The organism is Flavobacterium keumense, from assembly GCF_029866485.1.
In the GTDB taxonomy this organism is placed as follows: domain Bacteria; phylum Bacteroidota; class Bacteroidia; order Flavobacteriales; family Flavobacteriaceae; genus Flavobacterium; species Flavobacterium keumense.
The window spans coordinates 346029-461371 of record NZ_CP092332.1 but is presented as its reverse complement, the minus strand read 5'-3'; the positions used below and the strand labels follow the sequence as shown (position 1 = coordinate 461371).

Annotated in this window: 110 protein-coding genes, 1 tRNA gene and 1 pseudogene (2 of these 112 cut by a window edge); 49 read left to right on the top strand and 63 right to left on the bottom strand. The window is 34.0% G+C overall.

Annotation, left to right across the window (positions count from 1 at the left end; genetic code table 11):
* The 5 genes in view from recJ to MG292_RS02010 are tightly spaced (at most 34 nt apart) and all read right to left on the bottom strand, a layout consistent with a single transcriptional unit that may run on beyond the window.
* Positions 1–192, bottom strand: partial view of a single-stranded-DNA-specific exonuclease RecJ gene (gene recJ, locus MG292_RS02030; RefSeq protein WP_264534358.1) — the start only. The gene continues 1497 nt to the left of window position 1, outside the view; only the first 192 of its 1689 coding nucleotides appear in the window; the start codon lies at positions 190–192; its stop codon lies beyond the left edge, outside the window.
* A gap of 19 nt (positions 193–211) precedes the next feature.
* Complete coding sequence (locus MG292_RS02025) at positions 212–556, bottom strand: HopJ type III effector protein (RefSeq protein WP_264534359.1); 345 nt, start codon at positions 554–556, stop codon at positions 212–214.
* A 34-nt stretch (positions 557–590) separates the two neighbouring features.
* Entirely contained in the window at positions 591–1028 is a 438-nt protein-coding gene (locus MG292_RS02020) for a hypothetical protein (RefSeq protein ID WP_264534360.1), read from the bottom strand.
* Complete coding sequence (rsmI, locus tag MG292_RS02015) at positions 1025–1729, bottom strand: 16S rRNA (cytidine(1402)-2'-O)-methyltransferase (RefSeq protein ID WP_264534361.1); 705 nt, start codon at positions 1727–1729, stop codon at positions 1025–1027. Before rsmI ends, MG292_RS02020 begins: the two co-directional genes overlap by 4 nt.
* 27 nt (positions 1730–1756) lie before the next feature.
* Positions 1757–2683, bottom strand: a complete 927-nt coding sequence (locus MG292_RS02010) for a hypothetical protein (RefSeq protein ID WP_264534362.1) — start codon at positions 2681–2683, stop codon at positions 1757–1759.
* A gap of 194 nt (positions 2684–2877) precedes the next feature.
* Here MG292_RS02010 and MG292_RS02005 point away from each other — a divergent pair, with 194 nt between their 5' ends.
* The gene (locus MG292_RS02005) at positions 2878–3468 is read left to right on the top strand and encodes a thymidine kinase (protein WP_264534363.1); all 591 of its coding nucleotides are present in this window, start codon (positions 2878–2880) and stop codon (positions 3466–3468) included.
* Between the two features lie 69 nt (positions 3469–3537).
* Here the strand turns inward: MG292_RS02005 and MG292_RS02000 are convergent, their stop codons facing one another.
* From MG292_RS02000 to MG292_RS01975, 6 genes are all read right to left on the bottom strand, one after another.
* Positions 3538–4206 carry a DUF4919 domain-containing protein gene (locus MG292_RS02000; RefSeq protein ID WP_264534364.1) on the bottom strand — a complete coding sequence of 223 codons (669 nt, stop codon included), beginning with the start codon at positions 4204–4206 and terminating at the stop codon, positions 3538–3540.
* Between the two features lie 149 nt (positions 4207–4355).
* Positions 4356–4787 (bottom strand): zeta toxin family protein, encoded by a 432-nt coding sequence (locus tag MG292_RS01995; protein WP_264534365.1) that lies wholly within the window; start codon positions 4785–4787, stop codon positions 4356–4358.
* Positions 4788–4953: 166 nt separating this feature from the next.
* Positions 4954–5127: a hypothetical protein gene (locus tag MG292_RS01990; RefSeq protein ID WP_264534366.1), complete on the bottom strand. Its 174-nt coding sequence runs from the start codon at positions 5125–5127 to the stop codon at positions 4954–4956.
* Positions 5128–5195: 68 nt separating this feature from the next.
* Positions 5196–6662 (bottom strand): RNA polymerase factor sigma-54, encoded by a 1467-nt coding sequence (gene rpoN, locus MG292_RS01985; protein ID WP_264534367.1) that lies wholly within the window; start codon positions 6660–6662, stop codon positions 5196–5198.
* 82 nt (positions 6663–6744) lie between these two features.
* Complete coding sequence (gene asnS / locus MG292_RS01980; RefSeq protein ID WP_264534368.1) at positions 6745–8178, bottom strand: asparagine--tRNA ligase; 1434 nt, start codon at positions 8176–8178, stop codon at positions 6745–6747.
* A 143-nt stretch (positions 8179–8321) separates the two neighbouring features.
* Complete coding sequence (locus tag MG292_RS01975; protein WP_264534369.1) at positions 8322–10742, bottom strand: efflux RND transporter permease subunit; 2421 nt, start codon at positions 10740–10742, stop codon at positions 8322–8324.
* A gap of 191 nt (positions 10743–10933) precedes the next feature.
* Between MG292_RS01975 and MG292_RS01970 the strand changes: the two genes are divergently transcribed.
* A complete protein-coding gene (locus MG292_RS01970) occupies positions 10934–13204 on the top strand; it encodes a cation:proton antiporter domain-containing protein (RefSeq protein ID WP_264534370.1) in 2271 nt (756 codons plus the stop codon).
* On the opposite strand, the gene MG292_RS01965 is transcribed toward MG292_RS01970, so the two are convergent.
* From MG292_RS01965 to pyrH, 3 genes are all read right to left on the bottom strand, one after another.
* Positions 13193–15673 carry a DUF5686 and carboxypeptidase regulatory-like domain-containing protein gene (locus MG292_RS01965; protein ID WP_264534371.1) on the bottom strand — a complete coding sequence of 827 codons (2481 nt, stop codon included), beginning with the start codon at positions 15671–15673 and terminating at the stop codon, positions 13193–13195. The genes MG292_RS01970 and MG292_RS01965 overlap by 12 nt on opposite strands.
* A 94-nt stretch (positions 15674–15767) precedes the next feature.
* Entirely contained in the window at positions 15768–16331 is a 564-nt protein-coding gene (gene frr, locus MG292_RS01960) for a ribosome recycling factor (protein ID WP_264534372.1), read from the bottom strand.
* A gap of 83 nt (positions 16332–16414) precedes the next feature.
* Positions 16415–17122, bottom strand: coding sequence for a UMP kinase (gene pyrH, locus MG292_RS01955; RefSeq protein WP_264534373.1), 708 nt, complete (start codon positions 17120–17122; stop codon positions 16415–16417).
* A gap of 156 nt (positions 17123–17278) precedes the next feature.
* Between pyrH and MG292_RS01950 the strand changes: the two genes are divergently transcribed.
* A complete protein-coding gene (locus MG292_RS01950) occupies positions 17279–17890 on the top strand; it encodes a thioredoxin family protein (RefSeq protein ID WP_264534374.1) in 612 nt (203 codons plus the stop codon).
* On the opposite strand, the gene MG292_RS11345 is transcribed toward MG292_RS01950, so the two are convergent.
* From MG292_RS11345 to MG292_RS01925, 6 genes are read right to left on the bottom strand one after another with little or no spacing between them, the layout of a single operon-like run.
* A complete protein-coding gene (locus MG292_RS11345) occupies positions 17880–18212 on the bottom strand; it encodes a type II toxin-antitoxin system RelE/ParE family toxin (protein WP_413614228.1) in 333 nt (110 codons plus the stop codon). The two genes, MG292_RS01950 and MG292_RS11345, sit on opposite strands and share 11 nt — an antisense overlap.
* The gene (locus tag MG292_RS01945) at positions 18188–18352 is read right to left on the bottom strand and encodes a hypothetical protein (RefSeq protein WP_264534375.1); all 165 of its coding nucleotides are present in this window, start codon (positions 18350–18352) and stop codon (positions 18188–18190) included. Before MG292_RS01945 ends, MG292_RS11345 begins: the two co-directional genes overlap by 25 nt.
* 55 nt (positions 18353–18407) lie before the next feature.
* Complete coding sequence (gene truB / locus MG292_RS01940; RefSeq protein WP_264534376.1) at positions 18408–19112, bottom strand: tRNA pseudouridine(55) synthase TruB; 705 nt, start codon at positions 19110–19112, stop codon at positions 18408–18410.
* On the bottom strand, positions 19112–19897 hold the full coding sequence (locus MG292_RS01935) for an undecaprenyl-diphosphate phosphatase (RefSeq protein WP_264534377.1): 786 nt from the start codon (positions 19895–19897) through the stop codon (positions 19112–19114). Before MG292_RS01935 ends, truB begins: the two co-directional genes overlap by 1 nt.
* Positions 19898–20143 (bottom strand): DUF3098 domain-containing protein, encoded by a 246-nt coding sequence (locus MG292_RS01930; protein ID WP_264534378.1) that lies wholly within the window; start codon positions 20141–20143, stop codon positions 19898–19900.
* A 41-nt stretch (positions 20144–20184) separates the two neighbouring features.
* A complete protein-coding gene (locus MG292_RS01925) occupies positions 20185–21060 on the bottom strand; it encodes a cell division protein FtsX (RefSeq protein ID WP_264534379.1) in 876 nt (291 codons plus the stop codon).
* A 196-nt stretch (positions 21061–21256) separates the two neighbouring features.
* Here MG292_RS01925 and MG292_RS01920 point away from each other — a divergent pair, with 196 nt between their 5' ends.
* Entirely contained in the window at positions 21257–24292 is a 3036-nt protein-coding gene (locus tag MG292_RS01920; RefSeq protein WP_264534380.1) for a leucine--tRNA ligase, read from the top strand.
* A 513-nt stretch (positions 24293–24805) separates the two neighbouring features.
* Here the strand turns inward: MG292_RS01920 and MG292_RS01915 are convergent.
* The 3 genes from MG292_RS01915 to MG292_RS01905 all read right to left on the bottom strand — a co-directional run bounded on the left by MG292_RS01915 (position 24806) and on the right by MG292_RS01905 (position 26857).
* Complete coding sequence (locus MG292_RS01915; RefSeq protein WP_264534381.1) at positions 24806–25276, bottom strand: Lrp/AsnC family transcriptional regulator; 471 nt, start codon at positions 25274–25276, stop codon at positions 24806–24808.
* A 147-nt stretch (positions 25277–25423) separates the two neighbouring features.
* The gene (locus MG292_RS01910) at positions 25424–26173 is read right to left on the bottom strand and encodes a uroporphyrinogen-III synthase (protein WP_264534382.1); all 750 of its coding nucleotides are present in this window, start codon (positions 26171–26173) and stop codon (positions 25424–25426) included.
* 12 nt (positions 26174–26185) lie between these two features.
* Positions 26186–26857, bottom strand: coding sequence for a DUF4271 domain-containing protein (locus MG292_RS01905; RefSeq protein ID WP_264534383.1), 672 nt, complete (start codon positions 26855–26857; stop codon positions 26186–26188).
* A gap of 96 nt (positions 26858–26953) precedes the next feature.
* Between MG292_RS01905 and MG292_RS01900 the strand changes: the two genes are divergently transcribed.
* The 3 genes from MG292_RS01900 to MG292_RS01890 are packed head-to-tail and all read left to right on the top strand — an operon-like array spanning position 26954 to position 29424.
* A complete protein-coding gene (locus MG292_RS01900) occupies positions 26954–27679 on the top strand; it encodes a polyprenol monophosphomannose synthase (RefSeq protein WP_264534574.1) in 726 nt (241 codons plus the stop codon).
* A gap of 11 nt (positions 27680–27690) precedes the next feature.
* Positions 27691–29031 (top strand): dihydroorotase, encoded by a 1341-nt coding sequence (locus MG292_RS01895; protein ID WP_264534384.1) that lies wholly within the window; start codon positions 27691–27693, stop codon positions 29029–29031.
* Between the two features lie 6 nt (positions 29032–29037).
* Complete coding sequence (locus MG292_RS01890; RefSeq protein WP_264534385.1) at positions 29038–29424, top strand: DUF4296 domain-containing protein; 387 nt, start codon at positions 29038–29040, stop codon at positions 29422–29424.
* Between the two features lie 85 nt (positions 29425–29509).
* On the opposite strand, the gene MG292_RS01885 is transcribed toward MG292_RS01890, so the two are convergent.
* Positions 29510–32791: a glycosyltransferase family 117 protein gene (locus tag MG292_RS01885; protein WP_264534386.1), complete on the bottom strand. Its 3282-nt coding sequence runs from the start codon at positions 32789–32791 to the stop codon at positions 29510–29512.
* A gap of 226 nt (positions 32792–33017) precedes the next feature.
* Here MG292_RS01885 and MG292_RS01880 point away from each other — a divergent pair.
* Positions 33018–33088: transfer RNA gene (locus MG292_RS01880), tRNA-Gln, on the top strand.
* A 109-nt stretch (positions 33089–33197) separates the two neighbouring features.
* Here the strand turns inward: MG292_RS01880 and MG292_RS01875 are convergent.
* Positions 33198–33614 carry an SRPBCC domain-containing protein gene (locus tag MG292_RS01875; RefSeq protein WP_264534387.1) on the bottom strand — a complete coding sequence of 139 codons (417 nt, stop codon included), beginning with the start codon at positions 33612–33614 and terminating at the stop codon, positions 33198–33200.
* A gap of 4 nt (positions 33615–33618) precedes the next feature.
* A complete protein-coding gene (locus MG292_RS01870; RefSeq protein ID WP_264534388.1) occupies positions 33619–34608 on the bottom strand; it encodes an NAD-dependent epimerase/dehydratase family protein in 990 nt (329 codons plus the stop codon).
* Positions 34609–34780: 172 nt separating this feature from the next.
* Between MG292_RS01870 and tyrS the strand changes: the two genes are divergently transcribed.
* Positions 34781–36076, top strand: a complete 1296-nt coding sequence (gene tyrS, locus MG292_RS01865) for a tyrosine--tRNA ligase (RefSeq protein ID WP_264534389.1) — start codon at positions 34781–34783, stop codon at positions 36074–36076.
* Positions 36077–36332: 256 nt separating this feature from the next.
* Here tyrS and MG292_RS01860 read toward each other — a convergent pair whose 3' ends face one another.
* A complete protein-coding gene (locus MG292_RS01860) occupies positions 36333–37676 on the bottom strand; it encodes a deoxyguanosinetriphosphate triphosphohydrolase (protein ID WP_264534390.1) in 1344 nt (447 codons plus the stop codon).
* Between the two features lie 84 nt (positions 37677–37760).
* On the bottom strand, positions 37761–38144 hold the full coding sequence (locus MG292_RS01855; protein ID WP_264534391.1) for a DUF3127 domain-containing protein: 384 nt from the start codon (positions 38142–38144) through the stop codon (positions 37761–37763).
* Positions 38145–38307: 163 nt separating this feature from the next.
* Here MG292_RS01855 and MG292_RS01850 point away from each other — a divergent pair, with 163 nt between their 5' ends.
* Positions 38308–39462 (top strand): sensor histidine kinase, encoded by a 1155-nt coding sequence (locus MG292_RS01850; RefSeq protein ID WP_264534392.1) that lies wholly within the window; start codon positions 38308–38310, stop codon positions 39460–39462.
* Positions 39463–39483: 21 nt separating this feature from the next.
* On the opposite strand, the gene MG292_RS01845 is transcribed toward MG292_RS01850, so the two are convergent.
* On the bottom strand, positions 39484–39873 hold the full coding sequence (locus MG292_RS01845; protein ID WP_264534393.1) for an HIT family protein: 390 nt from the start codon (positions 39871–39873) through the stop codon (positions 39484–39486).
* Between the two features lie 10 nt (positions 39874–39883).
* Complete coding sequence (gene greA / locus MG292_RS01840; protein WP_264534394.1) at positions 39884–40360, bottom strand: transcription elongation factor GreA; 477 nt, start codon at positions 40358–40360, stop codon at positions 39884–39886.
* 170 nt (positions 40361–40530) lie between these two features.
* Between greA and MG292_RS01835 the strand changes: the two genes are divergently transcribed.
* A complete protein-coding gene (locus MG292_RS01835) occupies positions 40531–40944 on the top strand; it encodes a Rieske (2Fe-2S) protein (RefSeq protein WP_264534575.1) in 414 nt (137 codons plus the stop codon).
* Between the two features lie 53 nt (positions 40945–40997).
* On the opposite strand, the gene MG292_RS01830 is transcribed toward MG292_RS01835, so the two are convergent.
* From MG292_RS01830 to MG292_RS01810, 5 genes are all read right to left on the bottom strand, one after another.
* Positions 40998–43136, bottom strand: a complete 2139-nt coding sequence (locus MG292_RS01830) for a TonB-dependent receptor (RefSeq protein ID WP_264534395.1) — start codon at positions 43134–43136, stop codon at positions 40998–41000.
* A 287-nt stretch (positions 43137–43423) separates the two neighbouring features.
* The gene (arfB, locus tag MG292_RS01825) at positions 43424–43828 is read right to left on the bottom strand and encodes an alternative ribosome rescue aminoacyl-tRNA hydrolase ArfB (protein WP_264534396.1); all 405 of its coding nucleotides are present in this window, start codon (positions 43826–43828) and stop codon (positions 43424–43426) included.
* Positions 43829–43991: 163 nt separating this feature from the next.
* Entirely contained in the window at positions 43992–44621 is a 630-nt protein-coding gene (locus tag MG292_RS01820) for an ATP-binding protein (protein WP_319799843.1), read from the bottom strand.
* Positions 44576–45205, bottom strand: a complete 630-nt coding sequence (gene pnuC / locus MG292_RS01815) for a nicotinamide riboside transporter PnuC (protein ID WP_264534397.1) — start codon at positions 45203–45205, stop codon at positions 44576–44578. The genes MG292_RS01820 and pnuC overlap by 46 nt, the downstream gene beginning before the upstream one ends.
* A 2-nt stretch (positions 45206–45207) precedes the next feature.
* Positions 45208–45867, bottom strand: coding sequence for a 4'-phosphopantetheinyl transferase family protein (locus MG292_RS01810; RefSeq protein WP_264534398.1), 660 nt, complete (start codon positions 45865–45867; stop codon positions 45208–45210).
* A gap of 232 nt (positions 45868–46099) precedes the next feature.
* On the opposite strand from MG292_RS01810, the gene ahcY reads away from it, so the two are divergent.
* Complete coding sequence (gene ahcY / locus MG292_RS01805) at positions 46100–47416, top strand: adenosylhomocysteinase (RefSeq protein ID WP_264534399.1); 1317 nt, start codon at positions 46100–46102, stop codon at positions 47414–47416.
* Positions 47417–47543: 127 nt separating this feature from the next.
* A complete protein-coding gene (locus MG292_RS01800) occupies positions 47544–48032 on the top strand; it encodes a DUF1761 domain-containing protein (protein ID WP_264534400.1) in 489 nt (162 codons plus the stop codon).
* A gap of 73 nt (positions 48033–48105) precedes the next feature.
* On the opposite strand, the gene rpmA is transcribed toward MG292_RS01800, so the two are convergent.
* Positions 48106–48366: a 50S ribosomal protein L27 gene (rpmA, locus tag MG292_RS01795; RefSeq protein ID WP_264534401.1), complete on the bottom strand. Its 261-nt coding sequence runs from the start codon at positions 48364–48366 to the stop codon at positions 48106–48108.
* A gap of 25 nt (positions 48367–48391) precedes the next feature.
* The gene (gene rplU / locus MG292_RS01790; protein WP_264534402.1) at positions 48392–48835 is read right to left on the bottom strand and encodes a 50S ribosomal protein L21; all 444 of its coding nucleotides are present in this window, start codon (positions 48833–48835) and stop codon (positions 48392–48394) included.
* 257 nt (positions 48836–49092) lie between these two features.
* Here rplU and MG292_RS01785 point away from each other — a divergent pair, with 257 nt between their 5' ends.
* A complete protein-coding gene (locus MG292_RS01785) occupies positions 49093–50418 on the top strand; it encodes a M16 family metallopeptidase (protein WP_264534403.1) in 1326 nt (441 codons plus the stop codon).
* Between the two features lie 8 nt (positions 50419–50426).
* On the top strand, positions 50427–52475 hold the full coding sequence (locus tag MG292_RS01780) for a M16 family metallopeptidase (protein WP_264534404.1): 2049 nt from the start codon (positions 50427–50429) through the stop codon (positions 52473–52475).
* Positions 52476–52525: 50 nt separating this feature from the next.
* Here the strand turns inward: MG292_RS01780 and MG292_RS01775 are convergent, their stop codons facing one another.
* Positions 52526–53392, bottom strand: a complete 867-nt coding sequence (locus tag MG292_RS01775) for a DMT family transporter (protein ID WP_264534405.1) — start codon at positions 53390–53392, stop codon at positions 52526–52528.
* 96 nt (positions 53393–53488) lie between these two features.
* Here MG292_RS01775 and MG292_RS01770 point away from each other — a divergent pair, with 96 nt between their 5' ends.
* Entirely contained in the window at positions 53489–53866 is a 378-nt protein-coding gene (locus tag MG292_RS01770; protein ID WP_264534406.1) for a heavy-metal-associated domain-containing protein, read from the top strand.
* Between the two features lie 50 nt (positions 53867–53916).
* Here the strand turns inward: MG292_RS01770 and gldD are convergent, their stop codons facing one another.
* From gldD to mutY, 3 genes are read right to left on the bottom strand one after another with little or no spacing between them, the layout of a single operon-like run.
* The gene (gldD, locus tag MG292_RS01765; protein ID WP_264534407.1) at positions 53917–54480 is read right to left on the bottom strand and encodes a gliding motility lipoprotein GldD; all 564 of its coding nucleotides are present in this window, start codon (positions 54478–54480) and stop codon (positions 53917–53919) included.
* 4 nt (positions 54481–54484) lie between these two features.
* The gene (locus tag MG292_RS01760) at positions 54485–54898 is read right to left on the bottom strand and encodes a single-stranded DNA-binding protein (RefSeq protein WP_264534408.1); all 414 of its coding nucleotides are present in this window, start codon (positions 54896–54898) and stop codon (positions 54485–54487) included.
* Between the two features lie 34 nt (positions 54899–54932).
* Positions 54933–55964: an A/G-specific adenine glycosylase gene (mutY, locus tag MG292_RS01755; RefSeq protein ID WP_264534409.1), complete on the bottom strand. Its 1032-nt coding sequence runs from the start codon at positions 55962–55964 to the stop codon at positions 54933–54935.
* 134 nt (positions 55965–56098) lie between these two features.
* Here mutY and MG292_RS01750 point away from each other — a divergent pair, with 134 nt between their 5' ends.
* Together MG292_RS01750 and MG292_RS01745 are read left to right on the top strand one after the other, a co-directional pair.
* Positions 56099–56389, top strand: a complete 291-nt coding sequence (locus tag MG292_RS01750) for an HU family DNA-binding protein (protein ID WP_039112429.1) — start codon at positions 56099–56101, stop codon at positions 56387–56389.
* Between the two features lie 402 nt (positions 56390–56791).
* Positions 56792–58336 carry a ribonuclease E/G gene (locus MG292_RS01745; protein WP_264534410.1) on the top strand — a complete coding sequence of 515 codons (1545 nt, stop codon included), beginning with the start codon at positions 56792–56794 and terminating at the stop codon, positions 58334–58336.
* Positions 58337–58466: 130 nt separating this feature from the next.
* On the opposite strand, the gene MG292_RS01740 is transcribed toward MG292_RS01745, so the two are convergent.
* Entirely contained in the window at positions 58467–58910 is a 444-nt protein-coding gene (locus tag MG292_RS01740; protein WP_264534411.1) for a nucleoside deaminase, read from the bottom strand.
* 37 nt (positions 58911–58947) lie between these two features.
* On the opposite strand from MG292_RS01740, the gene MG292_RS01735 reads away from it, so the two are divergent.
* Both MG292_RS01735 and MG292_RS01730 read left to right on the top strand, forming a co-directional pair.
* Positions 58948–60723, top strand: a complete 1776-nt coding sequence (locus tag MG292_RS01735; RefSeq protein ID WP_264534412.1) for a 1-deoxy-D-xylulose-5-phosphate synthase — start codon at positions 58948–58950, stop codon at positions 60721–60723.
* 21 nt (positions 60724–60744) lie between these two features.
* Entirely contained in the window at positions 60745–61686 is a 942-nt protein-coding gene (locus tag MG292_RS01730) for a DUF3078 domain-containing protein (protein ID WP_264534413.1), read from the top strand.
* Here MG292_RS01730 and MG292_RS01725 read toward each other — a convergent pair.
* The 4 genes from MG292_RS01725 to MG292_RS01710 form a co-directional block, all read right to left on the bottom strand.
* On the bottom strand, positions 61683–62663 hold the full coding sequence (locus MG292_RS01725; protein WP_264534414.1) for a LuxE/PaaK family acyltransferase: 981 nt from the start codon (positions 62661–62663) through the stop codon (positions 61683–61685). The genes MG292_RS01730 and MG292_RS01725 overlap by 4 nt on opposite strands.
* Positions 62664–62752: 89 nt before the next feature.
* A complete protein-coding gene (locus MG292_RS01720) occupies positions 62753–63748 on the bottom strand; it encodes a glycosyltransferase family protein (protein ID WP_264534415.1) in 996 nt (331 codons plus the stop codon).
* A gap of 5 nt (positions 63749–63753) precedes the next feature.
* Positions 63754–64572: a UDP-2,3-diacylglucosamine diphosphatase gene (locus MG292_RS01715; RefSeq protein ID WP_264534416.1), complete on the bottom strand. Its 819-nt coding sequence runs from the start codon at positions 64570–64572 to the stop codon at positions 63754–63756.
* Between the two features lie 116 nt (positions 64573–64688).
* On the bottom strand, positions 64689–65021 hold the full coding sequence (locus tag MG292_RS01710) for a T9SS type A sorting domain-containing protein (RefSeq protein ID WP_264534417.1): 333 nt from the start codon (positions 65019–65021) through the stop codon (positions 64689–64691).
* 279 nt (positions 65022–65300) lie between these two features.
* Between MG292_RS01710 and MG292_RS01705 the strand changes: the two genes are divergently transcribed.
* Positions 65301–65633: a toxin-antitoxin system YwqK family antitoxin gene (locus MG292_RS01705; RefSeq protein ID WP_264534418.1), complete on the top strand. Its 333-nt coding sequence runs from the start codon at positions 65301–65303 to the stop codon at positions 65631–65633.
* An 88-nt stretch (positions 65634–65721) separates the two neighbouring features.
* Here the strand turns inward: MG292_RS01705 and MG292_RS01700 are convergent, their stop codons facing one another.
* Positions 65722–66924 carry a hypothetical protein gene (locus MG292_RS01700; protein ID WP_264534419.1) on the bottom strand — a complete coding sequence of 401 codons (1203 nt, stop codon included), beginning with the start codon at positions 66922–66924 and terminating at the stop codon, positions 65722–65724.
* A gap of 141 nt (positions 66925–67065) precedes the next feature.
* Positions 67066–69843: a TonB-dependent receptor gene (locus tag MG292_RS01695; RefSeq protein WP_264534420.1), complete on the bottom strand. Its 2778-nt coding sequence runs from the start codon at positions 69841–69843 to the stop codon at positions 67066–67068.
* A gap of 186 nt (positions 69844–70029) precedes the next feature.
* Here MG292_RS01695 and MG292_RS01690 point away from each other — a divergent pair, with 186 nt between their 5' ends.
* The 6 genes from MG292_RS01690 (at position 70030) to MG292_RS01665 (ending at position 75089) form a co-directional block, all read left to right on the top strand.
* Positions 70030–70713, top strand: a complete 684-nt coding sequence (locus tag MG292_RS01690; RefSeq protein ID WP_264534421.1) for a response regulator transcription factor — start codon at positions 70030–70032, stop codon at positions 70711–70713.
* 64 nt (positions 70714–70777) lie between these two features.
* Entirely contained in the window at positions 70778–71851 is a 1074-nt protein-coding gene (locus MG292_RS01685) for a sensor histidine kinase (RefSeq protein WP_264534422.1), read from the top strand.
* 69 nt (positions 71852–71920) lie between these two features.
* Positions 71921–72202, top strand: coding sequence for a hypothetical protein (locus MG292_RS01680; protein WP_264534423.1), 282 nt, complete (start codon positions 71921–71923; stop codon positions 72200–72202).
* A gap of 90 nt (positions 72203–72292) precedes the next feature.
* On the top strand, positions 72293–73936 hold the full coding sequence (locus MG292_RS01675) for a SulP family inorganic anion transporter (protein WP_264534424.1): 1644 nt from the start codon (positions 72293–72295) through the stop codon (positions 73934–73936).
* 29 nt (positions 73937–73965) lie between these two features.
* Positions 73966–74601 (top strand): carbonate dehydratase, encoded by a 636-nt coding sequence (gene can, locus MG292_RS01670; RefSeq protein ID WP_264534425.1) that lies wholly within the window; start codon positions 73966–73968, stop codon positions 74599–74601.
* Positions 74602–74606: 5 nt separating this feature from the next.
* Positions 74607–75089, top strand: a complete 483-nt coding sequence (locus tag MG292_RS01665) for a hypothetical protein (protein ID WP_264534426.1) — start codon at positions 74607–74609, stop codon at positions 75087–75089.
* Between the two features lie 49 nt (positions 75090–75138).
* Here the strand turns inward: MG292_RS01665 and MG292_RS01660 are convergent, their stop codons facing one another.
* From MG292_RS01660 to MG292_RS01650, 3 genes are all read right to left on the bottom strand, one after another.
* Positions 75139–76392, bottom strand: a complete 1254-nt coding sequence (locus tag MG292_RS01660; protein WP_264534427.1) for an aspartate kinase — start codon at positions 76390–76392, stop codon at positions 75139–75141.
* Positions 76393–76408: 16 nt separating this feature from the next.
* Complete coding sequence (locus MG292_RS01655; protein ID WP_264534428.1) at positions 76409–76888, bottom strand: GNAT family N-acetyltransferase; 480 nt, start codon at positions 76886–76888, stop codon at positions 76409–76411.
* A 219-nt stretch (positions 76889–77107) separates the two neighbouring features.
* Positions 77108–77539 carry a tellurite resistance TerB family protein gene (locus tag MG292_RS01650; RefSeq protein WP_264534429.1) on the bottom strand — a complete coding sequence of 144 codons (432 nt, stop codon included), beginning with the start codon at positions 77537–77539 and terminating at the stop codon, positions 77108–77110.
* 157 nt (positions 77540–77696) lie between these two features.
* On the opposite strand from MG292_RS01650, the gene MG292_RS01645 reads away from it, so the two are divergent.
* Positions 77697–78293, top strand: coding sequence for a HupE/UreJ family protein (locus MG292_RS01645; protein WP_264534430.1), 597 nt, complete (start codon positions 77697–77699; stop codon positions 78291–78293).
* 1 nt (position 78294) lies between these two features.
* Complete coding sequence (locus tag MG292_RS01640) at positions 78295–78726, top strand: deoxycytidylate deaminase (protein WP_264534576.1); 432 nt, start codon at positions 78295–78297, stop codon at positions 78724–78726.
* Positions 78727–78731: 5 nt separating this feature from the next.
* Here MG292_RS01640 and MG292_RS01635 read toward each other — a convergent pair whose 3' ends face one another.
* The 3 genes from MG292_RS01635 to MG292_RS01625 all read right to left on the bottom strand — a co-directional run bounded on the left by MG292_RS01635 (position 78732) and on the right by MG292_RS01625 (position 80216).
* Positions 78732–79349, bottom strand: a complete 618-nt coding sequence (locus MG292_RS01635) for an FAD-dependent oxidoreductase (RefSeq protein WP_264534431.1) — start codon at positions 79347–79349, stop codon at positions 78732–78734.
* On the bottom strand, positions 79342–79539 hold the full coding sequence (locus MG292_RS01630; RefSeq protein WP_264534432.1) for a hypothetical protein: 198 nt from the start codon (positions 79537–79539) through the stop codon (positions 79342–79344). Before MG292_RS01630 ends, MG292_RS01635 begins: the two co-directional genes overlap by 8 nt.
* A 98-nt stretch (positions 79540–79637) precedes the next feature.
* Positions 79638–80216, bottom strand: a complete 579-nt coding sequence (locus MG292_RS01625; protein ID WP_264534433.1) for a MarC family protein — start codon at positions 80214–80216, stop codon at positions 79638–79640.
* A gap of 137 nt (positions 80217–80353) precedes the next feature.
* Between MG292_RS01625 and MG292_RS01620 the strand changes: the two genes are divergently transcribed.
* The 4 genes from MG292_RS01620 to aat all read left to right on the top strand — a co-directional run bounded on the left by MG292_RS01620 (position 80354) and on the right by aat (position 85423).
* A complete protein-coding gene (locus MG292_RS01620; protein WP_264534434.1) occupies positions 80354–80920 on the top strand; it encodes a DUF3109 family protein in 567 nt (188 codons plus the stop codon).
* 267 nt (positions 80921–81187) lie between these two features.
* Positions 81188–82165 (top strand): ribonucleotide-diphosphate reductase subunit beta, encoded by a 978-nt coding sequence (locus tag MG292_RS01615; RefSeq protein WP_264534435.1) that lies wholly within the window; start codon positions 81188–81190, stop codon positions 82163–82165.
* A 106-nt stretch (positions 82166–82271) separates the two neighbouring features.
* Positions 82272–84698 (top strand): ribonucleoside-diphosphate reductase subunit alpha, encoded by a 2427-nt coding sequence (locus tag MG292_RS01610; RefSeq protein ID WP_264534436.1) that lies wholly within the window; start codon positions 82272–82274, stop codon positions 84696–84698.
* An 89-nt stretch (positions 84699–84787) separates the two neighbouring features.
* Positions 84788–85423 (top strand): leucyl/phenylalanyl-tRNA--protein transferase, encoded by a 636-nt coding sequence (gene aat, locus MG292_RS01605; RefSeq protein ID WP_264534437.1) that lies wholly within the window; start codon positions 84788–84790, stop codon positions 85421–85423.
* A 75-nt stretch (positions 85424–85498) separates the two neighbouring features.
* Here the strand turns inward: aat and MG292_RS01600 are convergent.
* The 6 genes and pseudogenes from MG292_RS01600 to rplM form a co-directional block, all read right to left on the bottom strand.
* Positions 85499–86061 (bottom strand): annotated as a pseudogene (locus tag MG292_RS01600) (DNA-3-methyladenine glycosylase I).
* Position 86062: 1 nt separating this feature from the next.
* Positions 86063–86719 (bottom strand): queuosine precursor transporter, encoded by a 657-nt coding sequence (locus MG292_RS01595; RefSeq protein ID WP_264534439.1) that lies wholly within the window; start codon positions 86717–86719, stop codon positions 86063–86065.
* Positions 86720–86832: 113 nt separating this feature from the next.
* Entirely contained in the window at positions 86833–87657 is an 825-nt protein-coding gene (gene tsf, locus MG292_RS01590) for a translation elongation factor Ts (protein WP_264534440.1), read from the bottom strand.
* A 109-nt stretch (positions 87658–87766) separates the two neighbouring features.
* Positions 87767–88543 carry a 30S ribosomal protein S2 gene (gene rpsB / locus MG292_RS01585; RefSeq protein WP_264534441.1) on the bottom strand — a complete coding sequence of 259 codons (777 nt, stop codon included), beginning with the start codon at positions 88541–88543 and terminating at the stop codon, positions 87767–87769.
* Between the two features lie 173 nt (positions 88544–88716).
* Positions 88717–89103, bottom strand: coding sequence for a 30S ribosomal protein S9 (rpsI, locus tag MG292_RS01580; RefSeq protein ID WP_229317674.1), 387 nt, complete (start codon positions 89101–89103; stop codon positions 88717–88719).
* The gene (rplM, locus tag MG292_RS01575; protein WP_264534442.1) at positions 89103–89558 is read right to left on the bottom strand and encodes a 50S ribosomal protein L13; all 456 of its coding nucleotides are present in this window, start codon (positions 89556–89558) and stop codon (positions 89103–89105) included. The genes rpsI and rplM overlap by 1 nt, the downstream gene beginning before the upstream one ends.
* Before the next feature lie 301 nt (positions 89559–89859).
* On the opposite strand from rplM, the gene MG292_RS01570 reads away from it, so the two are divergent.
* The gene (locus MG292_RS01570) at positions 89860–90888 is read left to right on the top strand and encodes a LacI family DNA-binding transcriptional regulator (protein WP_264534443.1); all 1029 of its coding nucleotides are present in this window, start codon (positions 89860–89862) and stop codon (positions 90886–90888) included.
* A gap of 40 nt (positions 90889–90928) precedes the next feature.
* Here the strand turns inward: MG292_RS01570 and polA are convergent, their stop codons facing one another.
* Positions 90929–93757 (bottom strand): DNA polymerase I, encoded by a 2829-nt coding sequence (gene polA, locus MG292_RS01565; protein ID WP_264534444.1) that lies wholly within the window; start codon positions 93755–93757, stop codon positions 90929–90931.
* Positions 93758–93904: 147 nt separating this feature from the next.
* Between polA and MG292_RS01560 the strand changes: the two genes are divergently transcribed.
* The 5 genes from MG292_RS01560 (at position 93905) to infB (ending at position 100254) form a co-directional block, all read left to right on the top strand.
* The gene (locus tag MG292_RS01560) at positions 93905–95140 is read left to right on the top strand and encodes a metallophosphoesterase (RefSeq protein ID WP_264534445.1); all 1236 of its coding nucleotides are present in this window, start codon (positions 93905–93907) and stop codon (positions 95138–95140) included.
* Positions 95141–95213: 73 nt separating this feature from the next.
* Positions 95214–95510 carry a thioredoxin family protein gene (locus tag MG292_RS01555; RefSeq protein WP_264534446.1) on the top strand — a complete coding sequence of 99 codons (297 nt, stop codon included), beginning with the start codon at positions 95214–95216 and terminating at the stop codon, positions 95508–95510.
* A 168-nt stretch (positions 95511–95678) separates the two neighbouring features.
* On the top strand, positions 95679–96143 hold the full coding sequence (gene rimP, locus MG292_RS01550) for a ribosome assembly cofactor RimP (RefSeq protein ID WP_264534447.1): 465 nt from the start codon (positions 95679–95681) through the stop codon (positions 96141–96143).
* A 12-nt stretch (positions 96144–96155) separates the two neighbouring features.
* A complete protein-coding gene (gene nusA / locus MG292_RS01545; protein WP_264534448.1) occupies positions 96156–97403 on the top strand; it encodes a transcription termination factor NusA in 1248 nt (415 codons plus the stop codon).
* A 94-nt stretch (positions 97404–97497) separates the two neighbouring features.
* Positions 97498–100254, top strand: coding sequence for a translation initiation factor IF-2 (gene infB, locus MG292_RS01540; RefSeq protein WP_264534449.1), 2757 nt, complete (start codon positions 97498–97500; stop codon positions 100252–100254).
* A 62-nt stretch (positions 100255–100316) separates the two neighbouring features.
* On the opposite strand, the gene MG292_RS01535 is transcribed toward infB, so the two are convergent.
* Positions 100317–100709 carry an SPOR domain-containing protein gene (locus MG292_RS01535; RefSeq protein WP_264534450.1) on the bottom strand — a complete coding sequence of 131 codons (393 nt, stop codon included), beginning with the start codon at positions 100707–100709 and terminating at the stop codon, positions 100317–100319.
* A gap of 213 nt (positions 100710–100922) precedes the next feature.
* Between MG292_RS01535 and MG292_RS01530 the strand changes: the two genes are divergently transcribed.
* The 10 genes from MG292_RS01530 (at position 100923) to queG (ending at position 114379) form a co-directional block, all read left to right on the top strand.
* Positions 100923–102257 (top strand): c-type cytochrome, encoded by a 1335-nt coding sequence (locus MG292_RS01530; protein ID WP_264534451.1) that lies wholly within the window; start codon positions 100923–100925, stop codon positions 102255–102257.
* Between the two features lie 29 nt (positions 102258–102286).
* Entirely contained in the window at positions 102287–105343 is a 3057-nt protein-coding gene (locus MG292_RS01525; protein ID WP_264534452.1) for a TAT-variant-translocated molybdopterin oxidoreductase, read from the top strand.
* A gap of 33 nt (positions 105344–105376) precedes the next feature.
* Positions 105377–106777 carry an NrfD/PsrC family molybdoenzyme membrane anchor subunit gene (gene nrfD, locus MG292_RS01520; RefSeq protein WP_264534453.1) on the top strand — a complete coding sequence of 467 codons (1401 nt, stop codon included), beginning with the start codon at positions 105377–105379 and terminating at the stop codon, positions 106775–106777.
* Complete coding sequence (locus MG292_RS01515; protein ID WP_264534454.1) at positions 106770–107294, top strand: DUF3341 domain-containing protein; 525 nt, start codon at positions 106770–106772, stop codon at positions 107292–107294. Before nrfD ends, MG292_RS01515 begins: the two co-directional genes overlap by 8 nt.
* A gap of 8 nt (positions 107295–107302) precedes the next feature.
* Positions 107303–107848 carry a c-type cytochrome gene (locus MG292_RS01510; RefSeq protein ID WP_264534455.1) on the top strand — a complete coding sequence of 182 codons (546 nt, stop codon included), beginning with the start codon at positions 107303–107305 and terminating at the stop codon, positions 107846–107848.
* Between the two features lie 27 nt (positions 107849–107875).
* Positions 107876–109237, top strand: a complete 1362-nt coding sequence (locus tag MG292_RS01505; RefSeq protein WP_264534456.1) for a quinol:cytochrome C oxidoreductase — start codon at positions 107876–107878, stop codon at positions 109235–109237.
* A gap of 19 nt (positions 109238–109256) precedes the next feature.
* On the top strand, positions 109257–110411 hold the full coding sequence (locus tag MG292_RS01500) for a cytochrome c oxidase subunit II (RefSeq protein ID WP_264534457.1): 1155 nt from the start codon (positions 109257–109259) through the stop codon (positions 110409–110411).
* A 29-nt stretch (positions 110412–110440) separates the two neighbouring features.
* Complete coding sequence (locus MG292_RS01495) at positions 110441–112225, top strand: cytochrome c oxidase subunit I (RefSeq protein WP_264534458.1); 1785 nt, start codon at positions 110441–110443, stop codon at positions 112223–112225.
* A 94-nt stretch (positions 112226–112319) separates the two neighbouring features.
* Complete coding sequence (gene ruvB, locus MG292_RS01490) at positions 112320–113342, top strand: Holliday junction branch migration DNA helicase RuvB (RefSeq protein WP_264534459.1); 1023 nt, start codon at positions 112320–112322, stop codon at positions 113340–113342.
* A gap of 110 nt (positions 113343–113452) precedes the next feature.
* The gene (queG, locus tag MG292_RS01485; RefSeq protein ID WP_413614239.1) at positions 113453–114379 is read left to right on the top strand and encodes a tRNA epoxyqueuosine(34) reductase QueG; all 927 of its coding nucleotides are present in this window, start codon (positions 113453–113455) and stop codon (positions 114377–114379) included.
* 3 nt (positions 114380–114382) lie between these two features.
* Here the strand turns inward: queG and MG292_RS01480 are convergent, their stop codons facing one another.
* A protein-coding gene (locus MG292_RS01480; RefSeq protein ID WP_264534460.1) for a LacI family DNA-binding transcriptional regulator crosses the window boundary here: on the bottom strand, positions 114383–115343 show its 3' portion. 65 nt of this gene lie beyond the right edge of the window; 961 of the gene's 1026 nt are visible here — the last part of the coding sequence; its start codon lies beyond the right edge, outside the window; the stop codon is at positions 114383–114385.

Sequence of the window (115343 nt, the reverse complement as noted above, 5' to 3'; positions counted from 1 at the left end):
CAAATCCATATCTTTCATCAGGTAGGGGTCGTGGAGATGATCTAACGATGGGCGAAAGAAAGTTTTGGCTTGGTCAAAAGTGGTAATCCCGCGTTGGAGCAACAAAGCAGCAATTAAAGAATCAACATTGAGCTCTTGGGCGAGTTGTTGAATTTGTTCTTTCGGGGGTTTTGGTTTGATAGTCCAACGCATAGTGATTTGGGATTTGGGTTTATTTCAATGTCAACGCTTCTCCTTCAAATTGAATTCCGTCCCAACCTGATTGCATAAAATTGCGAATGTTTTGGTGGTTGGTTCCTTGTGGGTCGCTCAAAACTTCGTCAAAATAATACCCGCCAAAGCAAGCTAACGTTTCCGCTTGGGTCAATTGCTGAATTTTGGCGAAAGCAAATACTTTGCAAGAACCAGAATTTTCTCCTGCTCCATTGTGTTGGTTTCCATTCTGAAAAGCAGTAGGCCTAAATTCGTAATTGCTTTCAATTGCTGCAATAGTCTCTGCAAAAGTAATGGCTTCGGGTGTTTGTTTTAGTTTTTCTAAAAAGGCGTTTATAGTCATTTTTACATTAATTTAATTTTTATAATAGATTAATTTATTTAATGGTGTAAATATAAAAGCCCTGATTTCTTTCAAAAAAAATATTATGAATATCTTCTCCTTTTATTGTCTTTTTTATTTTATTTGGATAGATATTGACTTCTTCAATTTCTTCAAAATCATTTGATTGTCGAATTCCTCCCCAAATTTCTAATGTGTCTCTTTGATTTAGTTCAAAAGTTGCAATAAAATTAGTAGAATCAATTGCAATTAAATTTCCCTTTGAACCATTATATTCTTGTATAAAATTTACAAAATTTTCAAACCCATTATGAATTTGTTTATAACTCTTAATTTCTTCATTTTGTTTATTGTATTTAATATTTACAATTATTTTTTCTTCACTACTGTTTGCAATAAATGCGCCTCTATATGGATCACAAGAGGTAAGAAAAAGTATTAAGAGACTTCCCAATAATCTTAATTTTTTCATGCAATTTTATTTTTCTTCGCTTCTTTCACTATTGGTTTTCCTCCCACAATCACTACGATTTCGCCTCTTGGAGCTGTTTTTTCGAAATGAGTCAATACTTCTCTAACTGTACCTCTGACATTTTCTTCGTGGAGTTTGGATAATTCTCTTGAAACCGAAACGGGGCGGTCTTCGCCAAAATAAGTGCAAAATTCAGCCAACGTTTTTACTAATTTGTGTGGCGAAACATACAAAATCATCGTACGGGTTTCTTCGGCCAAAGCCAAATAACGAGTTTGTCTTCCTTTTTTGTCAGGCAAAAAACCTTCAAAAATGAATTTGTCGTTAGGTAAACCGCTATTGACCAAGGCAGGAACAAAAGCCGTGGCGCCAGGCAAACATTCTACTTCAACACCGTTTTCAATACAGGCGCGTGTCAATAAAAAGCCAGGATCTGAAATAGCAGGCGTTCCTGCATCCGAAATCAATGCGATGGTTTCTCCCGCTTGTAATCTCGCAATGACATTCTCCACCGTTTTGTGTTCATTGTGCATGTGGTGGCTGTGCATGTGGGTGCTAATCTCAAAATGTTTCAATAATTTTCCACTCGTACGGGTGTCTTCGGCAAGAATTAAATCCACTTCTTTCAATATGCGAATAGCACGAAAAGTCATGTCTTCGAGGTTGCCAATAGGCGTTGGAACGATATATAATTTTGACATTCGGTGCGAGTTCAATTAATTAGGTAATTACAAGAATTTTTTCTCAATAATTTCCATAAAACGTGCTTCGTATTCTTCTTTTCCTTCCCAATTATTATAATCTGGTTTCACCATATCTCTGATGAAATCACGGGTTTCATAATACGTATTAAACGTAATTAATTGGTTTAATACACGGTTGTAATCTTCAGGGTCATTCCCAAAAAGATGTTTCGTAAAGGCGATACGATCATTCAAATCGATTTGAATTCCTTTGGCTAATTTTTCGTTAAGTGTTGCTGATTTTGGTTCTGCTACTTCTTCAGGAAGTTCGATTTCGTCAAGAGTTAGAGAAGGAGCATCAGCTACTTCTGGTTCTTCTTCAATCGGAGTTTCAAACGAATTGCTTTCTACTTTTACAAAAAGGTCTTCACTAAAATTGCCACCAATCAATTCTTCGAAAGAAATTTCAACCGCTTCTTGTTTAGGTGTTTCTTCGATAGATTCTTCCTCTTTTTCTAATTCAAAAGCAGGTATGAATGGCGCTTCGATTTCTTCTTCTTCTTCTTCTTCTTCTTCTTCCGTTTCCTCATCTAAAGCGGCTACTACTTCTTCTTCTTCAAAAAGAGGCTCTTCCGTTTCAATGAGTTCTTCTTGCTCTTCCTCTTCTTGTTCTTCTTCCGAAATTAACTCAGGAGTCGCTTGCGTTTCGGGAATGTGAATTTCTTCCATAGTTACTGTTACAGGAACTTCATTGTCAATAGCTTCAAAAGCCGCTTCAATTTTTTCGTCTATTGCTGCTTGTCCAATGGTAGGTTTGCTATCACCAAAGTGGTCGTCAACCAAACGCAACAACGCTAGTTTTTCATATAATTTTTGCGTTTCCAGATACAATTGATTGATGTCAGATTTGTTCTTTAATTGTAAAATTCGGTGTGCAATGCTGATTAAATCGGCTTCTAATCTCTTTCTCATTTGTTGTAAATTATACGATGTCAGTTGTTTCGTTTGCGTGTTGCTTTTTTTGTTTTTATTTCGATAAACTAGGGGCAGTCCTTTGGAAATTTTTTTTACATTTGGAAACACGTAAAAGTATAAAATTTTATCATCAATTTATACCCTTACAAAAGAATAAAAACGATTCATTTTTTAAGTTATACAACTACAGCATGTTTCTCGAAAATACAGTAAATCATAAAGAACAATTTGGTTGGATCGAAGTCATTTGCGGCTCCATGTTTTCGGGTAAAACAGAGGAATTGATTCGCCGTTTGAAACGGGCTCAATTTGCTAAGCAAAAAGTTGAGATTTTCAAACCAGCTGTAGATACCCGTTATCATGACGAAATGGTAGTGTCTCACGACTCGAACGAAATTCGTTCTACACCTGTTCCGGCTGCTGCCAATATTGCGATTTTAGCACAAGGTTGTGATGTGGTAGGGATTGATGAAGCCCAGTTTTTTGATGATGAGATTGTACGCGTTTGCAATGACTTGGCAAATCGAGGGATTCGTGTGATTGTAGCAGGATTGGATATGGATTTTAAAGGAAATCCTTTCGGTCCTATGCCAGCCTTAATGGCAACTGCCGAGTATGTGACCAAAGTCCACGCAGTCTGTACGCGTACAGGAAATTTAGCCAATTACAGCTTTAGAAAAACCGATAATGATAAATTAGTGCTACTTGGCGAAACCGAAGAGTATGAGCCTTTAAGTAGAGCGGCTTATTTTCATGCCATGAAAAAAAATGAAGAGCAATAATTACTCTTCAAATTCATATAGAAAATTAACTTATAGTATTAGTTTGAAATATAAAATAAATAATATGAGTTAGCGAATTCCACTTTCGAACATTTTTTGAATATTGAAGTACATACCTTCTTTTTTATATTTACCTTTCTCAAACGATTGGTAATCGCAGTTTCCAATTAATGATTGGGAAATAGGTCTCATTTGAAAGAAATTCAAAATAACATATTCATCTTGAATGTATATTACATGAAATCCTGTTTCGCATTTTTCGCCATCCCCTGAAGCAAGTATAGTTTCAAGAATACGATGAAATCGAGTTGATATTTTTTTTGCCATAATTTCATCTCCTTTTAAATGGTATACGTAAGCCAACATATTTAGTTGTCTTAAATCAAAAGGGAGTAAATTTATTGATTCAGAAATTATTTGAATAATTATATCATAATCTTTTGAATCAATTTCAGGTTTTTGAAAGTATTTTGTTAATTTTTCTTCAACAGTATTTCTTGCATATGGCTTATATTCTTTTTGAAACACAAAACCATAGTATAAATAGTAGTAGTCTTCAACAGTAAGTGTACTATCGTTTGTGATTAATTTATCGAGTAATATAGGGTAATAAAATTTTGATTTCTGATTTTTAATTTCCGTTTCAATAGATTCATATTTAGGAGGAGCAAACTCTAATTTTTGAGAAAAAACAGAAAATGGTGTTAGAAATAAGATGATTGGGATAAGATTTTTCATGATTACGGGGGGTTAAATTTTGAGTAAATATAATTCTTTTTTTTAATAAAATTTAGAATAGGTCTACATCTTCTTCCTCATTCTCGCCACTGGAATATCGAGTTGTTCTCTTTATTTTTGAATGGTTCTTCGGGCAATAGGGTAGCCTTTTATTTTAAAGTTTTAAAAATAGGAATAGCCCAATCGTCTATTTTACTGTATTTTTTAGTGATTTTACCCTTGCTTGATCTAAAAAGTAATTTAGCAGACTTATAGTCTTCAGAATTGTCATAAACATAAAGACGATCTACAAATCCAGCAATTACAGTACAATGTGAAATGGATTTTATATAACGTGAAATAATTTTTGTTATTGGGACATCATGTCCTCCTTCTAATACTCGATGGGTAATACGGTTAGCATTAATTGCAGGATGTGATGTACCAACAAAGAAAAATCGGACAAAGAAACCTTGATCGATTGCTTTTTTAATGAAATCCACTTTGTCAGATGCAGAAAAAACGGTTTCAAATATAAAACTCTGTTTGTTTTTAATGCAATCTTCTCTTCTTTGTGTTGCTATTTGTGCTGCTTTTAACAAATATTCTGGATTATTCCAATCTCCTAATTCATTTTGAGCAATGTTGTCAGGGTGATGTAAATGCAGTCATTAATCCACTCGTGTTTAAGAATTTGGGAAGTTATAGAAGTTTTTCCAGATCCATTTGGTCCAGCAACAACGATAAGGGTTGGTTTATATTCCATAGTTAGAATATAGTTTTAAAGCGTTTTTTTGCTGCTATAATTTCATTTTTTTGTAGTTTTTTGAAATTGATAGTGGCAATTTTTGCTTTTTTCTTTACATCAACCAGTACATCTTTCATTAAGTCAACGAGCTCTTTGTCTGATGGTTCGTGATTTGACAACAATAATGGTTTCATGTTTTTTAAAAAATTAGAAAAACAAAGTTAGTATTTTTTTATGTTTTAAAATGGAATAAGATGTTAAACTACATTTTCTTCCTCATTCTCGCCACTGGAATATCGAGTTGTTCTCTATATTTTGCAATGGTTCTACGGGCAATGGGGTAGCCTTTTTCTTTTAAAATTTCAGCCAATTGATCGTCTGGGAGTGGTTTGTGTTTGTCTTCTTCTTCAATTACGTTTTGTAAAATCTTTTTGATTTCTAGGGTAGAAACATCTTCGCCTTGGTCGTTTTTCATCGCTTCAGAGAAAAACTCTTTGATAAGTTTGGTCCCATAAGGTGTTTCTACATATTTACTATTGGCAACCCGGGAAATAGTCGAAATATCCAAACCTACTATGTCAGCGATGTCTTTTAAAATCATCGGTTTTAACTTGGTTTCATCCCCTTCTAAAAAGAAATCTTCTTGATAATGCATAATCGCATTCATGGTCACAAAAAGGGTTTCTTGGCGTTGGCGAATCGCATCGATGAACCATTTAGCCGAATCCAATTTCTGTTTGATAAATTGTACCGCTTCTTTTTGTTGAGTCGATTTGTCTTTGGATTCTTTGTAGGTTTGCAACATTTCTTGGTAATCTCTAGAAACGTGTAAAGTAGGGGCATTTCTACCATTCAAACTCAATTCCAATTTACCTTCTACAATTCGGATGGCAAAATCAGGCACAATGTTCTCGGTTACTTTAGTGTTTCCTGTAAAAGAACCTCCTGGTTTTGGATTCAGTTTTTCAATTTCGTGAATCGCTTTTTTCAGTTGGTCGTTAGAAACATTATATTTCTGTAAGAGCTTGTCGTAATGTTTTTTGGTAAAAGCATCAAATTGGTTTTCGATAATATCTGTGGCCAATTCGATGTATTCCGTTGGAGTTTTGTGTTTGAGTTGTAACAACAAACATTCTTGTAAATCGCGCGCGCCCACACCAGAAGGCTCTAATTCGTGAATCACGTGCAAGAGGCGTTCTACCGTTTTTTCATCGGTGTAAACGGCTTGTGTAAAAGCCAAATCATCGACAATATCTGGAATACTTCTGCGGATGTATCCCATGTCGTCAATACTTCCCACAAGGAATTCTGCGATTTCTCTATCGGATTCGCTAAGAATAAACGTATTGAGTTGGTTGATTAAATCTTGGTGAAAACTAATCGGTGCAGCAAAAGGAATATCGTAGTCTTCATCGTCATCACTGTAATTATTCGTTTGAGTTTTGTAGTCCGGAGTATCATCGTCGCTTAAATAATCGTCAATATTGATTTCATCTGCATCGATGCGTTCTGATTCGGCATCATCAAAATCGTCGTAATCTTCCGTTTCAAATTCGTCTTTTACATATTCCTCTTCTTCTTTTCCTGCTTCGAGTGCTGGGTTTTCGTTCATCTCTTCCAATAACCGTTGCTCAAAGGCTTGCGTAGGTAACTGAATTAACTTCATCAACTGAATTTGTTGAGGAGATAGTTTCTGGGATAATTTGAGATTTAGAAATTGCTTTAGCATTTTGTTAGTTTCAAGTTTCAAGTTTTAAGTTTCAGGTTGTTTAACTTGCTACAACTTGAAACCTGAAACCTGAAACAGATTTTTAAAATTCCGCATTCATCGGCGTTCTTGGGAAAGGAATTACGTCACGAATGTTTGTCATACCCGTTACGAATAATACCAAACGCTCAAATCCAAGTCCGAAACCAGAGTGTACCGCTGAACCAAATCTGCGGGTATCTAAATACCACCATAATTCTTCTTCGTCAATACCCAATGCTTTCATTTTTTCGACCAAGACATCGTATCGTTCTTCACGTTGCGAACCCCCTACAATTTCTCCAATACCTGGGAAAAGGATGTCCATCGCACGAACCGTTTTTCCGTCTTCATTCAAACGCATGTAAAACGCTTTAATATTCGCTGGATAATCAAATAAAATCACTGGACATTTAAAGTGTTTTTCAACCAAATAACGCTCGTGTTCTGATTGTAAATCGGCACCCCATTCGTCAATGATATAACTGAATTTTTTCTTTTTATTGGGAGTAGATTCTCTTAAAATTTCAATAGCTTCGGTGTATGAAACGCGTTTGAAATTGTTTTCTAAAACAAAGTTTAGTTTTTCCAATAGGGTCATTTCGCTGCGTTCTGCCTGTGGTTTTTGTTTTTCTTCGTCCAACAAACGACTTTCCAAGAATTTCAAATCATCTGGACATTTGTCCATCGTGTATTTGATTACATACTGAATAAAATCTTCAGCCAAGTCCATATTGTCATCCAAATCATTGAACGCTACTTCAGGTTCAATCATCCAGAATTCAGCCAAGTGGCGAGAAGTATTTGAATTTTCGGCTCTAAAAGTAGGTCCAAAAGTATAAATTTGGCCCAAAGCCATCGCAAAGGTTTCTCCTTCTAATTGTCCCGAAACGGTCAAGTTAGTTTCTTTTCCAAAAAAATCTTTTTTGTAATCTACTTTTCCTTCCTCGGTTCTAGGTGTGTTGTCAAAAGGCAAGGCGGTTACTTTAAACATTTCTCCAGCGCCTTCTGCATCCGAACCAGTAATGATTGGCGTATTTACATACACAAATCCTTTTTCTTGAAAATAGGTATGAACCGCATGTGCCAATACCGAACGCACACGCATAATAGCACCAAAAGCATTGGTTCGAACTCTTAAATGTGCGTTTTCGCGCAAGAATTCTAAGGAGTGTTTTTTGGGTTGCATCGGGAATTTCTCTGCATCCGAATCACCTAAAATTTCCAATTTTGAAACCTGAATTTCATATTGCTGTCCAGCGCCTTTGCTTTCTACTAGACTTCCTGTAACCGAAACAGCTGCTCCTGTTGTAATTCTTTTTAAGGTTTCTTCAGGTGTGTTTTCAAAATCTACCACACACTGAATATTGTTGATAGTCGAACCATCGTTCAACGCAATAAATTGATTGTTTCTAAAAGTTCTTACCCATCCTTTTGCATTTACTTCATGAAGTGTCGTTGTACTGTTTAGTAAGTCTTTAACTTTTGTATGTTTCATTTTTATGGTATTGATATTAAAAATTGCCTTTAGTAAGCTGCAAATATAATTGTTTTTGTTTTTTTATTGAAGCTATTTCCCGCTATCCGCTGTATCTTTTACTTTTTAAAGAAAAAAGTAAAAGGATGCCGCTTCTATCGGGGCTATAGATTCTGCTTGTCCAGATTGTCTATTTCTTCGTCAGAATGTTCAATGATATCGATTTTGGGTTCAATAAACTCTTGTTCGTTGGCCAAGGTTTTGTTTAAAGTCAAAACCAATGCTGGCAACAACATTAAATTTGACAACATTCCGAATAGTAAAGTCAAAGAGATAAGTCCGCCTAACGCAATGGTACCACCAAAACTCGACAACATGAATACTGAAAATCCAAAGAACAACACGATCGAAGTATAAAACATACTCAGACCAGATTCGTTAAATGTAGCATAGACTGACTTACGAATTTTCCAATTGTTTTTCTTTAATTCTTCCCTGTATTGTGCCAAAAATCGCAGAGTATCATCTACCGATAAACCAAACGCAATTCCGAAAACCAAAATTGTTGACGGTTTTAAAGGAATGTCTAAAAACCCCATAATTCCTGCTGTCATTAGCAAAGGCAATAAATTAGGAATAATAGAGACCAGGACCATTTTGAAGGAGCGAAACATGAACGCTACTAAAAGTGCCGTTAAGAAAAATGCAAAAACCAGAGAAGAAAGCAGGTTATCTAAAAGATAGCCTGTTCCTTTTTGGAACACCAACGCTTTTCCGGTTATGGTTACGTGATAGCGATCAGGTGGAAATAATTTATCCGCTTCTTTTCTAATCTCAGCTTCTATTTCAGGTATTTTACCGCCATTCTCATCGCGCATAAATGTGGTAATACGGGCATATTGACCCGTGGAATCCACATAACTCTTCATCAAATTATCTTTGTTATTTTTAGTCGCATTTTTGGCATAGGATAAAATAAATGCCTGCTCTTGTGAAGTAGGTAATTCATAGTATTCAGGATTGCCGTTATAATACGCCTGTTTTGAATATTTTACTAAATTGACAATCGACATGGTTTTGGATAATTCCGGAATTTCTTCGATAGTTTGTTCCAATTCTTCCATTCGCTTAAGGGTAGATAATTTCATTACCCCTTTTTTGCGTTTGGTATCAATCATAATTTCCAAAGGCATTACTCCGTCAAACTCCTCTTCAAAGAAAACAATATCTTCAAAGAAAGGTTCTTTTTTAGGCATGTCTTCAATTAAGCTTCCTGAAATCCTCATTTGAAATACTCCAATGATTCCGAAAATAAGCAACAAAATAGCGACAATATAAATCGAAAAGCGATTGTATTTTACATTGCGTAATATCCAATCCATAAAATGTTTTACAGAACCACGGTCTAAATGTTTTGTATGGCGGTCTTTTGGTGCAGGAATATAACTATGAAAAATAGGGATCACAATGATACACAAAAAGAAGAGTCCAATAATATTAATAGAAGTGACTACGCCAAATTCCAATAAAAGTTGGTTGTTAGAAGCTACAAAAGTGGCAAATCCAATAGCTGTAGTTACGTTTGTCATTAAAGTTGCCATTCCAATTTTTGTAGTAACGCGTTGTAAAGCTTTTGCTTTATTGCCGTGTACTTTATATTCTTGATGGTACTTATTGGTCAAGAAAATACAATTTGGTATACCAATAACAATGATTAACGAAGGTACTAAGGCAGTTAAAACCGTAATTTCGTAATTGAATAGCCCTAAGAATCCAAAAGACCACATAACCCCTATAATTACAATGATAATAGAGATAAGTGTAGCTCTAAAACTTCTAAAAAAGAAGAAAAAAAGTAAAGAGGTGATTAATAACGAAGCGCCAATAAAAAGCCCAATTTCTTTTACAATTGTTTCTGCGTTTAAGGTTCTAATATAAGGCATTCCAGAAACGCGTAAATCAATTTGAGTTTCTTTTTCGAAAGATGCTATGGCAGGGACTAAATGTTTTAGAACAAAATCTTTTCTAATTGGGGTATTTACAATTTTTTTGTCTAGATAAATTGCAGATCGTATGCTTCCTGATTTCTTATTAAAAAGGAGTCCTTCGTAAAAAGGTAAATTAGTGAACAGTTCTTTTTTGACCTGACTCAAGTATGTTTTGTTGAGTACTTGTTTAGGATTTAGTAAAGGGACTAATTCGAATTTTTGTAGTGAGTCGTTACGTTGTAATCGTTGCAAATTATTGATGGATATAACTAGATCTACTGCTGATTCTTTATTGATTTTGTTCATCAATTTTGTCCATGCGGCAAATGCTTTTGGGGTAAAAATAGCGTTGTTTTTAACCCCTATAATGATAAGGTTTCCTTCTTCGCCAAATTTATTTAGAAAGGCATTGTACTCTATATTGACTGCATTGTTGTCCGGTAACATATTAGCCTCACTGTGTGTAAAATGGATGTTTTTCCATTGGGTAGCCAATAATCCGGTTAGTACTATCACTAAGGATAGCATTAATATTCTATTTCTTAGTACAATTCGGGCAAACAACTCCCAAAAACCTAAACTAAACCATTTAATCATTATTCCTTTTTTATTCGTTGCAAAGGTAGGTAAAGTGGGTTGATTTTTTTAACTATCGGTACAATTGATTTTGTTCTTTTTCCAAAGGGAAACGGAGGAAATATTAAATTTAAGTTACTATTTTAAATAGGATTATTATTTTTATATTTGGTTTTTACATCTTTGTAAAAGACAAAGCGATTCTAAAAGATATGAAGAATTTTAAAAATGGTGCATTTTATATAGCCGTAACAGGTGGTTTTACTGCGCTGATGTATTGGATTATTAGTGAGGGAAAACACCTTGAGGCCAACAAAGCGATTTTAAAATCAGGTATAGAGAATGGTTTTTGGAATGATTTTGTTGATTCAATGCTTCATAACTTACAAGATCCTTTGGCTATCCTTTTAGCGCAAATTGTTACCATTATTATTGTTGCTCGTTTTTTTGGATGGATTTTCAAAAAAATAGGTCAGCCAACGGTGATTGGAGAAATCATAGCAGGAATTGTATTAGGACCTTCGTTATTAGGAATGTATTTTCCAGAATTTTCAGCTACATTATTTCCAGTAGAATCTTTAGGTAATTTAAAATTTTTAAGTCAGATTGGTTTAATTCTTTTCATGTTTGTTATAGGGATGGAATTGGACTTAAAAGTGTTGAAAAATAAAGCTAATGAGGCTGTTGTTATTAGTCATGCTAGTATCGTTATTCCTTTTGCTCTAGGAATTGGATTAGCCTATTTTGTTTATAATCGTTTTGCCCCTGAAGGAGTGAAATTTTTATCGTTCAGTCTATTTATGGGGATTGCAATGAGTATTACGGCTTTTCCTGTACTAGCTCGTATTGTTCAAGAGCGAGGACTCCATAAAACTAAATTAGGCGCTATAGCCATTACATGTGCTGCAGCTGACGATATTACTGCTTGGTGTTTATTAGCAGTGGTAATTGCTATCGTAAAAGCGGGTACTTTTGTAAGTTCATTATATATTATTGGATTAGCAGCTTTATACGTTTTAGCAATGTTGTTAGTAGTGAAACCTTTTTTAAAACGAATAGGGGATTTATATGCAACAAAAGACACCTTGGTAAAACCAGTTGTAGCTATCTTTTTTCTTACATTGATAATTTCTTCTTATGCTACTGAAGTGATTGGGATTCATGCTTTATTTGGGGCATTTATGACGGGTGCAATTATGCCAGATGTACCTAAATTTAGAACCATTTTTATAGAAAAAGTAGAAGATGTTTCCTTGATATTGTTGTTGCCATTGTTTTTTGTTTTTACGGGATTAAAAACCGAAATAGGCTTGATTAACGATCCGTACTTATGGAAAATAACAGGGTTTATTATCCTGGTAGCCGTTGTTGGGAAGTTTTTTGGAAGTGCTTTAGCGGCAAAATTTGTGGGACAGTCTTGGTCAGATAGTTTAACTATTGGAGCCTTGATGAATACCAGAGGGTTAATGGAATTGATTGTTCTTAATATTGGTTTGGAATTAAAAGTATTAACTCCAGAAGTGTTTACTATGATGGTAATTATGGCTTTGGTAACTACTTTTATGACAGGACCTGCTTTGGATTTTATCAATTTCATTTTCAAAAATAAAGAAGTCCTTGTTCCCGAAATCGTCGTGAATAATAACAAGTATAAAGTTTTAATTTCTTTTGGGAATAATGAAAAAGGCAAGTCATTATTGCGTTTGGCAAATAGTTTAACAAAAAAACAAAAAAAATCAGCATCAATCACTGCAATGCATTTGTATTTAAGTGACGAAATGCACACATTCAATACCGAAGAAATAGAGAAAGATAGTTTTGTTCCTATCCTAGAAGAGTCTAAAGTATTGAATCAAGAAATAGACACGTTGTTCAAAGCAACAATGGATATTGAAACTGAAATTGCAGATGTGGCTAATCAAGGAGATTATGATTTGTTATTGGTTGGTCTAGGAAAGTCTATTTTTGAAGGGACTATCTTAGGTAAAGTAATTGGATTTACTACACGAATTATAAATCCGGATCGCTTGATTGATAAGTTTACAGGAAAGGAGGGGCTTTTTGAAAATTCTCCTTTTGATGAAAGAACACGTCAAATAATTTCTAAAACTAAAATGCCATTGGGTATTTTGATTGATAAAGATTTACAAAGGGTAAACAACGTGTTTTTACCTATATTTTCTTCAGAGGATTCTTTTCTATTGGATTATGCGCAAAAATTAATTTACAATAATAATTCAAAGATTGAGGTGCTCGATGTAAACGGGAATATTCATAACAATTTTGTAGTGCAAAGTGCGCTAGAATCGTTGGAACAAAAATACCCTAAAAATATCGCTTTGATGGAAGATAGAATTGTAAAGAAAGAATTTTTAGCCAATCAAGACGTGATGATTATTAGCTTAGAAAGCTGGAAAGCTTTGGTTGATTCAAGAAGCATTTGGTTAAGTGGAGTTCCATCGGTATTAATTTTAAAACCCTAAGTCAAAAATATAACTTATTTTGATAGCTATATTATCTTCAAATTTAAGTAGTTGATTAGGGCCGTAACGATAAAAACCAACTAAGCCCAGTCCTTTATAAATTTGGTTTAACTCAACGCCTGATTCAAAATATCCCTTGTTAAGTGTTTTATATACTAGTCCTGAATGACGTTCATTATGTTCTAGATTTCCCCATGCCATTCTTGAAACAAAAACAAAAGAAGGTTTTATTTTTTTAAAAAGTGTGATGCGATGAAAGCCGTGTTTGAATTGTAGGTAGGCATATTCACTTGAGAAAAATTCATTGTAGTACATGGTTTCAAAACTATTTTTCCCCGCAAAAGTAATTCGTTGTAAAATGGTTTCTTTAGTGATATTGTTAGGAGAGATACTATATAAATGGGTTAAAGGGATTTGACCAAAAGCGTAACCGGTTTGAAACAGTATAGTTGTTCTATTTCCATTAAGATATTGTTTTTCATATTCAGTTTTGAAGTCGATTTTTCCAAAATCGAAATCATTTTGAATGAAATGAGGAATTGATTTTGTAAATTGAAATGTAAATTTTGGAAAACGTTTCTCTACTTCAACTCTTCCCGAAGGAGTTTGCATATAATCGCTGAAAGGATTCCAACGCAATGAAACCATAGCTGTAGTCATAGAATAATTAGAGTATGACTTTCCGTTAACTAAAAAAGCGTAGTCAAACCTAGGTGCTATAGTAGTTGTGGCAATTTCCCAAACACTCTCTGTTTTTGGAATCAATTTGGTTTCAATAAAAGCCTTCCAATTTTTGTAATTATAAAAAGTGCTGATATTTAAGGGTCTTGGGTCATAAATCTTAAACCCCCTCTTGTCAATCGAAAAAATGGTACTTGCAATTTCTCGGACATCGTCAGTGTAGGCAATTCCTAACCAAGAATTGGTTGTTTCCCCTAGTAGAGTTCCAATTCCTAAATTGTATTTAAAATTTCCATCTTTTGTGCCGTAAGCAGTATAGCCTTCAAGTTTAATTGTTTTCGAAAAATGATCATTTGTTATTCCTCCCAGCCCTATTCTAAATCCTTCATAATTGTTAAAACTGAAAAATTTTCTCAAATCTATATCGATAGGACCGGCGGGAATAAAACCATTGATTAGTCTTCGGCCAACGGTAATTTTTAACTCAATTTGATTTTTTTTAGCAATGCTATCTAATACAGAATAGGTTTTGCGACTTCTATTATCTAGACTGTCTTTTCGGTACCTATTCCAGAAATCATCCGGCCTGTTTATAGCTTCTTTTTTTATATCAAGCGCAATAGCACTTTTTTTGATTTGAATTGGTTGGTTTATAGTAAGATCAAAATGGGTACTTTTTGATAGAAGATAAATAAAATCAGAAGCTTGTTTTTTTCTAGATTTAAAATTTTTATCAGTATTACCTTCAAATTGAATACTCCCTCCTAATAACTTGACATCGTCATCATTATTACCTTTGACAATTTTAAAAGATTTATTGGAAGGGAACCAAATTTTCTCCTTTGGAAGGTAATTAAATTCATGAATTCCTGTAATATCAAGTACGCCTCTTACACGCATAATTGCTTTGGCTATTCCATAATTACTTTTGTCAACATACAACACCCCTTCTAATCCTCCAATCTTTTTTTTTCTTTTGAAATGAATCATATATAGCTCACGCCCTTGGATGTTGGTGGAATCAAGTAGTTGGTATTTGTATTCTTTTAATGCATTATTATCAATTGGGCTATTGTATTTTGTTTCAAAGAGTTCATAATTAGAATCGTATATGGAAAAAGACTGGAGTTTAAAGCCTAAAATTTCATAAATAGGCTGCTTTAATCCTGCCATTTTTGTTCCTAAAATAGTCTCCTTTACAACACCTTCTTTGTATTGGAATAAAGACACTTTTTCAGTTTGGAACAAATGTTGTTTTTGAATTGTTTTTTTAAATTTATAATTTGTAGAATCTGTTTTGATAGTGTTTTTGGAAGTAATAATAGTATCAATTTTTGAATTGATGGAATCTGGGTTAGCTGTAATTACTAATGTATTGTACAATTTGAATTCGAAAGTGTTTAGCTGCTTTTGTGGATTGTTTTGCTCTTTTTGAGCGATTGTTTTTCGGATAATTCCAAGCGCTGGATTTTCGTTAGGAATGATAACTTCGTTTAAAGTATGCGTGTTTTGGATTAATGCAATACTATAAAATGATTTATCTTTTTGAGTTGTAATGGTTGTTTTAGTATAGCCAATATAAGAAACGGTAAATTCGTAAAAAGGATGTAAAGAGACAATATTAAATTTTCCATCTACATCTGAAATTGTATTTATTCCGGTTGAGGTATAAATAGAAGCAAAAGATAAAGGTTTATTATTACTTGCGTCTTTCACAATTCCATTCAATTGAAATTGTGCGTTTGCGGTAAGCGAACAGACCAAAATAAACCAATACCAATATTTCATAAAGACAGTTTTAATTTTGAGTAGTACAAAAGTAAGCATAAAAAAAATCCGCCGTAACAATCAGGCGGATTTTAATTTTATAGTAAAAAGCAATTTATACTTTCATGATTTCTGCTTCTTTCTCTACAAGAAGGTCGTCTATTTTTTTGATGTATGCGTTAGTTAAATTTTGAACATCATCTTCAGCACTTTTACAAATATCTTCTGAAGTTCCCTCTTTCTCTAATTTTTTAATTTCGGTATTAGCATCTTTACGCGCATTTCTAACACCAATTTTAGCGTCTTCTGCCTCAGCTTTTGCTTGTTTCGCTAATTCGCGTCTTCTTTCTTCAGTCAATGGCGGAACACTAATAATTACTACATCTCCGTTATTCATTGGGTTGAAACCTAGATTAGCCATCATGATTGCTTTTTCAATGGCTTGCAACATGTTTTTTTCGAAAGGTTGTAATGTAATCGTTCTGGCATCAGGAACACTGATTTTTGATACCTGAGAAAGTGGTGTCGCCGAACCGTAATAGTCAACAAAAACACTGCCCAACATTGCAGGAGATGCTTTTCCAGCACGGATATTTAAAAATGATTTCCCTAAATGCGCAATAGAACCTTCCATAGATTCTTTGGTACTATCTAATATAAATTCAATTTCTTCAGTCATTTTTAGATTATTTAGATTTTTAGATTATTTAGATCGTTGGAGACTTATGTTCAACAATCTAAGAATTCTAATCTGTCTTTTTATTAAATATTTACTACTGTTCCTATGTTTTTGCCTTCGCAAATTTTAATTAGGTTGCCCTCTTTGTTCATGTCAAAAACTACAATTGGTAATTTATTTTCTTGGCTTAAAGTAAAGGCTGTAGTGTCCATTACATTCAATCCTTTGCTTAATACATCTTCAAAAGAAATGTAGTCGAATTTTACAGCACCAGCATTTTTCTCTGGATCAGAGTCGTAAACACCATCAACACGAGTTCCTTTTAAAATCACATCAGCGTTTACCTCAATTCCGCGTAAAACAGCTGCAGTGTCTGTAGTAAAGTAAGGATTTCCTGTTCCTGCTCCAAAGATTACAATTCTTCCTTTTTCAAGGTGACGAACGGCCCTTCTTTTGATATAAGGCTCTGCAATAGATTCCATTTTCAAGGCAGTTTGCAAACGAGTTTTCATTCCTTTGTCTTCCAAAGCGCCTTGCAATGCCATACCATTAATAACGGTAGCTAACATTCCCATATAATCGCCTTGAACACGGTCCATGCCTGAACTCACTCCAGCAACACCTCTAAAGATATTACCACCTCCAATTACAATGGCAATTTCAACTCCTTTGTCATGAATTTGTTTGATTTCGTCAGCATATTCTGCTAATCTTTTTGGGTCAATTCCGTAGTTTAAATCGCCCATTAAAGCTTCGCCACTTAATTTTAGAAGAATTCTATTGTATTTCATGAGTAGTTGAGTTATTTGATGCAAATATAGTTATATTCTGATTTTTTAAAATAGTGTTTTAAAAAATAATTTGAAAGGATTTTTTGGACTTAAGTAATAAAAGTCACGTTTTATTTTTCATTTAAAGGATACCTTTGCTTAAATAAAATAGAGTCTATGAAAACTGTTATTGCTCAGGCATTGTTCAAAAGTCATTCGTACTTAGAATATAGAAAATTAATGGCTGATTTGTTAAAAGAAGGAAAATCCACCGCTGTAGAACAAACAGAAGAACGTACCCATTATAGTGAATTGAACGAGACTCGGATGCATCGTTTGGATAAAACAATGAAAATAACAGAAGCAAATAGTGCGAAGTTAAAGACTTTAAATAAAAGTTATCTTTGGGTAGTACTGACGGAAAGTTGGTGTGGTGATGCAGCACAAATAGTACCAATTCTCAACAAAATGGTATTGGAAGCCAATCAAAAAATTGAGTTGAAATTAGTTTTACGTGATGAAAATGAAGATTTGATGAATTATTTTTTGACTAATAAAAGTAAAGCAATTCCAAAACTTATTATTATTGACAAAGCTACAGGATCGGTAGTAGGTGATTGGGGACCAAGACCTCAAGGAGCCATTGATTTGATTGAAAGTTATAAAGAAAAATTTGGAGTCATTGATGAAACTGCTAAAACCGAATTACAGTTATGGTATTTGCACGACAAAGGCGCGAGTACTCAAGATGAGATTATGGAATTAATGCAAGAGAATTTTAAATCTTAATTTTTCTAACATTTTTAATGTTTTTAGGGGAACGGCTTCCATGAAAAGCTCTTAATACTTCAATTGTGTTGGGACGAATTCTGTAAATGATTAAATAGGCACCTAAAATTATATTTCGATATATTTTAGTCTTAGTTTCCAAGTGCCGACATTCGGGGTGGAGTAGATAGTAGTTCTCGAGATTTCGAACAATTGACTTTATATCTTCATAAAAATAAAGAGCTGCATTCTCCCCAAAAGTAATCTCCCCGTATTCAAAAATAGCTTGAATATCTGATAAGTAATAAGAAGAACGTATTACTTCTTTTTTTTCAATCTCCATTCTTTAAATCTTTCGTCAAACTCTTTTTCAGACATAAATTCTCCTTCTTCGGCTTCTTTAATTAAAGAAATAAATTCATCCTGAGACATTGGTTTGCCTGGAGTAGCAAGATTTTTGGGTTTTTTGATGGAGGTTTTCATTTTAATGGAGCTTTAATGATGTAGTAAAAATAATGAAAATCGTTTTATATAGGACTTATTCAGAAGAATTTAATACATATTTTTTCTCAAACTCCTCTGGATTCATTGCATTTTGCACATTGTAGTTGCCAATTTTAGTCCGACGCAAGGCGGTTAAATGCGATCCAGATTGCATTGCTTTTCCAAAATCAAATGCTAAGGAGCGAATATAAGTTCCTTTGCTACACACGACTCTAAAGTCAATTTCTGGCAAAGCGATTCGGGTGATTTCAAATTCGTAAATAGTCGTTTTTCTTGAATCAATTTCAACTTCAACACCTGCTCTTGCGTGTTCGTACAAGCGTGTTCCTTCCTTTTTTATAGCTGAAAAAACAGGAGGTTTTTGGTCAATTTCGCCTAAAAATTGCTCCACCGTTTTATGAATCAAGGCTTCATCAATATGAGCGGTAGGGTAGGTTTGATCGATTACAGTTTCTAAATCATACGAAGGAGTTGTAGCTCCAATAAAGAAAGTACCGGTGTATTCTTTGGGTTGTGCCTGAATTTCAGTGATTTTTTTTGTAAATTTTCCTGTACAAATGATCAATAGTCCAGTGGCCAAAGGGTCTAAGGTTCCTGCGTGACCAATTTTGAATTTTTTTGGTAAATCAAATTGGCGCTTTAAAATGTATTTCAATTTGTTCACCGCTTGAAAAGAAGACCAAGTTAACGGTTTGTCAATCAAAAGAATTTGACCATTCAAAAAATCTTCGGCTTGCATTAAATAATTGTCAAAGGATGAATAAAAAAGTGGATAACCAATAAGATAATTCCAGCGATGATTCGGTAATACCCAAAGAGCTTAAATCCTCGTCTACTTAAAAATCCGATAAATGTTTTTATTGCTAAAAGTGCCACGATAAAGGCCACGATATTTCCAATAATTAAATAATTAATTTGGTCATGAGTCAATACCAATCCATCTTTATAAAAGTCGTAGCATTTTTTTACAGTAGCACCTAACATAGTAGGAACCGCTAAAAAAAATGAAAATTCAGCTGCCGAAGTACGAGTTAATTTTTGAGACATACCTCCCACAATTGTAGCGCCACTTCTAGAAACACCTGGAATCATCGCGATACATTGGAACAATCCAATTTTTAAGGCTTTTAAATAGGTGATTTCTGTTTCATGTGAATTATTGAACCAATCGTCTACTTTCAGTAACAGGATTCCTCCAATTAGGAGGGATACAGCAACAGTAACTGGATTTTCAAGCAAAGCGTCTATTTTTTTGCTGAAAAGCAAGCCCAAAACAACCGCGGGTATAAAGGCAACAAAAAGTTTGAAGTAAAAATCAAAAGACTGAAAAAAGCGTTTGAAATAAAGCACTACTACCGAAAGAATAGCACCTAATTGTATTACAATAGTGAAAAGTTTAGTGAATTCGTCATGTTCAATCCCGAAGAAAGATGAGGCGATAATCATGTGTCCAGTAGACGATACAGGTAAAAACTCAGTAATGCCTTCAATTATGGCTAGAATTATAGCTTGTAATGTATTCATTTAGGCTTTTTTCGGATTTTTTAAAATAGCATAAATGGTAATTCCAAAACCAATTAAAACTGTAGTAGGTGCTAAACGGATGCGTCTAAAACTAAATACATCTTCGTTAAAAACGTTTGGATCCTCACTTCCTCCGCCAGACATTAGAATAAATCCTAGTGCTATTACTGCGATACCAATCAGTAAGATTTTATAATTTACTTTTTCAAAAAGAAATTCTTGTTTGTGTTCGCTATTGTTTTTCATAAAGTCATTGCGAGGAACGAAGCAATCTCCTCAAGTTTTAGTTAATACAAATCGTCTGTTCGTAAATTCAAGAAACGCTGTGTTGCAAAATACGTACTCAACCAAGTGATCAAAATTCCCAAGCCAAATACAGAGAGTAATACTAGTACAATCAATAATTGATCATCAAGAAGTCCTAGGTCAGGGAAATTGTTTTCAAGATAAATCAAAACACCAATTAGAGCCAAAATAGCTAATCCCGCCCCAATCATTCCTAATTTTATGCTTCGCATTAAGAAAGGTTTTCTGATAAAAGCCTTTGTGGCTCCTACCATTTGCATGGTTTTGATGATAAAACGATTGGAGTGAATCGATAAACGTAGCGAACTATTAATAAGTAAAACAGCTATAACGGTAAAAAATCCACTGATGATTAGAATCCACATACTGACTTTCTTGATGTTGTCATTGACTAAATTAACTAGTTGTTTATCATATACAATATCAGAAATCATAGGGTTTCTTCGCAATTGATTTTCTACTTTAGCAATACTGTCTTTGTAAACATAGTCGGCTTTTAAATGAATGTCAAATGAGTTTTGCAATGGGTTTTCGCCAAGGAAAGTCACAAAATCTTCCCCAATGATGTCGGTATGTTGTTTTGCAGCTGCTTCTTTTGAAACGTATTCAAATGTTTTTGCAAACGACGCTTTTTTTAATTCGGCATTAAAGGATTTTATAATAGTATCATTTGCTTCGTTTTTGAAAAACACTGTCATAGCAATGTTTTCTCTAAAATCATCTGCTAATTTTTTAGAGTTAATGATGAAAAGTCCCAGTATACCTAGTAAAAATAATACTAAAAATACACTTAAAACCACTGAAAAATAAGAAGAGATTAAACGGCGTTTTTGAAATTTATCGTAAGAAGAACTCATAGTTTATCAAAATTATGGGGTAAAAATAATAAAGAATTTCTTTATTTAAAGTTAATATCGTTCAAAGTTTTAACTTTCGTACAATAAACGTAAATTTGGCAGCTGAAATTGTAAAAGTTGTACCGACTTTTCCTTTTTTATTTAAAAATCAACCCATTTTCAGTCGAAGTAAGGACTGAGATAAATTTAGTTTACCATGAAATACAATCCGAACGAAATTGAAGCGAAATGGCAAAAGTATTGGGCAGAGAATCAAACTTTTGCAGCGCAAAATAATTCTGATAAACCCAAACATTATGTGTTAGATATGTTTCCGTATCCATCCGGAGCGGGCTTACATGTAGGGCATCCGTTAGGGTATATCGCTTCGGATGTGTATTCAAGATACAAAAGACACCAAGGATTTAATGTGTTGCACCCAATGGGGTATGACAGTTTTGGCTTGCCAGCAGAACAATATGCTATTCAAACAGGACAACGTCCAGAAGATACGACTTCGGTCAATATTGATGGTGGGGTTGACAAAGAAGGAAATCAAATTGCGGGATACAGAAAACAGCTAGATAAAATCGGGTTTTCATTTGATTGGAGTCGCGAAGTGCGAACTTCTAATCCTGATTATTACAAGCATACTCAATGGATTTTTATTCAATTATTTAATTCTTGGTACAATAAAAAAGCAGATAAAGCGGAAGATATTTCGACTTTAATAACTGTATTCGAAAAAGAGGGGAATGCAAATGTCAATGCAGTTTGTGATGATAACATTGCTCCTTTTTCAGCTGCAGAATGGAACGCCTTTTCATCAGAGGAACAACAAAAAATACTATTGCAATACCGTTTAACGTATTTGGCAGAAACCGAAGTGAATTGGTGTCCGGGATTAGGAACTGTTTTGGCGAATGACGAAATTGTAAATGGTGTTTCAGAGCGCGGTGGTTTTCCAGTGATTCGAAAAAAAATGACGCAATGGAGTATGCGAATTTCAGCTTATGCCGAGCGTTTATTACAAGGATTAGACACTATTGATTGGACCGAAAGTATTAAAGAAAGTCAACGCAACTGGATTGGAAAATCGGTTGGAGCCATGGTTTCATTCAACGTCATTGCGAGCGAAACGAAGCAATCTATTGAAGTATTCACCACCCGTCCTGATACTATTTTTGGAGTAACGTTCATGACTTTGGCCCCAGAGCATGAGTTGGTGGCACAAATTACGACTCCAGAACAAAAACAAGCAGTGGAGGAATATATTGAAAAAACAGCAAAACGTTCCGAGCGTGAGCGAATGGCCGATGTCAAAACCATTTCAGGTGTTTTTACAGGTGCGTTTGCCGAACATCCGTTTACAAAAGAACCGATTCCAGTTTGGATTGGCGATTATGTGTTGGCAGGATATGGAACTGGAGCAGTAATGGCGGTGCCTTGTGGAGACGAAAGAGATTATGCGTTTGCTAATTTCTTCAAAGGTCAAAACGGAATGCCAGCCATTAAAAATATTTTTAACAAAGACATTTCAGAAGCGGCTTATGGAGAAAAAGGAGGCTTTGAATTAGTAGATTCTGACTTTTTGAATGGCTTAGGATACAAAGAAGGTACGAAAAAAGTAATTGAAGCCTTAGAAAAAATTGGTGCAGGAAAAGCAAAAGTTAATTACCGTTTGCGTGATGCAGTTTTTTCTCGTCAACGGTATTGGGGAGAGCCATTTCCAGTATATTATGTAAATGGATTGCCTCAGATGATTGATAAAAAACATTTGCCAATCGTTTTACCAGAAGTTGAAAAGTATTTGCCAACCGAAGACGGACAACCGCCATTAGGAAACGCAACTACTTGGGCATGGGACGTTGAAAAGTCGGAAGTGGTGAGTTGTGAGTTGATAGACAATGTAAACATATTTCCATTAGAATTAAACACGATGCCAGGTTGGGCAGGAAGTTCGTGGTACTGGATGCGTTATATGGATGCACACAACGAAAACGAATTTGCCAGTCAAGATGCCTTGAAGTATTGGGAAAGTGTAGATTTGTACATTGGCGGAAGCGAACATGCCACAGGGCATTTATTATACTCACGTTTTTGGAACAAATTTTTAAAAGACAGAGGCTATGCTCCAACCGAAGAACCGTTCAAAAAACTGATTAATCAGGGAATGATTTTGGGGATGAGTGCGTTTGTGTATAGATGGGAATATGGAGTTAATGAAGGAGAAAATAGAAAAACGATTTTTATTTCTAAAAATATAATAGATATGTCAATTAAGGCGGAGTCCATGTTAATTAATGATGTCGAAAGTTTGAAAAAGATAATTGCGAATCAATTCATTATTTCAGATAGGACATCATGGTCTCATTTTACTCCAATCCATGTTGATTTATCTTGTATAAACGATGTTACCAATGAATTAGACATTGAAAAATTCAAATCATACCCATTATATTCAGATTATGCTAATGCAGAATTTATTTTAGAAAATGGAGAATTATACGATGCTAACTCCTCCCCTTCGGGGAGGTCGGGTGGGGCTTACATTGTAGGTCGCGAGATTGAAAAAATGTCAAAATCCAAATATAATGTCGTTACACCGGATTTAATTTGTGCGGAATATGGTGCCGATACCTTGCGTTTGTACGAGATGTTTTTAGGACCATTGGAACAAGCCAAGCCTTGGAATACCGCTGGAATTTCGGGAGTTTTTGGTTTCTTGAAAAAACTATGTCGCTTGTATTTTGACGATAACGGATTGATTGTTACAGACAACGAGCCTACAAAAGATAATTTGAAATCGTTACACAAGACGATTAAAAAAGTGGCCGAGGATATTGAGAGTTTTTCATTCAACACTTCGGTTTCTCAATTTATGATTTGTGTAAACGAATTGTCGACTCAAAATTGTCATGAAAGAGCGATTTTGGAGCCGTTGGCGATTTTAATATCACCTTATGCACCGCACATTGCTGAAGAATTGTGGTCTTTATTAGGACATTCGGATTCAATTGCAACAGTAGCTTTCCCTGAATTTGAACCGGCACATTTGGTTGAGAGTAGTAAAGAATATCCAGTTTCGTTCAACGGAAAAATGCGTTTTACGATTGAATTGCCTTTGGATTTAACCAAGGAACAAATCGAAGCAATTGTAATGAAAGATGAGCGTACCTTGCGTCAGTTGGATGGAAGAACGCCAAACAAAGTAATTATTGTACCTGGAAAAATTATCAATTTAGTAGGGTAGAAAATTATAGGATATAAATTAATCTGCGAATCTGTGGTTCGAAAATAACCGCAGATTCGCAGATTTTTAATTTCAAATAACCCCGATAGCGCGGATTTGCACACGAACGAAGTGAACTGACGAAGTAATCTGTGCCTACTAAAAATAATTTATTGAGAATTAAGAAAACAGTAACTTCGTGGTCACGAGTTGAACCAATGACCTTAAATTCATTTTAAATGTCATTTGTTGTTTTATATCAAACCGATAATATTCAATAAATCAATCAGTTGGTTTGATTTTAATCTATAGCGCTCCCATCATAAACCCACTGGAAACAGCGGGTTTTTTTGTTTCTGTTTTTTTGAAAGTTTTTTTATTATATTTGGTTAAGCGCAAAGTCAGGAGACTTTGCGTAGCGGGGGTAGAGAATTATAGGATATAAATTAATCTGCGAATCTGTGGTTCGAAAATAACCTCAGATTCGCAGATTTTTTATTTTCAAATAACCAAATCAACTCATAAACGCATAGCCTACAATTGTATTTGCCTATCTATTTGTTGGTCTAATGAAATGAATGTTTCTGTTCTGGAAACGCCTTCAATAGCTTGAATTTTGGTATTTAATAAGTGCATCAAGTGTTCGTTATCCAAACAGATGATTTTAATCAAAATAGACCAGTTTCCCGTGGTGTAATGGCATTCCAGCACTTCTGGAATTTTCTTTAAGTCGCGTACGGCTTCTGAATTTCGAGCGGCTTTGTCCAAATAGATTCCCACAAAAGCCATCGTATTGTATCCTAATACTTTGTGATTTACGGTAAACTTGGAACCCGAGATTACGCCAGATTGTTCTAGTTTTCGTAAGCGTTGGTGAATGGCAGCCCCTGAGATCCCAATTTTATTGGCAATTTGAAGAATGGGTTTTCGCGCATCTTCCATTAAATCGCGCAAAATTTCTTTGTCAATACCGTCTATCTCTACTTGAAGTGAATTGATTTTCATAGATTGTTAATTGTAACTAAAAAACAGATTTTAGTTTGAATTGGAAATCAAAAGTAGAAAAAAATAAAATGAATTTGATTGTTTTGTTCATTTTAACCTATAAAAAAACCATCCGAAAGGATGGTTTTGCGTATTGTGTAAGAAATCTTATTTTCCTTTATTGGCTTCGGCTACGTATTTTTCTAATGCCATTGTCATCGAAGGTGTTCCAGGAGTTGGCGCCATAATATCGATTCGTAGCCCATGCTCCAATGCTTCTTTTTGAGTAGTGCTCCCAAAAACAGCTATACGAGTATTGTTTTGTTTAAAGTCAGGAAAATTTTTGAATAATGATTTGATTCCTGTTGGGCTAAAAAACGCTAACACATCATAATAAACATCAGCTAAATCAGAAAGGTCACTCATTACGGTTTTATAAAACACAGCTGGAGTCCAGTCTACTTTCAAGTTGTTTAAGGTGACAGGAATGTCTGCATTTAATTGATCTGAAGCAGGCAATAAAAATTTCTCGTCTTTGTATTTTTTGATTAGTGGTGATAAATCAGCAAAATCTTTTGGGCCTACATAAATTTTACGTTTTCTATACACTACGTATTTTTGAAGATAGAAAGCTATAGCTTCTGACTGGCAAAAATATTTTAAGCCTTCAGGAACTTTATATCGCATTTCTTCGGCTACTCTAAAAAAGTGATCCACCGCATTTTTACTGGTTAAAATAATTGCGCTGTAATTATTTAAATCTATTTTTTGAAGTCTAATTTCTTTGGCACTAACCCCTTCTACATGAATAAAAGGTCTGAAATCAATTTTTACTTTATGTTTTTGTTGCAGCTCAAAGTAAGGAGAATTCTCTACTTTAGGCTCTGGTTGCGACACCAAAATTGTTTTCACTTTCATATCTAACTGTTTCTAAGCAATTCCTTTTGTAAACCAATAATACAGGAAATAGTAGGGCGCTATTTCAAGAGTGCAAAGATACAAAATAAAATAAAACAACTTGCTCAATATTAAATTTTGATAATTTTTTACCGAAATAAAATAGGTAACAAGGTTAGCTACTATTACGATTGCGATAATTAAAGTTGGAACTACTTTTGATATAGGGTCAAAATAGAAAAATAACATATTAATTGGGAGTAAAATAAGGGCAATATAGGTTCGGTACGTTACTTTTTGGTGGTTAAATTGCTCAACAAATTCTTCAATATGAAACGAAGTAGCAATTATTTTTTCTATTAAAACTTTTGTTAAGATAAAGAATAATAAGAAGTTAGTAATTTGAACATACTGCATCCAATCTGTTTTTTCTCCATGTCCATAAATGTGTAATGAAAGTTGGATAAAAAAAGCTAAAGAAACTACTTGGACAAAAAATAAGGCGATAGTAAAACCATTTTTAAGGTTGTTACTTTCTCGATACACTTTATTGTATTTGTCTGAAAAGAGTAGGTTGGCAAAATCAGCAAATCGATTTTCGAACACTGATTTTGTGATTGCAATTGTTGCAAAACAGAATAAAAATAAAAGAGTAGCCCAATCGGTATTCTCAGTAATGCGGGGATGAAGTATGTATTCAGTCATAGTGATGACAAAATTACTAATTTTTTATTTTCATTCTTTTTATTAGGACTCAAATGGCATAAAAAGTTTACTTTTGCGTTGAAATTACTCGAAAATATGAATGATTGCATTGTTATAATCCCTACCTATAACGAAATTGAGAATGTGGAGAGCATTATTAGAGCAGTGCTTTCGCAGCACAAGCCATTTCATGTTCTTATTATTGATGATAATTCGCCAGATCATACTGCAGATAAAGTAATGGCGCTTCAGGCAGAATTCCCTGGGCGATTATTCTTGGAACAACGAAATAAAAAATCAGGTTTAGGTACGGCTTATGTTCATGGATTCAAATGGGCAATGCAACATCATTATGATTTTATTTTTGAGATGGATGCTGATTTTTCTCACAATCCACATGATTTAGAAAAATTGTATCAAGCATGTCACTTTGGGGATGCGGATCTAGCAGTAGGTTCTCGATATGTTACAGGAGTCAATGTGGTCAACTGGCCTTTGAGTAGGGTGTTGTTGTCGTATTTTGCTTCGGTTTATGTACGCTTAATCACTGGAATGAAAATTCATGATGCAACAGCAGGATTTGTTTGTTACAAAAGACAGGTTTTAGAGAGTATCAATTTAGATCAAATCAAATTTGTGGGTTATGCATTTCAAATAGAGATGAAATACCGTACTTTTTGTAAAAATTTTAAAATAACCGAGGTACCTATCATTTTTACTGATAGGACCAAAGGGCAATCCAAAATGAGTAATTCCATTATCGTAGAAGCGGTTTTTGGGGTTATTGCACTTCGATTAAAAAGATTAGTCAATACATTATAAGAGAAAGTAGAATGAATAGGGTTTTAATTAAGAATGCCAAAATAGTAAATGAAGGGGTAATTTTTGAGGGCGATGTTTTAATTGAGGATGACTTAATTGTAGAGATCGCAGAAACAATTAGTCCTAAATCAGCAGAGTGTAAAATTGTGGATGCCGAAGGAAATTATTTAATTCCGGGGGCTATTGATGATCAAGTACATTTTAGAGAGCCAGGACTTACGCACAAAGGTGATATCGAATCTGAATCAAGAGCTGCTGTAGCAGGAGGAATTACTTCTTTTATAGAACAACCCAATACGGTTCCGAATGCCGTTACTCAAGAAATTTTAGAAGAAAAATACGAGATTGCTTCCCGAAAATCATTTGCGAATTATTCGTTTATGATGGGAGCTACGAATGATAATTTGGAAGAAGTTCTAAAAACTAATCCCAAAAATGTAGCAGGTATCAAGATATTTTTAGGCTCCTCTACCGGGAATATGTTAGTGGATAACGAAGCTACATTAGAACGTATTTTTTCAAGTACTCCTATGTTGATTGCGGTGCATTGTGAAGATGAAACAACGATTAAGAATAATTTAGTTCAATACAAAGAGCAATATGGTGAGGATATTCCGGTTACTGCCCATCATTTAATACGAAGCACAGAAGCATGTTACCTTTCGTCTTCTAAAGCAATTGCTTTGGCAAAAAAGACTGGAGCGCGTTTGCATGTATTTCATTTGTCAACGGCTAAAGAAATGGATTTGTTTACCAATAAAATTCCATTGGAAGACAAAAAAATCACAGCCGAAGTTTGCGTACATCATCTATGGTTTACTAATGAAGATTATGCAACTAAAGGGAATTTTATCAAATGGAATCCAGCCGTGAAAACGGCAGAAGATAGAGACGCATTATGGAAGGCACTATTAGATGATAGAATCGATGTAATTGCTACTGATCATGCGCCTCATACTTTGGAAGAAAAACAACAATTGTATTTGAATGCGCCTTCTGGAGGCCCCTTAGTACAACACGCTGTGGTCGCTTTGTTTGAGGCATATCATCAAGGTAAAATAAGCATTGAGAAGATAGTAGAGAAAATGTGTCATAATCCAGCAAAAATTTTCAAAATTGAAAAACGCGGATTCATCAAAGAAGGCTATTATGCGGATTTGGTTATTGTCAATGCGGGATTACCTTGGGGTGTAAAAAAAGAAAATATTTTGTCTAAATGCGGTTGGTCACCATTTGAAGGCTATACTTTTAAATCAAGAATTACGCATACTTTTGTAAATGGACAGTTAGTATATAATGCTTTTAAAGTAAAAGACATTCGTGCAGGAAAACGATTGTTATTTAATAGATAATTTAGGATGAAAAAGGTAGTGCCATTTTTAGCGATTTTGACCTTTTTAGGGTGTAAAGAGGATGTTGTCAAACAACCAAAGCATCTTATTGAGAAATCAAAGATGGTGAACATTATGTATGATTTAGCTTTACTAGAAGCAATCAAGTATCAAAATCCTGCAGTGCTGGATTCTAATCAAATCCATCCCAAACAGTTTATTTATAAGAAATATGGGGTAGATAGTTTGCAATTAGCACAGAATAATGTGTACTACGCTTCCGATTATAAGAATTATAAAATTATGTACGAAGAAGTGGTAAAAAGAATTGAGAAAGATAAAAATAGAGCAAAGGCTTTAATCAAAATAGAAGCAAAAAAGAAAAAGTTCAACGAGAAAAAAATGAAAAGTTAGTTACAAAAACAGTAAAGAAGCTTATTCTAACGAATCCAATAAAAAAGCAGCACTTGGTGCTGCTTTTTTATTGGATTGAGTTCTTTTATTCTTTTTTTCGTCCAAAACGTTCAAAGACACTAATATAAGTGTTGAATGTTTTTTTGGATTGATTATAAAATACGGTGTCGCCACTTTCCTTCATAATATCAAGTAACCCTCTGTAGCGTTCAATATCAGTGATTATTTCTGAAGCAATATCTATTTGCTCAGAAGCAGATAATTGGCCGTAATAATCAAGATTTTCGGTGTATTTTTTACTTAATTGCACAAGTAGTTGTCTTGCCTTAGTTTTTTCACCCACTTCGTAATATCCTTTGGCAAAGGGATCAACTAAAGAATAATAATCAAATTTATCAACTGGCATTTTAGTCATAGCAAGATCAATCACTTTTTTTGCCTTGTCTTTTTTACCATCCTTGATGAGTTGCTCCATTAGTCGAGATAAATTCATGCGGTAAGTAATACTATTTCTTCGGGTTTCAGGGTCGTGGTATATTGTATTACTTTCACTGTTACCCCAATCCCATTGCATTACTTTGTTGTACATAATTTCGGAGTCAATTTGTCCCATATCAATTTGGCTAGCATCTTTGTCTAAAGGTGTTCTAACAGGAACTAGTTTATAAACCATTCCTTCCAATTGAAGGTATTCTTTCATCCAAAGGTAGTCGTCACTATCAAAAGCACCTCCGCTAAAATAGATGGGTCTTTTCCAATTATTATTAGCAACAAGATCCAACATCATTAGTCGGTTTTTGTAAATAGCACTTCCCTTGATGTCGATGTCAATAGCCGAAACAATAGAATCGTTATACTGTGGACTCACCACTTTATTCTTAATAATGGTGTTTTTGTCAATAGGAATTCTGATTTTATTTGTTGGATAAAAATGAATGATTTGTCCATTTTGCATCTCTACTGTTGATTTTGGATTTTTGATAAAGGCAATAAAGTCTTTCACATCCCATCTAGTCTCAATTTTTGGGATATGTGCTACATAATCCAATTTGTCACCCACATATTCATTATGATTGAATGAAATAGGAAGAGGATTAGACTCATAGCTTTTCATTTTCATTTGGTCAATATACCAATCGGTCATAAAAAGACTTGTGTTGACAATTTTTACATCGGTACGGTATTTTTCTATTTCTTGAGCATACCAGAGAGGGAAGGTGTCATTATCTCCAATAGTAAATAAAATAGCGTTTTTATCGCATGAATTTAGATACGCTTTAGCCATAGCTACTGCAGTGTATCGGTCTGAACGATCATGGTCATCCCAGTTTTGCGCAGCCATAAGTACTGGAGCTGCTAGCAAACTTCCTATAATAAAAACAGGTCCTGCAACTCTTGGGGTTAAGTAGTTTCTAGCACTTTCATAGAGAGAATATACACCAAATCCAATCCAAATTGCAAATACATAGAAAGATCCAACTAGTGCATAATCTCGTTCACGAGGCTCAAAAGGTCTTTCGTTCAAGTAAATTTTTAAGGCAATTCCTGTAAATAGAAATAAAGAAAGCAATACATAAAAACTTTTTCGATCTTTGCTTGCGTGGTACATTAAACCAATCAATCCTAAAATAAAAGGTAAGAAGAAATATACATTGCGACCTTTGTTATTTAAAACATCTGAAGGTAAATTGTCTTGAGAACCCAAGTGTAAACTATCCATAAACGGAATGCCACTAATCCAGTTTCCGTTTAAATTGTCGTATCGTCCTTGAATGTCATTTTGACGACCTACAAAATTCCACATCAAATACCTCCAGTACATGTACCCAAATTGGTATTCAAACATGAAGCTAAAATTGTCTGCTGTAGTTGGTTTTTCAATGATTAAATAGTCGCCGTAATTTCGTAAGAAAGCTACATACCCATCATTGTCAATTTGTTTTTGCGCATAGGCTTGTCTGAATTCAGTAACCACTTTCTCAATCTCCCCTTTGAGTTGTGCAATCGCCTTATTGTATTCTTCTTCGGTTAGTTTATTAGCATCGATTCCATATTTGGCTAAATCTTCTTCAAAAGGGTAGTCGTAATTAATTTTGAATTCTGGTGGATGGGTAAAGTTGATATAGTTTTCAATATGCTCAGTGCTCCACAATCGAGGCAAAATAGTTTTTTGATTATCATCGCTATTTTGTTCAGCATTTTTAAAATTATTTGTGATATCGTATTTGCCAGTGGTATAGTTTCGCTCATAGTTAGGCGCTTTGTCTAAATAAGGTCTTTCTTTATCTAATCCGCTAAATGTTTCTGTATATTGTGGACCATAGAAAAGCGGATTTACACCATATTGTTCTCTATTATAATAAGCAAGAACTTCGGCAGCATCCGATGGTTTATTTTCGTTAATTACAGTATTAGCATTGGCACGAATAGGCAACATCATCCAAGTAGAGAATCCTATTAAAATGAACAATGTACAAAGTATAATTGTGTTATAAAAAACTAATCCTTTCTGTTTGGTATAACGCAATCCAAAATAGAAAAACGCAATTAATAAAAGGGTTACGAAAATGGTTCCTGAGTTGAAAGGCAGTCCCATTTCGTTGACCATGAAAATCTCTGTTTTACCAAAAAACGCCATGGTTAAAGGCAATAGCATTTTAAAGATAAACAACAATATAGAAACAACTACAATGTTAGCTATAATGAAATTTTTAACGGTAACCGTTTTGTAATTTTTGAAAAAATATAAAAATCCAATCGCAGGTATGGTCAATAAAGCCATAAAGTGAACTCCAAAAGAAAGTCCAATCACCAGCGAAATAATTAATAACCATCTGTCTCCTCTTGGGGTATTCATTTCTTGTTCCCAACGCAAGCCTAACCAAAGCAGCAAGGCAATTAGCAAAGAAGCCATAGCATATACTTCGGCCTCCACAGCATTGAACCAAAAACTATCTGAAAAAGTATAAGCTAAAGCACCTACGAATGAACTTCCAAGAATAACAATTGAGTTGTCTTTGTTGATTTCATTATACGAGCCGATGATTTTTTTCAAAATCATACTAGAAGACCAAAATAAGAATAGAATGGTAAATGCACTCGAAACGACCGAGGTCATATTAACCATCAAGGCAATATGTTCTTTGTCAATAGCAAACATGGCAAAGAATGCCCCAATCATTTGAAATAAAGGTGCTCCAGGTGGGTGGCCTACTTCTAATTTTGCGGCAGTAGCAATATATTCTCCACAATCCCAGAAACTCATCGTTGGTTCAACGGTAAGGGTGTAGGTTATTAATGCTATCGCAAACGCAAACCAACCTAAAATAGTATTCCATTTATTAAAATTGAAATCGGCCTTATTCATCTTTAAAACAGGGTTTTTTATTTATCATGCAAAGAAACTATTTTTTTGTGGAATCAAGGGAGCATTAACAAAAAATTCTATTATTGATAATAGAGTAGTAATGAATTGGTTTTTAATAGGTTCCCGATAGATATGACCTAAACCTAAAACTTTTTTGATAAAAATAATTTAAAAGTTTGCGCAAAATAAAATTTGTATTAAATTTGCACTCGCTTAACAGCACTGATGGTCTATGGTGTAATGGTAACACTACGGTTTTTGGTGCCGTCTTTCTAGGTTCGAGTCCTAGTAGACCAACATAAAGCCTCTCAAAAAATTGAGAGGCTTTTTTCATGTCTTATTGTATCTAATTTGTTGAAGGAAAGCGATTTTTATTGCTTAATTCGTATTGGATTTGAGGCAAAATCTATAATTGAGTTTCGACATATTGCTTAAAATTATTCAATATTGCCTGCCAACCTGCTTCTTGGAGATCTAACGGATTTTGATTTTCTGGTTCAAAATGTTCTGTAATCAATGTGGTTTGATCGGTTTTAGCTTCAAAAAGAACCGTTACTTTTCGAGAATCGCCTAACTCGATTTGGAGTTGTTTTTCTATTTCAATTTGAGTGAATCTGCCCCAAAAATCGAATTCAAATGAGCCGTCTTTAGCAGCCATAATATGATGAAATTCTCCATTTACTTCTAATACACATGTTGATTTTGGGCAATGCCAATCAGGGCTAGCAAAATTCCACTTTGTAACATGTTCTGGTTTTGTCCAGCATTCCCAAACTGTTGCAACTGGCGCAGTTATAGTGGCTTGTACAGTTAATTGTGACATAAAATTATATTTTTAGTATTTGATTGCAGTATTCTTTAACTGGTTTAAAATCAGTATTCAAAACCTTTTTTATTTTAGAATTATCATAGTTACTTTTCGAATACGAGGCTTTGGCACTAGCTCGAGACAGTTTTCTTTTTTGAAAGAAAAGAGTAGTTAAAATCCAATCCATTCTCCAAAATAGATTCATTATAAATGGAGTAGCATGCCATTGAGGACGTTTCATCTGCATGCAATCAGCAATACAGTTTAGAATTTCTTGAAACGAATAATTGTTTTCAATCAATGTAAATCGTTCGTTTTTGACGTCGCTATTCATCAACTGGACACTTGCTTCGACCACATCAGTAACTGCAATAAATCCTGTTGTTCCTAGTGTGTAAAAAGACAATCCTTTGGCAACAGCCGAAAACAGTTTCCCACTTCCTTGCTCAGGGAATCCTGGACCTAAAATAATTCCCGGATTAACAATGACAACATCTAAACCTTCTTGTTGCCCACGCCAAACCTCCATTTCGGCACCATATTTTGAGATGGCATAATCGCTATGGGGTTTTTCTGGATTCCATTCGGTGGTTTCTGAAATTGTAGTTTTGGTGTGCGTTGGATCTCCTAAAGCAGCAATCGAACTCACAAATAGCATTTTTTTGATTCTGTATGCCAAGCAAAAATTCACGATGTTAGCCGTTCCTTCAATATTAGTTTTCCGAATGATATCTTCGTCTTTTGGGTCAAAAGAAATCATCGCAGCACAATGATAAACGGATTCAATATTTTGAAAGGCTATTTCCAAAGTCGGGATGTCAAGAATATCTCCTTGGACCCACTCGATTTTTTCGAATAAATGAGATTTGTTGTAGAGCGAAAATAAATCTTTGGTTTTATCAACCGAATTTGTTGTTCGATACATAGCGCGCACATTTTCTCCTTGCTCCACTAAATGGAGTAAGAGATGTGCACCCACTAAACCAGTTCCACCTGTAACTAAAATCATGTGGTAAAGATACTTTTTTTTGCTATTGCCACTAATCCATAAGGGAGCAATTTTTTTTGTTATTGCGAGGAGGAATGACGAAGCAATCTATTTAATCATTCATTTTTGAGTTTGACATTGCCATTGAATTTTGCCATTGAAATTCCTATCTTTGCGCAAATTGATTATAAAAATGAAAAATTTAGTAGAAGAATTACAATGGCGTGGGTTGGTTCATGATATCATGCCGGGAACCGAAGAACAACTATTGAAAGAAATGACAACGACCTATATTGGATTTGATCCAACATCTGATTCGTTGCATATTGGAAGTTTGGTGCCTATTTTATTGTTAGTTCATTTGAAAAATTTTGGACATAAACCGATTGCTTTAGTAGGAGGTGCAACAGGAATGATTGGAGACCCATCAGGGAAATCAGATGAGAGAAATTTGTTGGACGAAGTTACTTTGGCACACAATGTAGAAGGCATCAAAGCGGTACTTTCTCGTTTCTTGGATTTTAATTCGAAGGATGTAAACGCGCCTGTTTTAGTAAATAATTACGATTGGATGAAGGATTTGTCGTTCATCAATTTTGCCCGTGATGTGGGTAAACGTATTACCGTGAACTACATGATGGCAAAAGATTCGGTAAAGAAACGATTGTCTGGCGAAGGGGAAGGAATGTCATTTACTGAGTTTACGTACCAATTGATTCAAGGATACGATTTTTATCATTTACATAAAGAATACAACTGTTTACTGCAAATGGGAGGTTCTGATCAATGGGGTAATATTACTACTGGAACCGAATTAGTACGTCGTATGAATGCCGAAGGTGCCAAAGCGTATGCCATGACTTGTCCTTTGATTACAAAAGCAGACGGATCTAAATTTGGAAAATCGGAAGGTGGGAATGTGTGGTTGACAGCGGATAAAACTTCGGTGTATAAATTTTACCAATTTTGGTTGAATACGACCGATGTGGATGCTGAAAAATACATTAAAATTTTCACCTTTTTAGATAAAGCAACTATCGAATCCTTAATTGCAGAGCATCAAGTAGCGCCTCATTTGAGAGTCTTGCAAAGAAAACTAGCCGAAGAGGTAACTACTTTTGTACATTCAAAAGAGGAGTTAGACAAAGCAATTCAAGCGTCGAATATTCTTTTCGGAAACGCTTCGGCAACCGATTTGAAGCAATTGGACGAAGCCACTTTCTTAGAAGTTTTTGACGGAGTACCTCAGGCTGAAATTGCTAAAAGCGAAATCGAAAACGGATTGGATATTGTGACGGTTTTAAATGAAAAAACAGGTTTTTTTAAATCCAATGGAGAGGCGAGAAGAGCTTTAACTGCCAATTCTATTTCGGTAAACAAAGAAAAAATAACCGAAGCATACCAACTTTCAACTAACGATTTGATTAATAACCAGTTTGTGCTTTTGCAAAGTGGTAAGAAGAACTATTTTATTGTAAGGGTGAAGTAATTCATTAATTCGGTTATTTAACCACAAAGTGCGCAAAGAAGGCACAAAGTTCGCAAAGTAAATTTTTAAGAAATCGGAACGGATGCTAATCAATACAAATTAGCTTTGATTTTTATAATCTTAGCTACTTCGTGGTAAAACTTAAAAAAAAATCTGCGAATCTGCGGTGTAAAATAGATTACTACGTCATTTCTCATCACAATGATTTGTGAAATTTGTGAAATCTGTGTTTAATGAATTTGTTCTTGTGGTAAAATTATTTCTTAGTACCGTTTATAGTTTCAAATAATTCCAACGCATTCCCATCAGTGAGCATCGAAACGTAATGGCAAATGTGCAACAATCGGTCGTATAGATTTTCTTTTTCTAAATTGTGTTTTTCGGGTAGCATTTTTAAAATCAATTGGTCGTAATTTGAAGCTGTTCCGTTGAATTTATTGTTCATTGCCGAAATGAATTTATCCAATAAGGTTTGGATAATTTGGTAACCTACAATTTCTTTTTCGATGACTTCACGACTTTGATAAATATTTTTCACACTCAATTTGATAATGTCGTCCATTTGTGCTTTGTACTTGCTTTTATCCATCAAAGCATACGGGAATTTTCCAGCTAAAATGGCTTCTTCATTTTCAATAAAAACGCGAACGGCATCGTTAATTAAACTTCCGATGGCTAATGCTCTCAAATAACTGATTCGGTCTTCTTTTGTATTTAAAGTACTGTATTTAGCGCTGTCAATTGAATCTTTAACCAATTTGATTAAATATTCTAAGGCATATTCTTCCTGAACTAAACCTAAATTGATACCGTCTTCAAAATCAATAATGGTGTAACAAATATCGTCAGCCGCTTCCACAAGATACGCCAAAGGATGTCTTTCAAATCCAATGTCTTTTCCTGATTTATTAGGGATTAACCCCATGTCTGCTGCGACTTCTTCGAAGAAATTTTTATCACTTTGAAAGAAGCCGTATTTTTTGTCCGCAATATTTTTGGTTGGCTTTTTAGGCAAACTTTCTTTGGGGTATTTCATAAAAGCACCTAGGGTTGCAAATGAAATTCGTAAACCTCCTTCTATTCCAGGTCGGTTGGCTGTTAGTACTGAGAATCCGTTAGCATTGCCTTCAAAATCGATTAAATCTTGCCATTGTTTTGGAGTGAGTTGGTCTTTGTATTGTTGACCTTTCCCAATAGAGAAATATTCGCCAATAGCTTTTTCGCCCGAATGGCCAAAAGGCGGATTTCCGATATCGTGTGCCAATGAAGCAGCGGCAACAATTGCCCCAAAATCATTCATGTGGTAGCCGTGAACTTCTTTTAAATGTGGGTATTTTTCTAGTATTTTTTTTCCAACCAATCGACCTAATGAACGCCCCACTACAGATACTTCTAAACTATGTGTCAAGCGGGTGTGAACAAAATCGGTTTTAGAAAGTGGAATGACTTGGGTTTTATCTTGCAAACTTCTAAATGCAGCCGAAAAGATGATACGGTCGTAATCTACTTCAAATCCTAAGCGAGTGTCGTCTTGTTCTACACGCAATCTTTTGCCTTTGTCGCCTTGTCTTCTTAATGATAAAAGTTGTTCCCAGTTCATTGCTTGGTGTTAATTGTGAATTACAAATGTAAATAAAAAAACCCGACGCATTTTGAGTCGGGTTTGTTTGAATATTTATAAAGATTAAAACGGTAAATCGTCTGGTTCGTCTTCATTTAAATTAGTTGCTGGAGCAAAAGTTTCTGCTGTTGGCATAGGAGGAGTTTGTGGAGCTGCAGCAGGAGCTTCAGTTTGTACTTTTCCAATTCTCCATCCTTGAATGGTGTTAAAGTAAGAAGTCTCCCCTTGTTGATTTGTCCATTCACGACCTCTCAAATTGATGTCAATTTTTACTTGGTCACCTACTTGGTAACTGTTTAGCAAGTCACATTTGTCTTGAACAAATTGTACCAAAATATGTTGTGGGTATTGTTCGTCTGTAGTAACAACAATATCTCTTTTTCTGAACCCATTTGAACCCACTTCTTTAGTTTGGTCAATCATTTTTACTCTTCCTGTAACTTCCATTTGTATTATTTTTTTAAGTTTATTTCTTCTTTAGATTTACAAATATACTAACTTCTTCTTTTCTAGACAATAGGTCTTTTTTGACACGTTCAACTTTTTCTTTGGCGAAGGCCTAAAATCTTTTTCAAATTATTTCGTTACATTTATAATCTAAATTGATTGTATGTATTTTTCGGATAGGCGCAATACCACCCGTTGGGTGATTATTTTGGTTTCGTTTTGTATTATTTCATTGATACTTTGGAATACCTATACTTTTTTCCAAATTTTTAAAAATGAAGAGCGTCTAAAAATGAATCTTTGGGCAAAGGCTCAAAAAACATTAATCAATGCCGATGAAAATACGGATGTGGAACTACCGCTTCAAATTTTCAGCACCAACTCGTCTATTCCAATTATTTTGACTGAAAAAGACAAGATCATTAATACGGTGAATATTGATGATAAAATCATTGCAAATAGAGCAGAATCGGTTCGATTTTTAGCTACACTTAAAAATGAGAACGACCCTATTGTCATTGAATATGCACCGGGTAAGTTTCAAAAGTTATATTATGGCAATTCGGCTTTGTTGAATAAATTAAAATATTATCCAATTGCTTTAGTTTTGATTATTGTTTTGTTTGCTGCTTTGGTGTATAATTTTTACCGAAGTACCAAAATGGCTACTCAAAACAAACTTTGGGCTGGAATGGCTAAGGAAACAGCGCACCAAATTGGAACACCTCTTTCGTCATTAATTGGTTGGATTGAACTGCTTAAATCCGAAAATATAGCAGAATCCACGACTCTCGAAATTGAAAAAGATATTGAGCGATTGCAAACTATTACTGATCGTTTTTCTAAAATCGGGTCGGAACCCAAATTAGAAAACCAAGATATTATTGCAGTAACACAAGAAACTTTTAATTATTTACAGTCTCGTTTTTCAAAACAAATCGTGTTTTCTTTTCAGGCGCCTGAGTTGCCTGTTTTTGTTTTGTTCAATGCTACGTTGCACAGTTGGACCATTGAAAATTTAGTTAAAAATGCCATTGATGCGATGAAAGGCAAGGGTCATTTGGATTTGGTTGTTGAACAGGAAGGGGATTCAGTAAAAATTAAGGTTTCTGATACGGGAATTGGGATTCCTAAAAAGCAATTCAAAACCATATTTGAACCAGGTTTTACTACCAAGAAAAGAGGCTGGGGTCTAGGATTATCGTTGACCAAAAGAATTGTGGAAGAATACCACAAAGGCCGTATCAAAGTAGTGCAGTCAGAAATAGGTAAAGGGACTACGATACAATTGAGTTATAAAAAAAGCGAATCAATTTAAACAGATTCGCTTTTTTATTTTTTATAAATTATTCTGAATTGCTTTGGCTAAAGCTTCAAATTCGTCTTTGGTCATCGTGACTTTGTTCAGGAAACGCATTTCATCCATTTCGTTTAAAGGTATCAAATGAATGTGCGCATGAGGGACTTCTAGGCCTATAGCTGCCATACCAATGCGTTTGCAAGGTACTGTTTTTTGTAATGCAGCAGCTATTTTTTTAGAAAACTGCATCAAACCTAAATACAATTCATCGTCTATTTCAAAAAGTTGGTCAATTTCTTGTTTTGGAATACAAAGTGTATGCCCTTTAGCATTGGGATTGACATCCAAAAAAGCTAAAAAATTAGCGTCTTCTGCAATTTTGTAACAAGGAATTTCTCCGTTTACAATTTTGGTAAAAATAGAACTCATCGTATTTTAATTATTCTCTTGTAATTTCTAAGATGTCAAATTTCAAAACACCATTAGGAACAGTAATTTCAGCTACTTCTCCCACAGATTTTCCTAATAATCCTTTCCCGATAGGAGAGGTTACAGAGATTTTACCGGTTTTTAAATCGGCTTCACTTTCGGCCACCAAAGTATACACCATTTCCATTCCGTTAGTTTGGTTTTTGATTTTTACTTTAGATAGTACTAATACTTTAGAGGTGTCTAAATGACTCTCGTCAATTAAACGGGCATTAGCATGAATTTCTTCTAGCTTAGCAATACGCATTTCTAGCATACCTTGTGCTTCTTTAGCGGCATCATATTCTGCGTTTTCAGATAAATCACCTTTATCTCTTGCATCAGCAATATCTTGAGATGCTTTTGGTCGCATCACATTTTTTAAATAGTCTAATTCTTCTTTTAATTTTTTTAATCCTTCTGCGGTGTAATAAGATACTGTGCTCATAACTTCATTGTTTATATAAAATACAAAAAATCCCATCAGGACGGGATTTCTTTTCACAAAGATACTATAATTTTATTTAGATTGTAAATATATTCTTCAATGCAATCTATTTCAAATGTAAATAAATTAAATTTGTTTCACTAATTCTTGACTGCTAAATTTTTAAAATGATGAGAAAGTTGCTATTGTTGACATTCTTTTTTACGATTCTTTTTTCTTGTTCGGATAGTGGACTCGCAAATTATAATCCTTATATTCCTAATTATACTTTTACGGTTGATATTAATATGAATTTGCCTTTGTATTCTAACCTTCAGTACCCAAGCAATGCGGTGTATTATGCAGGAAAAGGAGTAAAAGGGCTTATCATTTTTAATACAGGGAGTGGTTACAATGTTTTTGATGCGGCTTGTCCAAATCAAAATGTAAGTTCTTGCTCTACAATGACCATTAACGGAATTGAAGCGGTTTGCCCTTGTGACGGTAAAACCTATAGTTTGTTTACGGGTCAAGGTAGTTTACAATACCCTTTGAAACAATATCGTGTGGAAGTTAATGGAAATGTATTGCATATTTACAATTAAAAAATCCTGACAGCAATGTCAGGATTTCTCAGAAGGTATAATTATATAGTAATCTAAAATTTCAACGTTACTCCTGCTAAGAAGTTAGTTCCAGCTTGTGGGTAATAATAAGGGTATATATCCCACATGTATCCGTTTGAAATGTATTTTTTATCTAAAATGTTGTTTACTAATCCTTTGATTACTATTGATTTGAAAACAGATTTTGGTTTTATCTCGTAGGATACATTCAAATCATTGATAAAATAATCGGCTAATTTAGATTCTGCCGACTCTATATTATTCATGTATTGTTGACCAACATATTTTTGTAACCAGACTATTTGAATGCTTTCAGTAGGTTTGTAAATGAAACTGTTTCCAGCGATTATAGATGGTGAATACGATATGTCTTTGGTGCCATAATTTTGTCCGCTTACCGCCAAATCTAAATTTTTATTACTACTTAAAGTAACGTTAGGATGAAGGCTGATTTGTTTCGATACTACAATGGCAGCATCAACCTCTAAGCCTAGTCGGTAACTTTTTTCACTATTAGAACGAATAGGGCTTCCAACATCGTCTAAGGTTCCAGTCAGAATCAATTGGTCTTTGTAAGCCATGTAATACAAGTTGGAATTTAATTGAATTCTGTCAGTTAAGTACCTCCAACCCAATTCAAAATCATTTAATTTTTCTGGTTTTACACTTCCTCCTCCTTCATAGTCGGTACGATTAGGTTCTCTATTCGCTCTTGCATACGAAAAGTACAAGTTGTTTTTGGAGTTGATGGTGTAATTTACCCCTGCTTTTGGATTGAAAAAAGAGAAATTGTCATTCACTAAGCCCGTTTCATACGAATTGGCTTTGTAGTGCACATTTCGAACTTGTAAGTCTCCAAAAAGACTCCATTTTTTATTTACTTGGTAATTGGCTTTCGCGAAAGCGGTACCGTCTGTTTTAGAAGCATAGTCATCATAATAGTGGTCGCCTAATTCTGATTGTGAAGCGTATCTTGCCCAAATTACTTTTCCAAAATGGTCACCTTCGTATTTGTTATAGCTTCCGCCAAAGATGAAATCCATTGTATCCGATTTGTAATTTGCCGAAAATGTAGTGCCATAAAAATCATTGTCTAACCATTTTTGACGAATTAAATCCGTGGTATTGATAGTGGTTCCATTGATTGAAATTGGAGTTAGACCATATTCTGAAAAATTAGCATCTTCTTTATAGTTCTCATAATAGCCTTTTCCTTTGGTGTAATGGAATGCGAGGTTGGTTTTCCAAGTATTGGAAACTTTTTCGTTCCAATGCAATTGGTAGTGATCTTGTTGGTAATTGTCGGTCTCATTGTTGTAGTAACGTGTTTGACCTAATTCGTCAGTAAAAATCCCCGCCGAATTAAAGGTTCTATTACTTAACAAGGTTTCGCCGTCAATCCCGTTCCAAGATTGATAGGTTTTTTCTTTTCCTCCAAAAGCCAAGGCTTTGATTAATGTAGTTTTGCCTACATAAGTTCCTTGTAAAAAGTAAGATTTTAGGTCAGAACTCGCGCGGTCAATATAGCCATCTGATTTCAATGTAGAAACACGTCCCGCAATTTCAAAATGATTATTCATCAAACCTGTGCTGAATTTCACCGTGTGTTTGTGGGTGTTGAAACTTCCAAAAGAATTGGATATTTCGCCAGATGCTTTTTCCGAATACGAATCAGTTAAAAGATTTAGACTGGCTCCAAAAGCTCCTGCACCATTGGTAGAAGTTCCTACCCCGCGTTGCAATTGCACACTTTGAAGCGAGGAAGCAAAATCGGGCATATTTACCCAATACGTTCCATGGCTTTCGGAGTCGTTGTACGGAATGCCGTTAATGGTTACGTTGACGCGAGTTGCATCGCTTCCACGAACGCGAATTCCGGTATAACCTACGCCATTCCCAGCGTCTGAAGTAGTGACCACTGAAGGTAAATAATTCATTAAAATAGGAATGTCTTGTCCTAAATTTCGATTTTGAATTTCTTTTTTGGATAGGTTGCTAAAACTAACAGGAGTTTTGGAAGTTACTCGTATCGCCGAAACTAATACTTCGTCGAGTTGGTTTACTTTGGTACTGTCTGTTGGTTTTTCTTGAGAAAACGATACCAAAGAGAACAGTAGAAGCGAGCTTAAAAATAGTTGCTTTTGGCTCGTTTTGAATAATAAAAATTTCATTCGTAAATAGATTACGAATAACAGGGGTAAATTATTCTTGGTTAATAATTAAATTGGTTACTCTAGACTTCAAAATTAACGCGCACATTAATTGTTTTAGTCTGTTTTCCCTTAGCAGCATTACCTGCCCAGGTTCATTGGGTATAATCTCAGCTCGTTATTTAGAGCACCCCGTGAGACGGTGCAAAGATAGAAAATTCAATTTCAATAGCAATGGCAATTTCAAAAATCAATTTCAATTTCAAAAAAAACCGTGCAATTTGTGGAATCTGTGTTGAGCAATAAAATTAATCTAAATCAGGTTTTCTTCTTGATTTTTTGATTTCGCCCAAGTTCTTTTTGTCTTTTATTCTTTTTCGAATGGCAGCTTTAGGAATTTTGGTTGCTTTTCGCTCTTTGGGTGTAGAAAGCCCTTTTTTCAATAATTCAAAAAAGCGTTTGGTTACAATTTCCTTGTTTTTGAGTTGGCTTCGATCTTCATCGCAGTTTAAAATTAAAACGTTTTCTGAAGTTAATCGCGAATTGAGATTGGTAACTAATAGTTTTTTTTCTTCTTCTGAAAGTCCTTGAGATTTTGGAATATCAAAAGTTAGAACGACTTTTGAGGAAACTTTATTCACGTTTTGACCACCCGCTCCGCTACTGCGAACGGCTTTAAAAGTAAGTTCGGTAATAAGTTGTTCTCTATTCATTTTTTATTTATTGCCGCGAAGTATCTAAGGCCAAAAGATTTTTTTAAAATGTATAAGTAATATAAGTTTTATCTCCTTGTGAACTTCGTGCCTACTTTGTGTTCTTTGTGGTTAGGTTATATATCGTAGATTCGACTTGATGTTATTGTTAAAAAAACAAGAATTATTTACTTATTCCTTTAAGATACATTTGAACAAATTCCAAAGAAGATTGTCCTTTTTGTAATGCTACAGTCAAATCATTAATAATGGAAATAGCTTTTTGTAGTCGTAATTTTTTGTCTCCCGAAAGGGTGATGAACGGTTTGTGATTATCAATTAAGGATTGTTTGAAAACGCTAAAGACCGTTTCACGTCCTTCAGGTTTGTCGCGCAAATCATCTTTTTCCCAAGGCACATCGATATCGGTTAAAAAGAACAAATCGTATTCGTGTTCTCGTGCGGCTTGGTCTAAAGCAGGTTCGCAATAGTTGTAATACACTTCGGAAAAGACTTTGGTTACCATTAAATTGGTATCGCAAAAAAGATATTGATTGGCTGTTGCTGTTTTTTCGTTTTCAAGCTGTGTTTGTCCATAAGCAATAGGGAGCATGTCATTTACATCGCAAATAGCGTGTTGTGTGTCCCATTTTTCTTGAAGATAATCGCGCGCAAATTCGGGTACCCAATCGGTTTTATAGTATTCGGCCAATTGTTTTGCCAAGGTGGTTTTGCCGGTACTTTCGGGACCAAATAAGGCAATTTTTATTATTCTTTTAGCGCCGGTTGGGAGCTGTTTAAGGTTTTCTTCCATTCTAAATAGCCGTAAACGGCAACAATTGTAAATACTATATATTGAAAACTAGTAAAGGTTAATCCTTTTGCAAAATACAAGGGAATTGAAACCAAATCTCCAATAATCCAAAACACCCAATTTTCTATTTTACGCTTGGCCATGAGCCACATTGCCACAAAGAAAATCCCGGTAACAAAAGTATCGACATAGGCATACCAAGTATTGAATTTGTTAAAGTAATGATATACAGCGACTACAAATGCGACGGTAAAGATAAAGATAAATAAGGAAATACGTTTTTCATTGGTTGAAATAACTGAAATGGGAAATTCAATAATGTCTCCTTTTTTTCGAGTCCAATGATACCACCCATAAATACTCATAATAAAATAGTAGCCGTTAATTATCATATCGCCCCATAATGTCCATTTCCATAAAAGATAGACATAAATTAAAGTACTAATCATTCCGGTAGGAAAAACTAGAATGTCATCTTTTTTAGCATACCAAACACTGGCTATTCCTAATAGAACGGCAATGATTTCTAGTATAATATCGTGAGTTTGATAATTGCTGTATTGCGAAAAAAAGAAGTCGAACATAATTAGTTTGCTTGAGTTGGCATATTGTTTTCAAAGGCATACACTAAAGTAAAGTTAGTGTCTAGTTCTGAAAAATGAATGGTAAATTGTTGGTTGATTCCGTTGTAATTTAAATTAGCTATGGTTTGTGTTTCATTCAATTCAAAAGGAGCTACTTGAATATGGTCCTTAAAGCTGATACCTTTTTCGTTTCTAATTTTGAAAATAGCTTCTTTAGCGCCCCATTTCACGGTTAATTTTTTGATGTAGTCGTTGGTATTTATTTTTTGCAGACGTTCGAGTTCTTTATCATTGACAAATTTATGGGCGATTTTCTGAATTTTTTCGCGTTGCATTTCGATGTCAATTCCAACGGCTTCATTACTCAAAATGATAGCCGAAAAATGATGGGAATGGGTAATTGAAATGTGTTTTTCGTTTATTAAATGCGGTTTGCCAAATTCATCATAGTACAAATCAAAATCGGAGTAACCGGCTTGGGCCAATAATTTTCGGATGCTGAGAAAAGCACGTTGGTGCATTTCGGATTTCATTCCGTCAAGGCGCTTTTGACTTTTTTCGTTCAATTGGACTTCTTGGTTCAATTGTTCAAACGATTCGGTGATGTTCCAAATCAGGATCTGTGTGCTAGAATTGTGCTGAATGGTTTTATACAATGGCATACCGAAAACGTGTTTTAGCCCCGACAGTAGTGGTGTCCTTTGCAGCCAGGGTTTGGGTGCAAAGATAAAGCGAATGGCGGGAATAGCTCCAAAAAGAAATTATATTCAATTATTTTATTGATTTTTAAAAGATTAGCTTCCTAAACAATTCATAAAAATAGGGTAATGTTTTTAAAATCGTAAGTTATTATGTAGTTTTGCAAAAATTTTTACAACAACAAATATACTATAAATGAGTACAGCAACGACGCCCTATGTGGCCTACAAAGTAAAAGATATTTCTCTAGCAGCTTGGGGAAGGAAAGAAATTCAATTAGCAGAAGCTGAAATGCCAGGTTTGATGGCACTTCGTGCAGAATATGCAGCCGAGCAACCTTTGAAAGGGGCCCGTATTGCAGGATGTTTGCACATGACAATTCAAACTGCGGTTTTGATTGAAACTTTGATTGCTCTTGGGGCTGAGGTAACTTGGTCTTCTTGTAATATTTTTTCTACTCAAGACCAGGCTGCTGCTGCAATTGCTGCTGCAGGAATTCAAGTGTATGCTTGGAAAGGTTTGAATGAAGAAGAATTTGATTGGTGTATTGAGCAGACATTGTTCTTTGGAGAAGAAAGAAAACCATTGAATATGATTTTGGACGATGGAGGTGATTTGACTAATATGGTAATTGATCGCTACCCTCACTTAGTGGAAGGAATCAAAGGATTATCTGAAGAGACTACAACGGGAGTACATAGATTATACGAAAGAGTAAAAGCGGGAACATTACCAATGCCAGCGATTAATGTAAATGACTCGGTTACAAAATCGAAATTTGATAATAAATACGGTTGTAAAGAATCGGCAGTTGATGCGATTCGTCGTGCGACTGATGTGATGTTAGCTGGGAAAAAAGTGGTTGTTTGTGGTTATGGCGATGTAGGAAAAGGAACTGCAGCTTCTTTTAGAGGTGCGGGTTCTATTGTAACTGTTACAGAAATCGACCCAATTTGTGCATTACAAGCTGCAATGGATGGTTTTGAAGTAAAAAAATTAGATACAGTTATTACTACTGCTGATATTATCATCACGACTACCGGAAATAAAGATATTGTTTTAGGTTCTCACTTTGAAAAAATGAAAGATAAAACGATTGTTTGTAACATCGGACACTTTGATAATGAAATTGATATGGCTTGGTTGAACAAAAACTTTGGTCATACTAAAAATGAAGTGAAACCTCAAGTAGATATCTACAACGTAAACGGAAAAGACATCATCATCTTGGCCGAAGGTCGTTTAGTAAACTTAGGGTGTGCTACAGGTCATCCAAGTTTCGTGATGAGTAACTCATTTACCAACCAAACTTTGGCACAAATTGAATTGTGGAAAAACAGTGCGGCATATAAGAATGAAGTGTATATGTTGCCAAAACATTTGGATGAAAAAGTAGCGGCTTTACACTTAGCTAAATTAGGTGTGGAATTAGAAACACTTCGTCCAGATCAAGCAGCTTATATTGGGGTAGAGGTTCAAGGACCATTCAAACCAGAGTATTACAGATATTAATTGTCATGCTGAACTCGTTTCAGCATCTCAAAATAGAACGACCCTTACTCCTGTATTTTCAGCTGTAAGGGTTTTTTATTGCTTATTATCGTTATATTTGTTTGTATTAACAACTAAAAATAATGCTATGGAAATGAATTTTATTTCGCCTGTAGTGGCGGCTTTTACTACTTTGTTAGTAGGTTTTGTATGGTATCATCCAGGTGTTTTTGGAACGGTTTGGATGAAAGAAACGGGTTTGACGCAAGAAGAATTGCAGAAAGGGAATATGCTTAAAATCTTTGGGTTGACTTTTATCTTTTCTGTTTTTATTGGAATGGTAATGCAGTCTTTGACAATTCACCAGATGGGGGCTTTGGGCATGATTGGCGGACCAACACAATTAGCTGTAGCAAAACCTTCTTTTGCGGCTTTTATGGCTGATTATGGAATGGCTTTCAGAACGGCAAAACACGGTGCATTACATGGTGTTTTGACAGGATTATTTTTTGCTTTTCCGATGATTGCTATTAATGGTTTGTTTGAAAGAAAATCTTGGAAGTACATCTTCATCCATGCTGGATTTTGGACCGTTTCATTGATGATTATTGGAGCAATTGTTTGTGCTTGGGTGTAGTTTAGCAAATTGTAAAAAACAAAAACCTGTTTCGTGAGAAACAGGTTTTTTATGATATATAAAATCGTACTGATTATGCTTCGAATGGAAGGATAGAAACGTATGATTTGTTATCTCTTTTCTTTTGGAACTTAACAATTCCATCAACTTTTGCATGTAAAGTGTGATCTTTACTAATGTAAACGTTTTCACCTGGATTGTGTTTAGAACCTCTTTGTCTTACGATGATGTTTCCAGCAATAGCAGCTTGACCACCAAAAATCTTAACGCCTAAACGTTTTGATTCTGATTCTCTACCATTCTTCGAACTACCGACACCTTTCTTGTGAGCCATGACGTATTGGTTTTAATATTGTTAATTATTCTTTAGTATCTTCCTTTTTAGCTTTTGGTGCTGCTTTTTTAGCTTTAGGAGCTGGTTTAGCTTCTTCAGTTGCAGACGCTTCAGCTACTACTTTTTCTTTTTTAGGAGCTGCTGCTTTTTTAGCACCACCTGTAGTAATACCCTCGATTACAATTTGAGTAAGATATTGTCTGTGACCGTTTCTCTTTTTGTATCCTTTTCTTCTTTTCTTTTTGAAAACGATAACTTTATCTCCTTTTAAGTGTTGTAACACTTTGGCTTCTACCGAAGCACCTTCTATAGCTGGGGCGCCTAAAGTTACATTCCCATTGTCATCTAATAAAAGAACTTTGTCAAAAGAAACTTTTGAACCTTCTTCGTTAGCCAAACGGTGAACATAAACCTTTAAGTCTTTGCTTACTTTGAATTGTTGCCCTGCTATCTCTACGATTGCATACATACGAAATTGTTTTTATTAATTTTAAGGTTGCAAATATACAACTAATATTTTACTGTGCAATCCCTCTGATGAAAAAGTTTTTGGCGCTATTTTCTTTAAAGAAAAGAAGTGTTAATTTTTTATCAAAGTTGGATTTGTAACCCAATTCCAATCAAAAAAAACTATTTTTGATGTAACAATAATCGTATATACAGGTCTAACTTGATGTGTTTATTAGGATTATTATAACCTAAATCTAATCTAAATTATTAATCTTTATGAAAAAATCTATTATGATGTTAAGTGCTGCATTCATGCTCGGAGGAGTTGCTTCTGCACAGAAAGTCGCCTTTGAAGAGTACGACTTAGACAATGGATTGCATGTGATTTTGCACAATGATCCCTCAGCCCCAACGGTGGTAACCTCGGTAATGTACCATGTAGGCGCCAAAGATGAACAACCAGATCGAACTGGTTTTGCTCACTTTTTTGAACATTTGTTGTTTGAAGGAACGCAAAACATTAAAAGAGGCGAGTGGTTTAAAATTGTAACTGGTAATGGTGGTGTGAATAATGCTAATACAACCGAAGACAGAACCTATTATTATGAAGTTTTTCCTTCTAATAACCTAGAGTTAGGTTTATGGATGGAAGCAGAGCGTATGTTGCATCCGGTAATCAACCAAATAGGTGTAGATACTCAAAATGAGGTGGTAAAAGAGGAGAAAAGATTGCGTTATGATAATAGCCCGTATGGCCAGCTTATTCCACAAGTAAAGAAAAATATGTTTAAAAACCATCCGTACCGTTGGACAACCATTGGTTCAATGGAACATTTGGATGCGGCTAAGCTAGAAGAATTTCAGGCGTTTAATAAAAAATTCTACATTCCGAATAATGCAGTTTTAGTCGTTGCTGGAGATTTTAAAATTGAACAAGCCAAAGAATGGATCCAGAAGTATTTTGGGGTAATTGCAAAATCAACACCTATTAAAAGAACCACTTTTGAAGAAGCTCCAATTACCGAAACGATCAAAGCTACTTTTGAAGATCCTAACATTCAACTTCCGATGGTAGTTACAGCATACAGAACTCCATCAATGAAAACGCGTGATGCGCGTGTTTTGGATATGATTTCGTCTATCTTGAGCGACGGAAAAAGTTCAAGAATGTACAAAAAAATTGTTGACGATAAGAAAATGGCACTTCAGATAGGAGCGTTCAATTACAGTCAAGAAGACTATGGAACTTATATTTTATACGGTTTACCTCAATCGCCATTTACAGCGGCCAATGTGCTTGCAGAAATTGACGAAGAAATTGTCAAATTACAGACTGAGTTAATTTCTGAAAAAGAGTTACAAAAATTACAAAATCAGTTTGATAACCAATATATAAATAGTAATTCAACTATTGAAGGTGTTGCTAGCAATTTGGCTACGTATCATTTATTATATGGCGATGTAAATTTGATTAATACCGAAATCGAGATGTATCATTCCATCACTCGTGAGGAAATTAGGGATATTGCTAAGAAGTATTTGAATCCAAATCAAAGATTGGTTTTGGATTATGTTCCAGTTAAAGATAAATCCCAAAATTAAGATACATCATGAAAAAATCAATTATAATTTTATCAAGCTTATTTTTATCAGCGATAATGTACGGACAAACAATTCCTCAACCTAAATCAGGACCATCCCCAACAATTAAAATTGGAAAACCAGAATCTTTTCAGTTGCCAAATGGATTAAAAGTAATGGTGGTTGAAAATCATAAATTACCTAGAGTTTCATTTACTTTAACTCTAGATAATCCACCTTATGCAGAAGGAGCTAAAAAAGGAGTTGCTGATTTGACGAGTAGTCTTATTGGAAATGGAACCAAAAAAATCTCTAAATCGGCTTTCAATGAAGAGATTGATTTTATGGGAGCTACTATTAATTTCAGTTCTAATGGAGCTTCTGCGAGTACCTTGTCAAAATACGCAGGCCGTGTTTTGGAATTATTAGCTGATGGTGCTTTGCATCCTAACTTCACTCAAGTTGAATTTGACAAAGAAAAAGCCAAAATGATTGAAGGCTTAAAAGCAAGTGAAAAAAGTGTTCCAGATATTGCCTCTCGAGTAAATGATTTCTTGACTTTTGGGAAAGATCATCCTAATGGTGAATATGTGAGTGAGGCTACTTTGAAAAATGTTACTTTGGCTGATGTTCAGGCGAATTACAACACCTATTTTGTTCCTGCAAATGCGTATTTAATTATTGTGGGTGATGTTAAGTTTGCAGAGACTAAAAAAGCAGTTGAAAAATTATTTGGTTCTTGGAAAAAAGCTACAGTTCCAGCTCCAGCTTATGCAGAGCCAAAAGATGTTTCTTTTTCGCAAATCAATTTTGTAGATATGCCTAATGCAGTACAGTCAGAAGTGGCTGTTGTGAATTTGGTTAATCTAAAAATGACTGATCCAGATTATTTTCCAGCTTTGGTTGCCAATCAAATTTTAGGAGGGGACTTTAATAGTTACCTGAATATGAATTTGAGAGAAGCACATGGATGGACGTATGGAGCAAGATCAAGCATTCGTGGAGACAAACGCATTACGAAGTTTGAAGCTTCTACTCAAGTTCGAAATGCAGTGACAGATAGTACAGTGGTTGAAATTTTTAAAGAATATAAAAAGATCAGAACCGAAAAGGTTTCGGATGAATTGTTGGCTAGTGTAAAGGCAGGATATATTGGGCGTTTTGTAATGCAAATTGAGAAACCACAAACAGTTGCGGGTTATGCTTTGCGAATTCAAACGCAAAATTTACCTGCTGATTTTTATGAAAACTACATCAAAAACATTAATGCCGTTACTGCTGACGATGTATTGCGTGTAGCCAATAAATATTTCTTAGCCGATAATAGCCGAATCATAATTGTAGGCAAAGGAGCAGATGTAGTTCCAGCTTTAGAAAAATTGAAAATCCCGATTTTGTTTTTTGACAAATACGGAAATGCTGTAGAAAAACCAGTTTTCAAAAAAGAAGTCCCTAAAGGAATGACGGCCAAAACGGTTTTGGATAATTACATCAAAGCTATTGGTGGCGAAAAAGCAGCTCTTGCTGTAAAAACAATTGCAATGGTTGGATCAACTACTATTCCGCAAGCGCCAGCTCCTTTAAGTTTTAATTCTAAAATTGATGCAAAAGGTAAATTAGTGGTAGAATTAGCTATGGGCGGAATGAGTTTAATGAAGCAATTAGTAAATGAAAAAGGGGGTTTTGTTATTCAACAAGGTCAGAAAGTAGAAATTAAAGGCAAAGATTTGGAAGATTTAAAAGCCGCTGCGACACCATTTGAAGAATTGAATCTATTGAAAAATCCAGAAGTGAGTTTAACAGGGATTGAAACTATCAACGGAACGGAAGCCTATGCTTTGAAAAATGGAAAAACAACCTTGTATTATGATGTTAAATCAGGTTTAAAAATTGCGGATGTTATTACAATTGAGCAAGGCGGAAAAACGATGAATAAAACCAATTCCTATTTAGACTACCGTGAGGTAAAAGGAGTGAAAGTCCCATTTAACTTGGTTCAAAATGTAGGTTTTGAATTGAATATAAAAATGTCTGACGTAAAAATTAACGAAGGAGTAACAGATGCTGATTTTCAATAAATAGCGTTTAGTTTGTATAATTAAAAGGCGGTCTGAAAAGACCGCCTTTTTTATTTCTTAGCCGAAAGATACACACCAATTAAAATAATAAACGCTCCTACGAATTGAATAGGTGTCAGAATTTCGTGATCCAATAAACCCCAAAAGAAAGCGACAATTGGAATTAAATACGTTACTGAAGTTGCAAAAACTGGTGATGATAATTGGATCAATTTAAAGAAAATAATATTGGCTATTCCAGTACCCACTATTCCGAGTATCGCAATGTATGCCATTGACGTTTGAACTTCTGGAATTTTTGCTATTTCGAAAAATCCTGAAAAGTACAATAACAAAATAGCGGGAGTTAATAAAACCAAAAAGTTTCCTGTGGTTATGCTTAGAGGCGCTACGCTAGGTAAATATTGTTTAACCAAATTTACATTAGTTGCATAGCAAAAGGATGCCACTACTACTAAAAGCGCATAGTAATAATTTTGTTCAGGATGATTTGAAGCACCATTAAAGACTAGCAAAACGCTTCCTAAAAGACCAATACATATTCCGAAAAATTGATTCTTTTTAAAAGGTACTCCAAAAGCGAGCATTCCCAATACTAAAGTATTTAATGGAGTTAATGAATTTAAAATGGCAGTGGTCGAACTGTCAATTTCGGTTTCGGCTAATGCAAAAAGATAGGCAGGTACGAATGTGCCAAAAATAGCGGTTAAGGCTACGTATTTCCATTGCGATTTGGTTAGTAAAAATATACTTTTATAGCCTATTAGCGATAAAAAAAGCGCTGAAAAAATCAACCGTAAAGAACCTAATTGTAGGGCAGTTAATCCGACTAAACCTTTTTTAATTAAAATAAAAGAACTTCCCCAAATTAAGGATAGAATAGTAAGATAGACCCATTTGAGTTGTTTGGCTTCCATTGAAAATAGTTTGGTTCAAAATTCTGCTAATTTTGTGAAATTGTCCGTCTTTTTTTGATTAATTTTGTCAGTATCAAAGAAATAAATATCACAAATATGAAAATTACAAAAACAATATTGGCACTAGCTCTAGTTAGTCTTGTAACGGTATCCTGCAAAAAAGAAGCTGAAACAAAGGACGTTGTGGCTGAAAAAGAAACTGCAGCTCCTAAAAAAGAAGTAGTAATAGCTCCTGAGAATGTTCAAACGGCTAGTTTTGAAATTGAAGGAATGACTTGTGCAATAGGTTGTGCCAAAACCATTGAAGAAGAATTAGGTGCTTTAGACGGGGTGCAAAAAGCTACAGTAGATTTTGATTCTAAAAAAGCAACAGTCGTTTTTGATAAAACAATCCAAAATCAAGAAAGTTTGACTAAAGTAGTTGAAGCTACTGCTGACGGGAAAACCTATAAAGTAGTTTTACCAAAATCATAAACGAATTGCCGTATAAAATTAAAAGCATCCTTTTTGGGATGCTTTTTTTGTTATTTCCATTTCAAAGTTTCTAGTAATCGTTGCATATCGTTTTTGATATAACTGGCGGCGGGCATAATAGAATCAAAATTAGGTTTGGCGTAAAAATAAACCGAACCTGTTACAAAATGCTTGGTGCTATCGGTAGCATAAAACTGTGAATTAGTCGCAGCGTTTCCATCTACCTGATAAAACATTCCAAATACTTTTTGTCGTGGATTTAGAAAGGGTTGCTCTAAAATATCATCGGCTTTTATCACGTGTTCATAGGTTAATTTTTGAGCATCGCGCAATAATTTATTGATATCCCCATTGACAGGTTTGTAGGTCAAATAAATGGTCGCTTTCATTTTTGGGTAGCTGATGGTGAATCCACATTCTTTTTCACCTTTAATAATGGCATCGGCATTCATCTCAAAAGTAAAAGGGCATTGACTTTCAAATTGCGCATAATTGGCTTCAGGATAGTCAAGGCGTAAATAACTTGAAGGTTTTGGTAACACTTCTTTTTTACAGCTTGTTATGGCTAATAAAACAGTAAAAAAAGTTGTGAATAAAACTATTTTTTTAAACATAAGTCTAAAAAGGTAAATCGTTAATAGGTAAAGTAGTATTCTGAGGTTCTGAAGGAGTTGTTTTGTTGTTTTCGGAATCTTTTTTAGTGTTCAGAAAAGTAAATTCAACCACTTGAATTTCGGTAGTGTGTTTGGTTGTGCCGTCTTCGGCTTGCCATTGACGGGATTTAATGCGGCCTTCTACATAAATTTTATCTCCTTTAGAGAGGTATTTTTCGCATAGTTCGGCTGCTTTATTGCGTACCACTAAATTATGCCATTCTGTAGACGTAATTTTTTCGTTGGTGGTTTTGTTGATGTAGACTTCGTGTGTTGCCAATTGAAATCGGCCAATACAATTCCCTCCTTCAAAATAATGCAACTTGACTTCGTCTCCAAGATAGCCGATAAGAATCACTTTATTTACTGTTCCATTCATAATGCTGTGGTATTTGAATCAAAGATAGGATTTTTTATTTTGCCTCAATAAAATTATGAAGCACGATGGGAAAAGGAAATGTTTTCAATTCGGTTGCATTGATGCCGTTTGGAATAGTTCCTGCTATTTTTACATTCCAAAATTTGATATGCAAATGTTGGTGCGATAGTTTATGGATGATACTTTTGGGATTTTCTTCTCCAATGCTAAGGATATTCCAATGTTGAAAATCGGTTTTGATTAGCTTGGATAGCGTATTAAAGTCTTCTTCCTTTTCGGTTTCAATTAAAGGGAATTCATATAGATTGTGCCAAATTCCTTTGTCGGTTCTTTTTTGAATAATAGTGTTTTCTAAATCGTCAGAAAAGATGAGGTAATTAAAAAATCGGTTGCTAATTTTTAGTTTTTTCAATTTTACAGGAAGTTGATCTACTTTCTTTTTTTGCAAAGCAGCACAACTTTGGTTAAAAATACAATCGGAACAATTCGGGTTTTTTGGAACACATTGCAAAGCACCAAATTCCATAATAGCTTGATTGAATAAAGCAGGGTTGTCCTTCGGGATTAATTCGAGAGCTATTGCACTAAATTCTTTTTTGGCGGAAGCCGAAGCAATATCAGTTTCAATATCGAAATAACGAGATAAAACTCTAAAAACATTGCCGTCTACCACAGGAACTACTTCGTTGTAGGCAAAGGAAGCAATTGCAGCAGCGGTATACTCGCCAATTCCTTTTAATTGCAATAAGTCGTTGTAATTATTTGGAAAAACACCTCCGAGTTCATTGGCAATATGTTGTGCAGTTTGGTGTAAGTTTCTGGCACGAGAATAATAGCCTAATCCTTGCCATAATTTCAAAACTTGTTCTTCATTGGCGTTAGCCAAATCAAAAACGGTTGGAAAAGCATTTGTAAACGAAAAAAAATAAGGCATTCCTTGCGCTACTCGCGTTTGTTGGAGCATAATTTCTGAGAGCCAAATAGGGTAAGGATTGGTGGTGTTACGCCAAGGCAAATCGCGCTTGTTTTGTAAATACCAATCTGTCAGCAACTTAGAAAAATTCATTATTAAATATTTGTTTGCAAAAGTAAAAGTTTATGTGATTAAAATTTAATGAATTAGCTTGAATAATTGTTTTTTTAATTCATATATTTGCAAACTCAAAAAAATAGTACAACATTTATAAATAAGGAAAGAAAATGACGAAAGCAGATATCGTAGCGAAAATTTCAGAGAAATTAGGTCTTGAAAAAGGAGATGTTCAGGCAACTGTAGAAACCTTTATGAATGAAGTTAAAACTTCATTAGAGACTGGAGATAACGTATATTTAAGAGGTTTTGGAAGTTTTATCGTGAAAACAAGAGCTGAAAAAACAGGAAGAAACATTTCTAAAAATACAACAATTAAAATACCTGCTCACAATATTCCTGCTTTTAAACCGGCAAAAGTTTTTGTAGAAGGAGTAAAAATCAATAACGAAGCAAAATAAATTAGTAATAATCATAAAATCTACAAGATATGCCAAGTGGTAAAAAAAGAAAGAGACATAAGGTAGCGACGCACAAACGTAAAAAAAGAGCGAGAGCTAACCGTCACAAGAAGAAAAAGTAGTTTAAAACTACTTTTTTCTTTTTAAACGTTCATTGAAATTGAGATTTAAGAATGTAGATTTTCGATTTAAGATGGCAGATTTAAAAAATCTAAAATCAAGAATCAAAATTCGAAAATCTAAAATCTCCCCGGGTTCAATACCTGTTAAAAATATTGTTTAATCCATCCTTACCGAAGTTGGAAGTTGGAAGTTAGAAGTTAGAAGTTTTTTGTATTTACAAAAATCTGAAATCTGAAATCTGAAATCTGAAATCTGAAAGTTCGGATAAAAATGTACAGCGTGAATAAAGAATTAATTATTCGATCCAGTTCAGAAGCCGTAGATTTTGCCTTATTAAAAGATGGAAAACTAATTGAATTACACAAAGAAGAAGAAAAAAGCAACTTTCAAGTTGGCGATATTTTTATTGCCAAAATAAGAAAGCCAGTTGCTGGACTTAATGCTGCTTTTGTGAATGTTGGCTTCGAAAAAGATGCCTTTTTACACTATCATGACTTAGGTCCCAATTTAGCTTCCCAACTGAAATTCATAAAACTTGTAAGCGCAGGTAAATTAAAAGATTTCTCCCTAAAAACCTTTCAGTTTGACAATGAAATTGACAAAGATGGTACCATTACAGATGTTTTGAGTGCCAATCAATCCATTTTAGTACAAGTCGTAAAAGAACCAATATCAACCAAAGGACCAAGAATTAGCGCCGAGCTTTCTCTTGCCGGGCGTTTTATTGTGTTAGTTCCTTTTTCTGATCGTGTTTCTATTTCTCAAAAAATAGAAGACAAAAAAGAAAAAGATCGTTTGAAAAAACTTGTACAATCTGTTAAACCAAAAGGATTTGGTGTTATTGTTCGTACAGTAGCCGAAGGCAAAAATACAGCCGAATTAGAAAAAGATTTGCAGAACCTGCTTAGCAGATGGACTGCAATGTGTAAGAAATTACCAACTGCTCATCATCCGTCAAAAGTATTAGGAGAGCTCAATAGAGCCTCTTCCATATTAAGAGACGTTTTTAATGATACCTTTAGTGGTATTCAAATTGATGATGAAGAGTTGTACCAACAAACCAAGGAATATGTGCGAGAAATTGCACCTTCCAAAGAATCAATTGTGAAGTTTTATCAATCCAATGATACACCCATTTTTGAGAAATACAATATAGAGAGACAAATCAAGACTTCGTTTGGAAAAACGGTTTCTATGAGTAAAGGTGCTTACCTTATTATCGAACATACCGAAGCATTACACGTTATTGACGTGAACAGCGGTAACCGTTCTAATAAAGCCACTAATCAAGAAGATACCGCCATGGAAGTGAATATGATTGCTGCCGCCGAAATTGCAAGACAATTGCGTCTTCGTGATATGGGCGGGATTATCGTAGTTGATTTTATCGATATGGCGAATCCAGAAAATAGGCGAATCTTGTTTGATTTCTTAAGAGAAGAAATGGAGGATGACAAAGCCAAACACAAAATCTTACCGCCAAGTAAATTTGGATTAGTTCAAATTACGAGACAACGTGTAAGACCAGAAATGAATATCAAAACTAGAGAAGAAGATCCCAATAAGGAAAATGGTGAAATTGAAGCACCAATTCTTATTATTGATAAGATTACTTCTGATTTAGAAAGATTATTAAATAGTCATCAATCGGTTGTGCTAAATGTACATCCGTTTGTGGCAGCTTACCTTACCAAAGGTTTTCCATCAATACGTTCAAAGTGGTTCTTTGAACATAAAAAATGGGTGAAAATTATACCACGTGACGCTTACACGTATTTAGAATATCATTTCTTTGACAAAAAAGGAAATGTTATTTCAGAATAAATTTAAAAAACCGCCTTTCGGAAGAGAGGCGGTTTTTTTATGCTTTGTTGCGAGATTTTTAAGTAATTTAAAGCTTCCAGCTTTTCAAAGGATGGAAGCTTTAAAAGGGTATTTTTTTATTAGGTTAAAATTACTTTCTTCTTGCCGCAAAAAATCGTTTCATCAGCTCCGCAGCTTCTTCGGCTAAAACGCCTGAAACTACTTCGGTTTTAGGGTGCAATTGCGTTCCTATTTTGCTAAACCCACGCTGCTCGTCACTAGCGCCATAGACAATTTTGGAAATTTGACTCCAATACAAGGCGCCAGCACACATTTGGCAAGGTTCTAACGTAACATACAAGGTGCACTCTTTTAGGTATTTCCCACCCAAAAAATTAGCAGCTGCTGTAATGGCTTGCATTTCGGCATGAGCTGTTACGTCATGCAGTAATTCGGTTAGATTATGACTACGAGCAATGATGGTGTTATTGATTACAATCAGTGCGCCTACGGGAATTTCGCCCTTGTCAAAAGCCATCTCAGCCTCTTGCAAGGCTTTCTTCATAAAATAGGTGTCGTTGAAAGGGTTTTCCATTTGGCAAAAATAAGAATTCAATTTGTACATTTGCACCATGTCAAACAATTTACTTTCAAGTATCAACAGTCCCAATGATTTACGTCAACTTGATGTCAATCAATTGCCACAACTGGCTCAAGAGTTGCGCGATTTTATTATCGGCGTAGTTTCGGTAAAAGAAGGGCATTTGGGCGCTAGTCTGGGAGTAGTTGAGTTGACCATTGCCTTGCATTATGTTTTTGATACGCCCAACGATTGTTTGATTTGGGATGTAGGGCATCAAGCTTACGGACATAAAATACTTACCGGAAGAAGGGATAATTTCCATACCAACAGACAACTTCATGGCATTTCGGGTTTTCCAAAACGAAGCGAAAGTAAGTACGATGCTTTTGGCGTAGGCCATTCGTCTACTTCTATTTCTGCCGCTTTAGGAATGGCAATTGCTGCTAATTTGAAAGGCGATTTGGAACAACAACATATTGCGGTTATTGGCGATGCCTCAATCGCTTCGGGAATGGCTTTTGAAGGATTGAATCACGCAGGAGTTACCGATGCTAATTTATTAGTCATTTTAAATGATAACGCCATTGGGATTGATCCAAGCGTGGGTGCCTTGAAAAACTATTTGACGGCAGTCAAAGAAGGGAAAAATCCGAGACAAAACAACATCATTAAGTCCTTGAATTTTGACTATTCAGGACCTATTGACGGACATGATATTGAAGCTGTAATTCAAGAATTAGAGCGACTTAAAAAAGTAAAAGGTCCCAAATTTTTGCACGTTATTACGACCAAAGGAAAAGGACTACAACAAGCGGAAGAAAATCAGGTGCAATACCATGCTCCAGGAAAATTTGACGCCAATACGGGAGAAATCATTCCTAAATCGGAAGCAAATTTACCGCCAAAATACCAAGATGTTTTTGGTGAAACGATTTTGGATTTGGCACAAAAGAATGAAAAAATTATAGGTATTACTCCGGCAATGCCTACTGGAAGTTCGCTAAAATTAATGATGGATGCCTTTCCCAAACGTGCTTTTGATGTAGGGATTGCTGAGCAGCATGCGGTTACTTTGGCAGCCGGAATGGCAACGCAAGGGATGGTTGTTTTTTGTAATATCTATTCAACTTTTTTGCAAAGAGCCTATGATCAAGTGATTCATGATGTGGCTTTGCAAAATTTACCGGTTATTTTCTGTTTGGATCGTGCCGGTTTAGTGGGAGAGGATGGCGCCACCCATCATGGTGTTTTTGATTTGGCCTATCTGCGTTGTATTCCGAATCTAATTGTGTATTCGCCAAAAGATGAAATGGCGTTACAAAACATTTTGTACACGGCTCAATTAGGATTGAAACAGCCTATTGTGATTCGCTATCCACGTGGAAGGGGACAAAATATTCATTGGCAAACGCCGTATGATAAAATTGCGATAGGTAAAGCTAAATGTCTAAAAGAAGGAACTCAAATAGCTGTTTTGTCTAATGGGACTATTGGAAATAATGTGATACAAGCTTTAGAAAATTTAAAGTACCCAAGTGCTATTGCCCATTTTGATTTTCCTTTCGTGAAACCTTTAGATGAAGCCCTTTTGCATACTATTTTTTCAAAATTTAAAACGATAATTACTGTTGAAGACGGTGTAATTACTGGTGGTTTTGGAAGTGCTATTTTAGAATTTGCAGTAGCTAATGAGTACCATTCCAATGTTCAGTTGTTAGGAATCCCAGATGAATTTATTGAACAAGGAACTGTTTTGGAATTGCAACAATATTGTAAAATAGACGTTACAAGTTTAGAAGCTCTTTTTCGAGAATTATTATACTAACCAATCAAATATTAAAACATAATGAGATTACGTTTTGTTCTTTTCTTTTTTCTTTTTTCGATTGCTATTGATGCACAAGAATTGACAAATACCCAATCGGTAGATACGATTTCACATTGGACGAAAAAGAATAAATTAGGATTTGATATTTCTGAAATTGTCTTTCTAAATTGGAGTGCAGGAGGTAATAGTGCTGTCTCTGGTTTGCTCAAAGGTGATTTTTCAAGAGTTTATGCCAAGGACAATCAAAAATGGGTAAATGAGTTATCAATTCGTTATGGATTAAACAAACAAGATGGCCACGAAGTTCGAAAAACAGACGATGCAATTCAAATTAACTCCACTTTTGGCTACAGAAAAGATACGATTACCAATTGGTATCATTCGGCTAAATTTAACTTTAATACTCAATTTACGAATGGGTATGCGTATCCAAATACTCAAAAAGCCATCTCTAGATTGTTTGCTCCAGCGTATGTTTTTTTAGGTGTTGGGGCGGAGAATGCTAGTAAAAGTAAGCATCGTATTTTTTATATCTCCCCTTTTACTTTCAAAACTACTTTGGTTTTAGATCAACACCTGGCTAATCAAGGGGCTTTTGGGGTAACCAAAGCATTGTATGACACAAATGGAAATTTAATTAGTAGCGGAAAACGTTCTAAAACAGAACTAGGGTTTTTATTTACAAGCTATTACAAGAAAGAAATTGTAAAAAATATAATGATGGTCAATAAGGTTGTATTGTATTCAGACTACATTAATAATTTTGGTAATATTGATATCGATTATGATCTTTTATTGGATTTAGTAGTTAATCAATATGTTCGAGCTAATATTGGGGCACGAGTTATCTATGATGATGATATTAAGGCGAAAAAAGAGATAGAGGGAAAACAAGTTACTGTAGGGCCAAAAGCACAGTTGAAGCAGATGTTAGGCGTGGGTATTGTTTATGCGTTTTAAATTACCATTAAATTACAACCTCTAATATCAGAATGGTCAAATCGGCCTAAAATCTCAAAACTTCCATTACAATATTTTTTACCTAGATCTTGGGTTGCAATAAACGAACAGGAATTGATGTTGGCTAAATCAATTACGTTGATGCCACCTGTTTTACCTTCTCTTACATAAGACAGCGCGTCTTCGGTGTCACGAACCAGGATTTGCATCCAAGGAGGACATTCAAAAATTCCTTCGCCTAAAGAATAGGCTTGAGACAATAATTCGGTCATTCCATATTCTGAATGGATGGCATTGACACCAAATCCTTCGCAAAGTTTTTGGTGTAATTCTTCGCGAATCATTTCTTTTCGTTTACCTTTCATTCCTCCGGTTTCCATAATGATGGTATTCTCTAACTGAAAAGAGTGTTTTTCGACTAAATCGAGTAAAGCATAGGTCACTCCAATTAGAATTACATTCTGTCCTGCTTGATCTAGTTGAATTAATTTTTCAATTAGTTCGTCGTAGTTATGCAAGTAAAATCCACTTTCGGGCTGATTTGATAGTTGAATTAAATCATCTACCATATAAATTAATGACGAACCTTCTCTTTCTAAATAAGAAGGAAGCAATGCTAAAACTACATAATCTTCAATGTTGCCATAAAACTGAGAAAATCCTTTGCGATAGCTTTCTTCATAAATACTAATATCCGTAACTAAATGTTTACTAGTACTCATTCCGGTTGTACCACTACTGGTAAAAGTAGCTTGGATAGGACTGGTGTTAGAAACAACAGACCGTGTTTTAAAAAATTCAATAGGTAGGAATGGGATTTGGGATGTAGATTTTACTTTTTGCACATCCGTTTTTAAAAAATCGCAAAATTCACGGTACACCAAATTATTTTCGTATTGAAAACGGAACACTTTCAAAGCAATTTTGTCAAATTGCTTTTGATTACTAATCGTGAATATATCGTGAGTTGAAATCAAGAATTATTTTTTTACAAAAGTAATCGAAATAAATGGGAAAAGAAACCGCAAAAAAAAGCTCCACACAGAGAGGCTGTAAATAAAATTATCTAATCGAGTTCGTTGTATGTGTCAAACAAATACTGTAGCGTTTCATTTATGTTGTTAGCTTCAATAATAGGCATGGGACTAACAGAGTTAAGCCAGTTTTCTATAATCAGTTCAAAGTTATTTCCAACTTCATAGACTACAGGTACGCCCATTTTTTTCAATGCTGCTGCATTACATTCTTGTTCGTAGTGGTTTAGAATCGGGATACTTAATATTTTCTTTTTCAGATACAATGCTTCGGCAGGAGTTTCAAATCCTCCTCCAGTGATGATGCCATGACAACTAATTAAACTTTCGTTGAAGTTGGCTTGGTTGACTGGAAAATAAGTGATATTTCCTACTGTATGTTTGAAATTTACTTCACTTAAAAACCAATGGAAGTGTTGATCTGGAAGACTATTAAAAGCTTTTTCTAAGCAAGCTTGGTCAAATGATGGAAGATATACCGTTATATGACCTAAATCTTTGGGATTAGCTTGCTTAATATCTTCTTTAATAATAGGTGGAACAATAAACGAATCGTATTTTTCAAAATGCAATCCAATATTTTTGGGTGCTGATGCATAATGTTTTAAAATTGTTTCGCCCATTATACTTTTCTTGTCGGGTCTTGGAGTATGTTTAGATACAAAACTAGCTTGGTGGCCAAATTGTACAGAATGAACCTTTTGCATTTTACAAGCCAAAGAAGTAATAGAGTCAAAGTCATTGATGATCACATCATATTCCTTTAACGGTAATGCTTTTGCTTCTTTAATCATTTGTAAAGGGCGAATATTTTTTGCTATTTTCCAATAATTCAACCCCCCACAAGCACTGTAAAATAAACTACAACCTGAACTTTTAAATTTGACAGGTAAATCAATTGCCAAACTAGCATTGCTACCACTCATAAAGAAATCTATTTCTCCATATTGCTGCAAATACGGATACAATTGTATTGCGCGACTTATATGCCCATTTCCGGTAGCTTGTATTGCATAAAATATTTTCATATAAGTTAAGCTAAAATTTTACTTACAATGTCGTTAATAATGGCCTCGTCAATGGATTCTGTTTGGGTGGTGAAATCTATTTTTTGATAATAATACAGTTTCCATTTCTTTTTATTGTATTCTAAAGCAGTCAGATTCTCTACCCAGTCACCACTGTTCAAATACATTACCTTGCCATTTTCATTAGAAACTTCTTTTATTTGTGGTTTGTGAATGTGTCCGCATATCACGTAGTCAAATTTCTTTTCAATAGCGATTTCTGCTGCAGTAGTTTCAAAATTAGAAATAAAAGCAACTGCCTTTTTCACACTGTCTTTGATTGTTTTTGAAAAACTTCTTTTTTCTTTTCCAGTTAGAACTAGTAGCCAATTCACAAAACAATTGATAAGAATAAGTAAGTCATAGCCCTTTCCTCCCAATTTTGCAATGATTTTAGCATAGCCTCTTGTAGAAGAATCAAACACATCACCATGAAAGATCCAAATTTTCTTTTCGTCAAGTTCTAATATGAGTTTGTCTACTAATTCAATATTTCCCAAATTGGTGTCAGAGTATTTACGAAGAGCTTCGTCATGGTTACCAGTTATATAGACTACTTTGGTACCTTGATTCGACATTTTTAAAATTTGTCGCAATACATTCATATGAGAGGCAGGGAAATAGCTTTTGGAGAAATTCCAAATATCTATAATGTCGCCGTTTAGGACTAACATTTCGGGTTGTATGGATTTTAGGTAAGAAACTAATTCATTAGCATGACAACCATATGTACCTAAATGAATATCGCTTAAAACTACTAAAGGGAGTTTTCTTTTCTTTTTCATAAAATGTTTTTACGAAAATAAAAAGAATGAGTTATCGGAATATGGTCCAAAGATTATGAAATTATTACAATACTAATGCAATTATTTTAGGATGATTGGAAATAGGTAATGTTAAATTAACGTATGATTAATTTTCGGGTAGCAGTACTTTCGTCTTCTTTGATTTTGATAATGTAAACGCCTGGGGAAAGGGATGAGATATTTAATTCTCGAGTATTCATTTGAGTTTGAAATACTTTCTTGCCTAAAACATCAAAAATTTGAATTTCTTTTTCTGAATCATTTTTTGTTGCAATATAAACCCTTCCATTAGTTACGGGATTTGGATACAAGCTCAAACCTTCTATGTTTGACTCATTCAGTTTAGATTGCTGTTTAACTTCTTGTGCCTTAACACTGGAAACCAATAAAAGTAAAAACAGAAAAGGAATATAGTAAAGCTTCTTCATATTCTTTTTGTAATACTATAAAAGTAGTATTTTTTTTCATTGGAAATACTAAAATGATTAAAAAATCGTTTGTCAAAAAAAATCATATTTTTTTTAATTTTAAATTAACACTGTAAATCGTTGATAATTAGATATTTAAATAAAAAATACAACAACTTAGGTGTGTTTTTTTATTTCAATGTTATCAAATTGTTAAGTAAATGTTTGGTAGATGTAAATTAATTAATATATTTGTTATGTAATTATTAACAATTAAAACCTAACAAAATGAAAAAAATTATGATGATCGCAGTGTTAGTAGTATCTAGTGTAACTTTTGCACAAAATAGAGAGCCTAAATTAGAAGAAGTAAACGGTTTAGTTAAAGCAACATATTATCATGAAAATGGTAAAGTACAGCAAGAAGGATTTTTTGCTAATGGTAAATTAGAAGGAAAATGGATTTCGTATAATGAGAACGGTGTAAAGATTGCCATTGCAGAATATGCAAATGGTGAGAAAGTTGGAAACTGGTTTTTTTGGAATAATGAAGAGTTATCTGAAGTTGATTTTTCTAAAGACAGTATTCTATCAGTTAAAAAATGGAGCAATGGAACAGTTGCTTTAAATTAATCTCGTAGAAGGTTAAATAATAAAAACCCCTGTTAGAAATTTTTCTAACAGGGGTTTTTATTTATTGTAATGCGCTACTTGATTCTAATTATTTAATCAAAGTAGCACCATTAACTGTAGACCAAGCACCATTTGTTAAAGCAGCACCTGTAGCAGTAGTTGATATTGCCCAATTAGTTGTTGGTAAGAAACTACTAGCAGCAACTGTGAATGTTGAAGCTCCTGAGATAAATGTGTTATCAGTATTAGTGATTGTAACATTGGTTAATTTAATTTTTCCTCCAACAACTTGATTGTTATAAGTTGTTAGATCTAAAATTTGAATTGCACCACCATTTTTAGCTGTTGGAGTAGTTTGATTTTTATATCCATCAATGATGATGTTGCTGTACTCTCCATTACCTTCTTTTTTGAATTGTATTGCGTCTAATTGGATTTCTGATTGTGCTTCTGTAGCGGTACCTGCCGCTCTCTTCAAAGTTATATTGGTTACTTTAGGCCAAAACGCATTGTTTACACTTTTAGCTTCAATTTCCATTCCATAATTACCAACTACTTCTTGATAGGCATACCAGTTGGTGTTTTCTTGACCTCTCCATCCGTCTTGCCAGTCGAATGCATCATCAGCATTTCCATAAGAAATAGCATTTTTTAAACTTACTGTTCCACCATAGAATTCAAAACCATCATCATTTCCTTTGTAGGAAACTAAGTTTTCTAAAGTTGTTCCTGAACCAACAGAGTAGAATGAGAAACCGTTTTGTTCTTTATTATTTTGAGTAATTACTTGTCCAGCATACTCCACTCTTACATACTTTAATGTGCCCCCATTATGTGTTGCATTTGAACCCCCATAAGGTAAGGCAAGTCCGTCTTCAGAAGTAGCAGTTTGAGGAGCTGGATTAGTAGCAGAGTTTACAATTGGCGCATCTCCGTACATAATGATACCGCCCCAAGAACCAGCAACTTTAGATTTTTCGGTAAATACAATTGGTTCAGCAGCTGTTCCTACTGCAATTAATTTTCCGCCATTTAAGATTACAAATGCATCATCACCATCAGTTTTGTCAGCCGTAATTGTAGATCCAGCTTCGAAAGTGATTGTGACACCACTAGCTACTTTTGCAAAACCTTTTAACGTATAGTTTCCATAAGGATAGGTTTTTGAAACAGTTAAATCACCTGTTATTTCACCTGTTACTGGAGTTTTTACAACTTCAGTCCCGTCATTAATAGAACAACCTGTAAAAACAGCAGCAATGATAGCTATACTAAATGCGATTTTTTTCATAATAATTTTTTTAATTGAGTTTAATTTTTAAATTTTTTTAACAATTCAAAAGTACATTTAATGGTATTTTTCTAGTTGTATAAATTGTTATTAAAATGTTGTTAAAATTAAATCTAAATGTTTTCTTAATGTTAATTCGTATTAGAAAGTATAGGCAACATTTAATGAAAAACCAACACCTCGTGTAAAATCTTTAATTGTTAAATCTGACTCCGTGATAGGCAATTTGCTTTTCTCTCCTAATTTGATACTGTATTTTGGATTTAAAATATTATCAACTGAAAATTTTGCATCCCATTTTTTTCCAATTTTGTTACTCCATATTAGGTCTAGTTTATTAAAAGGCTGCTCGTAATAATGATCTAAACCATTTGTTCCAACTGCGAAAATTCTTTTACCATAAACATTATATACTAAAGAAACACTGTTGTTCCAATTACTTGAAAAATCAAAATCGTATTTTAAGTCTGCGTTCACTAACCAAGGTGAGGCTCCTTGCAGTCTTCTGTTAGGATTCGTTTCAGTAGTATTACTTTTATTTATTGTTACTTTAGAGTACATTAATGAAGTGTTAAATCCGAATGATAAATTTTTAAAAGTATCAGATATTCTATCTAATTGCAGAAGCAATTCTAACTCTGCCCCAACTAATAATGCTTTTTTAGAGTTGTCATAGGTGATGATTTGGCCTCCACTCCCTGCTGATTGCGTAAATAATCTTTCGATTGGATTTTGAATTAGTTTTGAAAATGCAGTTATAGCTACTAATTCTTTTGCAGTTGGGAAAATTTCATATTTTAAATCGAAGTTGTAATTGTTACTATTAATAATGTTTGGATTACCATTTTCAATAGTACCATCTAAGTTCACAAATTCAAGTGGATAAGCTTCCATGATTACAGGTCTAGTGATTGTTTTTGAAGCTGCAAATCTCAAATTTGACATATCATTAAACTTGTATTTCATATTTAATGATGGAAGAATATCTAAATTATCAACTGATTTTTTTTGATATGGATCATTAAATGAACCTGGATTTCTATATTTAGTTAGTCTCAAGCTTTGTTCAAATCTAATTCCAAAGTTCATTTCATAAACATCACTAAATTTTAAAGCTACATCAGTATACCCGGCATTTAAATATTCTAATAATTTAGCTTTGTATGTTGAATTCGTCCCTTCTCTGTAGGTAAAATTGCCATTTGTAATTTCATTTGTTAATGTAGCGTCTGGACTGTTTGTGTTGAAAGAAACTGCATTTGAACCCACTCTTTCAGAAACTAAAAATCTAAATTTTGAGTCCATTCTGTTGATATACGAATTGTACCCAATGGTCAATTTGTGAGCTTCTTTAAGTTCTTTTTTTCCAAAATTCCATGTATATTCCATCATTCCAGATACATGGAATTTACCATCAACATCCATTGTTTGTCTGTACAAACTGTTTCCAGAGTAACTAATTGCTGTTGTATTGTCATCAAGCAATACTCCTTTGAACGATTTTCTATCGGGTAATTGAAAACCTGTTTTAGTAAATGAAATACCAGCTTTAATATTCTTTCTATCGTCTTTTGAAACTTTATAGCTACCTAATAATTGTGTGTTTAAGAAATCAGATTGTGTTAATTGATTCATCCTAATAAAACCATTGTTGTTAATTGTAGCTGAGTTTGTGTAACCTATTTGATCTTGAATCATGTTCTCTGTTGATTTCAAATAGAAAGTGTTTGAAGTTAAATTCAATCGATCTGATTTGAAGTTTAAAGAGACTAAAGCAGAAGAATTTGTAATGTATTTGTATTGTTTATTGAACAAATCATTGTCATAATTTCCTTGTGCAGCATTAAAAAAACGATCTGCACCTTCTCTATATTGGAATTTGTTGTCAAAATTAAAAGAAACAAGATATTGTAATGAATTACCATTTTTTCCAACTGAGAATTTTTCTGAATTTAAAATTCCAAAACTTGTGTTTAGTGGAGAGTTGGTTTGTTTAACATCAAATCCAGATCCAAATTGTGTAGATGCTTCAGAAGCTGTTAAAACACGATTGCTTGGGACATTTCCAAAAATAGCAGGAAAATCTCTTTCTGTTCCTGAGAAACCAAAGAAATCTGCAGTTGAAGTAGCATCTTTTGATGTCAAGAATTTTCTTAAGTTATTATTTGAAGTATATCCAATACCAAAATTAATTTTAGATTGGCTTTTTGTTCCTTTTGAAGTTGCAATATTGAAAGTTCCCCCAGCGAAATCACCATAAATGTTAGTGTTGAAAGTTTTGTAAGTATCAATTACACTTACAATATCAGTAGGAAAAATATCCAATGGAATGATTTTTTTAAATGGGTTGTTTGATGGAACTGCTAGGTCGTTAATCAATAAATTATTGTATCTGTCTTCAAGTCCTCTTACAAAAAGACCTCTACCATCCACTTTAGTAATACCAGTAACTTTAGTTAATCCTTCTTCAACATCACTTACACCTTTACGTGCCATTTCTTGAGCGCCAATACTTTGCTTGATAACAACTGCTTTTTTTTGGTCATAAAGCAATACGGTTTCTTTTTCTCTATTTCCACTAGCCTTTACCACAACATCTTTCAAAGTGTAGCTTCCAGAGCCTAGAGTTTTATTGATTACAATGGTTTCATTAGCTTTTATTGTTACAGGCGTTTCAACGTTTTCATATCCAACAAAACTGAATTGAATAATATAGTTTCCTGCAGGAAGATTGATAGAATATTTTCCATCAATGTCAGTGTTAACACCAATCGAAGTTCCTTTTATTACCACATTGGCAAAAGGAAGGGGTTGGTTTTTAGATTCTTTGTCAAATAAAGTACCTGAGACTGTACCTTTGTTTTGTGCTATTCCAATTGCACAAATGAATAATGTAATTAATACAAATTTTAATTTCATTTTAATAAGTTTAATTTTTTGCAAATTAACCGCAGCAATGTTGTTTTGAAGTTATCACTTTGTTATATTTTCGATATCTTAATATTACCAAATTGTTACTAGATTAAATTTAGGTTAACTTGAATTTACGTGTTTAATTTATCTATATATTTACATCAACTTAAAATAGAATTAAATAAATTCAATATGGCAAAGAATAGAGCTAGAATTTTATTGGTGGATGATGAGCCTGATATTTTAGAAATAGTTGGATATAATTTATCCCAAGAGGGCTATACTATTATTACAGCAACCAATGGTAAAGAAGCTATTGAAAAGGCTAGATTAGAAATACCTGATTTAATTATCATGGATGTAATGATGCCAGAAATGGACGGAATAGAAGCTTGTGAGAACATTCGTAAAATTCCAGAATTAGCAAATGTGATCATTACCTTTTTAACTGCAAGAAATGAAGATTATACCCAAGTAGCGGGTTTTGATGCTGGTGCGGATGATTATATTAGTAAACCAATTAAACCAAAATTATTAGTAAGCAAAATTAATGCTTTGCTGAGACGATTTAATGAGCAACAAAAAAATGTAGGAACCTTAAGTGTAGGTGGCATTGAAATCAATCGCGAAGAATATATCATTATTAAAGACGGTGTTGAAATATCATTACCAAGAAAAGAATTTGAATTGTTCTACTTAATTGCATCTAAACCAGGGAAAGTATTTAAAAGAGAAGAAATTTTAGATAAAATCTGGGGTAATGATGTAATAGTTGGAGGAAGAACAATAGATGTTCACATTAGAAAATTACGTGAAAAAATAGGCGAAGAATACATTAAAACGATAAAAGGAGTAGGTTATAAATTAGAAGTTTAATTCTAGTAAAAAAAATGTAATTTAACAACGCAATAATTATTGCGTTGTTTTTATTTAAAAGAGTATGTTAAAGAAAAAAAGTTTTAAGAGAAATTATCGTTTTGCAATCAAATCGTCATTCTTAATTAGTCTGTTTGCTTCTCTGTTTGGAATGATTTCATTGCGGTTTTTTTTAAAGCAAGATAAAAACTTAGTATTATTATATGGGGCAATTTTCTTTACATCTCTATTTGTTTTTTCTTTTCTTGTTTTACAATACAGGATAGAAAGGTTTATTTACAGTCGAATAAAGAAAATATATGATGATGTGGCATTATTAGAGTCTTCATCAATGGTAAATCAGCCTATACCAACAGACATGGAAACCTTATCAAGAAAAGTAAAGAAATTTGCTTCGGATAAGAAATTAGAAATTGAGATGCTCCAAGTTCGAGAACAGTATAGAAGAGAATTTTTAGGAAATGTTTCACACGAATTAAAAACGCCTTTATTTACGGTTCAAGGCTATTTATCAACTCTAACAGATGGTGCATTAGAAGATAAAAATATTTTAAAAAAGTATTTAGAACGAGCTGAAAAAGGGGTTGAACGGCTTATCTATATCGTTGAAGATTTGGATATGATAAGTAAATTAGAATCTGGAGAATTACATTTACAAATTTCGGAATTTGATATAGTAGTTTTAATACAGAGTGTTATTGATATGCTTGAAATGAAGGCGTCAAAGAAAAATATAAAACTTGTATTAGAGCATAATAATAAATCGGTATGGGTAGCTGCCGATAAAGATAAATTACAACAAGTAATTATTAATTTAGTTGTAAATTCTATAAAATACGGTAGAGATAATGGAGAAACAGAAATTTCAGTTACTGGATTTACAAGTAAAAAAATTTTAGTTCGAGTTGCTGATAATGGAGAAGGAATTGAGCAGCAAAACATCCCAAGACTTTTTGAGCGTTTTTATAGAGTCAATAAAAGTGGTTCTCGATCGGAAGGAGGTTCTGGGTTAGGCTTATCAATTGTAAAGCATATTGTTGAAGCACACAAACAAAAAATCTATGTTGAAAGTGAATTTGGTGTTGGCTCTGAATTTTCTTTTACAGTAGATAGAGCTAATAAATATAAATTACGATGATATTTTTGAGTATGTTAATTTTATTTAAAATAATTCTTTAAAGTCAAGATTAATTTTATTTTTGCTTTAATGAAAAAAATAGCAGGAATATTACTCTTTATATTTGTCACATTTCTTATTACACCCACAGTGGTAAGTGTAATTGAAAATGATGCAGATGTTTCTGTTATTTATAGTTTTTCAGAAGAAGAACAAATTCACAAAGACATTAAAATCGTATTTAATTTTGATCAGTTGTACTATAGAGTTAACATGTCCAATCTGAAGTCCAAAATTATTTTGACGGCAAACTCAGTGAAACATGATGATGTTTCACTGGGCATATTCATACCTCCTCCAGAACTAATTTAGTATTTTTTGTTTAAAATGGAGTCATTTTAAACTTCTCTTTGCGTTTTTAAACGTGAAGAATATTTATTTACAATTTAGTTCGATACAAATATGACAAAAAAAATCAATCTTTTTGCCAACCTTAAATCAGATTTTGCTTCCGGTTTAGTGGTTTTTTTGGTGGCGCTTCCTTTGTGTTTAGGAATTGCAATGGCTTCGGGGGCACCACTTTTTTCAGGAATAATTTCGGGAGTAATAGGAGGAATAGTAGTTGGTTATTTAAGCCAATCTCACATAAGTGTTTCGGGTCCTGCAGCAGGATTGACGGCAATCGTTTTAACTGCAATTACTGATTTAGGTTCGTTTGATGTGTTTCTTTCAGCAGTATTAATAGCAGGAGTAATTCAATTGGTTCTTGGTTTTATAAAAGCGGGTAGTATTTCTAACTATTTTCCAACCAATGTGATTGAAGGAATGTTAGCAGGTATAGGAATCATAATCATTATGAAACAATTACCTCATGCAGTAGGTTTTGATGCTGATTTTGAAGGAGATCAGTCTTTTATCCAGTCAGATGGTGGTAATACTTTGTCATCCCTATTCAATGTATTGAATTATGTCCAGTTGGGAGCAATTCTGATCACGCTAACCTCTTTGATTATTCTGATTGCATGGGATAAAGTTTCCTTTCTAAAAAAAATGAAATTAATCCCAGGCGCTTTAGTAGCTGTTATTATTGGGATTATTCTAAATCAAATCTTTATCAATACAGGGAGTTCTTTAGCTATATCAAAAAATCATTTGGTTTCTTTGCCGGTTCCTAATTCTATAGAAGAATTGAAAAATATCATTGTAACCCCTAATTTATCAGGGTTTCTAAATCCAAAAATTTGGGTAGTAGGTGTGACAATTGCAATTGTAGCTTCAATAGAAACGTTGTTGTGTATCGAAGCGGCCGATCGCATGGATATTCAAAAAAGATACACAAATACCAATGTTGAATTAAAGGCACAAGGAATTGGAAATATTGTCAGTTCACTTCTAGGAGGTCTCCCAATGACTTCAGTTGTAGTTCGTTCATCAGCAAATAATAATGCTGGGGCTAAATCAAAGATGTCTGCAATCATACATGGAGTTTTGTTGTTAATCAGCGTATTGACTGTTCCAATGCTTTTAAATAAAATACCACTAGCTACTTTAGCCGCAGTGTTACTTTTGGTAGGTTATAAATTAGCTAAACCTGCCACTTTTATTCATTTTTGGCATAAAGGGAAATACCAGTTTGTACCATTTATAGCCACCTTAGTAGCAGTAGTTTTTACGGATTTATTGAAAGGAGTAGCTTTAGGGATGATAATTAGCGTGATTTTCATATTAAAAGGAAATTTGAAAAGAGCTTATGTTTTTAGAAAAGAAGAATATGCTGATGGAGATGTAATACATATTGATTTAGCACAAGAGGTATCTTTTCTTAATAAAGCAGCAATAAAAGAAACTTTAAATTCAATTCCTGAAAATTCTAAAGTTATTATTGATGCTAAAGACACTATTTATATTGCTCATGATATTTTAGATTTAATTCATGAATTTAAAACAATTAGAGCTAAAGAAGCACATATAAAGGTAAAACTAAAAGGGTTCAAGAAAGCCTATCAATTAGAAAATAGTGAAGATAATCACGTTACAATTGAACATTACTATGACGCTATGAAAAGAGAGATGGTAAAGAAAGAAGTTAAGCATTTTGATGTTTAGTTCATGTATAAAATAAAATTAACAATCCAATGACAGATTTTTATAAAAAAATATTAGCTAATAATAAAAAATGGGTAGAAACTTCATTAGAAAGTGACCCTAATTATTTTCAAGATTTAGCCAAAGGACAGACACCTCCATTATTATGGATTGGATGCTCTGATAGCAGAGTTCCTGCTAATGAAATTATTGGGGCAAAACCAGGGGAAGTATTTGTACATAGAAATATTGCCAACATGGTCATTCATTCGGATATGAATATGTTAAGTGTTTTAGACTATGCGGTAAATGTATTGAAAGTAAAACACGTGTTGGTTTGCGGTCATTATGGCTGTGGAGGGATTAAAGCGGCATTAGGTAATGATTCTATTGGAATTATTGATAATTGGATTCGTCATATTAAAGATGTTTATCGGTTACATGATAAATATTTAAATTCAATTATTGATGAAGATGAGCGATTCAATAAGTTTGTTGAATTAAATGTAAAAGAACAGGTATTTGATTTAGCCAAAACTTCTATAGTACAATCAGCATGGAGGAACGGTCAAGAATTAACCTTACATGGCTGGGTATATGGATTGAATTCTGGATTTGTTACAGATTTGGATGTGAATATTAGTTCTGAAAAAGATTTAGACAATGTGTACCAATTAAAATTTTAAAAAAAATGAGAAAAGGATGTATTACAATTATAACTATTTTATTTTTTCTTCCGTTATTTTCTCAAACTCATGAAATAGTGAAGCATAATGGAGAAAGAATAGGGGTTAATTATAACAAGTTACAACAAGATGTTATTTCTTTTTATTTTCCTAATTCTTTGGAAGAAAATAAAATCAGTAAATACGCTGTGAACAGTGTAATTGATACTAAAACTGGAGTCAGCCAAATAGTTTCTTCAAAAATTGATATAAAAGACAAGAAAGATTTTCGAGACGTTGTTTTTCTCAAAGAATCTCAAGTTATGGGATTGACAAAAGGAGAAACAATTACTGTTTTTTTAGGCAGAATAAAAGGTCTTTCAGAACATGATTTAACCGCAATGAAAAAGAGAAGATTACAAGAAAAAGCAGCTCAAAAAAGCAGCCCTTTTGTTGTAATACTTTCGGAATCTTATGATGAAATCAAGGCGGTTTTATACCGCTATTAGAAAAAAAGCACCATTTACTGGTGCTTTTTTGTTATAAAAGAAATTCGATTCATTCTTTAGTTACAATTTGCATTGTTTCACGACTTACTTGTTTAAGCAAAACGGTTTTATCCTTTTCAACAGTTTGTGCTGCCTCATCATTGAAATGACGAATAGTATATAATGTAACATTTTCTTCAGAATCCACTTTGAATTTTTTAGATAAAATAGCGTTTAATTCTTTGAAGTTGTCAAACTTATCTTCTACACAAACAGAAAAACTAATAGCCGAATTTTGAATCAAGTTCACTTTGATTTTGTATTCGTGGAATAAACCAAAAATTTCACTGATGTTTTCTTCCATAATAAAAGAGAAATCTATGGAAGAAAGTGATATTAATAGTTGGTTTCTTTTAACGATAAAACAAGGTAAATAGGGTTCTAAATCAACCCCTTTTGAAACACTTGTCCCTTTTAAAAGAGGGTTGATGAAAGATTTTACATACAAAGGAATTTCTTTCTTTTGTAATGGTTGTAATGTTTTTGGATGAATTACTGATGCGCCATAAAAAGCCAATTCAATAGCTTCGCGATACGAAATCTGATTTAACAAACTTGCGTTTTCGAAGTAACGAGGGTCTGCATTCATCACCCCAGGAACGTCTTTCCAAATGGTCACACTTTCAGCATTCAAGCAGTAAGCAAAGATGGCTGCAGTATAATCAGAACCTTCACGACCTAAAGTAGTGGTGAAATTATTTTCATCAGATCCTAAAAACCCTTGTGTGATGTTTAAGATTTTTGGAGCAACATTTTTAGCAATATTTTTTTGAGTTAAATCCCAGTCAACTTCTGCATCTCTGTAATTAGCATTGGTTTTGACAAAATTACGAACGTCTAACCATTGTGTTTTGATGTTCATGAAATTCATGAAATGGCTTAAAATATTAGTCGAAATTAATTCGCCATAACTCACAATTTGATCGTAAACAAAGTTGTAATTTGGGGATTTATTGTGTGCTAAAAAGTACTCTAAATCTGAAAATTGTTCGTTTACAGATGCAAATACAGGATGGTTATCATCTTCAAATAAATCCAATAAGATTTGATTGTGGTATTTTTTAATCTCTTGTACCGAAGCACTAAGTTCTGCCGATTTGTCAAAATAATTTTTGATTACTACTTCTAATGCATTTGTTGTTTTGCCCATGGCAGAAACCACTAATAATACATCTTCGTAACCTGCTTTTTGTAAAACGTCATATACATTTTTAATTCCATCGGCATCTTTTACTGAGGCGCCTCCAAATTTGAATATTTTCATATAATAATGCTGTAATTTATTTTAGTTTGTTTTCAAGAAAATAGTGAATACCCTCTTCATCCATTTGAGCCACTCTCCAATCGTCAAACACTTTAGCACCTGAATTTTTGTAAAATTCAATTGCAGGAGTGTTCCAATCTAGAACAGCCCATTCAATGCGTCTTACCTTATCTTTTTTTCCTTGTTTAATCACTTCTGAATACAAGGCAAATCCTAAGCCTGTTCCTCGCATATTTTGTTTAACAACTAAATCCTCAAGATGAATGGTTTTTCCTTTCCAAGTTGAATATCGATAGTAATACAGTGCAATCCCAACAATTTCATTGGCTACTTCTGCAACAAAAACATGGAATAAGGGGTGTGTACCAAAACCATCTCTAATCAAATCGTCCTCGGTTATAACAACGGCATCGGGTTCTTTTTCGAAATCAGCTAATTCCTGAATTAGAGCCAAAACTCCTTTCATGTCCTCAGGGTTTCCTTTTCGAATATTCATAAATTCTTACTATTAAAGGTTAAATCAATAAAAATACTAATTTTTATAACTGATTTTGTTCGATTTGCTAGCAAATATACAAGGATAGCTGCCTAGAAAATAAAAATCGCATCATTTTCACAAAAAATAATAGTTTTGTTACTTCGGCTGAAAAAAGAGAACAAAAAACTCCTCAGGTAACTAAGGAGTTTTTTTCGTGAATAATGTAGGGACTAAAAATTATTTATGCATGTTTTTCATTTCATAAATGAATGTATCTAAATCTACTTTCTTATCTATTAAGGATAATGCTTTGTTTACAATGTAGCCCACATTTCCAGGAGTAAACCCCAAAGCGATTCCGAATTTTTCTAACAATTTTTCTTGTTTGTCACCTAAATGATGATCAATGTGCACCATTCGTCCTAAATCAAACAAACGTTCCAATCTATCATTATATAAATAAGGTGGGTTGATTGGATATTTTAATGGATTGGCTAGTATTTCTTCGTACTCAGCAGCCGAAATCTCAAGATTTGTAGCTAGTTTGTCTAAAAATGCTTTTTCTTCTGGAGATGATTTTCCATCGGCAAGTGCCACGCGAACAATGGCTGAAAAATGACCTTTATTTCTGGTTTTAAATTCGCTATCAAATAAATCTGAAAATGACATAATACATTAAGTTTATAATTACTATAAAGGTACAATTTTTCTTAATACATTTTAATTTTTATGGATATTTTTGACGCATGGAAGTGGATTGATTTAAAGCGTGATTTTCTTCTCAAAATTAATTGTAAGTTTACATTTTCTAATTAATTTCAAGCTAATGTCAGAGTTTTGGGTATATTTTCAAATAGGGCTTCATCACGTTTTAGACGTTCATGCCTATGATCATGTGTTGTTTTTAACAGCTTTAGTAATTCCGTTTACGGTTAAAGATTGGAAAAGAATCTTGCTTTCGGTTACTTTTTTTACTTTGGGACACACTACGGCTTTGTTGCTTTCGGTGTATGAGATTATGACTTTTAAAGTGAATATAGTTGAGTTTCTAATTCCAATAACTATTTTAATTACGGCACTTTTTAATTTGGTTACCATTCGAAAAACCAATAGAAAAGAAAGTGTCAATTTGGTGTTCCTGATCACTCTTTTTTTTGGAGTAATTCACGGATTGGGATTTTCAAATTATTTTAAAACGATATTAGGAGGTGCTACAAATTCTAAATTAGTACCTTTGTTGGAGTTTGCTTTAGGGATTGAAGCGGCCCAAATAGCTGTAGTGCTGGTTGTTTTACTTCTTGCATACAGTATGCAAACTTTCTTTAAATTGTCTAAAAGAGATTGGATTTTGGTTGGTTCTGCTTTTGTAGTAGGAGTAGTTTTGCCAATGATTTTAGAAAATGAAATTTGGAATCAATACTAAAATGGAAGAAAAAAAATTAAATAAATACGATAAGGCTTATTTGCGAATTGCAAAGGAGTGGAGTCTTTTGTCATATTGTAAACGCAAACAAGTGGGTGCTATTATTGTCAAAGATCGTATGATTATTTCGGACGGTTATAATGGAACACCTTCGGGGTTTGAGAATTGTTGTGAAGACGAAGAAGGATTAACACGTTGGGATGTGTTGCATGCCGAAGCGAATGCCATTTTGAAAGTCGCTCGTTCTACACAATCGTGTGAGGGAGCTACCTTATATATTACACTTTCTCCCTGTAAAGAATGCAGTAAATTAATCCATCAGTCAGGTATAAAACGAGTAGTATATCATAATGGATATCGTGATGATTCGGGACTTCAATTTCTGATTAAGGCAGGAATTGATGTGCAGCACATCCAAGATTTAGAAGAATAGCAAAATTATTTTTTGACACTGTCATGTATTTGAGTTGGTAGACCATCATTCCATAAAGTAAGAATGTCCGTTGCAACTGACGCACCACTACCTGCAGCGATAGTCAATTGACTTCTACATCCAGCTAAAGTTCCAATTACATAAATACCCTCTGTAACCTTGTGGTCTGTATTACGCAATTGAATACGTTTTTTTTCAGCTAATGCTTTTTGGTGAGGTTCTACAAACTGTTTGAGTCCTTCAATATCGAATGTATTGGCAGATCCAATCCCTACAATTATAGTTTTAGTGTAATAAGTATTTTTATTTGAAATTACTCTGAATTCTGGAAATTCACCTTCAATTCTAATTACTTTTTCTTCAGGGATTTGCTTAATGTGTGGGTAATTTTCAGTGAGTTGTTTTTTGCCTTCAGACAATAGCTCAGTACCTAATTTTCCGGAAGGAATTCCATAAGCATTATAGAAAATGGCTTCTTGTAAGGCTGATGATTTTTGATGCGTAAAAACTCCAATTTTTTTATCAGATGCGAAAGGTTTGTTTTTAGCAGAACCAAAAAGTAGTGCGCAAGATATTCCAGAAACTCCGCCACCTATAATAAGTACGTCAAAAGAATTATTCATTCATTCTTTTTTCAATCTCTTTTGACATTCTAAAAATCAAAAGAATTAAAACAGCACAAAAAGAAGCGGCAACTCCTATTAAAGCATACATGCTTTCTCCTTGTAAAAGATTGTTGAAGTCGAGGCGGGTTACATTAAAAACGATTAAAGTTGCCGCTAAAAAAATCAATATAGTTGTAAAAATTTTCATAGGATGATTTTTAGTTATTAGTACAAATAAAGACAAAGTAAAACGAATCTTAATAGTACTGTAATAAGAACATCGCTGTAAATGTATAAAAATTTCTTTTAGACAAACAAACCTTTAACATTAGCGGCAAATAATTTAACAGCTATTGCTAATAGAACCACTCCAAATGCTTTACGAATAACACCCAATCCATTCTTGCCTAACAAGCGTTCTAATTTTGAAGAGAGTTTTAATACAATATAAACAAGCATTAGGTTTAACAGAATAGCGACTAATATATTAATAGTGTGAAATTCTGATCGTAAAGACAGCAATGTTGTCATTGTTCCCGCTCCTGCAATTAAAGGAAAAGCTATGGGTACAATTGAGGCAGAGCTAGATTCTTCATCTTTATATAGACGGATTCCTAAAATCATTTCTAAAGCAATAAAAAATAAGACAAAGGATCCTGCTACTGCAAAGGAATGTACATCGATACCTATTATTTTCAAGAATTCTTCTCCAATAAATAAAAAAACAATCATAATAATTCCAGCTACAATAGAAGCTTTTTCAGATTCGATATGGCCGTGTTTAGTTCTCAAATCTACAATAATTGGAATACTGCCAACAATATCAATTACGGCAAATAAAACCATCCCAACGGTAAGTATTTCTTTAAAATCAATTTCAAACATGTTCTTTTTTGATGTAAAGTTACACTTTTAAGTCAATTAATGGTTAGTTTGATAAATTTGAATAATGAAGTAAAAAGAGCTGAATTCTTCAAGTCCTTTGATTACATTTGCACTTCATTATTCAATATATGTATCCAATGTTTCAATTAGGAAAAACCATCGTTTCAGAAGAAATACTCGAGAGAGAGTTTGTTTGTAATTTATCTGCGTGTAAAGGCACTTGTTGTATTGATGGTGATGCTGGAGCTCCGCTGAGCGAAGAGGAAACTAAAATAATGGAAGAAATTTATCCTAAAGTAAAACCTTATTTACGTCCAGAAGGAATTGCAGCCATAGAATCGCAAGGAACTTGGGTAACAGGAGAAGATGGTGATTTTGAAACTACATTAATTGAAGGGAAAGATTGTGCCTATGTTATTTTTGATGGTACCACTGCTTTATGTGGTATCGAACAAGCGTATAATGAAGGAGTTGTAGATTGGAAAAAACCAGTTTCGTGTCATTTGTATCCTATCCGAGTAAAAGATTTTACCGAATTTACAGCAGTTAACTATGATCAATGGCATATATGTGACGACGCTTGTACTTTAGGCAAAGAATTGCAAGTGCCAGTTTATCAATTTGTCAAAGATGCATTAATACGAAAATTTGGAGAGGATTGGTATTTAGAACTCGAAAAAGTAGCTTTAGATTTTAGGAAATAGCACATCAAGAAATTGTAAATCTGAAAAAATTAAAATTTTAGAAAACCCCATATTTTATGGGGTTTTCTTTTTTTTACATTTTTTAAGCAATTGATATTGAGCAAATTAAAAATTAATTCAAAAAATATTTTAATAGTCTATTTTGTTAAAAACTAGAGCCGATTGTGAATAAGTTTGACTTTTAATAACCGCAATATTTCACAATCTTTGTAATCCCATAATCACCCCAAATTTTATTTTTTTTCAACACACAATACTAAAATAACTATGTCTACAATTGAACCAATTTTGCAAGAAAACAAAGATCGTTTTGTTATTTTCCCTATTAAACACCCTGATATTTGGGATTGGTATAAAAAGCAAGAGGCCTGTATATGGACGGCAGAAGAAATTGATTTGCATTCTGATTTGAATGATTGGAATAATAAATTAAACGATGATGAGCGTTATTTTATTAAGCATATTTTAGCTTTTTTTGCTGCTTCAGATGGAATTGTAAATGAGAATTTAGCTGAGAATTTTGTGAGTGAAGTACAATATCCAGAAGCTAAATTTTTCTATGGATTTCAATTAATGATGGAGAATATTCACAGTGAAACTTATTCTTTATTGATTGATACTTATGTGAAAGACGAGGCTGAAAAAAACGAGTTATTTCATGCTATTGAGGTTTTTCCAGCAATTAAGGAAAAGGCAGAATGGGCATTAAAATGGATTCAATCAGATTCTTTTGCTGAGCGATTAATTGCTTTTGCAGCAGTAGAAGGTATTTTCTTCTCTGGTTCTTTCTGCTCTATTTATTGGTTGAAAAAACGTGGATTGATGCCAGGTTTAACTTTTTCAAATGAGCTAATTTCTAGAGACGAAGGGATGCATTGTGATTTTGCGGTTCATTTGCATAACAATCACTTAATTAATAAAGTGTCAAAAGCTAGAATTACAGAGATTTTGACTAACGCTTTGGATATTGAAAGAAAATTTATTACCGAGTCGCTTCCTGTGAGTTTGATTGGAATGAATGCAAGCTTAATGACACAATATTTAGAGTTTGTTACCGATAGATTGTTAGTTGAATTAGGTTGTGATAGAGTATATAATGCATCTAATCCATTTGATTTTATGGATATGATTTCATTGCAAGGGAAAACTAATTTCTTTGAAAAACGTGTAGGAGAATATCAAAAAGCGGGTGTAAGGAACACCGATTCTCAGGCGCAGAAAATCACATTTGACGCTGATTTCTAATCTGACGTTATCTCGTATTAAATTACCGCGCAAAGGCGCAAAACAAATAATAACAAATACCCGAAATCAAGGAAGGGATTTCTTGGTTTCTTAAAACCACAAGATTATGTATGTAGTAAAAAGAGACGGTCATAAAGAACCGGTAATGTTTGACAAAATCACAGATAGAATAAAAAAACTATGTTATGGTTTAAATGATTTAGTTGATGCTGTAAAAGTAGCAATGCGTGTGATTGAAGGATTGTATGATGGAGTTACTACATCTGAATTAGATAATCTTGCTGCCGAAACCGCAGCTGCAATGACAGTTGCACATCCAGATTATGCACAGTTAGCAGCCCGAATAGCAATCTCTAATTTACATAAAAACACAAACAAATCCTTCTCAGAAACGATGAATGAGATGTATCATTATGTAAACCCAAGAACCAATCAAGCGGCTCCATTATTGTCAGAAGAAGTTCATAAAGTGATTCAGGAGAATGCTGAATTCTTGAATTCGCATATTATTTATAATAGAGATTTTAATTACGATTATTTTGGATTTAAAACATTAGAGCGTTCGTATTTGTTGCGTATCAACGGAAAAATTGTAGAGCGCCCACAACATATGTTGATGCGCGTAGCTGTAGGGATTCACTTGAATGACTTGGATTCGGTAATAGAAACGTACGACTTAATGTCAAAAAAATTCTTTACTCACGCTACGCCAACCTTGTTCAATGCAGGGACTCCAAAACCTCAGATGTCTTCTTGTTTCCTTTTGTCTATGCAAGACGATAGTATTGATGGAATTTATGACACTTTAAAACAAACTGCTAAAATTTCACAATCTGCAGGAGGAATTGGTTTATCAATTCATAATGTTAGAGCAACGGGTTCTTATATTCGTGGAACTAACGGAACGTCAAACGGAATTGTTCCTATGTTGAGAGTTTTTAATGATACAGCTCGTTATGTAGATCAGGGTGGTGGAAAACGCAAAGGAAGTTTTGCTATTTATTTAGAAACTTGGCATGCTGATATTTTTGATTTCTTGGATTTAAAAAAGAATACAGGAAAAGAAGAAATGCGTGCAAGAGATTTATTCTTTGCCATGTGGACTTCGGATTTGTTCATGAAGCGAGTACAAGAAGATAGCACTTGGACCTTGATGTGTCCAAATGAATGTCCAGGATTGTATGATGTATATGGAGAAGAATTCGAAGCGTTATATACTTCGTATGAAGCGCAAGGAAAAGGTAGAAAAACCATTAAAGCACGTGAGTTGTGGGAAAAAATTCTAGAATCTCAAATTGAGACTGGAACTCCATACATGTTGTATAAAGATGCGGCAAACCGTAAATCGAACCAAAAGAATTTAGGAACTATCCGTTCGTCTAATTTATGTACTGAAATATTAGAATATACTTCTAAAGATGAAATTGCGGTGTGTAACTTGGCTTCAATTTCATTACCAATGTTTGTGGAGAACGGAAGCTTCAATCACCAATTGTTGTTTGATGTTACTAAACGAGTTACTCGCAACTTGAATAAAGTAATAGATAGAAATTACTATCCAGTAAAAGAGGCAGAAAATTCTAATTTACGTCATCGTCCAGTAGGTCTTGGAGTACAAGGATTAGCAGATGCTTTTATCATGTTACGTATGCCGTTTACAAGTGACGAAGCTAAAAAATTGAACCAAGAAATCTTTGAAACATTATACTTTGCTGCAGTAACTGCTTCCATGGAAATGGCAAAAGAAGAAGGTCCTTATTCTACTTTCAAAGGTTCTCCAATTTCTCAAGGAGAATTCCAACACAACCTTTGGGGAATGAAAGATGAGGAATTATCAGGTCGTTGGGACTGGGCATCGTTACGAAAAGAAGTAGTTGAACACGGGGTAAGAAACTCGTTATTAGTTGCTCCAATGCCAACTGCTTCAACTTCTCAAATTTTAGGAAATAACGAAGCTTTTGAACCGTATACTTCTAACTTATATACCCGTCGTGTATTGTCTGGAGAATTCATCGTTGTAAACAAACATTTATTGCACGATTTAGTAGAACGTGGTTTGTGGAACGAATCATTGAAACAAGAAATTATGCGTCATAATGGATCCGTTCAAAACATTGATGTGATTCCACAAGATTTGAAGGAATTATATAAAACGGTTTGGGAAATGTCAATGAAAGACATTATTGATATGTCACGTCAAAGAGGATATTTTATTGACCAATCACAATCGTTGAACTTGTTTATGCAAGATGCTAACTATTCTAAATTAACCTCAATGCATTTCTATGCATGGCAATCAGGTTTGAAAACAGGAATGTATTATTTGAGAACTAAATCAGCAGTTGATGCGATTAAGTTTACGGTAAACAACGATAAAAAAGCAGTGCCAGAAACTGTAGTAGAATTGGAAGTAAAAGAACAACCTGTTGCAGTAGTTAATGAAGTAGTTGAAATGACTGCCGAAGAGTACAGAGCGATGATTGAGCAAGCGCGTAACGCAGGTCCTGAGGAGTGCGAAATGTGTGGTTCATAAAATGCTACAAATTCATATTAGAGCAGCCGTCATTATTGATGGCTGTTTTTTTTAGTAGTATATTTGTCTTAGAACAATTTAATTATTAAATGCATTACCTTACTAAAGACTTAGTATTTCCGCCTGTTTCTAAAGCCAACGAAGATGGTTTTTTGGCTATTGGTGGGGACTTGTCTCCTGAGCGATTAGTATTGGCCTACAAGAGCGGTATTTTTCCTTGGTTTGAAGAAGGAGATCCTATTTTGTGGTGGTCGCCTAATCCCAGAATGGTATTGTTTTTTGAAGATTTAGTAGTTTCAAAAAGTATGCGAAACATTCTGAATCGAGATTTATTCAAAGTAACTTTCAATCACGATTTTAGAGGGGTAATTTCCAATTGTCAAAAAATAAAGCGTGAAGGACAACAGGGGACTTGGATAACCAATGAGATGATTCAAGCCTATTGTAAACTGAATGAATTGGGTGTAGCTAAATCCGTTGAGGTATGGCAAGATGACCAACTAGTTGGTGGTTTGTATGGAGTTGATTTAGGAACTGTTTTCTGTGGAGAAAGTATGTTTTCTAAAGTAACGAATGCTTCTAAAGTCGCATTTATTCATTGGTCCCGATATCTAGAAGAAAATAATTATAAATTGATGGATTGCCAAATTTACAATCCGCATCTAGAAAGTTTAGGTTGTCGCGAAATAACTAGAGACCATTTTATTGAAATTCTGAAAAGCTAGACACAATTTCAATAACAAAAATCAACATGTAAATTGTACCTCGTATATCCTACCTCTTATATCGTATATCGTACTTTAGTTTGTTCTTTTCCAGCAATCTGCCACATGATCATCTACCATTCCTGTGGCTTGCATGTGAGCATACACTACTGTCGAACCTACAAATTTGAACCCACGTTTTTTCAAGTCTTTACTGATGGCATCTGAAAGTGGAGTAGTAGCAGCAATATCTTTTAACGTTTGTGGTTGATTGATAATCGGTTTCCCATCAGTGAATTGCCAAATATACTTACTAAAGCTGCCAAACTCTTGTTGTACTTTCATGAAAGCAATTGCATTTGCCACAGCAGATCGTACTTTTAACTGATTGCGAATAATACCCGAATCTTGTAATAATTCTTGAATTTTTGTTTCGTTATATATAACGCTATTTTTTGGTAATCAAATTGGTCAAATGCGGCGCGAAAGTTTTCTCTCTTTTTTAGAATAGTGATCCAACTTAGTCCTGCTTGAAATGTTTCTAAGATTAAGAATTCAAATAATTTTTGATCGTCATATACAGGAACGCCCCATTCGTGATCATGATATTCTTCGTAAATTGGGATGCCTACGCACCATTTGCATCTGTTTTTGTCCATTTTATGCTGGTATATCGCTGTCTAAATAGTTTTTTATAATTCGGTGTCCCCAATAAATTAGAGGTGTTAAAAGTATGGCTATTCCTAGTTTAAAAGTATAACCAGTTAAAGCGGAACCGATAAAAGTTTCAAAGTTAATTTTCCCAGGCAACCAAAACGCAACTCCCAATACAATGAAAGAATCAAATAATTGTGATATTACGGTAGAACCAGTAGTTCTAAGCCAAATTTTCTTGCTGCCCGTTTTGTTTCTAAAATACCAAAATACAGAAACATCAATTAATTGCGAAACTAAGAAAGCCATAATACTCCCTACGATTATCCACATACTTTGCCCAAAAACAGCTTGAAATTGTTCGTCATTTACAGGACTGATTCCTTTGGCGGCTGGAATGGCTATTGCTAAAAGTAAAACTAAAAAAGCGTAGGCAATTAAGCTGGCGGTTATAAAAGATAGTCTTCTTACTCCTTTTTCGCCAAAATATTCATTGATTAAGTCTGTTGTTAAAAACACCACTGGCCAAGGTAAAATCCCAATACTCATCACAAAAGGGCCAATTTGAATCAACTTCCCGCCAATTAATTCGGCAACCACGGCATTGGTAATGAAAATCCCTGCTAGGATTACAAATACGGTATCTTTCTTAGATTTGAACATAAGCTACGGGATTAGTTTCTCAAATTTAGTATTTTATTTTGGAATTTTCGGAATAAAAAAATCCCATTCGGTTAGGAATGGGATTTGTAGGAATAGATTAAACTCTCTTTAAATTATCCTAAAGCAGCTCTTTTGAATCCTGTAACAGTTAAGTTAGCATCCACTGATTTTACGTAAGCAGCAACATTCATAGAACCATCTTTGATGTAATCTTGATTTACTAAAGTGTTGTCTTTGTAGAAACGTTGGATTTTTCCTTTAGAGATGTTTTCCAACATCGCTTCTGGTTTTCCTTCAGCTCTCAATTGCTCTTTTGCGATTTCAATTTCTTTTTCAATGATTGCAGCATCAACACCAGCTTCGTTCAAAGCAATTGGGTTCATAGCAGCTGCTTGCATTGCTACGTTTCTAGCAGCTTCTTCAGCTCCAGCAACATTAGCAGATAATGCTACTAAAGTAGCAATTTTGTTTCCAGCGTGGATGTAAGAACCAACGAATGGGCCTTCTAATCTTTCAAAAGAACCGATTTCAATTTTTTCTCCAATCACTCCTGTTTGTTCGATTAGTTTTTCAGCCACGGTGATTCCGTTGAAATCAGCAGCTAAGAAAGCGTCTTTAGAATCGAAGTTCAAAGCTAAAGCAGCTAAATCTTGCGCTAATTTTACGAATGCTTCGTTTTTACCTACGAAGTCAGTTTCGCAGTTTAATGAAATCACAACACCAGCTGTTTTAGCGTCATTAACAACAGCGATAACAGCACCTTCTGTAGATTCTCTATCAGAACGGTTAGCAGCTACTTTTTGTCCTTTTTTACGTAAATTTTCGATAGCTAAATCGAAATCTCCGTCAGCTTCAACCAAGGCTTTTTTGCAGTCCATCATACCTGCACCTGTGATTGTTCTTAATTTATTTACATCTGCAGCAGTAATTGTTGCCATATTTTTTTTGATTTAAAGATTAAAAGATTGAAAAATTTAAGGATTTAATTATCAATTGTATAATCAATAATTTGTAATCTTCAAATCCTTCAATCTTAAAAATAATTGATTACTCTTCAGTAGCTGGAGTTTCTTCAGCAGGAGCAGCTTCTACTTCTTCAGCAGGAGTTTCTTCTGTTTCTACTTCTTTTTCAGATCCTCTATCAGAAAGACCTTCAATAACAGCAGCTGTAACTAAAGTTAAAATTTTATCGATTGATTTAGAAGCATCATCATTTGCAGGGATTACGTAATCAACCTCTCTTGGGTCTGAATTCGTATCTACCATTGCAAAAACTGGAATGTTTAATTTTTGAGCTTCTTTTATAGCGATGTGTTCAGCTTTAATATCTACTACGAACAAGGCTGCAGGTAGTCTAGACATGTCAGCGATAGAACCTAAGTTTTTCTCTAATTTAGCACGAAGACGATCTACTTGTAAACGCTCTTTTTTTGAAAGAGTATTGAATGTTCCGTCTTTCTTCATTTTATCAATCGTAGCCATTTTTTTAACAGCTTTACGGATAGTTACGAAGTTAGTCAACATTCCACCTGGCCATCTTTCAGTGATGTAAGGCATGTTTGCAGATTTAGCTTTCTCAGCTACAATATCTTTTGCTTGTTTTTTGGTAGCAACGAATAAGATTTTTCTACCTGATGCAGCGATTTTTTTCAAAGCTTCGTTAGCTTCTTCGATTTTTGCTGCAGTTTTATATAGATTGATAATGTGGATTCCATTACGTTCCATATAAATGTAAGGAGCCATGTTTGGGTCCCATTTTCTAGTCATGTGTCCGAAGTGAACACCTGCTTCTAGTAATTCTTTTACTTCAACTTTGTTTGCCATTTTTTGTACTAGTTTACGTTCTGTTGATTAGCAATGTATAGATGGCGATTACTCGGCTATATACATTTAGATGCTAAACTATTCCCTACCTCGGTAGGAGCAACAATAACTGTGTTTTTAAATTCAATAATAAATGAACGATGTCTTGCTCCATTTGAACAAGACAGGTACTATTAACGTTTAGAGAATTGGAATCTCTTACGAGCTTTCTTCTGACCGAATTTCTTACGTTCAACCATTCTAGGGTCTCTAGTTAATAAACCTTCTGGTTTCAAGATTGCTCTGTTTTCTGCATTTACTTCACACATTACACGTGCTAATGCCATTCTTACAGCTTCTGCTTGACCAGTTGAACCACCTCCATAAACATTTACTTTTACGTCAAAATTGTTAGCGTTTTCTGTCATAGACATTGGTTGTAACACTTTGTACTGTAAAGTAGCTGTTGGAAAGTAAGTTGCGAATTCTTTTTTGTTTACAGTGATTACTCCTGTTCCTTCCGAAACATAAACACGTGCAACAGCGGTTTTTCTTCTACCGATTTTGTGAATAACTCCCATTACTTAAGATCGTTTAGGTTAACAGTTTTAGGTTTTTGAGCGCCTTGTTTGTGCTCAGATCCTACAACAACATTTAAATTTCTAAAAAGTTCAGCTCCTAATTTGTTTTTAGGTAACATTCCTTTTACAGCTTTTTCTACTAATAAAGCTGGGTTTTTTGATTGCAATACTTTTGCAGTCAAACTTCTTTGTCCTCCAGGATAACCAGTGTGACGGATGTATGTTTTTTCATCCAATTTGTTACCTGTAAGGTTGATTTTCTCTGCGTTAATAACGATTACGTTATCTCCACAGTCCACGTGCGGTGTATAACTTGGCTTGTATTTACCTCTCAAAATCATAGCGACTTTTGAAGCAAGACGACCTAAGTTATGACCATCAGCATCAACAACAATCCACTCTTTAGATACAGTGGCTTTGTTAGCTGAAATTGTCTTGTAGCTTAATGTGTTCACAATTTTTATTTTTAATTAAACATTCCATCCCCAATAAAGGGGATGCAAAAGTACAATTATTTTTCTGAAATACAAATTGTCCTAAAATATTATTTCGTTCTGATTATCAGCAGCTAAAGGATTTGTTTTACGACTTGTTTGTATTTTTGTATTTTTTGAACTTCTTTTTTGATAAAATTGGATTAATTTTACCAAAAAGCTTGGTTTTTCAATGCTTTTATGAATCATAATCTTTTGGTCATTGGCCAAATCGCTTCATTCAACCGATTTTTTTCTTATTTTAGCATTTTAAACTCCACATATGAAAGCTAAAGCAACACTAAAACAAATCGCCAAAGAACTTAATGTTTCTGTTTCTACAGTTTCAAAGGCGCTGAATGATAGCCCCGAAATTAGCGAGCAAACTAAAATTAAGATAAAGGAATATGCTAAACTTAAAAATTACAAACCAAATATTATTGGATTGAATCTGAAGAATAGGAAAACGAAAACCATAGGTGTTATTATTCCTGATATTTTAAATTCGTTTTTTGCCAAAGTGTTTAGCGGAATTGAAAAAGTGGCTGACGAAAAAGGATATAATGTTATTATGTGTATCTCCAATGAGTCTTTAGAAAAAGAAGCACATACCCTAGAAATGTTGAGTAATGGAACCATTGACGGATTTATTTTATCAGTTTCTGAAGAAGCTCAAAAACAAAATAATTACGATCACTTCAAGGAAATTATCAACGATGGAACCCCTATCGTGATGTTTGATAGAATTGCTGAAGGAATTGATTGTGATAAAGTGGTGGTGGATGATTTTGATTCAGCCTTAGATTCTACCCAGCGTTTAATCGATTTAGGATGTAAAAACATTGCTTTACTCTCTTCTATAGATAACTTGAGCGTAGGAAAATTGCGATTCGAAGGTTATTTGAAAGCATTAGAAAAAAACAATATTCCAGTAAATAATTCCTTGATCATTAGAACAGATTCTGAAGAAGATTTAAAAGAAAAAATGGAATCTGTTTTTGCCAATAATAAAATTGACGGCATTTTCGCTTTAGAAGAAAATGATTCGGTTGCGGCTTTGCGAATGGGATTGAAAAAAGGATATAAAATTCCAGAAGAACTTTGTATTATTGGGTTCGCCGATGGTATTTTAGCTTCAAGAAGATTGTCACCAAGTTTAACTACAGTGAGTCAGCATGGAATTGAGGTAGGAGAAGAGGCTGCAAAATTATTGATTAGCCGTTTGGAAGACGATTCAGAACAAGAACCACCTTATGTGACTAAAGTTATTAAAACTGTTTTGAAAGAGCGTGAAACAACCGCAAGAGTATAAAAACTAAAAATCCATTCATTGAATGGATTTTTTTATGGTTTTAATGTGCTTCGAGCCAATCTTTTCCTATTCCAATTTCCACTTCCAATGGAACACTTAAAATAACAGCTTGTTCCATCTCGTGTTTTATCATTGGTTGAATTTTTTCTATTTCACTATTGTGAACATCAAATACCAATTCGTCGTGAACTTGCAATAACATTTTAGATTTCCAATTTTCTGCAATCAGCCTTTTGTGAATATTAATCATGGCGATTTTGATAATATCTGCGGCACTTCCTTGAATAGGAGCATTGACTGCATTTCGTTCTGCCGCGCCACGTACTACTGCATTGGCCGAGTTGATGTCTTTTAAATAACGGCGACGCCCTAAAATGGTTTGTACAAAACCTTTCTCTCGTGCATTTTCAATCTGTTCTTGAATGTATGATTTTAGTTTCGGATAAGTGTTGTAATACGCTTCAATTAGTGCGGCACTTTCGGCACGGGATAAAGAGGTTTGATTGCTTAACCCAAAAGCAGAAACACCGTATATAATTCCGAAGTTGACCGTTTTAGCGTGACTACGTTGTTCTTTGGTAACTTCCTCTAAAGGCACATTAAAAACTTTTGCAGCGGTGCTTTTATGAATGTCTTCTCCATGTTGAAAAGCTTTAATCATATTTTCTTCTCCGCTCAAAGCAGCAATGATCCGCAATTCGATTTGAGAATAATCGGCAGAGAGTAGCGTATGGTTTTCGTCTCGAGCAATGAAAGCTTTTCTGATTTGTCTTCCGCGTTCTGTTCGAATCGGGATGTTCTGCAAATTAGGGTTGTTAGAGCTTAAACGTCCTGTAGCGGCTACGGTTTGCATATAATCAGTATGAACGCGATGCGTTTTAGAATCCACTTGCAAAGGCAAAGCTTCTACATAAGTATTTTGTAATTTAACAAGTGAACGCCAATCTAAAATAGCGCTCACAATTTCGTTGTCTTTGGCTAAATAACTTAGAATTTCTTCACCAGTAGCATATTGACCAGTTTTGGTTTTCTTTTGTTTGGCTCCGCCAATTTTTAGTTTGTCAAATAAAATATCTCCCAATTGTTTAGGGGAAGCCAAATTGAATTTTTCTCCTGCAATTTCGTAAATGCGACTTTCCAATTGAGAAATATCGTCACCTAATTCTTTCGATAAAGAGTGTAAAAATGGAACGTCTAGATTGATTCCTTCTGTTTCCATACTTGCCAAAACAGTAACCAAAGGAATTTCGATTTCTTCAAATAATTTTTTAGTGTGTGTTTTCTCTAGTTCAGTATTGAATAGTTCAGAAAGCTGTAAGGTTACATCAGCATCTTCTACCGCATATTCTTTTATTTCCTCTAAAGGAACCTCACGCATCGATTTTTGATTTTTCCCCTTTTTGCCAATTAGCGTTTCAATAGATTGAGGTGCATATTTCAAATACGTTTCAGATAAAATATCCATATTGTGACGCATATCCGGGTTGATTAGATAATGTGCAATCATGGTGTCGAATAATTTACCTTTTACAGTAATGCCATAATTCGACAATACTTTTAAATCATATTTTAAATTCTGACCTATTTTTTCAATGTTTTCATTTTCGAAAAAAGGAATTAATTTTTCAATTAAAGGTTGAGCTTCTGTTTGGTTCTCAGGAAATGGAACGTAAAATCCTTTTCCTTTTTCATACGAAAATGAAATCCCGACCAATTCGGCGTGTAAGGCGTCTAATCCTGTTGTTTCGGTATCAAAACAAACCGAAGTTTGGTTTTGTAGGTTCTGCAATAATAATTTGATTCCTAAATCACCTTGAATAATTTGATACGAATGCTCCGTGTTTTTTAACGAATTGTAATATTGGTGACGTGTTTCTTCGGAACCTTCATTAATAGCACTTCCAAAAAGATCAAATTGTTCTTCAGTTTTAGGTTGTGGTTTTTTATATAATTTGGCTTCGTCTATTACGGGTGCTGTTTCTCCTTTTCTGAAAATGGCATCAAATTGTTCTGCCATTCTACGAAATTCCAATTCCTTAAATAAAGCATCTGTTTTGTCTACATCGGGAGTAGATAACTCGTAATCGGTTTCATCAAATTGAACGGGGCAATCTAATAAGATGGTTGCCAAAGTTTTAGATAAAATTCCTTTGTCTTTATTGGCTTCAATATTATCCTTCATTTTTCCTTTCAGCTTGTCTGTATTTGCTAAAAGGTTCTCCATAGAGCCAAATTCTTTTAATAATTTTTTAGCGGTTACTTCGCCTACTCCAGGCAAACCAGGAATATTATCCGCTGCATCTCCCATCATACCCAGGAAATCAATCACCTGTTCCGGTCGTTCTACTTCAAATTTTTCTAAAACTTCAGGGATTCCCCAAATTTCGATTCCGTTACCCATTCGGGCAGGTTTGTACATGAAAATATTTTCTGAAACTAGTTGCGCATAATCTTTATCAGGTGTTACCATGAAAACTTGATAATTCTGTTTTTCCGCTTGTTTAGCAATAGTACCAATTAAGTCATCCGCTTCGTATCCTTTTACCTCAATAATAGGAATGTGCATGGCACGAAGTAATTCTTGAATATAAGGAACCGCAATTTTGATAGCTTCGGGCGTAGCATCTCGATGGGCTTTGTATTCTGGAAAAATCTCATTCCGTAAATCACTACCTCCGTTATCAAAAGCAACAGCCAAATGATCTGGTTTTTCTCGTTTAATCACATCCATTAAAGAATTCATAAATCCCATAATGGCGGATGTGTCTAATCCTTTAGAGTTAATTCTTGGATTTTTTATGAAGGCATAATACCCTCTAAAAATTAAGGCGTAGGCATCAAGGAGAAAAAGACGTTTTTTAGCAGACATTTGTTTTTGTTCTAAAATTTGAATCCGTAAAAATAAGGAAACCGAACGAAAGTTTTCTTTTAGAGTTAAATTTTAATTAATTAAAGCCTGTTTTGTGCAATTAAGTTGTTATTTTGCCTCTTATTAATACGTTATTGTCCTAATTTAATGATTACTGTTTTACTAATCTTTTTTCTAATTTGGGGTGCTATAGAGTGGTTTTCCTTTCAGGCACTTCGAACACTTTTGAAACGAAAAAAAATGCTGGTGTTGTATCAAGCGATTTCACTCTTGTTGGCGGTTTATTTTATCTATTCTGTTTCTCAATTTGATCGTTCAATTGGTCAAACTAGAAAAACAATGATAGTATTAGGATTTGCATTAATGGTGTATTTACCTAAAGCAGTTTTGGCAATCGTTATGCTTACTGAAGATTTTTTCAGAGTAGGAAAAGGATCTGTAAATTATTTGGCAAAGAAGAAGAAAGATCAGCCTTTCTTTGCTTCACGAAGAAAATTTGTAAGTCAGATGGGTTTAGGATTAGCGTCTATTCCTTTTTTATCTTTGGTGTATGGTATTTTTGAAGGGAAGTACAATTTTAAAGTAATTAAGCAGCGTATTTATTTCCCGGATTTACCAGAAGAATTTGATGGGTTTAAAATCACACAGATTTCGGATGTGCATAGCGGTAGTTTTGATAATCCTGAAAAAATCAATTACGCTATAGATTTGATAAACCAACAAGATTCAGATATGATTTTGTTTACAGGAGATATTGTAAATACGCATGCTAAAGAAATGCTTCCTTGGATAGGAGTTTTTAACAGGATTAAAGAACATAAATACGGTAAGTATTCGGTTCTTGGCAATCATGATTATGGCGAATATGTGACTTGGCCTTCTGAAAAAGAGAAAGAAGCAAATTTCCAAGCTATTAAGGACTTGTATGGGCAAATTGATTTTAAATTACTTTTAAATAAACACACTTTCATTGAAAAAGGCGATCAAAAAATAGCTTTAGTTGGTGTTGAAAATTGGGGACATAATTTTAAAAAATTAGGCGATTTAGATAAAGCTTCTGAAGGATTAGACAAAAACGATTTTAAAATTTTGATGAGTCACGATCCAAGTCATTGGGACTATATAGTGCAACATCACAAGAAAAATTTTCATCTCACTTTATCGGGTCATACACACGGAATGCAGTTTGGAATTGAAATTCCGGGCTATTTTAAATGGAGTTTGGCACAATATGTGTATAAACAATGGGCAGGTTTATATGAAAATAAAGGCAGGTATGTATATGTGAATCGAGGATTTGGGTTTCATGCGTACTCTGGAAGAGTTGGAATTATGCCTGAAATTACGGTAATAGAGCTAAAAAAAGGGAATAATGTAGTGTAATTAGTTAAAAATGTTACATTTGTAAAATATTTGTCTCTTTTAAAGCAGATTATACTAATTAAATTTTTGGTTTATGTCAAAATTTGGAGAACTTATAAATGCACAAATTCCGGTGTTAATTGATTTTTATACCGATTGGAATGAGTCATCTGTTTCTATGCATCCAGTGATAAGAGATGTGGCAGCAGCACTTGGTGATAAAGCTAAAGTGATAAAGATAGATGTAGATAAAAATCAAGAGTTGGCAGATGCCCTCAGAATTAAGGGGCTCCCTACCCTTATGATTTATAAAGAAGGTCAAATGGTTTGGAGGCAGTCTGGTGAATTAGATGCTAATGCTATAATTAGTTTAGTACAAGAGCAAATCTAATGTTTTGAAATTTTTTATAATTATGTTTTATAAGAGTTGTTTTTTTGATTAGGAATATTTTTAAATCATTGAGTATTCAAAATATTAAAAAAAGTTTTATATTTGCATCGTTATTTATTAAAAAATCTAGATAATGAGGGGACGAAAGTCCCCTCTTTTTATACAATTATGACATTCAAAGAAAAGGTAAAAACAATATTGGAAGATTGTCTAGAAAACAAACCAACTCTTTTTTTAATTGACTTTACAATTACAGAAGCCTTTAAAATTAGTGTCAACTTAGATGGAGATAATGGGGTGATGCTACAAGATTGTATCGATGTGAGTCGTGCAATTGAAGAAAATTTGGATAGAGAAGAACAAGATTTTTCTTTGGAGGTCGCTTCTGTGGGCATTGGATCTCCTCTAAAATTAGTAAGACAGTATAAAAAAAATATAGGTAGAACCTTGATAGTGAAGACATCAACAGAAAATATCGAAGCAGAATTAGTACAAGCTAATGATGAATTCGTAACTTTGTCTTGGCAAGCAAGAGAACCTAAAAAACTAGGAAAAGGAAAAGAAACAGTTCAAAAAATAGTAGAACTTCCTTATACAGATATTAAAGAAGCAATTGTTACAGTAACATTTTAATAGAAAATTCGCATGGAAAATTTAGCATTAATCGATTCATTTTCAGAGTTTAAAGATGATAAACTTATTGATCGTGTAACGCTTATGGCAATATTGGAAGATGTATTTAGAAATGCATTAAAGAAAAAATATGGATCAGATGATAATTTTGATATTATAATCAATCCAGATAAAGGAGATATGGAAATCTGGAGACGAAGAGTTATTGTTGCCGATGACGATTTAGATCTTGAAAATGAAGAAATAACATTAACTGAAGCAAGAAAAATTGAAGCAGACTTTGAAATTGGTGAAGAAGTTTCCGAGGAAGTAAAATTAGTTGATTTAGGAAGAAGAGCCATTTTGGCATTGCGTCAAAATTTGATTTCTAAAATTCATGAGCATGATAATACAAATCTATATAAGCAATTTAAAGATATTATAGGAGAAATTTACACTGCCGAAGTACATCACGTAAGGCCTAAGGTTGTTATTTTGGTGGATGACGAAGGTAACGAAATTGTATTGCCAAAAGAAAAACAGATTCCTTCTGATTTTTTCCGAAAAGGAGATAATGTGCGAGGGATTATTGAAAGCGTTGAATTAAAAGGTAACAAGCCTCAAATTATTATGTCTCGAACATCAGATAAATTTTTAGAGAAATTATTTGAACAAGAGATTCCGGAAGTTTTTGACGGTTTAATTATGGTTAAAAATGTGGTAAGAATTCCAGGAGAAAAAGCTAAAGTAGCTGTAGATTCATATGATGATAGAATTGATCCAGTGGGTGCTTGTGTTGGAATGAAAGGGTCTCGTATTCACGGGATAGTTCGTGAATTAGGGAATGAGAATATAGATGTAATTAATTACACAAATAATATTCAGCTATATATTACACGTGCTTTAAGTCCAGCAAAGATTTCTTCAGTAAAAATTAATGAAGAAACCAAAAGAGCTGAGGTTTTCTTGAAATTAGAAGAAGTTTCAAAAGCAATCGGAAGAGGAGGACATAATATTAAATTAGCAGGTTTGTTGACAGGCTATGAATTAGATGTTATTAGAGAGGGAGTTTCTGACAATGGTGAAGAGGATGATATTGAATTAACTGAGTTTTCAGACGAAATTGACGAGTGGATTATTGACGAATTTGCTAAAATAGGGCTAGATACTGCTAGAAGTGTCTTGAACCAAGATATTGAGGATTTAGTTAGAAGAACAGATCTAGAAGAAGAAACAATTATAGATGTAATCAAAATATTAAAAGAAGAGTTTGATAATTAATCAAACAATTTAAATAGCTTAACTTTAATTTTTTTCTTTGATTAGAAGGTTTTAGCTCAAAAAACACAACTAAAAGATAATAATAAAAAAATTTATGTCTGAAGAGAGAGTAATAAGAATAAACAAGGTTTTAAGGGAATTAAACATTTCGTTAGAAAGAGCAGTCGACTATCTAAAAGATAAAGGAATTGCTATTGATGCAAATCCAAATGCAAAAATTTCTGAACGTGAATTTAGTATTCTACAAAGTCAGTTTGCCGGCGATAAGGGAAATAAGGAGGCTTCTAAAGAAGTAAGTGAGGAGAAGAAAAAGGAAAAAGAAGCACTACGTATTCAGCGTGAACAGGAAATAGAAGACAAACGCAGACAAGAAGAACAACGTCAAGAAGTTATCAAAGCAAAAGCAGTTGTAACAGGTCCTGTACAAGTAGGCAAAATAGAATTAAACCCTAAAAAAACCCTAGGTTCGTCTTCGGATGAAGTAGATAAATCTGAAGTTGCTAATGCGACTAGTTCTCTAGACAAGAAGGAAAAAAAGCAAGTTATTGAAGAAAATGTTAAGGTAGACAACAATTCAATTGTTTCAAAAGAAGAAATTAAAATTGAATCGTCTTTAGATGAAACAATAACAACACAATATCAAAAATTATCAGGAGCTACTTTGACAGGTCAGACAATTGACCTGTCTCAGTTCAATAAACCTAAAAAGAAAAAAGAAGATCCTAAAATTACTCCAAACAAACCAGGACTACCAGGTGTTGGTGCTAATGCAGGTAAAAATAAAAGGAAAAGAATTGTAGCTAAGCCATCAACATCAGGTGAGCCAGGAGCTACAAATCCGAATAAAATCATTCCAAATACTGGAGGAGGTTTCAATGCAAATAGAGGAGGTAAACCTGGTTTTATAAAAGGGAACAGACCTGCTGTTGTTGCAAAAGTAGAACCGACTGAGGAAGAAGTTAAAAATCAAATCCGTGAGACTTTAGAAAAACTTCAAGGAAAGGGAGGTAAATCTAAAGCTGCAAAATACAGAAGAGATAAAAGAGATACGCACCGACAAAAATCAGACGAAGAGCAAAGAGCTTTAGACGAAGGTAGTAAGACAATTAAAGTTACTGAATTTGTTACGGTTGGTGAAATCGCAATTATGATGGATGTACCTATTACTAAAGTAATTGGTACGTGTATGTCGCTTGGAATTATGGTAACAATGAACCAACGATTGGACGCTGAAACATTAACAATTGTAGCTGATGAATTTGGATATGATGTTGAATTTATTACTGTAGATATTGAAGAAGCAATCGAAGTTGTTGAAGACAAAGCAGAAGATTTAGTAACTAGAGCTCCAATTGTTACTGTAATGGGACATGTTGATCATGGTAAAACCTCATTGTTAGATTACATTCGTAAAGAAAATGTAATTGCAGGAGAATCAGGCGGAATAACACAGCATATTGGAGCATACGGTGTTACACTAGACAATGGTCAAAAAATAGCTTTTTTAGATACTCCTGGACACGAAGCATTTACTGCTATGCGTGCTCGTGGTGCTCAAGTTACAGATATCGCTATTATTGTAATCGCGGCAGATGACGACATTATGCCACAAACGAAAGAAGCTATAAGTCATGCTCAAGCTGCTGGAGTTCCAATTATTTTTGCAATAAATAAGGTAGATAAACCAAACGCTAATCCAGATAAAATTAAAGAAAGATTAGCCGGGATGAATTTATTAGTAGAAGATTGGGGAGGTAAAATCCAATCGCATGATATTTCTGCAAAAACAGGGTTGGGAGTAAAAGAGTTGTTGGAAAAAGTACTACTTGAGGCAGAGATTTTAGATTTGAAATCTAATCCAAATAAATTGGCTCAAGGTACAGTTGTTGAAGCGTATTTAGATAAAGGAAAAGGATACGTGTCTACTTTATTGGTACAGCATGGAACTTTGAGAATTGGAGATTACATGTTGGCTGGAAAACATCATGGTAAAATTAAAGCCATGCACGATGAAAGAGGGCATGTAGTTAAAGAAGCAGGTCCTTCAACACCAGTATCTGTGTTAGGTTTGGATGGAGCGGCGACTGCAGGAGATAAGTTCAATATTTTTGAAGATGAAAAAGAAGCCAAACAAATAGCTTCAAAACGTTCACAATTGATGCGTGAACAATCGGTAAGAACTCAACGTCATATTACGTTAGATGAGATTGGACGAAGAATCGCTTTAGGACAATTTAAAGAATTGAATGTAATTCTTAAAGGAGACGTTGACGGTTCTGTTGAAGCATTGTCAGATTCGTTCTCTAAATTATCTACCGAAGAAGTTCAAATCAATATTATTCATAAAGGAGTTGGTGCAATTACAGAAACGGATGTTATGTTAGCTTCTGCTTCAGATGCAATTATTATTGGGTTTAACGTTCGTCCAGCAGGGAATGCAAGACAATTAGCAGATAAAGAAGAAATTGATATCCGTTATTATTCAATTATATATGCAGCTATTGATGACTTAAAAGATGCTATGGAAGGCATGTTAGCTCCAGAAATGAAAGAGGAAGTGTTGGGAACTGCTGAAATTAGAGAGATATTTAAGATTTCCAAAGTAGGGTCAATTGCGGGATGTATGGTAACAGACGGCAAAATTACAAGAGTAGCTAAGGTTAGGGTAGTGAGAGAAGGTGTGGTTGTATTTGATGGTGAATTAACAGCGTTAAAACGATTTAAAGATGATGTTAAGGAGGTTACAAAAGGATATGACTGTGGAATCCAAATTAAAGGATTTAATGATATTGAGGTGAATGATGTTATTGAAGCTTATCATGAAGTTGCTATTAAAAAGAAATTGAAATAGTTTCTTATCAAGTATAAAAAAACCCGGAAAATCCGGGTTTTTTTATACTTGATAAACTGAATTTAGTACTTATTGGGTTTTATAAGAAGAGTGGTTTTATATTTTTTTCTTATCATAATTAAGTTTCTTTCTGCCTCTATTCGTGATCTAAAATTACCTACCCATACCTTATAATTAGGAGTGTTAAACACAATTGTAACATCAATGTCTTTATATTCTTGTTTGAAAGTTTGCACTATTTTTTTTGCTTTTTCACTTTCGCCACTAAATATTTGAATTTTGTAACGATCATTTGCGATAATTGCAGGGTTATATTTTCTTTTTTCATTTAATAAAACATCTATTTTTTCATCAATATTGCTTGCTGTTTTTGAATTTTGTGAATAGGAATAAAAGCTTTGGAAGTAGAATAAAACTAAATATAAAACAAAATTAGTAGTACTTAAAATTCTCATAATGTGGTGGTTTTTATGCAAAAATAATACTTAATAAGGAAATGTTTTATTTAAAAGTTATTTAGAATTAATATAAATTGAATTTAAGACTATTTTAAGGTTTTGAGAATAGTTCTTAAGTCGTATTTTTGTGCAAGTTTAAAAAGAGTGTATTCGTTTTTTTGAAAATATTCGAAAAATGATGACAATTTTAGTAGATAATTATTGTACTATATGAAAAAGATGGGTAACCATAATTCGATCTTAAAGAAATTATATTTCTGCTTAGCTTTAATGCTAGTTTTCTCTGTATCATCATTTGCTCAAGATGCTGTACCAGCAGCTACTGATGCTACGGCGGCTCCCGCCGCTACAACCGGTGGAGATCCTGTAAAAGGGAAAGAACTATTCAATGCAAATTGTGCTGCGTGTCATAAATTAGATGCTAAATCTACAGGTCCTGCTCTTAGAGGGGTAGCTGGTAAATATGAGATGTCATGGATCTACAAATGGGTTCATAATAGTTCTGACTTAATTAAGTCAGGTGATGCTGCTGCAGTTAAGGTGTTTGAAGAGAACAATAAAGTAGTAATGACTGCTTTTCCTCAACTGTCTGAAGGAGATATTGATAATATTATAGCATATACTTCAACTCCTAAAGAAGAAGCTCCTAAAGTTGCGGGTGCTGCTACTCCAGGTGCTGAAGGTGTTGCTCCATCAGAAGCTGGGTTGTCGAATAATATTATTTTGGGTGCGCTTGCTTTGGTGATGGCGATGCTTGTTGTAATGTTGTTTTTGGTGAACAATGTGTTAAGAAAAGTAGCTAAGGCTAATAATATTGAGGTTGCTCCGAAAGAACCAAGAATTTCTATTTGGAAAGCATTTGTTAAAAATCAATTTTTAATATTGGTTACAGTAATATTCTTATTGTTGTCTGGTGCTTATTTGGTTTATGGATATTTAATGCAAGTGGGTGTTGATCAAGAGTATGCTCCGATTCAACCAATTCATTATTCTCATAAAATTCACGCTGGTGATAATGAGATTAATTGTAAATATTGTCACTCTGCTGCTAGAGTTAGTAAAAATGCAGGTATCCCTTCTTTAAATGTTTGTATGAACTGTCACAAGAATATTTCTGAGGTGGCAGAAACTACCGCTACTCCTGAGTACAGCAAAGCATTTTATGATGAACAAATCCAAAAATTATACACAGCTGTGGGTTGGGATAAAACTACTCAATCGTATACTGGAAAAACACAACCTGTTAAATGGGTTCGTATTCATAATTTACCTGATTTTGTTTATTTCAATCACTCGCAACACGTAACTGTTGCAGGAATTGAATGTCAAACATGTCACGGTCCTGTTCAAGAATATGAAATTCAAAAACAATTTGCTCCTCTAACAATGGGATGGTGTATTGATTGCCATAGAAAAACCGATGTTAAAATGGAAGGGAATGAATATTATACCAAAATCCACGAACAACTTTCTAAAAAATATGGAGTAGAGAAATTAACTGCTGCTCAAATGGGAGGTTTAGAGTGTGGTAAATGTCACTATTAATCAAATTATTAAGTTTTTAATATTTATATATGTCATCAAACAAAAAATACTGGAAAAGTGTTGAGGAACTAGACGGAAATAGTTCTATTGTTGAGGCGCTTAAAAATAACGAATTCGTTGAAGAGATTCCTACAAATGAATTTTTAGGGAATAATGATGCTTTGTCATCGTCTTCTACTACACGTCGTGATTTTTTAAAGTACGTTGGATTTAGTACTGCGGCAGCTACTCTTGCTGCTTGTGAGGGTCCTGTTCATAAATCAATACCTTATGTGTTGCAACCAGAACAAATCATCCCTGGTGTAGCTGATTATTATGCAACGTCTGTTTTTGACGGTTTTGATTTTGCTAATTTATTAGTTAAAACACGCGAAGGTCGTCCAATCAAAATTGATAACAACACAATTGCTGGAGCAAAATTTTCTGCTAATGCGAGAGTTCATGCTTCAATCTTGTCTTTATATGATAGTTTGCGATTGAAAGAACCTAAAATTGCTGGAACTAATGCAAGTTGGGCTGATGTAAATTCTAAGATTGCATCAAGCATTGTAGAAGCGAAAGCAAAAGGAGGTCAGGTAGTTTTATTGACAAATACTCTAGCGAGTCCATCAACTGAAAAATTGATCGCTGAATTTATTGCTAAAAACCCTAATGCAAAACATGTTGTATATGATGCGGTTTCGTCTTCTGAAGCGTTAGATGCTTTTGAAACAGTATATGGTGAAAGAGCTTTAGTAGATTATGATTTTTCTAAAGCATCTTTGATCGTTTCTGTTGGAGCTGACTTCTTAGGAGATTGGCAAGGTGGAGGATATGATGCAGGATATGCTCAAGGTAGAATTCCTAAAAATGGAAAAATGTCACGTCATTTCCAATTGGAAGCGAATATGACTTTATCTGGAGCTGCTGCTGACAAACGTTTACCAATGTCAACTGCAAATCAAAAACAAGCATTAGTTCATATATATAATATTGTAACTGGTTCTTCAGTTGCTGTTAATTTAGCACCTGAGTTTAAAGCGGAGGTTACTAAAGCAGCACAACAATTAAAAGCTGCGGGTTCAAAAGGAGTATTAGTTTCTGGAATTCAAGATAAAAATGCTCAGTTGTTAGTTTTGGCAATTAACCAAAAATTAGCAAGTGAAGCTTTCACTACTTCTGGAACAAGACAAATAAGAAAAGGATCTAACGAGAAAGTAGCTCAATTGATTAATGAAATGAAAGCAGGTAGCATTCATACATTGATTATGAGTGGCGTTAATCCAGTTTATACATTGGCAGATAGTGCTTCATTTGTAGAAGGACTTAAGAAAGTTACTACTTCAGTTACTTTTTCATTAAAAGAAGATGAAACGGCTTCATTAACTACGATTGCAGCTCCTGCACCACACTATTTAGAATCTTGGAATGATTTAATGTTGACTAAAGGAACGTATAGTCTTACTCAACCTACAATTCGTCCTTTATTTAATACCAAACAATTTCAAGACGTTTTATTGTCATTGAATGGAAATGCGGGAACTTTTTATGATTATATCAAAGGAACTGCAGCTTCAATAATTGCAGGATCTACTTGGAATAAAGTATTACATGATGGTGTTTATGTTGGTGTAGTTCCAACCGCATCTGCTGGTTCAGCTGATTACACTGCTGCTGCTACTGTTCTGTCAAGTTCAAAAGCTGCTGATGCACTTGAATTAGTTTTATATACTAAAACAGGTTTAGGTGATGGTCAACAAGCAAATAATCCTTGGTTGCAAGAATTTCCAGATCCTATTACAAGAGTTTCTTGGGATAATTATGTTACAGTTTCTAATGCTGATGCTAAAAAATTAGGATTGTCTAATGAAATTGTTGCCAATGGAGGTTTAAATGGTAGTTATGCTACTATTACAACTACAGATGGTGTTAAATTAGAAAATGTACCCGTTATTGTTCAGCCAGGTCAAGCGGTTGGAACTGTAGGTATGGCTTTAGGATATGGTCGTAAAGCAGCGCTAAAAGAAGAAATGGTTGTAGGTTTAAATGCTTACGCTTTATATAAAGGATTTAATAATGTACAATCTGTTTCCTTGGTTAAAACTGATGGAGAACATGAGTTTGCTTGTGTTCAAGGTCAAAAAACGTTGATGGGAAGAGGTGATATTATTAAAGAAACAACTTTAGAAATATTTAACACTAAAGACGCTAAAGAATGGAATGAAGTTCCTATGGTATCTTTGGATCATAAAGAAGTAGAATCAACAAAAGTTGATTTATGGGATTCATTTGATCGTACAATTGGGCACCATTTCAATCTTTCTATCGACTTGAATGCTTGTACAGGATGTGGTGCTTGTGTTATTGCATGTCATGCTGAGAATAACGTTCCTGTAGTGGGTAAATCAGAAGTGAGAAGAAGTCGAGATATGCACTGGTTGCGTATTGATAGATACTATTCTTCTGAAAGTACTTTTGAAGGAGATAACGAAAGAAAAGAAAATATTGCAGGTTTGTCAAGTTCATTGTCAACGTTTAACGAAATGGAAAAAGCGGGAGATAATCCTCAAGTTGCTTTCCAGCCAGTTATGTGTCAACACTGTAATCACGCACCTTGTGAAACTGTTTGTCCGGTTGCAGCAACTTCTCATGGTCGTCAAGGTCAAAACAATATGGCTTACAACAGATGTGTAGGTACTCGTTACTGTGCTAACAACTGTCCGTATAAAGTACGTCGTTTCAACTGGTTCTTGTATAGCCAAAATAGCGAATTTGATTATCATATGAATGACGACTTAGGTCGTATGGTATTGAATCCAGATGTGAATGTTCGTTCTCGTGGAGTTATGGAGAAATGTTCTATGTGTCTACAAATGACTCAAGCGACAATTCTTAAAGCGAAGAGAGAAGGAAGAGCTATTGTTGATGGAGAATTCCAAACTGCTTGTTCAAATGCTTGTTCTACTGGAGCAATGGTATTTGGAGATGTTAATGATGCGGATGCAAAAGTTGCTCAATTAGCTACTGATGATAGAATGTACCATTTATTAGAGCATGTAGGAACTAAGCCAAATGTGATTTATCACGTTAAAGTTAGAAATATCTAATATAGTATTAATTAAGAAACAAGATAAAGGATTATGTCGTCTCACTACGAATCAAGCATTAGAAAACCTTTAGTTATAGGTGATAAATCATATCACGATGTAACAGTTGATGTTGCAGCTCCTGTAGAAGGTAAGGCTAATAAACATTGGTGGATTGTGTTTTCAATCGCATTAACAGCTTTCCTTTGGGGATTAGGCTGTATCATCTATACTGTATCTACAGGTATCGGAACATGGGGATTAAATAAAACCGTGGGTTGGGCTTGGGATATCACTAACTTTGTTTGGTGGGTAGGTATTGGTCACGCAGGAACATTGATTTCTGCAGTATTATTACTTTTCCGTCAACGATGGAGAATGGCTATTAACCGTTCTGCAGAAGCAATGACCATTTTCTCAGTAATTCAGGCTGGTTTGTTCCCAATCATTCACATGGGGCGTCCTTGGTTAGCATATTGGGTTTTGCCTATTCCAAATCAATTTGGATCTTTATGGGTAAACTTTAACTCGCCATTATTATGGGACGTATTTGCAATCTCTACTTATCTTTCAGTATCATTAGTTTTCTGGTGGACTGGTTTATTGCCTGACTTTGCAATGTTAAGAGATAGAGCAATTACTCCTTTTCATAAAAGAATATATTCTATCTTGAGTTTTGGATGGAGTGGTAGAGCAAAAGACTGGCAACGTTTTGAAGAAGTCTCTTTGGTACTTGCAGGTTTAGCAACGCCATTAGTGCTTTCTGTACATACTATCGTATCGATGGACTTTGCTACCTCAGTAATTCCAGGATGGCATACAACTATTTTCCCTCCTTACTTTGTTGCTGGAGCAGTATTCTCTGGATTTGCAATGGTAAATACGTTGCTTATTATTATGAGAAAAGTATCTAATTTAGAAGCTTATATTACTATTCAACATATTGAATTAATGAATATTGTAATCATGATTACAGGTTCTATCGTTGGGGTAGCTTATATTACTGAGTTATTTGTTGCTTGGTATTCTGGTGTTGAGTACGAACAATATGCTTTCTTAAATAGAGCAACAGGACCTTACTGGTGGGCTTACTGGTCGATGATGACTTGCAACGTGTTCTCTCCTCAATTTATGTGGTTCAAAAAACTAAGAACAAGCATTATGTTCTCTTTTATAATCTCTATAGTTGTAAATATTGGAATGTGGTTTGAACGATTCGTAATTATTGTAACTTCATTGCATAGAGATTATTTACCATCTTCATGGACAATGTTCTCACCAACATTTGTTGATATTGGTATTTTTATTGGAACAATTGGTTTCTTCTTTGTATTGTTTTTATTATATGCAAGAACATTCCCAGTGATTGCTCAAGCAGAGGTTAAAACAATTTTGAAAGCAACAGGAGAGAATTATATTAAAGAAAGAGCAAATAAAGATTCACACCATGAGTAATAAAGTAATATACGCCATTTATAATGACGATGATGTATTAATGGATGCCGTTAAGAAAACACGTGCTGCTCATTATCATATCGAAGAGGTTTTTAGTCCATTTCCTGTTCATGGATTGGATAAAGCTATGGGACTTGCGCCAACACGTTTAGCTATTTGTGCATTTTTGTATGGATTATGCGGGATATCATTTGGAACATTTTTGATGAATTATGTAATGATTCAAGATTGGCCACAAGATATTGGTGGAAAACCAAGTTTTAGTTATATTGAAAACATGCCCTCTTTTGTTCCAATCATGTTTGAAGAAACGGTATTTTTTGCAGCGCACTTAATGGTAATTACTTTTTACATGAGAAGTAAGTTGTGGCCATTTAAACAAGCAGAAAATCCTGATGTTAGAACTACAGATGACCATTTCTTAATGGAAGTTGCTGTGAATGATAATGAGTCTGAATTGGTTTCATTTTTTGAAAACACGGGAGCTGTTGAAGTTAAAGTAATAGAAAAGCATTAATCATAGTTATGAAAAATATATTTAAAATTGCAGTTTTATCAGGTATGACTGCTTTGGTGACATCATGCCATGATAAATCTGCACCAAACTATCAATATTTTCCAAATATGTATGAATCTGTTGGGTATGAAACTTATTCAGAGTCAGCTGCATTTAAAGATGGTAAAGAGGGACAGCTTCCTGCTCCAGGAACAATCAATAGAGGTTTTGAGCCTTATGAATACGAAAATTCATCTGCAGGATATGAACTAGCTAAGGCTACTCTTAAATCGCCTTTGGATTCTATTGAAAGAAGTTCTGAAAAAGGGAAAGAGCTTTTTGAAATTTATTGTATTAGTTGTCATGGTGCTTCTGGAAATGGTAAAGGTAAATTAGTTGAGAGGGAGAAATTTTTAGGCGTTCCTAGTTATGCTGATAGACCTATTACTGAAGGAAGTGTTTTTCATGTGATTACCTATGGTTTAAATGCGATGGGATCCCATGCTAATCAATTGAACCCTCATGAACGTTGGTTAGTTGCTGACTATGTTCTAAAATTAAAAAGTCAATTATAATTGTTGAATTAACTGATCGTTATAGATATGTATACATTTTCAAGTAAATTAAAAACTTTTTCTTTTATCCTAATGGCAGTAGGTCTTTTAGGTATTGGATATGGTTTTTATACTGCACCAAAAGATATTAAAGAAGTAGAACAACTACTTGCTGCAGAGAATCATGGTGGTCATGGTGCGATAAAGCACGAAGTTTCTGTTGCTAATGAATCACATGTAGTTGGCGAAGATTCAAAAGTTGCTAAAGTTAGTGAAGAAGCAGAGCATTCAGAGCATTTAAATCATGTGTTACACCAATTACAAAATAAGCCATGGGCTGCATTATATGTTGCTTGTATCTTCTTTTTATTGATTTCTATGGGGACATTGGCATTTTATGCAATTCAACAAGTTGCTCAAGCGGGATGGTCTCCAGTATTATTTAGAGTAATGCAGGGAATTACTTCTTATTTACCAGTAGCATCAATTTTATTTTTCATTTTGTTAGTGTTATCAGGTCTACATTTCAATCATTTATTTGTATGGATGTCTGAAGGTGTTACAGATCCTAAAAGTGCCAACTTTGATGAAATTATTGCAGGTAAATCGGGTTACTTAAATTTTCCATTTTGGATTGTTAGAGCAGCTATATTTTTATTGGGTTGGAATTTATATAGATATTATTCAAGAAAGAATTGTTTAGCTCAAGACGAAGCAGATGATAATTTGAATTATAAAAAGAATTTTAAAATTTCTGCTGCATTTTTAGTATTCTTCATCGTTTCAGAGTCTATTATGTCTTGGGATTGGATAATGTCCATAGATCCACATTGGTTTAGTACATTATTTGGATGGTACGTTTTTGCAAGTTTCTTTGTGAGTGGTATCACGATGATTGCTATGGTAACATTATATTTAAAATCTAAAGGATATTTAGAGTATGTAAATACAAGTCATATTCATGATTTAGCAAAATTTATGTTTGGTATAAGTGTATTTTGGACCTATTTATGGTTTTCTCAGTTTATGTTAATTTGGTATGCTGATATTCCAGAAGAAATTACCTATTTTGTTACTAGAATCCAAGTTTATAATTTACCATTTTTTGGTGCTGTAGCTATGAATTTCCTTTTCCCTCTATTAATTTTGATTAACACTGATTTTAAGAGAATTACTTGGGTAGTTGTTATGGCGGGAATTGTTATTTTGTTAGGTCACTACGTTGATTTCTTCAATATGATTATGCCTGGAACAGTAGGTGATCAATGGTTTATCGGAGTTTCAGAAATAGCTTCTGTTCTTTTCTTTGCTGGGTTATTCATTTTTGTTGTTTTTACAACATTAACTAAGGCTCCATTGCTAGCTAAAAGAAACCCATTTATTGAAGAGAGTAAACATTTTCATTATTAATATTTAAAGAAATAAACAGATGACAAGTTTGTTGGTAATTGTAGTTTTAGTTTTATTGGCTGTTGCATTTTGGCAGTTAACTAAAATTTTTGATCTTACTCAGGTAGGAGCGTCGAATTCAGATGATTCTCAGATTGCAACTGATAATGATAATAATGTTCAAGGGTATTTAATGTTTGGCTTTTTAGCTTTCATTTATGTATTTACAATTTATTCATTGTTAGCGTGGGGAGATCTTCCTTTACATACTCCTGCTTCTGAGCACGGTAAAGATGTAGATAATTTAATGGGGATATCATTTACATTAATTTTTATTGTTCAGGCAATTACACAAGTATTATTGCACTATTTTGCATTTAAATACAGAGGTAAAAAAGATCAAAAAGCGTTATTTTTTGCAGATAACAATAAATTAGAAGCTGTTTGGAGTGCTATTCCTGCGGTAGTCTTAGCGGGTTTGATTTTATACGGTTTGTATGCATGGAATAATATTATGTTTGTTGACGAAGATGAAGATGTTATTGTAATTGAATTATATGCACAGCAATTTAAATGGACTGCTCGTTATGCAGGTGCAGATAATGTCTTAGGAAAAGCTAATGTTAGATTAATTGAAGGTGTTAATGCTTTAGGTGTAGATTTATCCGATCCAAATGCTCAAGATGATTTTGTAGTGTCTGAATTGCACGTACCTAAAGGAAAAAAAATACATTTTAAATTCCGCTCACAAGATGTTTTGCATTCGGCTTATATGCCTCATTTTAGAGCTCAGATGAACTGTGTGCCAGGAATGGTTACTGAGTTTTCTTTTGTTCCAACCTATACATCTGCGGAGTACAGAGAGTTACCTTTTATGGTTGAAAAAATAGATAGAATAAATAAATTGAGAGCAAAGCAAAGTGAAAAACTTGTAGCAGAAGGTAAGACTGCTCTTGATCCATATACATTTGATTATTTATTATTATGTAATAAAATTTGTGGTGCTTCTCACTACAATATGCAAATGAAAATAGTGGTTGATTCACCAGAGGATTACAAAAAATGGTTGTCAGATAAGGTAGCTTTAGTTAAGGAAGTGAAAGCAGCTAATGAGCCAGCTCCTGCAGAAGGTACTAGTTCAGATTCAACAGCTGTTGTTAGCGATACAGCTGGAGCTAAAATGGCTATGAAATAATTAATATAATATATTTAAAAGTATACAATATGTCAGCAGAAGGACACGGTCACGAACACGATCATCATCATAAAGAAACATTCATTACTAAGTACATATTTAGTATTGATCATAAAATGATTGCAAAACAATACTTAATTACAGGTATAGTTATGGGAATCATTGGAGTTGGTATGTCATTGCTATTCAGAATGCAACTAGCTTGGCCAGAAGAATCTTTTAAAATCTTTAATATATTATTAGGAGATAAGTTTGCTCCCGAAGGAGTAATGGCTAACGATATCTATTTAGCCTTAGTTACAATACACGGGACTATTATGGTATTTTTTGTATTAACTGCTGGCTTAAGTGGAACATTTAGTAACCTTTTGATTCCACTTCAAGTTGGAGCAAGAGATATGGCTTCAGGTTTCATGAATATGATTTCCTATTGGTTGTTTTTCTTATCAAGTGTTATCATGGTTTGTTCTTTGTTTGTTGAAGCAGGACCAGCATCGTCAGGATGGACTATTTACCCTCCATTAAGTGCATTACCACAAGCTATACCTGGTTCAGGAACTGGAATGACATTATGGTTAGTTTCAATGGCTATCTTTATTGCTTCATCTTTAATGGGGTCTTTGAACTATGTTGTAACAGTTATTAATCTCAGAACGAAAGGGATGACTATGACAAGATTGCCTTTAACAATTTGGGCTTTCTTTATTACAGCTATTATTGGTATTGTTTCTTTCCCAGTTTTGTTATCAGCAGCTTTATTATTAATTTTCGATAGAAGTTTTGGTACCTCTTTCTTTTTGTCAGACATTTATATTGCTGGTGAAGTTTTACACTATCAAGGAGGTTCACCTGTATTGTTTGAACATTTATTTTGGTTTTTAGGTCACCCTGAAGTTTATATTGTATTATTACCCGCTTTAGGAATTACTTCTGAAATTATTGCTACAAACTCTCGTAAGCCAATTTTTGGATATAGAGCAATGATTATGTCAATTTTAGCAATTGCTTTTCTATCAACAATTGTATGGGGACATCATATGTTTGTGTCTGGTATGAATCCGTTTTTAGGGTCAGTATTTACATTCACTACATTACTGATTGCAATTCCATCCGCTGTAAAAGCATTTAACTATATTACAACGCTTTGGAAAGGGAACTTACAATTTAATCCAGCAATGTTGTTCTCTGTTGGATTAGTTTCAACTTTCATTACTGGAGGTTTGACAGGAATTATTCTTGGAGATAGTACTTTAGATATCAATGTACATGATACTTACTTTGTTGTTGCTCACTTTCACTTAGTAATGGGTATTTCCGCACTTTATGGTATGTTTGCTGGGATTTACCATTGGTATCCAAGAATGTTTGGACGAATGTTAAATAAAAATTTAGGATACATCCACTTTTGGGTTACTGCAGTTTGTGCTTATGGGGTGTTTTTCCCAATGCATTTTATAGGATTAGCTGGATTGCCAAGACGTTATTATACAAATACAAATTTTCCATTGTTTGATGACTTGCAAAATGTAAATGTATTGATTACTACGTTTGCTTTAGTGGGTGGAGTTTTTCAGTTAGTTTTCTTGTATAATTTCTTTGTTAGTATGTTTTATGGTAAAAAAGCTGAGCAAAATCCATGGAGATCTAATACTTTAGAATGGACTGCACCAGTAGAACATATTCATGGGAATTGGCCAGGTGAAATTCCTGAAGTTCATAGATGGCCTTATGATTACAGTAATCCTGAACATGAGGATGATTTTGTTCCTCAGAATGTTCCAATGAAACCTGGAGAAGCCGTTTTACATCATTAATATCAGTAAGCCTCTATTTAAATAGAGGCTTTTGTTTTTTATACAATGAGTCAAATTTTAGTGTGGCTCTAAAATCTTTCTTTATCTTTGTTTTATGAACGAAAATTTAGACCCTACCACGAAAGGATACAATTCAGATGAGCTTGATCTTGAAAAGAGATTGAGACCGCTATCATTTCATGATTTTGCTGGGCAAGACCAAGTTTTAGAAAATCTTAAGGTTTTTGTACAAGCGGCCAATCAACGCAATGAGGCTTTAGACCACACACTTTTTCATGGTCCACCAGGTTTAGGAAAAACAACATTAGCTAATATTCTCGCTAATGAATTAAATGTTGGAATTAAAATTACTTCAGGGCCTGTGTTGGATAAACCAGGTGATTTAGCTGGACTGCTAACCAATCTAGAAGAGAGAGATGTGTTATTTATTGATGAGATTCATCGTTTAAGTCCTATTGTTGAAGAGTACTTATATTCTGCTATGGAGGACTTTAAGATTGATATTATGATTGAATCTGGACCTAATGCAAGAACTGTTCAAATTAACCTAAATCCTTTTACTTTAATAGGAGCAACAACACGGTCGGGTTTATTGACTGCCCCAATGCGTGCTCGATTTGGTATTTCATCCCGTTTGCAATATTATACTACAGAATTATTGACTACCATTATCGAGCGTAGTGCAAGTATTTTAAATATGCCTATAGATCTTGAGGCCGCGATTGAAATTGCTGGTAGAAGTAGAGGAACCCCCCGTATCGCTAATGCTTTGTTGCGTAGAGTACGTGATTTTGCACAAATTAAAGGCAATGGTACAATTGATATAGAAATTGCAAAATATGCCTTAAAAGCGCTTAATGTAGATGCACACGGTTTGGATGAAATGGATAATAAAATTTTAAATACCATTATTGACAAATTTAAAGGAGGCCCTGTAGGCTTAACTACTTTGGCTACAGCTGTATCTGAAAGCAGCGAAACCATCGAAGAAGTCTATGAACCGTTTTTAATTCAAGAAGGATTTATTATGCGAACTCCCCGTGGGCGAGAAGTGACCGAGAAAGCCTATAAACATTTAGGTAAATTAAAATCCAATATTCAAGGCGGGTTGTTTTAATTTTGGGAGCTCATCCTGCTATCCGCTGTATCTTTATGGCAACTTCGGAAGCCTCAGTCACCATAAAGGATGCCGCTTCTATCAGGGCTAGTTAAACCGGTTTTAATTCTATTTCTATTAATAATAAATCAAAATATTCGCAATTAATCAAATCTGAGGCGCAACGCCTTGGTTTTTTGTCTTGTGGTATATCAAAGGCTGAATTTCTAGAAAACGAAGCTCCACGGCTCGAAAAATGGCTTAAAAACAATTGTCATGGTCAAATGAGTTATATGGAAAATCATTTTGATATGCGTTTGAACCCTACTTTGTTAGTTGATGGTGCTAAAAGCGTGGTTTCTTTGTTATTCAATTATTACCCTTCTGAATTACAGCGCAAGGATACTTATAAAGTCTCAAAGTATGCATACGGACAAGATTATCATTTTGTAATTAAAAGCAAATTAAATGAGCTTTTATTTTCTATTCAAGAACAAATAGGCGATATCTCAGGCCGAGCTTTTGTTGATTCGGCCCCAGTTTTAGACAAAGCTTGGGCTGCTAAAAGTGGCTTAGGCTGGATAGGAAAAAACAGTAATTTGATAACCCAAAAAGTAGGTTCTTTTTATTTTATAGCCGAGTTAATTGTTGATTTAGATTTAGAATATGATGTTGTAACTACGGATCATTGTGGTAGTTGTACGGCTTGTATAGATGCATGCCCCACACAAGCCATTATAGCTCCGTATCAAGTGGATGGGAGTAAATGCATTTCGTATTATACAATCGAATTAAAAGATAATCTACCTGAAGAAATGAAAGGTAAATTTGATGATTGGGCCTTTGGGTGTGATGTATGCCAAGATGTTTGTCCTTGGAATCGTTTTTCTAAATCACATAAAGAACCGCTATTTAATCCAATCCCAGAACTGCTTTCATTTTCAAAAAAAGATTGGCAGGAAATAACAGAAGATACGTTTAAAAAAGTATTTAAAAATTCCCCACTCAAACGGACTAAATTTGAAGGGCTTAAAAGGAATATCAATTTTATTAAATAAAATTTAGTTTGCAATACTTGATTTTCTGATAATGATTTCAGTAGGAAGTTCGATGATTTTTGGGTTACATTCTTTATCTTCTTTTCTTGAGATCATTTCTTCCAATAATAGGTTAAAAGCTTCTTTTCCCATCTCATGACTAGGTTGTTCTACGGTACTTAATTTGGGCGTAATTACTTGTGACATAAACCAATTACTAAAACCAATTATTTTGACATCTGTAGGGATATTAATTTTTTGTTCATTACAGTAAGCCAATACACCTACTGCAACAAGATCGGTAATAGCAAATATTCCATCAACGTCTGGATGTTCTTCAAAGAGTTGTTTAGCATACTCATAACCCTCTTCAAAATTTACTTTCTCACAAGCATAAACTAATTTAGAATCAAAAGGGATGTTGTTTTTTTCTAATGCCTTTTTGTATCCCAAATAGCGATCAATAGAGTTTTGAGGATTAAGAGGTCCTCTAATGTGGGCAATTTTTTTACATCCATTATCAATTAGGTGTTGTGTAGCTTCAAACCCTGCTTTTTGATCATCAATAATTACTTTAGAGCACTTAGCTAATTTGGCAATTTTATCAAACATTACCAAGGGAATTTTACGCTTAATAATCTCCTGAATGTGATTGTCATTATTGGATTCATTTGAGAGCGACATTAAAATACCATCAACTCTTTTATTGATAAGTAATTCAACTTGTTTCTTTTCCAGTTCTAAGGTTTCATTAGATTGCAAAATGATAACGAGGTAGCCGTTTTTTTCAGCTTCATCTATTATTGCTTTTATAATATTTGAAAAAAAATGATGTGATACTTCAGGGATTATTAATCCAATGGTTTTAGATTCTTTAGTTCTTAAATTTACTGCAAAGCTATTGGGTGTATAATTTAAATTTTGTGCTAATTCTTTAACCGCATTCTTTGTTTTTTCACTAACATCAGGATAATTTTTTAACGCT

Excerpts from the sequence above, each read along its gene's own strand:
- MG292_RS01610 (WP_264534436.1), top strand. The coding sequence starts at position 82,272 with ATGTATGTAGTAAAAAGAGACGGTCATAAAGAACCGGTAATGTTTGAC.
- MG292_RS02005 (WP_264534363.1), top strand. The coding sequence starts at position 2,878 with ATGTTTCTCGAAAATACAGTAAATCATAAAGAACAATTTGGTTGGATC.
- MG292_RS01750 (WP_039112429.1), top strand. The coding sequence starts at position 56,099 with ATGACGAAAGCAGATATCGTAGCGAAAATTTCAGAGAAATTAGGTCTT.
- aat (WP_264534437.1), top strand. The coding sequence starts at position 84,788 with ATGCATTACCTTACTAAAGACTTAGTATTTCCGCCTGTTTCTAAAGCC.
- MG292_RS01830 (WP_264534395.1), bottom strand. The coding sequence starts at position 43,136 with ATGAAATTTTTATTATTCAAAACGAGCCAAAAGCAACTATTTTTAAGC.
- MG292_RS01620 (WP_264534434.1), top strand. The coding sequence starts at position 80,354 with ATGTTTCAATTAGGAAAAACCATCGTTTCAGAAGAAATACTCGAGAGA.
- MG292_RS01785 (WP_264534403.1), top strand. The coding sequence starts at position 49,093 with ATGAAAAAATCTATTATGATGTTAAGTGCTGCATTCATGCTCGGAGGA.
- MG292_RS01695 (WP_264534420.1), bottom strand. The coding sequence starts at position 69,843 with ATGAAATTAAAATTTGTATTAATTACATTATTCATTTGTGCAATTGGA.
- tsf (WP_264534440.1), bottom strand. The coding sequence starts at position 87,657 with ATGGCAACAATTACTGCTGCAGATGTAAATAAATTAAGAACAATCACA.
- MG292_RS01645 (WP_264534430.1), top strand. The coding sequence starts at position 77,697 with ATGTCAGAGTTTTGGGTATATTTTCAAATAGGGCTTCATCACGTTTTA.
- MG292_RS01560 (WP_264534445.1), top strand. The coding sequence starts at position 93,905 with ATGATTACTGTTTTACTAATCTTTTTTCTAATTTGGGGTGCTATAGAG.
- MG292_RS01820 (WP_319799843.1), bottom strand. The coding sequence starts at position 44,621 with ATGGAAGAAAACCTTAAACAGCTCCCAACCGGCGCTAAAAGAATAATA.
- pnuC (WP_264534397.1), bottom strand. The coding sequence starts at position 45,205 with ATGTTCGACTTCTTTTTTTCGCAATACAGCAATTATCAAACTCACGAT.
- MG292_RS01965 (WP_264534371.1), bottom strand. The coding sequence starts at position 15,673 with ATGAAATATTGGTATTGGTTTATTTTGGTCTGTTCGCTTACCGCAAAC.
- MG292_RS01900 (WP_264534574.1), top strand. The coding sequence starts at position 26,954 with ATGAATGATTGCATTGTTATAATCCCTACCTATAACGAAATTGAGAAT.
- MG292_RS01660 (WP_264534427.1), bottom strand. The coding sequence starts at position 76,392 with ATGAAAATATTCAAATTTGGAGGCGCCTCAGTAAAAGATGCCGATGGA.
- MG292_RS01535 (WP_264534450.1), bottom strand. The coding sequence starts at position 100,709 with ATGAGAATTTTAAGTACTACTAATTTTGTTTTATATTTAGTTTTATTC.
- MG292_RS01495 (WP_264534458.1), top strand. The coding sequence starts at position 110,441 with ATGTCAGCAGAAGGACACGGTCACGAACACGATCATCATCATAAAGAA.
- MG292_RS01530 (WP_264534451.1), top strand. The coding sequence starts at position 100,923 with ATGAAAAAGATGGGTAACCATAATTCGATCTTAAAGAAATTATATTTC.
- MG292_RS01810 (WP_264534398.1), bottom strand. The coding sequence starts at position 45,867 with ATGCCATTGTATAAAACCATTCAGCACAATTCTAGCACACAGATCCTG.
- rplU (WP_264534402.1), bottom strand. The coding sequence starts at position 48,835 with ATGTATGCAATCGTAGAGATAGCAGGGCAACAATTCAAAGTAAGCAAA.
- MG292_RS01845 (WP_264534393.1), bottom strand. The coding sequence starts at position 39,873 with ATGAGTTCTATTTTTACCAAAATTGTAAACGGAGAAATTCCTTGTTAC.
- MG292_RS01500 (WP_264534457.1), top strand. The coding sequence starts at position 109,257 with ATGACAAGTTTGTTGGTAATTGTAGTTTTAGTTTTATTGGCTGTTGCA.
- MG292_RS01630 (WP_264534432.1), bottom strand. The coding sequence starts at position 79,539 with ATGAAAATTTTTACAACTATATTGATTTTTTTAGCGGCAACTTTAATC.
- MG292_RS01890 (WP_264534385.1), top strand. The coding sequence starts at position 29,038 with ATGAAAAAGGTAGTGCCATTTTTAGCGATTTTGACCTTTTTAGGGTGT.
- MG292_RS01925 (WP_264534379.1), bottom strand. The coding sequence starts at position 21,060 with ATGAGTTCTTCTTACGATAAATTTCAAAAACGCCGTTTAATCTCTTCT.
- MG292_RS01715 (WP_264534416.1), bottom strand. The coding sequence starts at position 64,572 with ATGAAAAAGAAAAGAAAACTCCCTTTAGTAGTTTTAAGCGATATTCAT.
- MG292_RS01760 (WP_264534408.1), bottom strand. The coding sequence starts at position 54,898 with ATGAATGGAACAGTAAATAAAGTGATTCTTATCGGCTATCTTGGAGAC.
- rimP (WP_264534447.1), top strand. The coding sequence starts at position 95,679 with ATGACATTCAAAGAAAAGGTAAAAACAATATTGGAAGATTGTCTAGAA.
- MG292_RS01910 (WP_264534382.1), bottom strand. The coding sequence starts at position 26,173 with ATGAAAGTGAAAACAATTTTGGTGTCGCAACCAGAGCCTAAAGTAGAG.
- greA (WP_264534394.1), bottom strand. The coding sequence starts at position 40,360 with ATGAGCACAGTATCTTATTACACCGCAGAAGGATTAAAAAAATTAAAA.
- MG292_RS01525 (WP_264534452.1), top strand. The coding sequence starts at position 102,287 with ATGTCATCAAACAAAAAATACTGGAAAAGTGTTGAGGAACTAGACGGA.
- MG292_RS11345 (WP_413614228.1), bottom strand. The coding sequence starts at position 18,212 with ATGGAGATTGAAAAAAAAGAAGTAATACGTTCTTCTTATTACTTATCA.
- MG292_RS01930 (WP_264534378.1), bottom strand. The coding sequence starts at position 20,143 with ATGAAAAACAATAGCGAACACAAACAAGAATTTCTTTTTGAAAAAGTA.
- MG292_RS01950 (WP_264534374.1), top strand. The coding sequence starts at position 17,279 with ATGAAAACTGTTATTGCTCAGGCATTGTTCAAAAGTCATTCGTACTTA.
- rpoN (WP_264534367.1), bottom strand. The coding sequence starts at position 6,662 with ATGCTAAAGCAATTTCTAAATCTCAAATTATCCCAGAAACTATCTCCT.
- MG292_RS01690 (WP_264534421.1), top strand. The coding sequence starts at position 70,030 with ATGGCAAAGAATAGAGCTAGAATTTTATTGGTGGATGATGAGCCTGAT.
- MG292_RS02020 (WP_264534360.1), bottom strand. The coding sequence starts at position 1,028 with ATGAAAAAATTAAGATTATTGGGAAGTCTCTTAATACTTTTTCTTACC.
- MG292_RS02010 (WP_264534362.1), bottom strand. The coding sequence starts at position 2,683 with ATGAGAAAGAGATTAGAAGCCGATTTAATCAGCATTGCACACCGAATT.
- MG292_RS01860 (WP_264534390.1), bottom strand. The coding sequence starts at position 37,676 with ATGAACTGGGAACAACTTTTATCATTAAGAAGACAAGGCGACAAAGGC.
- MG292_RS01640 (WP_264534576.1), top strand. The coding sequence starts at position 78,295 with ATGGAAGAAAAAAAATTAAATAAATACGATAAGGCTTATTTGCGAATT.
- MG292_RS01770 (WP_264534406.1), top strand. The coding sequence starts at position 53,489 with ATGAAAATTACAAAAACAATATTGGCACTAGCTCTAGTTAGTCTTGTA.
- MG292_RS01570 (WP_264534443.1), top strand. The coding sequence starts at position 89,860 with ATGAAAGCTAAAGCAACACTAAAACAAATCGCCAAAGAACTTAATGTT.
- MG292_RS01780 (WP_264534404.1), top strand. The coding sequence starts at position 50,427 with ATGAAAAAATCAATTATAATTTTATCAAGCTTATTTTTATCAGCGATA.
- MG292_RS01700 (WP_264534419.1), bottom strand. The coding sequence starts at position 66,924 with ATGAAAAAAATCGCATTTAGTATAGCTATCATTGCTGCTGTTTTTACA.
- MG292_RS01835 (WP_264534575.1), top strand. The coding sequence starts at position 40,531 with ATGAGAAAGTTGCTATTGTTGACATTCTTTTTTACGATTCTTTTTTCT.
- MG292_RS01915 (WP_264534381.1), bottom strand. The coding sequence starts at position 25,276 with ATGAAAATCAATTCACTTCAAGTAGAGATAGACGGTATTGACAAAGAA.
- MG292_RS02025 (WP_264534359.1), bottom strand. The coding sequence starts at position 556 with ATGACTATAAACGCCTTTTTAGAAAAACTAAAACAAACACCCGAAGCC.
- MG292_RS01680 (WP_264534423.1), top strand. The coding sequence starts at position 71,921 with ATGAAAAAAATAGCAGGAATATTACTCTTTATATTTGTCACATTTCTT.
- can (WP_264534425.1), top strand. The coding sequence starts at position 73,966 with ATGACAGATTTTTATAAAAAAATATTAGCTAATAATAAAAAATGGGTA.
- MG292_RS01515 (WP_264534454.1), top strand. The coding sequence starts at position 106,770 with ATGAGTAATAAAGTAATATACGCCATTTATAATGACGATGATGTATTA.
- MG292_RS01740 (WP_264534411.1), bottom strand. The coding sequence starts at position 58,910 with ATGGAAAACCCTTTCAACGACACCTATTTTATGAAGAAAGCCTTGCAA.
- MG292_RS01935 (WP_264534377.1), bottom strand. The coding sequence starts at position 19,897 with ATGAATACATTACAAGCTATAATTCTAGCCATAATTGAAGGCATTACT.
- MG292_RS01975 (WP_264534369.1), bottom strand. The coding sequence starts at position 10,742 with ATGATTAAATGGTTTAGTTTAGGTTTTTGGGAGTTGTTTGCCCGAATT.
- asnS (WP_264534368.1), bottom strand. The coding sequence starts at position 8,178 with ATGAAACATACAAAAGTTAAAGACTTACTAAACAGTACAACGACACTT.
- nrfD (WP_264534453.1), top strand. The coding sequence starts at position 105,377 with ATGTCGTCTCACTACGAATCAAGCATTAGAAAACCTTTAGTTATAGGT.
- nusA (WP_264534448.1), top strand. The coding sequence starts at position 96,156 with ATGGAAAATTTAGCATTAATCGATTCATTTTCAGAGTTTAAAGATGAT.
- truB (WP_264534376.1), bottom strand. The coding sequence starts at position 19,112 with ATGCAAGCCGAAGATTTTTTGAATGGTCAAATTCTTTTGATTGACAAA.
- mutY (WP_264534409.1), bottom strand. The coding sequence starts at position 55,964 with ATGAATTTTTCTAAGTTGCTGACAGATTGGTATTTACAAAACAAGCGC.
- MG292_RS01855 (WP_264534391.1), bottom strand. The coding sequence starts at position 38,144 with ATGGAAGTTACAGGAAGAGTAAAAATGATTGACCAAACTAAAGAAGTG.
- MG292_RS01800 (WP_264534400.1), top strand. The coding sequence starts at position 47,544 with ATGGAAATGAATTTTATTTCGCCTGTAGTGGCGGCTTTTACTACTTTG.
- rpsB (WP_264534441.1), bottom strand. The coding sequence starts at position 88,543 with ATGGCAAACAAAGTTGAAGTAAAAGAATTACTAGAAGCAGGTGTTCAC.
- ruvB (WP_264534459.1), top strand. The coding sequence starts at position 112,320 with ATGAACGAAAATTTAGACCCTACCACGAAAGGATACAATTCAGATGAG.
- MG292_RS01990 (WP_264534366.1), bottom strand. The coding sequence starts at position 5,127 with ATGAAACCATTATTGTTGTCAAATCACGAACCATCAGACAAAGAGCTC.
- MG292_RS02000 (WP_264534364.1), bottom strand. The coding sequence starts at position 4,206 with ATGAAAAATCTTATCCCAATCATCTTATTTCTAACACCATTTTCTGTT.
- MG292_RS01555 (WP_264534446.1), top strand. The coding sequence starts at position 95,214 with ATGTCAAAATTTGGAGAACTTATAAATGCACAAATTCCGGTGTTAATT.
- frr (WP_264534372.1), bottom strand. The coding sequence starts at position 16,331 with ATGACTGAAGAAATTGAATTTATATTAGATAGTACCAAAGAATCTATG.
- MG292_RS01625 (WP_264534433.1), bottom strand. The coding sequence starts at position 80,216 with ATGTTTGAAATTGATTTTAAAGAAATACTTACCGTTGGGATGGTTTTA.
- MG292_RS01735 (WP_264534412.1), top strand. The coding sequence starts at position 58,948 with ATGTCAAACAATTTACTTTCAAGTATCAACAGTCCCAATGATTTACGT.
- infB (WP_264534449.1), top strand. The coding sequence starts at position 97,498 with ATGTCTGAAGAGAGAGTAATAAGAATAAACAAGGTTTTAAGGGAATTA.
- MG292_RS01615 (WP_264534435.1), top strand. The coding sequence starts at position 81,188 with ATGTCTACAATTGAACCAATTTTGCAAGAAAACAAAGATCGTTTTGTT.
- rpmA (WP_264534401.1), bottom strand. The coding sequence starts at position 48,366 with ATGGCTCACAAGAAAGGTGTCGGTAGTTCGAAGAATGGTAGAGAATCA.
- rpsI (WP_229317674.1), bottom strand. The coding sequence starts at position 89,103 with ATGGGAGTTATTCACAAAATCGGTAGAAGAAAAACCGCTGTTGCACGT.
- MG292_RS01675 (WP_264534424.1), top strand. The coding sequence starts at position 72,293 with ATGACAAAAAAAATCAATCTTTTTGCCAACCTTAAATCAGATTTTGCT.
- MG292_RS01685 (WP_264534422.1), top strand. The coding sequence starts at position 70,778 with ATGTTAAAGAAAAAAAGTTTTAAGAGAAATTATCGTTTTGCAATCAAA.
- MG292_RS01510 (WP_264534455.1), top strand. The coding sequence starts at position 107,303 with ATGAAAAATATATTTAAAATTGCAGTTTTATCAGGTATGACTGCTTTG.
- MG292_RS01775 (WP_264534405.1), bottom strand. The coding sequence starts at position 53,392 with ATGGAAGCCAAACAACTCAAATGGGTCTATCTTACTATTCTATCCTTA.
- MG292_RS01705 (WP_264534418.1), top strand. The coding sequence starts at position 65,301 with ATGATGATCGCAGTGTTAGTAGTATCTAGTGTAACTTTTGCACAAAAT.
- MG292_RS01905 (WP_264534383.1), bottom strand. The coding sequence starts at position 26,857 with ATGACTGAATACATACTTCATCCCCGCATTACTGAGAATACCGATTGG.
- tyrS (WP_264534389.1), top strand. The coding sequence starts at position 34,781 with ATGAAAAATTTAGTAGAAGAATTACAATGGCGTGGGTTGGTTCATGAT.
- MG292_RS01850 (WP_264534392.1), top strand. The coding sequence starts at position 38,308 with ATGTATTTTTCGGATAGGCGCAATACCACCCGTTGGGTGATTATTTTG.
- pyrH (WP_264534373.1), bottom strand. The coding sequence starts at position 17,122 with ATGAAATACAATAGAATTCTTCTAAAATTAAGTGGCGAAGCTTTAATG.
- polA (WP_264534444.1), bottom strand. The coding sequence starts at position 93,757 with ATGTCTGCTAAAAAACGTCTTTTTCTCCTTGATGCCTACGCCTTAATT.
- MG292_RS01885 (WP_264534386.1), bottom strand. The coding sequence starts at position 32,791 with ATGAATAAGGCCGATTTCAATTTTAATAAATGGAATACTATTTTAGGT.
- MG292_RS01920 (WP_264534380.1), top strand. The coding sequence starts at position 21,257 with ATGAAATACAATCCGAACGAAATTGAAGCGAAATGGCAAAAGTATTGG.
- MG292_RS01655 (WP_264534428.1), bottom strand. The coding sequence starts at position 76,888 with ATGAATATTCGAAAAGGAAACCCTGAGGACATGAAAGGAGTTTTGGCT.
- MG292_RS01720 (WP_264534415.1), bottom strand. The coding sequence starts at position 63,748 with ATGAAAATATTTTATGCAATACAAGCTACCGGAAATGGGCATATAAGT.
- MG292_RS01595 (WP_264534439.1), bottom strand. The coding sequence starts at position 86,719 with ATGTTCAAATCTAAGAAAGATACCGTATTTGTAATCCTAGCAGGGATT.
- MG292_RS01635 (WP_264534431.1), bottom strand. The coding sequence starts at position 79,349 with ATGAATAATTCTTTTGACGTACTTATTATAGGTGGCGGAGTTTCTGGA.
- MG292_RS01650 (WP_264534429.1), bottom strand. The coding sequence starts at position 77,539 with ATGTCATTTTCAGATTTATTTGATAGCGAATTTAAAACCAGAAATAAA.
- MG292_RS01870 (WP_264534388.1), bottom strand. The coding sequence starts at position 34,608 with ATGATTTTAGTTACAGGTGGAACTGGTTTAGTGGGTGCACATCTCTTA.
- MG292_RS01895 (WP_264534384.1), top strand. The coding sequence starts at position 27,691 with ATGAATAGGGTTTTAATTAAGAATGCCAAAATAGTAAATGAAGGGGTA.
- MG292_RS01710 (WP_264534417.1), bottom strand. The coding sequence starts at position 65,021 with ATGAAGAAGCTTTACTATATTCCTTTTCTGTTTTTACTTTTATTGGTT.
- arfB (WP_264534396.1), bottom strand. The coding sequence starts at position 43,828 with ATGAATAGAGAACAACTTATTACCGAACTTACTTTTAAAGCCGTTCGC.
- gldD (WP_264534407.1), bottom strand. The coding sequence starts at position 54,480 with ATGTTTAAAAAAATAGTTTTATTCACAACTTTTTTTACTGTTTTATTA.
- MG292_RS01665 (WP_264534426.1), top strand. The coding sequence starts at position 74,607 with ATGAGAAAAGGATGTATTACAATTATAACTATTTTATTTTTTCTTCCG.
- ahcY (WP_264534399.1), top strand. The coding sequence starts at position 46,100 with ATGAGTACAGCAACGACGCCCTATGTGGCCTACAAAGTAAAAGATATT.
- MG292_RS01970 (WP_264534370.1), top strand. The coding sequence starts at position 10,934 with ATGAAGAATTTTAAAAATGGTGCATTTTATATAGCCGTAACAGGTGGT.
- rsmI (WP_264534361.1), bottom strand. The coding sequence starts at position 1,729 with ATGTCAAAATTATATATCGTTCCAACGCCTATTGGCAACCTCGAAGAC.
- MG292_RS01945 (WP_264534375.1), bottom strand. The coding sequence starts at position 18,352 with ATGAAAACCTCCATCAAAAAACCCAAAAATCTTGCTACTCCAGGCAAA.
- MG292_RS01505 (WP_264534456.1), top strand. The coding sequence starts at position 107,876 with ATGTATACATTTTCAAGTAAATTAAAAACTTTTTCTTTTATCCTAATG.
- MG292_RS01730 (WP_264534413.1), top strand. The coding sequence starts at position 60,745 with ATGAGATTACGTTTTGTTCTTTTCTTTTTTCTTTTTTCGATTGCTATT.
- MG292_RS01875 (WP_264534387.1), bottom strand. The coding sequence starts at position 33,614 with ATGTCACAATTAACTGTACAAGCCACTATAACTGCGCCAGTTGCAACA.